Source organism: Limosilactobacillus panis, from assembly GCF_019797825.1.
In the GTDB taxonomy this organism is placed as follows: domain Bacteria; phylum Bacillota; class Bacilli; order Lactobacillales; family Lactobacillaceae; genus Limosilactobacillus; species Limosilactobacillus panis_A.
The window spans coordinates 287,191-402,533 of the sequence record NZ_CP081855.1 but is presented as its reverse complement, the minus strand read 5'-3'; the positions used below and the strand labels follow the sequence as shown (position 1 = coordinate 402,533).

88 protein-coding genes, 1 tRNA gene, 3 rRNA genes, 7 pseudogenes and 1 other annotated feature (2 of these 100 only partly in view) are annotated in these 115,343 nt (G+C 49.1%); of the genes and pseudogenes, 36 read left to right on the top strand and 63 right to left on the bottom strand.

From position 1 onward, the window contains the following. The 9 genes from metG to sufC all read right to left on the bottom strand — a co-directional run. On the bottom strand, positions 1-1,576 hold the 5' portion of the coding sequence (metG, locus tag KZE55_RS01830; RefSeq protein WP_222258802.1) for a methionine--tRNA ligase. 449 nt of this gene lie to the left of the window's left edge; only the first 1,576 of its 2,025 coding nucleotides appear in the window; the start codon lies at positions 1,574-1,576; its stop codon lies beyond the left edge, outside the window. Positions 1,577-1,664: 88 nt separating this feature from the next. Further along, positions 1,665-2,516: a DUF72 domain-containing protein gene (locus KZE55_RS01825; RefSeq protein ID WP_222258800.1), complete on the bottom strand. Its 852-nt coding sequence runs from the start codon at positions 2,514-2,516 to the stop codon at positions 1,665-1,667. Between the two features lie 497 nt (positions 2,517-3,013). After that, positions 3,014-3,892 carry a helix-turn-helix domain-containing protein gene (locus tag KZE55_RS01820; RefSeq protein WP_222258798.1) on the bottom strand — a complete coding sequence of 293 codons (879 nt, stop codon included), beginning with the start codon at positions 3,890-3,892 and terminating at the stop codon, positions 3,014-3,016. Positions 3,893-3,912: 20 nt separating this feature from the next. After that, positions 3,913-4,260 carry a metal-sulfur cluster assembly factor gene (locus KZE55_RS01815; RefSeq protein WP_222258796.1) on the bottom strand — a complete coding sequence of 116 codons (348 nt, stop codon included), beginning with the start codon at positions 4,258-4,260 and terminating at the stop codon, positions 3,913-3,915. 17 nt (positions 4,261-4,277) lie between these two features. Then, positions 4,278-5,687 (bottom strand): Fe-S cluster assembly protein SufB, encoded by a 1,410-nt coding sequence (gene sufB, locus KZE55_RS01810; protein WP_222258794.1) that lies wholly within the window; start codon positions 5,685-5,687, stop codon positions 4,278-4,280. After that, the gene (gene sufU, locus KZE55_RS01805) at positions 5,687-6,142 is read right to left on the bottom strand and encodes a Fe-S cluster assembly sulfur transfer protein SufU (RefSeq protein ID WP_222258792.1); all 456 of its coding nucleotides are present in this window, start codon (positions 6,140-6,142) and stop codon (positions 5,687-5,689) included. The genes sufB and sufU overlap by 1 nt, the downstream gene beginning before the upstream one ends. Then, entirely contained in the window at positions 6,129-7,367 is a 1,239-nt protein-coding gene (locus KZE55_RS01800; RefSeq protein WP_222258790.1) for a cysteine desulfurase, read from the bottom strand. Before KZE55_RS01800 ends, sufU begins: the two co-directional genes overlap by 14 nt. After that, positions 7,348-8,634, bottom strand: coding sequence for a Fe-S cluster assembly protein SufD (sufD, locus tag KZE55_RS01795; protein WP_222258789.1), 1,287 nt, complete (start codon positions 8,632-8,634; stop codon positions 7,348-7,350). The genes KZE55_RS01800 and sufD overlap by 20 nt, the downstream gene beginning before the upstream one ends. 10 nt (positions 8,635-8,644) lie before the next feature. Then, positions 8,645-9,442, bottom strand: a complete 798-nt coding sequence (gene sufC, locus KZE55_RS01790) for a Fe-S cluster assembly ATPase SufC (protein ID WP_222258787.1) — start codon at positions 9,440-9,442, stop codon at positions 8,645-8,647. 203 nt (positions 9,443-9,645) lie between these two features. Between sufC and KZE55_RS01785 the strand changes: the two genes are divergently transcribed. The 3 genes from KZE55_RS01785 to KZE55_RS01775 are packed head-to-tail and all read left to right on the top strand — an operon-like array spanning position 9,646 to position 12,024. Further along, on the top strand, positions 9,646-9,855 hold the full coding sequence (locus tag KZE55_RS01785) for a FeoA family protein (protein WP_047767893.1): 210 nt from the start codon (positions 9,646-9,648) through the stop codon (positions 9,853-9,855). Next, complete coding sequence (gene feoB / locus KZE55_RS01780; protein ID WP_222258785.1) at positions 9,855-11,840, top strand: ferrous iron transport protein B; 1,986 nt, start codon at positions 9,855-9,857, stop codon at positions 11,838-11,840. Before KZE55_RS01785 ends, feoB begins: the two co-directional genes overlap by 1 nt. A gap of 10 nt (positions 11,841-11,850) precedes the next feature. Next, positions 11,851-12,024, top strand: coding sequence for a FeoB-associated Cys-rich membrane protein (locus KZE55_RS01775; RefSeq protein ID WP_222258783.1), 174 nt, complete (start codon positions 11,851-11,853; stop codon positions 12,022-12,024). Between the two features lie 45 nt (positions 12,025-12,069). On the opposite strand, the gene KZE55_RS01770 is transcribed toward KZE55_RS01775, so the two are convergent. The 7 genes from KZE55_RS01770 to trpS form a co-directional block, all read right to left on the bottom strand. After that, a complete protein-coding gene (locus tag KZE55_RS01770; protein ID WP_222258781.1) occupies positions 12,070-13,047 on the bottom strand; it encodes an aldo/keto reductase in 978 nt (325 codons plus the stop codon). A gap of 114 nt (positions 13,048-13,161) precedes the next feature. Continuing rightward, positions 13,162-14,085 carry an IS30 family transposase gene (locus tag KZE55_RS01765; RefSeq protein ID WP_222258779.1) on the bottom strand — a complete coding sequence of 308 codons (924 nt, stop codon included), beginning with the start codon at positions 14,083-14,085 and terminating at the stop codon, positions 13,162-13,164. Between the two features lie 153 nt (positions 14,086-14,238). After that, on the bottom strand, positions 14,239-14,937 hold the full coding sequence (locus KZE55_RS01760; protein ID WP_222258777.1) for an NAD-dependent protein deacylase: 699 nt from the start codon (positions 14,935-14,937) through the stop codon (positions 14,239-14,241). 4 nt (positions 14,938-14,941) lie between these two features. Beyond that, positions 14,942-15,901: an IpaB/EvcA family protein gene (locus KZE55_RS01755; RefSeq protein ID WP_222258775.1), complete on the bottom strand. Its 960-nt coding sequence runs from the start codon at positions 15,899-15,901 to the stop codon at positions 14,942-14,944. A gap of 4 nt (positions 15,902-15,905) precedes the next feature. Next, positions 15,906-17,156, bottom strand: coding sequence for a hydroxymethylglutaryl-CoA reductase, degradative (locus KZE55_RS01750; RefSeq protein ID WP_222258773.1), 1,251 nt, complete (start codon positions 17,154-17,156; stop codon positions 15,906-15,908). Beyond that, positions 17,149-18,084, bottom strand: a complete 936-nt coding sequence (locus tag KZE55_RS01745; protein WP_222258771.1) for a Ppx/GppA family phosphatase — start codon at positions 18,082-18,084, stop codon at positions 17,149-17,151. Before KZE55_RS01745 ends, KZE55_RS01750 begins: the two co-directional genes overlap by 8 nt. Positions 18,085-18,247: 163 nt before the next feature. After that, positions 18,248-19,270, bottom strand: a complete 1,023-nt coding sequence (gene trpS, locus KZE55_RS01740) for a tryptophan--tRNA ligase (protein ID WP_222258768.1) — start codon at positions 19,268-19,270, stop codon at positions 18,248-18,250. Between the two features lie 294 nt (positions 19,271-19,564). On the opposite strand from trpS, the gene KZE55_RS01735 reads away from it, so the two are divergent. Both KZE55_RS01735 and KZE55_RS01730 read left to right on the top strand, forming a co-directional pair. After that, positions 19,565-21,079: a Y-family DNA polymerase gene (locus KZE55_RS01735; RefSeq protein ID WP_261313282.1), complete on the top strand. Its 1,515-nt coding sequence runs from the start codon at positions 19,565-19,567 to the stop codon at positions 21,077-21,079. Further along, complete coding sequence (locus tag KZE55_RS01730) at positions 21,079-21,516, top strand: YolD-like family protein (RefSeq protein ID WP_222258764.1); 438 nt, start codon at positions 21,079-21,081, stop codon at positions 21,514-21,516. Before KZE55_RS01735 ends, KZE55_RS01730 begins: the two co-directional genes overlap by 1 nt. Positions 21,517-21,550: 34 nt before the next feature. On the opposite strand, the gene KZE55_RS01725 is transcribed toward KZE55_RS01730, so the two are convergent. Beyond that, positions 21,551-25,834: a 2-hydroxyacyl-CoA dehydratase gene (locus KZE55_RS01725; RefSeq protein WP_222258762.1), complete on the bottom strand. Its 4,284-nt coding sequence runs from the start codon at positions 25,832-25,834 to the stop codon at positions 21,551-21,553. Positions 25,835-26,010: 176 nt separating this feature from the next. Here KZE55_RS01725 and KZE55_RS01720 point away from each other — a divergent pair, with 176 nt between their 5' ends. Beyond that, positions 26,011-26,613 (top strand): TetR/AcrR family transcriptional regulator, encoded by a 603-nt coding sequence (locus KZE55_RS01720; protein WP_222258760.1) that lies wholly within the window; start codon positions 26,011-26,013, stop codon positions 26,611-26,613. Positions 26,614-26,675: 62 nt separating this feature from the next. On the opposite strand, the gene KZE55_RS01715 is transcribed toward KZE55_RS01720, so the two are convergent. Continuing rightward, a complete protein-coding gene (locus tag KZE55_RS01715) occupies positions 26,676-28,895 on the bottom strand; it encodes an alpha-galactosidase (RefSeq protein ID WP_056962139.1) in 2,220 nt (739 codons plus the stop codon). Between the two features lie 46 nt (positions 28,896-28,941). Continuing rightward, positions 28,942-30,886: pseudogene (locus KZE55_RS01710) on the bottom strand (glycoside-pentoside-hexuronide (GPH):cation symporter). A 219-nt stretch (positions 30,887-31,105) separates the two neighbouring features. Between KZE55_RS01710 and KZE55_RS01705 the strand changes: the two are divergent. Continuing rightward, the gene (locus KZE55_RS01705) at positions 31,106-31,936 is read left to right on the top strand and encodes an AraC family transcriptional regulator (RefSeq protein ID WP_222258758.1); all 831 of its coding nucleotides are present in this window, start codon (positions 31,106-31,108) and stop codon (positions 31,934-31,936) included. 135 nt (positions 31,937-32,071) lie between these two features. Continuing rightward, on the top strand, positions 32,072-33,430 hold the full coding sequence (locus KZE55_RS01700; protein ID WP_065901546.1) for an IS4 family transposase: 1,359 nt from the start codon (positions 32,072-32,074) through the stop codon (positions 33,428-33,430). Between the two features lie 137 nt (positions 33,431-33,567). Here the strand turns inward: KZE55_RS01700 and ndk are convergent, their stop codons facing one another. The 4 genes from ndk to KZE55_RS01680 form a co-directional block, all read right to left on the bottom strand. After that, entirely contained in the window at positions 33,568-34,032 is a 465-nt protein-coding gene (ndk, locus tag KZE55_RS01695) for a nucleoside-diphosphate kinase (RefSeq protein ID WP_047768610.1), read from the bottom strand. Positions 34,033-34,098: 66 nt separating this feature from the next. Then, positions 34,099-36,414 (bottom strand): RNA polymerase recycling motor HelD, encoded by a 2,316-nt coding sequence (helD, locus tag KZE55_RS01690; protein ID WP_222258756.1) that lies wholly within the window; start codon positions 36,412-36,414, stop codon positions 34,099-34,101. Between the two features lie 174 nt (positions 36,415-36,588). Then, positions 36,589-37,971 (bottom strand): group II intron reverse transcriptase/maturase, encoded by a 1,383-nt coding sequence (ltrA, locus tag KZE55_RS01685; RefSeq protein ID WP_222258754.1) that lies wholly within the window; start codon positions 37,969-37,971, stop codon positions 36,589-36,591. Between the two features lie 485 nt (positions 37,972-38,456). After that, positions 38,457-39,617 carry a cation:proton antiporter gene (locus KZE55_RS01680; protein ID WP_222258752.1) on the bottom strand — a complete coding sequence of 387 codons (1,161 nt, stop codon included), beginning with the start codon at positions 39,615-39,617 and terminating at the stop codon, positions 38,457-38,459. 109 nt (positions 39,618-39,726) lie between these two features. Between KZE55_RS01680 and KZE55_RS10415 the strand changes: the two are divergent. From KZE55_RS10415 to KZE55_RS10190, 3 genes and pseudogenes are all read left to right on the top strand, one after another. Further along, a pseudogene (locus KZE55_RS10415) lies at positions 39,727-41,130 on the top strand (ClC family H(+)/Cl(-) exchange transporter). A 139-nt stretch (positions 41,131-41,269) separates the two neighbouring features. Beyond that, positions 41,270-41,443 (top strand): hypothetical protein, encoded by a 174-nt coding sequence (locus KZE55_RS10195; RefSeq protein ID WP_261313279.1) that lies wholly within the window; start codon positions 41,270-41,272, stop codon positions 41,441-41,443. A 124-nt stretch (positions 41,444-41,567) separates the two neighbouring features. After that, positions 41,568-42,068, top strand: a complete 501-nt coding sequence (locus KZE55_RS10190) for an SDR family NAD(P)-dependent oxidoreductase (RefSeq protein WP_261313278.1) — start codon at positions 41,568-41,570, stop codon at positions 42,066-42,068. 46 nt (positions 42,069-42,114) lie between these two features. Here KZE55_RS10190 and KZE55_RS01665 read toward each other — a convergent pair whose 3' ends face one another. Then, positions 42,115-42,636 (bottom strand): GNAT family N-acetyltransferase, encoded by a 522-nt coding sequence (locus KZE55_RS01665; RefSeq protein WP_222258750.1) that lies wholly within the window; start codon positions 42,634-42,636, stop codon positions 42,115-42,117. 610 nt (positions 42,637-43,246) lie between these two features. Further along, positions 43,247-44,212 carry a mannose-6-phosphate isomerase, class I gene (manA, locus tag KZE55_RS01660; protein WP_222258748.1) on the bottom strand — a complete coding sequence of 322 codons (966 nt, stop codon included), beginning with the start codon at positions 44,210-44,212 and terminating at the stop codon, positions 43,247-43,249. A gap of 1,377 nt (positions 44,213-45,589) precedes the next feature. Here manA and KZE55_RS01655 point away from each other — a divergent pair. Then, positions 45,590-46,445, top strand: a pseudogene (locus KZE55_RS01655) (alpha/beta hydrolase fold domain-containing protein). A gap of 152 nt (positions 46,446-46,597) precedes the next feature. Here KZE55_RS01655 and KZE55_RS01650 read toward each other — a convergent pair. Continuing rightward, positions 46,598-46,670: transfer RNA gene (locus KZE55_RS01650), tRNA-Thr, on the bottom strand. 110 nt (positions 46,671-46,780) lie between these two features. Continuing rightward, the gene (locus tag KZE55_RS01645; RefSeq protein WP_222258746.1) at positions 46,781-48,214 is read right to left on the bottom strand and encodes an APC family permease; all 1,434 of its coding nucleotides are present in this window, start codon (positions 48,212-48,214) and stop codon (positions 46,781-46,783) included. Positions 48,215-48,483: 269 nt separating this feature from the next. On the opposite strand from KZE55_RS01645, the gene nth reads away from it, so the two are divergent. Both nth and KZE55_RS01635 read left to right on the top strand, forming a co-directional pair. Continuing rightward, on the top strand, positions 48,484-49,125 hold the full coding sequence (gene nth, locus KZE55_RS01640) for an endonuclease III (protein ID WP_222258744.1): 642 nt from the start codon (positions 48,484-48,486) through the stop codon (positions 49,123-49,125). A gap of 107 nt (positions 49,126-49,232) precedes the next feature. Then, positions 49,233-50,192: a 2-hydroxyacid dehydrogenase family protein gene (locus tag KZE55_RS01635; RefSeq protein WP_222258742.1), complete on the top strand. Its 960-nt coding sequence runs from the start codon at positions 49,233-49,235 to the stop codon at positions 50,190-50,192. Positions 50,193-50,474: 282 nt separating this feature from the next. On the opposite strand, the gene ltrA (KZE55_RS01630) is transcribed toward KZE55_RS01635, so the two are convergent. The 6 genes and pseudogenes from ltrA (KZE55_RS01630) to KZE55_RS01605 form a co-directional block, all read right to left on the bottom strand. After that, positions 50,475-51,857, bottom strand: a complete 1,383-nt coding sequence (gene ltrA, locus KZE55_RS01630) for a group II intron reverse transcriptase/maturase (protein WP_222258740.1) — start codon at positions 51,855-51,857, stop codon at positions 50,475-50,477. 550 nt (positions 51,858-52,407) lie between these two features. Beyond that, positions 52,408-53,163 carry a sulfite exporter TauE/SafE family protein gene (locus tag KZE55_RS01625; protein WP_222258738.1) on the bottom strand — a complete coding sequence of 252 codons (756 nt, stop codon included), beginning with the start codon at positions 53,161-53,163 and terminating at the stop codon, positions 52,408-52,410. 15 nt (positions 53,164-53,178) lie between these two features. After that, positions 53,179-54,369 (bottom strand): MFS transporter, encoded by a 1,191-nt coding sequence (locus tag KZE55_RS01620; protein ID WP_222258736.1) that lies wholly within the window; start codon positions 54,367-54,369, stop codon positions 53,179-53,181. A 116-nt stretch (positions 54,370-54,485) separates the two neighbouring features. Further along, complete coding sequence (locus KZE55_RS01615) at positions 54,486-55,424, bottom strand: L-lactate dehydrogenase (RefSeq protein ID WP_222258734.1); 939 nt, start codon at positions 55,422-55,424, stop codon at positions 54,486-54,488. Positions 55,425-55,585: 161 nt separating this feature from the next. Next, positions 55,586-56,605: a zinc-dependent alcohol dehydrogenase family protein gene (locus KZE55_RS01610; RefSeq protein ID WP_222258732.1), complete on the bottom strand. Its 1,020-nt coding sequence runs from the start codon at positions 56,603-56,605 to the stop codon at positions 55,586-55,588. Between the two features lie 30 nt (positions 56,606-56,635). Then, a pseudogene (locus KZE55_RS01605) lies at positions 56,636-57,035 on the bottom strand (VOC family protein). A gap of 301 nt (positions 57,036-57,336) precedes the next feature. On the opposite strand from KZE55_RS01605, the gene KZE55_RS01600 reads away from it, so the two are divergent. Continuing rightward, positions 57,337-58,260, top strand: a complete 924-nt coding sequence (locus KZE55_RS01600; RefSeq protein WP_222258730.1) for an IS30 family transposase — start codon at positions 57,337-57,339, stop codon at positions 58,258-58,260. A gap of 110 nt (positions 58,261-58,370) precedes the next feature. Here KZE55_RS01600 and KZE55_RS01595 read toward each other — a convergent pair whose 3' ends face one another. After that, positions 58,371-59,357, bottom strand: a complete 987-nt coding sequence (locus tag KZE55_RS01595; RefSeq protein WP_222258728.1) for a LacI family DNA-binding transcriptional regulator — start codon at positions 59,355-59,357, stop codon at positions 58,371-58,373. Between the two features lie 128 nt (positions 59,358-59,485). Continuing rightward, positions 59,486-59,729: a binding site (T-box leader), on the top strand. 79 nt (positions 59,730-59,808) lie between these two features. On the opposite strand from KZE55_RS01595, the gene KZE55_RS01590 reads away from it, so the two are divergent. From KZE55_RS01590 to KZE55_RS01575, 4 genes are read left to right on the top strand one after another with little or no spacing between them, the layout of a single operon-like run. Beyond that, the gene (locus tag KZE55_RS01590; protein ID WP_222258726.1) at positions 59,809-60,660 is read left to right on the top strand and encodes a MetQ/NlpA family ABC transporter substrate-binding protein; all 852 of its coding nucleotides are present in this window, start codon (positions 59,809-59,811) and stop codon (positions 60,658-60,660) included. An 11-nt stretch (positions 60,661-60,671) separates the two neighbouring features. Further along, complete coding sequence (locus KZE55_RS01585) at positions 60,672-61,736, top strand: methionine ABC transporter ATP-binding protein (protein ID WP_222258724.1); 1,065 nt, start codon at positions 60,672-60,674, stop codon at positions 61,734-61,736. After that, positions 61,729-62,418, top strand: a complete 690-nt coding sequence (locus KZE55_RS01580; protein ID WP_222258722.1) for a methionine ABC transporter permease — start codon at positions 61,729-61,731, stop codon at positions 62,416-62,418. The genes KZE55_RS01585 and KZE55_RS01580 overlap by 8 nt, the downstream gene beginning before the upstream one ends. A 16-nt stretch (positions 62,419-62,434) precedes the next feature. Continuing rightward, positions 62,435-63,577 carry an ArgE/DapE family deacylase gene (locus KZE55_RS01575; protein ID WP_222258720.1) on the top strand — a complete coding sequence of 381 codons (1,143 nt, stop codon included), beginning with the start codon at positions 62,435-62,437 and terminating at the stop codon, positions 63,575-63,577. A 517-nt stretch (positions 63,578-64,094) separates the two neighbouring features. Here KZE55_RS01575 and msrB read toward each other — a convergent pair. Then, a complete protein-coding gene (gene msrB / locus KZE55_RS01570) occupies positions 64,095-64,523 on the bottom strand; it encodes a peptide-methionine (R)-S-oxide reductase MsrB (protein WP_222258718.1) in 429 nt (142 codons plus the stop codon). Positions 64,524-64,636: 113 nt separating this feature from the next. Continuing rightward, entirely contained in the window at positions 64,637-65,158 is a 522-nt protein-coding gene (locus tag KZE55_RS01565; RefSeq protein WP_222258716.1) for a hypothetical protein, read from the bottom strand. 127 nt (positions 65,159-65,285) lie between these two features. On the opposite strand from KZE55_RS01565, the gene KZE55_RS01560 reads away from it, so the two are divergent. From KZE55_RS01560 to KZE55_RS01550, 3 genes are all read left to right on the top strand, one after another. Next, the gene (locus KZE55_RS01560) at positions 65,286-66,827 is read left to right on the top strand and encodes a glycosyltransferase (RefSeq protein ID WP_222258714.1); all 1,542 of its coding nucleotides are present in this window, start codon (positions 65,286-65,288) and stop codon (positions 66,825-66,827) included. A gap of 2 nt (positions 66,828-66,829) precedes the next feature. Next, positions 66,830-68,332, top strand: coding sequence for a glycosyltransferase (locus tag KZE55_RS01555; protein WP_222258712.1), 1,503 nt, complete (start codon positions 66,830-66,832; stop codon positions 68,330-68,332). A gap of 172 nt (positions 68,333-68,504) precedes the next feature. Continuing rightward, positions 68,505-70,244, top strand: coding sequence for an IS1182 family transposase (locus tag KZE55_RS01550; protein ID WP_261313277.1), 1,740 nt, complete (start codon positions 68,505-68,507; stop codon positions 70,242-70,244). A 126-nt stretch (positions 70,245-70,370) separates the two neighbouring features. Here KZE55_RS01550 and KZE55_RS01545 read toward each other — a convergent pair whose 3' ends face one another. Then, entirely contained in the window at positions 70,371-72,461 is a 2,091-nt protein-coding gene (locus KZE55_RS01545; RefSeq protein WP_222258710.1) for a KxYKxGKxW signal peptide domain-containing protein, read from the bottom strand. Positions 72,462-72,985: 524 nt separating this feature from the next. Between KZE55_RS01545 and KZE55_RS01540 the strand changes: the two genes are divergently transcribed. Beyond that, positions 72,986-73,276: a hypothetical protein gene (locus KZE55_RS01540; RefSeq protein ID WP_222258708.1), complete on the top strand. Its 291-nt coding sequence runs from the start codon at positions 72,986-72,988 to the stop codon at positions 73,274-73,276. Between the two features lie 29 nt (positions 73,277-73,305). Next, the gene (locus tag KZE55_RS10185) at positions 73,306-73,437 is read left to right on the top strand and encodes a hypothetical protein (RefSeq protein WP_261313276.1); all 132 of its coding nucleotides are present in this window, start codon (positions 73,306-73,308) and stop codon (positions 73,435-73,437) included. Here KZE55_RS10185 and KZE55_RS01535 read toward each other — a convergent pair. Together KZE55_RS01535 and KZE55_RS01530 are read right to left on the bottom strand one after the other, a co-directional pair. Then, entirely contained in the window at positions 73,421-73,948 is a 528-nt protein-coding gene (locus KZE55_RS01535) for a flavodoxin family protein (protein ID WP_047770317.1), read from the bottom strand. The two genes, KZE55_RS10185 and KZE55_RS01535, sit on opposite strands and share 17 nt — an antisense overlap. 58 nt (positions 73,949-74,006) lie before the next feature. Continuing rightward, positions 74,007-75,059 carry an alkaline phosphatase family protein gene (locus tag KZE55_RS01530; protein ID WP_222258707.1) on the bottom strand — a complete coding sequence of 351 codons (1,053 nt, stop codon included), beginning with the start codon at positions 75,057-75,059 and terminating at the stop codon, positions 74,007-74,009. Positions 75,060-75,281: 222 nt separating this feature from the next. Between KZE55_RS01530 and KZE55_RS01525 the strand changes: the two genes are divergently transcribed. The 5 genes and pseudogenes from KZE55_RS01525 to KZE55_RS01510 all read left to right on the top strand — a co-directional run bounded on the left by KZE55_RS01525 (position 75,282) and on the right by KZE55_RS01510 (position 80,282). After that, positions 75,282-77,090: a heavy metal translocating P-type ATPase gene (locus KZE55_RS01525; protein WP_222258705.1), complete on the top strand. Its 1,809-nt coding sequence runs from the start codon at positions 75,282-75,284 to the stop codon at positions 77,088-77,090. 18 nt (positions 77,091-77,108) lie between these two features. Then, a complete protein-coding gene (locus KZE55_RS10180) occupies positions 77,109-77,327 on the top strand; it encodes a hypothetical protein (RefSeq protein WP_261313275.1) in 219 nt (72 codons plus the stop codon). Beyond that, positions 77,287-78,024 (top strand): UbiA family prenyltransferase, encoded by a 738-nt coding sequence (locus KZE55_RS01520; RefSeq protein WP_261313274.1) that lies wholly within the window; start codon positions 77,287-77,289, stop codon positions 78,022-78,024. The genes KZE55_RS10180 and KZE55_RS01520 overlap by 41 nt, the downstream gene beginning before the upstream one ends. A 12-nt stretch (positions 78,025-78,036) precedes the next feature. Beyond that, positions 78,037-78,975, top strand: a pseudogene (gene hemH / locus KZE55_RS01515) (ferrochelatase). Continuing rightward, positions 78,972-80,282, top strand: a complete 1,311-nt coding sequence (locus tag KZE55_RS01510) for an Nramp family divalent metal transporter (protein ID WP_222258703.1) — start codon at positions 78,972-78,974, stop codon at positions 80,280-80,282. The pseudogene hemH and the gene KZE55_RS01510 overlap by 4 nt, the downstream one beginning before the upstream one ends. A 75-nt stretch (positions 80,283-80,357) precedes the next feature. On the opposite strand, the gene ltrA (KZE55_RS01505) is transcribed toward KZE55_RS01510, so the two are convergent. The 7 genes from ltrA (KZE55_RS01505) to KZE55_RS01475 form a co-directional block, all read right to left on the bottom strand. Further along, positions 80,358-81,740 (bottom strand): group II intron reverse transcriptase/maturase, encoded by a 1,383-nt coding sequence (gene ltrA, locus KZE55_RS01505; RefSeq protein ID WP_222257731.1) that lies wholly within the window; start codon positions 81,738-81,740, stop codon positions 80,358-80,360. A 495-nt stretch (positions 81,741-82,235) separates the two neighbouring features. Then, positions 82,236-82,934, bottom strand: coding sequence for a hypothetical protein (locus tag KZE55_RS01500; protein ID WP_056962128.1), 699 nt, complete (start codon positions 82,932-82,934; stop codon positions 82,236-82,238). Further along, the gene (locus tag KZE55_RS01495) at positions 82,927-83,796 is read right to left on the bottom strand and encodes an ATP-binding cassette domain-containing protein (protein ID WP_222258701.1); all 870 of its coding nucleotides are present in this window, start codon (positions 83,794-83,796) and stop codon (positions 82,927-82,929) included. The genes KZE55_RS01500 and KZE55_RS01495 overlap by 8 nt, the downstream gene beginning before the upstream one ends. Further along, positions 83,777-84,160, bottom strand: a complete 384-nt coding sequence (locus KZE55_RS01490; protein WP_222258699.1) for a GntR family transcriptional regulator — start codon at positions 84,158-84,160, stop codon at positions 83,777-83,779. Before KZE55_RS01490 ends, KZE55_RS01495 begins: the two co-directional genes overlap by 20 nt. Positions 84,161-84,258: 98 nt before the next feature. Beyond that, positions 84,259-87,108 carry a DEAD/DEAH box helicase gene (locus tag KZE55_RS01485; protein WP_222258688.1) on the bottom strand — a complete coding sequence of 950 codons (2,850 nt, stop codon included), beginning with the start codon at positions 87,106-87,108 and terminating at the stop codon, positions 84,259-84,261. 8 nt (positions 87,109-87,116) lie between these two features. Further along, complete coding sequence (locus KZE55_RS01480) at positions 87,117-87,620, bottom strand: phosphatase PAP2 family protein (RefSeq protein WP_261313273.1); 504 nt, start codon at positions 87,618-87,620, stop codon at positions 87,117-87,119. Next, on the bottom strand, positions 87,617-88,567 hold the full coding sequence (locus tag KZE55_RS01475) for an aldo/keto reductase (RefSeq protein WP_222258687.1): 951 nt from the start codon (positions 88,565-88,567) through the stop codon (positions 87,617-87,619). Before KZE55_RS01475 ends, KZE55_RS01480 begins: the two co-directional genes overlap by 4 nt. A gap of 145 nt (positions 88,568-88,712) precedes the next feature. Here KZE55_RS01475 and KZE55_RS01470 point away from each other — a divergent pair, with 145 nt between their 5' ends. Both KZE55_RS01470 and KZE55_RS01465 read left to right on the top strand, forming a co-directional pair. After that, the gene (locus KZE55_RS01470; protein WP_222258685.1) at positions 88,713-89,633 is read left to right on the top strand and encodes a DMT family transporter; all 921 of its coding nucleotides are present in this window, start codon (positions 88,713-88,715) and stop codon (positions 89,631-89,633) included. 202 nt (positions 89,634-89,835) lie between these two features. Then, a complete protein-coding gene (locus KZE55_RS01465) occupies positions 89,836-90,453 on the top strand; it encodes a YczE/YyaS/YitT family protein (RefSeq protein WP_222258683.1) in 618 nt (205 codons plus the stop codon). Positions 90,454-90,643: 190 nt separating this feature from the next. Here KZE55_RS01465 and KZE55_RS01460 read toward each other — a convergent pair whose 3' ends face one another. Then, positions 90,644-92,041, bottom strand: a complete 1,398-nt coding sequence (locus KZE55_RS01460; protein ID WP_261313313.1) for a sugar porter family MFS transporter — start codon at positions 92,039-92,041, stop codon at positions 90,644-90,646. A gap of 405 nt (positions 92,042-92,446) precedes the next feature. Here KZE55_RS01460 and KZE55_RS01455 point away from each other — a divergent pair, with 405 nt between their 5' ends. Together KZE55_RS01455 and KZE55_RS01450 are read left to right on the top strand one after the other, a co-directional pair. After that, positions 92,447-93,781 (top strand): APC family permease, encoded by a 1,335-nt coding sequence (locus KZE55_RS01455; protein WP_222258681.1) that lies wholly within the window; start codon positions 92,447-92,449, stop codon positions 93,779-93,781. A gap of 98 nt (positions 93,782-93,879) precedes the next feature. After that, complete coding sequence (locus KZE55_RS01450; RefSeq protein ID WP_222258679.1) at positions 93,880-94,422, top strand: RBBP9/YdeN family alpha/beta hydrolase; 543 nt, start codon at positions 93,880-93,882, stop codon at positions 94,420-94,422. 51 nt (positions 94,423-94,473) lie between these two features. Here the strand turns inward: KZE55_RS01450 and KZE55_RS01445 are convergent, their stop codons facing one another. Beyond that, positions 94,474-94,938, bottom strand: coding sequence for a hypothetical protein (locus KZE55_RS01445; RefSeq protein WP_222258677.1), 465 nt, complete (start codon positions 94,936-94,938; stop codon positions 94,474-94,476). Between the two features lie 16 nt (positions 94,939-94,954). Beyond that, positions 94,955-96,010: a LysM peptidoglycan-binding domain-containing protein gene (locus KZE55_RS01440; protein WP_222258675.1), complete on the bottom strand. Its 1,056-nt coding sequence runs from the start codon at positions 96,008-96,010 to the stop codon at positions 94,955-94,957. A 418-nt stretch (positions 96,011-96,428) separates the two neighbouring features. Between KZE55_RS01440 and KZE55_RS01435 the strand changes: the two genes are divergently transcribed. Further along, entirely contained in the window at positions 96,429-97,121 is a 693-nt protein-coding gene (locus KZE55_RS01435) for an Rpn family recombination-promoting nuclease/putative transposase (protein ID WP_261313272.1), read from the top strand. Between the two features lie 118 nt (positions 97,122-97,239). On the opposite strand, the gene ltrA (KZE55_RS01430) is transcribed toward KZE55_RS01435, so the two are convergent. From ltrA (KZE55_RS01430) to KZE55_RS01400, 7 genes and pseudogenes are all read right to left on the bottom strand, one after another. Beyond that, the gene (ltrA, locus tag KZE55_RS01430) at positions 97,240-98,622 is read right to left on the bottom strand and encodes a group II intron reverse transcriptase/maturase (RefSeq protein WP_222258673.1); all 1,383 of its coding nucleotides are present in this window, start codon (positions 98,620-98,622) and stop codon (positions 97,240-97,242) included. A gap of 525 nt (positions 98,623-99,147) precedes the next feature. Further along, complete coding sequence (gene arsC, locus KZE55_RS01425; RefSeq protein WP_054712978.1) at positions 99,148-99,564, bottom strand: arsenate reductase (thioredoxin); 417 nt, start codon at positions 99,562-99,564, stop codon at positions 99,148-99,150. 11 nt (positions 99,565-99,575) lie between these two features. Next, entirely contained in the window at positions 99,576-100,613 is a 1,038-nt protein-coding gene (gene arsB, locus KZE55_RS01420; RefSeq protein WP_012391387.1) for an ACR3 family arsenite efflux transporter, read from the bottom strand. 50 nt (positions 100,614-100,663) lie between these two features. Beyond that, positions 100,664-100,981: an ArsR/SmtB family transcription factor gene (locus KZE55_RS01415; protein ID WP_222258671.1), complete on the bottom strand. Its 318-nt coding sequence runs from the start codon at positions 100,979-100,981 to the stop codon at positions 100,664-100,666. Positions 100,982-101,097: 116 nt separating this feature from the next. After that, on the bottom strand, positions 101,098-102,027 hold the full coding sequence (locus KZE55_RS01410) for an IS30-like element ISLpl1 family transposase (RefSeq protein ID WP_222258669.1): 930 nt from the start codon (positions 102,025-102,027) through the stop codon (positions 101,098-101,100). A 108-nt stretch (positions 102,028-102,135) separates the two neighbouring features. Continuing rightward, a complete protein-coding gene (locus KZE55_RS01405; RefSeq protein WP_222258667.1) occupies positions 102,136-102,666 on the bottom strand; it encodes a DUF536 domain-containing protein in 531 nt (176 codons plus the stop codon). Between the two features lie 76 nt (positions 102,667-102,742). Then, positions 102,743-103,666: pseudogene (locus tag KZE55_RS01400) on the bottom strand (IS30 family transposase). 648 nt (positions 103,667-104,314) lie between these two features. Between KZE55_RS01400 and KZE55_RS01395 the strand changes: the two are divergent. Continuing rightward, positions 104,315-105,103: pseudogene (locus KZE55_RS01395) on the top strand (replication initiator protein A); the annotation flags it as partial. 3 nt (positions 105,104-105,106) lie between these two features. Here the strand turns inward: KZE55_RS01395 and KZE55_RS01390 are convergent. The 7 genes from KZE55_RS01390 to KZE55_RS01360 all read right to left on the bottom strand — a co-directional run bounded on the left by KZE55_RS01390 (position 105,107) and on the right by KZE55_RS01360 (position 113,942). Then, complete coding sequence (locus tag KZE55_RS01390; protein WP_222258665.1) at positions 105,107-106,093, bottom strand: IS30 family transposase; 987 nt, start codon at positions 106,091-106,093, stop codon at positions 105,107-105,109. Between the two features lie 138 nt (positions 106,094-106,231). Beyond that, positions 106,232-106,348, bottom strand: a 5S ribosomal RNA gene (rrf, locus tag KZE55_RS01385). A gap of 81 nt (positions 106,349-106,429) precedes the next feature. Further along, positions 106,430-109,353 (bottom strand): 23S ribosomal RNA (locus KZE55_RS01380). Between the two features lie 207 nt (positions 109,354-109,560). Next, positions 109,561-111,136 (bottom strand): 16S ribosomal RNA (locus KZE55_RS01375). Together the 16S, 23S and 5S rRNA genes form the textbook arrangement of a ribosomal RNA operon. A 518-nt stretch (positions 111,137-111,654) precedes the next feature. Beyond that, entirely contained in the window at positions 111,655-113,067 is a 1,413-nt protein-coding gene (locus KZE55_RS01370) for a DHA2 family efflux MFS transporter permease subunit (RefSeq protein ID WP_261313271.1), read from the bottom strand. A gap of 123 nt (positions 113,068-113,190) precedes the next feature. Then, entirely contained in the window at positions 113,191-113,433 is a 243-nt protein-coding gene (locus tag KZE55_RS01365) for a glutaredoxin domain-containing protein (RefSeq protein WP_222258663.1), read from the bottom strand. 23 nt (positions 113,434-113,456) lie between these two features. Continuing rightward, on the bottom strand, positions 113,457-113,942 hold the full coding sequence (locus tag KZE55_RS01360) for a nitroreductase family protein (protein ID WP_222258661.1): 486 nt from the start codon (positions 113,940-113,942) through the stop codon (positions 113,457-113,459). Between the two features lie 251 nt (positions 113,943-114,193). Between KZE55_RS01360 and KZE55_RS01355 the strand changes: the two genes are divergently transcribed. Further along, a protein-coding gene (locus KZE55_RS01355; protein WP_222258659.1) for an NlpC/P60 family protein crosses the window boundary here: on the top strand, positions 114,194-115,343 show its 5' portion. The gene runs 656 nt beyond the window's last position; only the first 1,150 of its 1,806 coding nucleotides appear in the window; it begins with the start codon at positions 114,194-114,196; the stop codon falls past the right edge of the window.

Here is a 115,343-nt window from a genome sequence, read left to right as displayed (position 1 = left end):
TCTTGACGTCCAGGCGAGGGAAGATTGGCGTTCCCTTAGCAACCACCTGAGCAGTTGCTGGGAAGTCATTGAATTGCAAGTCTACTAAGGAAACCGCTTCTTCTGGCAGCCCCAGTTGCCGGGCAATCTCCTTTGGGGCATCCGGCATAACCGGTTGCAAGAGGGCCGCAATTACCCGGAGGCTCTTTGCCAGGTGGGTCATTACGTTAGACAGAACCTCCCTCTTGCTGTCGTCCTTTGCCAAGACCCATGGTTCGGTCTCATCGATGTACTTATTGGCCCGGGAAACTAGCTTCCAAACAGCAGCCAGGGCGTCCGCAAAGTGGGTCTTATCCATCATTTCCTTGTATTCCGTAATAGCGTCCTGGGCCGTCTTTTCAAAGTCGGCATCAAAGACCGTCTCAGCTGCGTTCTGACCATCAATCTTGCCGCCTTGGTACTTGTTGATCATGGCAACAGTCCGATTCAGTAGGTTCCCCAGGTCGTTGGCGAGGTCAAAGTTAACCTTGTCGACAAAGTCTTCTGGACTGAAGACCCCGTCGTTGCCAAATGGCATTGCCCGTAATAGGTAGTAGCGGGTGGCGTCAAGGCCATAGCGGTTAACCAAGGTTTCAGGATAAACCACGTTCCCCTTGGACTTGGACATCTTACCGTCCTTCATCGTCAACCAGCCATGGCCAATGACATGCTTCGGCAAAGGCAGTCCTAACGCGTGCAGCATGATTGGCCAGTAAATGGTGTGGAAACGGACAATTTCCTTACCAACCATATGGACATCTGCTGGCCAGTACTTCTTGAATAAGTCATCATTATCAGAGCCATAGCCTAGCGCAGTAATATAGTTGGATAAAGCATCGATCCAAACGTAAACAACGTGCTTAGGGTCATTGGGAACCTTAACACCCCAGTTAAAAGAAGTCCGGGTAACGGCCAGGTCTTCCAGGCCCGGTTTCAAGAAGTTATTGACCATTTCGTTCATCCGACTATGAGGTTCGATGAAGTCCGGGTGTTCCTTGTAATAATTCATCAGCCAGTCAGCGTACTTGCTCATCTTGAAGAAGTATGATTCTTCCTTAACTAACTGAACTTCATGGCCAGACGGTGCCTTTCCACCGATCACTTTACCGTTATCGTCGCGGTAAACTTCAGCCAGCTGACTTTCCGTAAAGTATTCCTCATCATCAACCGAATACCAACCAACGTATTCGCCCTTGTAAATGTCACCCTGGTCAACAAACTTTTGGAAGATTTTCTGAACCGCTTTTTCGTGATAGTCATCCGTCGTCCGAATAAACTTGTCATTAGTAATTTTTAATGTCTTCCAAAGCTTCTTGATTCCGGCAGCCATCTTATCAACGTATTCTTGGGGCTGCATCCCAAGCTTATCTGCCCTTTGTTCAATTTTTAGGCCGTGTTCATCGGTCCCCGTTAAGAAGAAGACGTCATAACCATTTAGCCGTTTGAAACGGGCTTCCGCATCACAGGCAACCGTAGTGTAAGAGTTACCAATATGCAGCTTACCAGATGGATAGTAAATTGGTGTTGTAATGTAATAGGTTGGTTTTTGTTTAGCCATATGAGGCCCCTCTTTCTCGTATGATTTTAGAATTTCATTGACGTTAAGTATAGCATAATTAGCAACGCAGTGAGCAGGTCGACCGCTGCTAAAACAAGTCAAGTTGCTCCGGCGACCGGGGTGCTAATCCCGAAAAGTGGACCCCCATCATCTTCTGTAGTTGGAGGGCATTGGGAGCAGCATCCTTTGCAGAGTTGTTATTAAAAATAACGCAAATTCCTTTGGGCGCCGGGTTCAGGGCCCGGATTGTCTGGGCAAAAGTGGCTAACTCCTTTTCATTGTAACGGTAGAGGGTCCGCGTCTTGCGCCAGCTTTTGTCCTGGTTTGCCCACCCTTCTTTATTCCTGCCGTGTAGGCGAAGGAGGGCTAGTTCCGGATTAGTGGTGACCAACTTAAAGGGAACGGAGGTCACGGTATCATGGGGTTCATCCGCCGCCACCAGGGTGAACTTGAGGTCACGACAGTAACTGATTAGTGAGTCCACGACCCCCGGCTGATACCAACTGCTGTTACGGAGTTCCACCGCTACCGGCAGCTGCCCCATCCACGTGCGAACAAGTTTCAGGTACTCAATATCCGCAACACTAGCGTCAAAGTACGGCGGAAATTGGAATAGGATCGTCTTTAACTGATCAGCTGCTACTAGCGGGGCGATTGTCCGCCGGTACTGCTCAAAAAGAGTCGCCAGCTTACCCTTATCCTGGTGACGCCGGTGAAGGGTCATTCCCTGGTGGGCCTTAATAATGAAGGTAAAGTCTTCCGGAACTGCCGCCAGCCAGTTCTGAATAGTACTCATCTGGGGCAGGGCGTAGAAGAAGGTATCAACTTCGACCGTTGGAAAGTGTTGGGCGTATTCGTTAAGGGTCACCGGTCGCTGTTCATTGTGAATCAGGACGGGGTGCTCCGTCCACGTCGTCATTCCCATCGTAATTCTTGTCATGATGTCCCTCCTTATTACAAGGCTATCCTATCGGTCCGGGCTGATAAATGCAACCCAATTGACGGGCCCTTACTCATTATTTGCTTAGTAAATTCTTAATTTTTGGAAAAAATATATATTCATTATTCACGCGCCTATTAACTATTTTAACAGCGATTATGCATAGTTTTCCTTTAGTATTCATTCAATCCTGGACCTACCGAAAATTTATACAGTTTACAAAATAAGAGGCGGAAATTAAAATCATTCAAAAGACTAGCCAGTCGACATTTAAGATGATATGTTGAATATGGAAAATATGAAAGGAGCGATCACAATGCTACTAACTAAGAAGCTTTTTCACAACACTAAGAAGTCGACTGAGAACCGGAAGGGTTCAGCAGTATTACCCATCAAGGTGGATGGGAAGGTCGTCTTCTTTGCTTAGTTCACCTGCTATATAGAAAAGAGGAAGCCTGGGAAAAGCGCTCTGATGCTTTTTCCAGGCTTTCTCTTTTTTAGGCAAAGTGCTTTTTCAGCGCCGCAGTCTGCAGTTCAACAACATTATTGTGGTTAAAGCGGGCAAACACCAACGCATCGTTCAACAGGTCGGCAATGTGAGCCGGATCTCCACCACCACGAATTGCATTATTCGCCTGCAGTAACCGGGTCCGCGGCATAAAGAAGGTCACATGGCGTCGGGCACAGAAGTCCGTCACCATCTTTAGACAGTGGTTACTTCGTGGGTAGCGCTCTCGTAACGCTTCATATTCCGCAACGTAGTACAACATCATTATCAGCCGCAAATAGGTTGTCGGCGTCTCCTTAGCCAACTTGACAGAATCATTTTGCGCCCGCAGGTAGTTAATCACTTTTGTAAAAAAGAACTCTGCATTGCCAAGTTCATTTTTACGGGCATAAAGGATTCCCGACCCAAGATAGGCCAGTTGGGAATACACTGTTTCATGCTGCTCATCCAACTTATCCAGGATCTGTGTGAAGTTAAACATCGTTGTGGCGGTCTGGTTATTAGTTAGGGTATCGAGCATCCCCCGCAAGTAGTAATACTGCATCCGCTGTTGGCGGTTCGGCAATTTTTGTTCCTTAACGCTTCGCAACTGGCTGATTACCAGGGGAAACTTTTCCGCCATCAGGTTAAGCTCCGCCTCATCCAGGACTGTTTTGTGGACAGGCTTTTGCGTACACTTCCCGTCTTCAGCAAGGTCATCGATACTCAAGTCTAACCGTTGGCATAGCTTTCCCAAAATTAACACTGAGGGAATTTGACCGTTGCTTTCAAACTTACTGAGCGTGGATTGCGTACAGATACCGTCACACAGTGCAACCTGGGAAATGCCCCGTCTCTTTCGTCGTTGGACAAATTTTTGAATATCCATTCGCGCTCCCACCTTTTCGATTAGCCATGTAAACCGAGAGCAATCTTAGCAAACCGACTCATTTTGTCGATGCCCCAAACCGGTTCCCAGACTAAGTTAATCTTACATTTATCTACTCCATCAACAGAGGTGGCCGCTTCGGTGATGGAATCATTCAAGAAGTCACCAAGTGGGCAGCCCATCGTTGTTAAAGTCATCGTTACGATGCACAGGCCGTCGTCATCAACCGATACATCATAAATCAAGCCGAGGTTTACCAAGTCGATTCCCAGTTCCGGGTCGATAACCTTCTCCAAAGCCCCCATTACCGCATCTTCGGTCGGCGAGTATTCCTTACTTTCTTTTTCTTCATCACTATCTTTGGCCATCTTAATACCTCCGTTTATTAGCCGATTGAGCCTTCCATTTCGAAGCTAATCAGCCGGTTTAATTCAACCGCGTATTCCATCGGTAGCTGCTTAGTAAATGGTTCAACGAAGCCCATGATGATCATTTCCGTTGCCTTCGCTTCAGAAATTCCTCGACTCATCAGGTAGTATAACTGCTCTTCTGAAATCTTGGAAACCTTAGCTTCGTGTTCCATCGCCACATGAGCGTTATCAATCTCGTTGTACGGAATCGTGTCTGATGATGATTGGTCATCCATGATAATGGTATCACACTCAACGTGGGCCTTAGACCCGTCTGAGTGCTTACCAAAGCGGACCGTCCCCCGGTAGTCCGTTGAACCACCGGTCTTGGCAATTGACTTGGAGACAATTGAACTTGAGGTGTTCTTAGCATTGTGAATCATCCGGGCACCGGAGTCCTGGTGAATTCCGTTGCTGGCAACCGCAATTGACAGCATCGTCCCCCGGGCACCTTCACCATTCAGGTATACACTTGGGTACTTCATCGTTACCTTAGAACCCAGGTTACCATCGACCCATTCCATCGTAGCGTTTTCGGCCGCGGCTGCCCGCTTGGTTTCCAGACTGTAGACGTTGTCGGACCAGTTCTGAATGGTCGTGTACCGACAGTAGGCGTCCTTGCAGACGTTTACTTCAACTACGGCCGCGTGCAGACTGTCAGAAGAATAGTTTGGAGCCGTGCACCCTTCAACGTAGTCCACGCTGGCACCCTCGTCAACAATAATCAGGGTCCGTTCAAATTGTCCGGTATTTTCAGCATTCAACCGGAAGTAAGATTGAATTGGTGTCTTCGTCTTAACACCTTTAGGAACATAGATGAAGGAACCACCAGACCAAACTGCGGCATTTAGAGCCGCAAACTTGTTATCAGTTGGTTGAACCAGCTTACCAAACCACTTCCTGAAGAGGTCCGGGTACTCACGCAGGGCGGTATCCGTATCTGTAAAGATAATTCCCAGCTTAGAGAATTCGTTCTTCATGTTGTGGTAGACAACTTCAGACTCATACTGGGCAGATGACCCGGCCAAATACTTCCGTTCTGCTTCTGGAACTCCTAAACGGTCAAAAGTCTTTTTCAGGTCTTCTGGAACATCTTTCCAGTCCCGGAACTTCTTGTCCGTCATCTTTTGGTAGTAAAGCATGTTCTTTAAGTCCAGCTCAGACAAGTCCGGACCGAACTTCGGCATAGGAAGCTTCTTGTAAATCTTGTAGGCCTTTAGGCGGTAATCAAGCATCCACTTTGGCTCATGCTTTTCTGCAGAAATTTTACGAACAACGTCTTCCGTAAGCCCCCGTCCCGTTGAATAGACCGGCTTGACGTCATCGTGGAAGCCGTATTCATAATTTTCGTCGTTATTTACAATGCTGGCTGCATCATCACTCATTACTCTTCCTCCTCGTCATCTTTCTTTAGCAGGGCCCGCTGGAGTGCCCACCATGAAATCGTGGCGCACTTAATCCGGGCTGGGAATTCCATAATACTGGTCAAGATTTGGGCATCGCCAAGCTTTTCCAGGTCATCTGCAGAGTGCTTTTTACCGATGGCCATATCGGAAAAGGTCTTTGCCATGTCGAGGGCCTCTTCAGTGGTCTTCCCTTTGACTGCTTCAGCCATCATACTGGCAGAGGCTTGACTAATCGTGCATCCAGAACCTGTATAACCGATATTTTTAATCCGGTCACCCTCAACCTCAACGGCCACGTTAATCGTGTCACCGCAGGTTGGGTTATGAATTGTCATTTTACTCGTTGCATTAGGAATATCATGTTTATTCCGCGGATTGTTAGCGTGGTCCAAAATGACGTCCCGATACAAGCCATTTAACTTAGATAGTCCCACCGTTAAAGAACTCCTTTGTTGCTTTGATTGCGTTAATTAATTGATCAGCATCCTTCTTCGAATTGTAGAAGTAGAAACTGGCCCGGGTGGTAGCACTGACGCCGAGCGCTTCCATCAGCGGCTGTGCACAGTGGTGACCAGCACGAACGGCAACCCCCTCAGCATCGAGGGCCGTTGCCACGTCATGCGGGTGCAGGTTGTCCATGTTAAAGGCAATTACCCCCGTATGCTGAGCCGGGTCCTGGGGCCCATAAACCGTAATGTAAGGTAGTGCTTCTAGTTTAGGAAGAACATAGTTAACAATTTCTTGTTCCTTCTTTTCCACGTTTTTCATGCCGATTTCTTCCAGGTAGTCAACCGCGGTCCCCAGGGCAATCGCTCCGGCAATGTTTTGGGTCCCCGCCTCAAACTTGAACGGGATATCCGCAAAAGTGGTCTCATCCCGGTGAACGGCATTGATCATTTCACCACCGTACTGGTATGGCGGCATTGCCCGTAAGAGGTCTGCCTTGCCATAGAGGGCCCCAATCCCCGTCGGGCTCATCATCTTGTGCCCAGAGAAGGCGTAGAAATCAACGTCTAAGTCCTGGACATCCACTGGCATGTGGGGAACGGATTGGGCACCGTCACCAATAATCACCGCCCCGTGTTCATGGGCGATCTTGGCTAATTCCTTTAGTGGGTTAACCGCCCCAAGGACGTTGCTGGCGTGGGCTACCGACACGATTTTGGTCCTATCGGTAATCTTACGTTTAGCGTCTTCCATATCCAGGGTGCCGTCCGGTGTTAATTCAATGTACTTCAACGTGGCGTGCTTTTTAATCGCCAGTTGTTGCCAAGGAATCAGGTTACTGTGGTGTTCCATGATGGTGATGACGATTTCATCACCTTCGTGGATATTTTGTTCACCATAAGTGGCGGCAACGAGGTTTAATCCGTCGGTACAGCCCTTAGTGAAGATGATCTCGTTGTGGTCCTTGGCGTTGATGAAGTGCTGGACCTTCGTCCGAGCGGCCTCATACTGCTCAGTGGCCCGTTCCGCCAGGGTGTGAACCCCCCGGTGAACGTTAGCGTTATCGTGCTCGTAGAAGTGGACCAAGGAATCAATCACTTGCTGTGGTTTTTGGGCGGTCGCCGCGTTGTCGAGGTAAGCAAGACGCTCACCATTTACTTTTTGGTCCAGAATTGGAAAGTCTTGGTATGAATCATTGATATTGTTGGCCATCAGTAAGCTTCCTTTCTAGAATACCAACCAGCTTCTTACGGACATCGGCGGCTGGAATAGCACTCAAAACGGCACCAAGGAAGCCCCGGATAACCATCCGTTCCGCTTGCTTACGTGGAATCCCCCGACTCATCAGGTAGTACATCTGGTGGGGGTCAACCGGGCCAACACTAGCAGCGTGCCCAGCTTCAACATCATTTTCATCAATTAAGAGGATTGGGTTGGCGTCTCCCCGGGCCTTATCTGACATAATCAAGACCCGGTTTTGTTGGTCGGCCTTAGAACCGTGGGCCCCGTGGATAATCTGACCGATTCCATTAAAGATCAGTTCAGAATTTTCGAGGATGACTCCCCGTTGGTTGATCAGACCAGTCGTGTGCTTACCGTGGTTAGTAACGCGGTTGTTGACCCCGACTTCCTGATTAAGGGTCGTCACGGCAATCATCTTGGAGTTAGCATAACCGCCTTCGCCTAATAATTCAGAGTCCATGTCGCCAACCGTGTCCCCATCATTCATCAGGCCAACTGCCCATTCAACGTGGGCGTCACGGCCAATATCGGCCCGCCGCTTGAAGTAGGTGTGGGTGCTGGCCCCCAGCTCATCAAGAGAGGAGAAGTCAATCTCGCTGTTGTCCTTGGCAATCAGCTCAATCATCATGTTGGCCGGATTTTCATTTTTCCCAACGGTCGTCAGGTGTTGGATAAACTTGACCTTGCTTCCCTGGTCAGCAACAACCAAGATGTGAGAAATCAGCGGCTGGTCCTGGGTGTTGTCCTGAACGATTTCTGCTTCAATCGGCTTCTTGATCTCGACATTCTTTGGTACATACAAGAAGAGACCGGCATTCAGGTATGCCATGTGGTAGGCAGTCAGCAAGTTTTCGTCCGCTTTGATGGCCGTCATGAAGTTCTTCTTAAAGATTTCTGGATAGTTCTTTGCCGCCGTGAAGATGTCGGTCAATACGACCCCTTCATCCTGCAGCTTTTCTGGAATATGAATTTTAACCGTTGTCTGGCCAACCTGGGTCACCCGGATTACTTCATCGTCCGGCGCGAGTTCTTCCAGGTCAGTATTAGAACTAACCCAGGTTAGGGGCTGATCGGCAATTAGCGGCCAGTCGTGGAACTTAAACCGCTGCATCCGTGGCAGCCGCAATTTTTCCATCAGGTCCCGTGCAAAAAGCCGCTGGTTCAGCAAGAACTGTGGTTCATCATGCTGCTGGCTGGCGCTGGTCAGCTGTTCCTTTGCTTCTGCTAGTTCAGTCATAGTGCACCTCCTAGTCTTCATCGTCGACTAGTTTGATGTCGAGACCTAATTCATCCCGCAGGCCGGCATAACCTTCGTCTTCCAGCTTCTTAGCCAGTTCTGGGCCCCCGGTCTTAACAATTTGTCCGTCCATCATAACGTGGACCGTGTCTGGAACGATGTAGTTAAGCAACCGTTGGTAGTGGGTGATGATCAGTGAACCGAAGTTGTCACCGCGCATGGAGTTAACACCTTTGGAGACAACCTTTAAGGCATCGATATCCAAGCCAGAGTCAATTTCGTCCAGGATGGCAAAGGTTGGTTCGATCATCAGGAGCTGCAGAATTTCGTTCCGCTTCTTTTCACCACCGGAGAAGCCTTCGTTTAGGTACCGTTCCGTCATCTTCTGGCTCATGTCCAATAATGACAGGTTCTTGTCCAGCTTCTTGATGAAGTCCATTACGGAAATTTGGTCGTCTTCTGGCCGGCGGGCATTGATGGCGGCCCGGAGAAATTCAGCGTTCGTTACCCCTTGAATCTCTGCTGGATACTGCATTGCCAGGAATAATCCCTTCCGTGCCCGCTCATCAACTGGCATACCAACGATACTTTCACCGTTTAAGAGGATGTCACCTTGCGTTACCTTGTAACCTGGTTGTCCCATGATTGTTTGTGAAAGAGTGGACTTCCCGGTTCCGTTTGGCCCCATGATGGCGTGGATCTCCCCCGTCTTCATCTTTAGGTTAACCCCTTTAAGGATTTCCTTTTCTTTCTTACTTTCTTCATCCTTAACAGAAACATGTAAATCGCGCACTTCAAGTGTGGCCATTTCAAAGCATCCCCTTAAACTAAATATTCCAAATTATTCCATAAGAAATAATGGTTAAAAAATATACACATTTATTATAACCGAATAGTATCAAGATTGAAGCTTTACAAGCAAATTTTTTTAAGCGGTTTCAAAGGAGTATAATATAACTATAAAATGTAGCTTTTTATATACTTTTAGAATATTTTATTCGGGTGATAATTATGAATGGTCATAAATACATACTTCATTCTTTTAGCTGTCTAAACCAACCAACTGCTAACCGGCTCCATAACATGGGTCTTTGTGAAGGTTGCCCCATTAAGGTAATCCAGCGTTACCCATTTCATGGTCCCGTAATTATTGAAAACAATAATCAGCGGATTGGAATTCGTTACCACGACTTTTACGCTTTAACGGAGGCTGAAGCATAATGCCAAGTGTCGCCTTAATTGGTAACCCTAATACAGGTAAAACAACTCTTTTTAATTCACTCACCAACAAGTACGCCTACGTTGGTAATTGGACAGGGGTAACGGTTGAGAAGAAGGTTGGGACCCTCAAGGATTCGGCCGTCCAAATCGTCGACCTACCGGGCGCGTATTCGCTGAACCCGTTAACAAAGGACGAGGCCGTTGTAACGACCTACCTTCTTCATAACCGTCCAGACCTCATATTAAACATCACCAACGCTAGCCAGTTAAAGCGTAACCTTCTACTGACGATTCAGGTTCTTGAACGGGGTATCCCCGCTATTTTAATTTTAAATATGATTGATGATCTCAAGAGAAGCGGCCGAAGTTACAACCTAGACCTTCTTAGTGAACGACTGGGGTGCAAGGTCTTGGCCACCAACGCCCGGGGGCACCGGGGAATCAAGGAGCTGCACGAACAGATTGCTAACTACCAAAAGGTAACTACACACCCCCTGCAGTTAACCTACCCGCCAATGCTTCAGCAAGCCATTCGTCAGGCCAGTGAGGCCCTCACCGCGGGCTTCTCGTTCGAGCCCACCCTTGCCCGCTGGTTAGCGATTCAGTTCATTGACCAAAACAAGGCCATCCGAAGAATTGCTAAGCAGCGCAAATTAACCCCGCTCCTGAGTCAGGAGAAGTATTATGATGCCCAGCACTTTGCGGATAAGATCTATGACACCCGGCTGGCATTTATCGAAAAACTGCTAAAAGACGCGACTGAGACGGGGCAAAGTCAACAGCCCCAGCTGACAAGCAAAATTGATAAGGTGGTCACCAACCCTATCTTGGGACTGCCTATCTTTGCGGGAATCTTTTTCCTGATGTTCAAGCTTTCCTTCGACTGGGTAGGGACCCCACTATCTGACTTACTTGATTGGTTCCTGTCCGTTCCCGTCTCAAACACTGCTAACCACCTGTTGGTTCAGATGGGTGCTATCCCTGCCCTCCGTTCACTGATTGTTAACGGAATTATCGCGGGGGTTGGTGGGGTGTTAGCATTTATCCCTCAGATTTTCACCCTCTTTGCCTGTATCTCCCTGCTTGAGGATTCGGGGTACATGGCCCGGGCGGCTCTAGTAACGGACCGGTTAATGCAGATGATTGGGCTCAATGGTAAATCATTCATCCCGCTGATTATCGGTTTCGGCTGTAACGTCACGGGAATCATGGCCGCCCGGACGATTGAACAACCTAAGGAACGGCTCGTCACGACCTTGATCATGCCCTTCATGAGTTGTTCGGCCCGCCTACCGATCTACAGCCTGGTGGTGGCCGCTTTCTTCCCGCACCACCAGGCATTGATTGTCCTCTCAATCTACTTCCTTGGTGTGGTCGTTGCCCTCCTCGTGGCCAAGCTCTACCAGGTACTTTTCCACGTCAAAGAACGATCCGTCTTTATTGTGGAACTTCCCGAATACCACCTGCCCCGCTTAGATATTATCTGGCACGGGACCTGGGATAAGGGGAAGGGATTTATTAAAAAGGCCGGGACCATCATCTTTGCCGGGACCGTCCTGATTTGGCTGCTTTCTAGTTTTGGCCCCCATGGTTTCGTTACTGATTCTACGGCCAGCTATGCTGCCAGTCTTGGTCACGCCCTTGTGCCGATGTTTAAACCGATTGGAATCGTCCAGTGGCAAGCTATTAGTGCCCTCTTTACGGGGGTCTTGGCAAAGGAAGTCATTACTTCCAGTATGATGGTCATGTTCCACACCAGTAGCAAGGCCGTTTTGATCACCGCCCTCGGGCAATTCATGAGTCCGGTCGCGGCATACGCGATGTTGGCCTTTGTCCTGCTCTACATCCCTTGCTTTGCCACCCTGGCCACAATCAAGGAGGAAACCGGGTCATATAAGTGGGTTTTCTTCTCGGTCGTTTCCAGTTTTACCATCGCCTACATCACGGCCTTTATCCTTTTCCAAGTTGGTTCGTTAATTTTTTAGGAGGATAATTATGAAACTACTAATCAACCTGTTAATCATTGTCGCAATCATCGGCCTGGCGGTTTGGGTCATTATCCGCACCTTCAAGAAGGTCAAGACAGGTGGCAAGTGTGCCGCCTGCGATTATGATTGTGAGCTCAAACAGCTGAAAAATCGCCAAACACGGCAGCATTTAACTCTCTAAAAGCAAAAGCGACTAACGAGAAATTCCCGTTGGTCGCTTTTGTTTTTAGTCTGGGTCCTTTAGTGACTTACCGCTCTTGACCGCCGCAAATTCCTTAAAGGCCTCTTCAATTTGCCCATACTCTTCAGAAGTCAGGATCACATCCATTGCCTTTGCATTGCTAATTACCTGGTCAGCCCGCTTGGCTCCTGGAATCACGGCCGTAATCAGCGGATTTTGTAGGTACCACGCCAGAATTGTTTGGGCCACCGTTGCCTGATGGCTAGCGGCAATCGGGCGCACCTTATCAACCGCTGCCAGGATGGCACTGTAGCGCGGTTCCTTAAAGTCCGCAATCTGGTTGCGGATGTCGTCTTTCGGGAAGGTCACGTCCTGGTCATACTTACCAGTTAGCAGACCGGAAGCCAGGGGGAAGTAAGGCACAAAGCTAATCTGGTTGTCATGCAGGTAGTCCAGCTTCCCGTCTTTCAGGTGGTCCTGGTGAAGGAGGCTGAATTCGTCTTCAACAACGTCAACGTAGCCATCCGCGTTAGCTTCTTTGATCTGATCGAGGCTAAAGTTGGATAACCCAATCGCCCGAATCTTGCCCGCTTCGCGCAGGCGCTGGAGAGCCCCCACCGCCTCAGCCTTTGGCGTATCGTGGTCCGGGAAGTGGATGTAGTAAATGTCGATGTAGTCCGTTCCCAATCGTTCCAGGCTCTTGTTGACCTGGTCCGTCAGAAACTGGGGATCGTTGTTGATGACCTCTTCACCAGTGGAGAAGTCGTGAGCTCCCTTCGTGGCGACCACAATCTGGTCACGGGAATGTTCTTTAACAACCTCGCCGACCAGTTCTTCAGAATGGCCTAGTCCGTATACGTAGGCAGTGTCGAGAAGGTTAATCCCGTTTGCCAGTGCCGCCTCAACTAACTTGCGGCCATCGTCATCACTAAGGTCCGGGAAGAGGTTGTAACCCCCAACGGCGTTTGTCCCTAATCCCAGTGAGTTTGCTTCAACTGTTGAATGACCAAATTTAACCATCATTATACTCCTTTCATTGTCAGCGCTTTCGTTTTTACCATTATATCTAATTTCATCCTTGCTTGGCGATAAGTAAATTCGGTTTTAGGCAGATTGCAAGAAATAACTTGAACGAATTTAGTGACGTAGATTAAGCAGGAAGATCTCGATTGGTGTATGCCAATTAAGACATTTAAGTGGCCGGGAATTCAAATACCAATTAATTTGAATCAGCTTGTGATCGCTTAACTCTTCAATGGCTTGGCCTTTGGGAATAAAGCGTCGTAAAACTCGGTTACGGTTCTCATTACTGCCGCGTTCATGTGGTGAATAAGCATGAGCAAAATAAACCGGAGTACCAGTTCGCTGCTCAATTGCCTGGTAGTTAGCGAACTCTTTACCATGATCTACGGTAAGCGTCTTGAGCTTGTCTTGAAGTTGACTAGCTAGTTCAAGTACGGCTTGAGTCATGGACTGACTGTCGCGACCATGGAGCCGTTTAACAATTGTCAGGCGACTCTTACGCTCCACAAAAGTAGCCACAGCTTGACCTTTACGTTTGCCAGAAAGTACGGTATCAGCTTCAAAGTGGCCGAATTCCTGGCGAGTTTCGACTTTATGAGGCCGCTCCTCAATGGAGCGGCCGTGACTGAACGTACCACGCTTTTCTTTAGCACGATGACGACGCATTCCATGATCAGGCAAATCGGGCAACTGTATATCAAGCCATCCTTGATCAATCCAGTTATAGATCGTCTTGTAGGCAATCCCAACCACATGGGCAACCTGTTCAGGGGACCACTTCTGGACTTGAAGCTTTTCCTCGATCAAGTGTTTAAGGTTTTTAGTGAGCGAAGACTTCCGCCCCCGTTGACTAACCTTGCGTTCAAAGTCAGTTTGCGCTAGCTCAGCCCAGTACTCACTATTTAGCCGGTGAAGTTCGTTAAAGATGGTGGTCTTACTAAAGCCTAAGTAGTTAGCGATGTATCGCAAGGAACGTCCTTCATTATGAAGCGTTTCAATGACAACACGGTTCTGGAATGATAAAATAGTGGTGCTCATCAAGGTCCTTCTTTCTAATGGATTGTACGGTAACACCATTAAAGACCTTGATGGGTTTTTCTGTCCACTTAAATGTTCAACTTAAATTTTACAATCTGCCTTTAAGAAAAAAATAAGCTGGAAAAGCTTCTGATAGCTTTTTCCAGCTTATTTTCATACGCTCAATTCCGCAAAGAACTTCGTAGCGTCTTCTTGAACCATCGTGAAATCAAAGCCAAACGACAGTTTCTGCCGGTTAATGGCAATTACTTCCGCGTTCTTATTCCGGTATTCCAGTAAGCCGGCAAATGGGTAAACCTTCATGGACGTTCCAACAATCACCACGAGGTCGGCTCCCTGCATTGCCCGGACAGAATTAATGATGTTTTCCTGCTTGATTCCTTCGTCATAGAGAACGATATCCGGCCGCAGTGGTCCGCCATCTTCCTCGTGAATCCGGCTCTTCAGGTAGTCTTCAACCGGAACCGTCTTACCGCACTTTTCACAAAACACGTTGTAGAGGTCCCCGTGGAAATCGATCAGGTGCTTGGTGCCCGCTTCTTCGTACAGGTTATCAATATTTTGCGTAATCACCGTCGCCCGGTCCTGCTGGGTCAGGGCCGCCTGCTTTTCATGAATGATATTTGGTTTAGCATCAGGAAAGTAGAGATTCTTCTTGCAAAATTCGTAAAATCCTTCCGGATCACTTATAAAGTAGCGGTGACTCAGGTAGTATTCCGCATTCCGGTTCTGGGTGTAGAGGCCGTTTGCCGACCGAAAATCCGGAATACCGGAGGCTGTCGAAACGCCCGCCCCGGTCAAGAAAACAATGTGCTTTGCATTATCAAACGTTGCTTGAATATTCGTGTCCATCTAATTACTTCCTTACAATGTATGGGATACTATGTTGCTCAAGAAACTTCTTCACCGGTTGGGCATAAATACGCTTAAACATTTCCGGCGTCTCTGGTTGGGGAGCCGGCATGGTAAACGAGTTCTGCCGGTCGCTACGCCGAATGCCAATGTACGCCCGCTTCTTCGTTCCCCGCTCCTTCATATCGGAGTGGTAAATTTCAAAGACCTGGCGAAGGCTCAACCGCAACTGCCGCTCACTCAGGACTGGCGAAAGGGTCGTGTACTCGTTATTGTGGAGGGCCGGCAGGTTCCATTCCTGCATCTGCTGGTCAAACAGGGAATAAATCTTGATGATTGACCGCCGCATGTCAAATGGCGTCTTAATCGGCTTAGCGGTAATCGTTGCGTACATTTTCTTGGCTGCGGCCAGTGCATCTGGATACTTTGCCTTCAGTGTTTCTTCGTACTGGTCCAGATGATCACCGTAGAATACCAAGGCATCAAGAAGGGTCAAAAGACGGAGGGTTTTCTCCTCATCATCTTTCTCCCCTTCCGGCGTCAGGGTGTGTTCAATTCCCTTCAGGTATTCCCGCTCAATCTGCTCATCAACGAAGCCGTGCTTTCGTTGTTCAGCGACCACGACCCGGTGCATGGCAACGTTGTACAGGTCCGTCGACATGATCATCATCTGCTCATCAAGCTGCTTATCACCCAGGGAAAGTTGGAAAAAAATCTGGGGAAAGCCGCGCAAGAGCATCAAGAGGTGGAGAAGCTCATGGGAGGCCGTATAGTTGGGGGCGGTCAGGTCGGTCACAATGATAAAGAGCCCACCCGGCAGCGTCTTCTGGGTTGCCTGGTCATGACGAACGTAGCCGGACTTTTCACCATGAAACTGAACAAAAACGTTCCCCTCAGGATAAAGTTCGTTAACCTGCTTAAGCAGTTCCTGGTTCGCCGCATTTAACTTTATTTCTTCACTCATGCAATTAATCCTTTCTTATTTCATCGAGTACCCGACGGGCTGCTGCCCGGTCCACGTGATCAAGCATGGCTAGCCGTTTTGTCACTGACGATACTTCATTTGGTCGGGCTCCCACGCTAATCGCTAGGGAACGGTACTGGAGTTTCATGTGGCCCGCCTGAATTCCGGTACTAGCAAGCGCCCGTAGTGCAGCCAAATTTTGGGCGAGGCCGATACTAGCGGTCACTGCCGCCAATTCCTCCGCTGTTTTAATACCACTGATTTGGTAGTTTGCCCGGGTCAACGGGTTCAGACCAATTGAGCCCCCAACAACTCCTACCGGTAGTGGGAGAGTTAAGCGGCCGACCAGCTGGCCATTTTTCACTTGCCAGCTACTAAGGCCCCGGTACTGACCATCACGCGCCGCGTAGGCATGGGCGCCCGCTTCGATGGCGCGCCAGTCATTGCCACTGGCAATTAAGACGGCGTCAATTCCATTCATAATTCCCTTGTTATGGGTTGCCGACCGGTAGGGGTCAGCCTGGGCGAGGTTACTTAGCGCCGCAATCCGCTCCGCAACCTTTTGCCCTACCATCTGGGGAGTTGCCAAATCCCGGAAAGCCACCGTACACGTCACTGTTTGCAGACTAGCGGTCGCGTAGTTACTTAGGATTGCACAGAGAACGTTAAAGCCCTGGCTCCGTAACCACTTACCAACTGCTTCGGCCATCGTGTTGACACTGTTGGCCCCCATCGCCTGGCAAACGTTAATTCCCAGGTCCACACTGATAAAATCGCCTGGTGTCCGTAGGCGGACGCTTTTAGCCCCGCCACCGCGCCGTTGCATTGACGGGTGGGCATCATTAGCAGTCTTAAGCATCGTAGTTGTGTGTTGTTTTAGCCAGGTTAAGTCGGTACTGACGTCACCGCGCGGTTTCACTACTACCTGGCCGACTAGTTCCCGATCTTGCTTTTTGGCAGTGAATCCGCCACTTTTAGCAACCCGCTGTGCACCGTTGGCAGCCGCCGCAATCACGGACGGTTCTTCAACCACCATTGGTACCTGGTATTCTTGTCCATTGACGACAAGCTTCAGGGCCACCCCTTCTGGCAGGGAGTAGTCCGTTAAGTAGTTTTCCACCAGCTGGTTGCCCAGGTCAGACGCGTGGTCGGACAAAAGGTCGGTCACGGATACCGGTAGTTTCAAGGCCGTCGTTAGCCGCTGTCGTCGCTCTTTTGGTGACAATTTATAAAAGCCATGTTGCCAATCACTCATTGTTTTGCTTCCTTTGGTTGACGTATTCGGTAATGATGCCTTCCCGCACACCACTTTCCGAGAAGATTACCCGGCCATCGGTGTTGCGCTGGAGAAGACTAACTAAGGGGAGCATCCCCCCAACGATGATGTCCGCCCGTTCTGGCTCCAGACCTGAGATCCGCTTGCGCTGGGCCAAGTTCCGGTTCAGCAGTTCCCGGTAAGTTGCGTAAACCACCCGGGCACTGAGCTGATAACCATGAATAGTCCGCCGGTGGTGCCGGTGGTGGTAGGCCCAGGCCATCCGGGCCAGGGTCCGGTTTGCACCGCCAAGGAGAACGATTGGCACCCGGGTTGCGTAGCGTAGCCAGGGAATCTTCTTCAACCGGTCATTCATCGCTACCTGGGCCCGGAATAGGTCCGCCGACCGCACGTAGCCATTCAAATGGAACTGCTCTGAGAGGTTAACCGCACCAACTGGGATTGAGATCAAATCGCGGGCGCGCCGCTGTTGAACTAGTACCAGTTCACAGCTTGCCCCACCAACATCTAAAATTAAACAGTGGTTAAGCTTAAGGGTCCGAATAACCCCTAAGTAGTCGTAATAGGCCTCTTTTTTACCCGACAAAACCTGAAGCTGGATACCAACTTCCTCTTGTACCCGATTCAGGAATTCCTGACGATTCCGGGCCTGGCGAACAGCCGCCGTGGTAATTGCCCGGACCTTGACGTTGGGAATTTCTTCATAAAGCTGCTTAAAGCGCTTCAGAGCTTCAATTGTCCGCATCATCGCTGCTTCTTGGAGCACCTTTTCGCGTCCCATTCCTTCTGAAAGGCGGGTATTTTCCTTTACCCGCTTGATTTCACGAAAACGGCCATCCGGTGCAACTTCTGTAATTGCCATCCGTGCCGAGTTAGAGCCGAGGTCAACAATTGCGAGGTTTTCCACTATTTTCACCTCCGCTACATTAAATTTAATTTAATAGAATCGATCTCTTTTATGTTACCATGTTCCGTTCCGTGAAACACTAATTGTTACTGGTTTTGTAAGAGAAAAGCCCCCGTACTCAAATTAACGAATACGGCGGGCGTTTCTAATTTTCAATTATATTTTAACCGAAGTAGTTGATGCCGATAGCGTCCCGAACTTCCTTCAGGGTCCGGTTAGCAACCTCATCGGCGTGGGCGGATCCTTCCTCCAGGACCTGGTCAACATAGTCCATGTTGGCCGCGTACTTTTCGCGCCGCTCCCGGATTGGTTTCAGTTCCGCTTGCAGGACTTCGTTTAAGTAACGCTTGATCTTGACGTCACCGAGGCCCCCTGCTTGGTACTGTTCCTTCAGCTTCGCCACTTGTTCCTTGTCTGGATCGAAGATGTCAAGGTAGGTAAAGACAGTGTTTCCTTCCACATGACCGGGGTCGGAAACCTTAATGTGGGTCGGGTCAGTGTACATCGACATAACCTTCTTCTGGATTGTGTCGGCATCATCAGAGAGGTAGATACAGTTGCCGAGGGACTTGCTCATCTTAGCATTGCCGTCAAGGCCAGGGATCCGGCCCTCACCCTTTGGTGGGAAAACCCCTTCCGGTTCAACCAAAATGTTCTTCTTGTAAATTCGGTTAAATGTCCGGACAATTTCCCGTGTCTGCTCCAGCATTGGTTCCTGGTCGTCACCAACTGGCACGGTATCAGCCTTGAAGGCGGTGATGTCTGCGGCCTGACTCACTGGATAAATCAAGAAGCCCGCTGGGACACTCTGGCCAAACTTCTTCTGCTTGATTTCCGTCTTGACAGTTGGGTTACGCTTCAGACGGGAAACGGTGACCAGGTTCAGGTAGTGCATGGTCAGTTCACTCAGGGCCGGTACCTGGGACTGGACGAGGATGGTTGACTTCTTTGGGTCGATTCCCACCGCCAGGTAGTCCAAGGCCACTTCGTGCAGTGAGCGCCGAATCTTCTCGGGATCCCGGGCGTTATCGGTCAGGGCCTGCTGGTCAGCGATCATGATGAAGGTGTCATACTTCCCCGTGTTTTGCAAAGCCACCCGGTTCTTCAGTGAACCAACATAGTGACCAATGTGCAGTTTACCCGTTGGCCGGTCACCAGTTAAAATTACGTGTTTCTTTTCTGCCATCATTAATTCCTCCTTATATTAAAAGCGCCCCATTAGCCGATTGACTAATAGGACGCTTGCGCGCGGTGCCACCTACATTGCAAATAACTTGCCGCTCTTTATTGATAATTATGTTAAAATCCAGTTCGCACCCTGGGGACCTTTTCACCAGCCGTCCCTCGCTAAACTCGTGCTACTTAATGTCTATATTCTAACGATTTTCGCCCCAAAAGGCAAGCGGGCAAGGCAAACACTTGTTCCGGACAAAAAGTCCCCGTATAATGGAATAAGAATCTGATGAAAGGAGGGCTAACCGTGGCCCGCACCTACTTGGCAATTGACCTCAAATCCTTCTATGCCTCAGCGGAGTGTGCCGCCCACCACCTCAACCCGCTGACCACAAACCTCGTGGTCGCCGATGAGTCCCGGACAAGCAAGACCATCTGCCTAGCCGTCTCCCCGGCCCTTAAGCAGTTTGGGGTACCAGGTCGCCCCCGCCTCTTCGAAGTCGAGCAAATTGTGGGAAAGTTGAACCGTGAACGTGCTCAAAGGGCGCCACACCACCAGCTAACCAAGTATAGCTCCGCTTATCGGCCACAGCTCCTGCGCAACCCCCATTTGCGGATTGGCTTCAAGATTGTTCCGCCACGAATGTCCTTCTACTTAAAGAAAAGTGCGGAGATTTACGAAATTTACCTCCGTTACCTCCCGCCGGAAAAGATTCACCCCTACTCCATCGATGAGGTTTTGATGGACATCACCGATTACCTGGCTGAGCACCACGTTTCGGCGCATGCCCTGGCCAAGGAGATGATCCAGACGATTCAGCTGGAGACCAAGATTACCGCCACAGCGGGGATTGGGACGAATCTCTACCTTGCAAAAGTGGCGATGGATATCGTTGCCAAGCGGATCCCGGCGGACGAGGATGGCGTCCGGATCGCCCAAATGAACGAACAGGAATATCGTCGTTACCTCTGGGCTCACACACCGTTGACCGATTTTTGGCGGATTGGCCGGGGTTACGCCAAACGTCTGCAAAAGCTGGGGCTAAACACAATGGGTGACATTGCCCACTGTTCCTTGGGTAAATTATCCGACCCCTTAAACGAGGAGGTCCTCTACCGCGAATTCGGTAAGAACGCCGAGTTGATCATTGACCATGCCTGGGGATACGAATCAGCTACTATGGAGGACATTAAGAACTACCGGTCAAGCAGCCACGGAATTTATTCCAGTATTATTCTGCCTAAGCCGTATAAGTACAACGAAGCCCGACTGGTGGTCCGGGAGATGGTCGACATGCTGAGCCTCCAGATGGTCAAACGGGACATGGTTGCTGACCAGTTCTCGCTGACGGTCAACTACGATGTCGAAAGCCTCCACCAGGGTCACGGCTTCCACGGGCCGACAACGACTGACTTTTATGGCCGGGAGGTTCCCCACCCTGATCACGGTAGTTTTACAACTAAACTCCCGACGGCATCACCACGGGAGTTAACGGATCACTTCCTAGAGGTGTTTCGGCAGAAGGTTAATCCCGACCTCTTCGTCCGCCGGGTCACCGTCACCGCTAACCACCTCGTAAAGCAGGCGGTCGCGGACCAGATGACCCATACGGAGCAGCTGGACCTCTTTACCAACACCAACCAGCACCTACGAAAAGCAGACCAGGAACGTCGCCAGCGTCAACAGGACCAACGGGTACAAAAGATGGTCCTCAAACTGCAGGACCGCTTTGGGAAAAATTCGATTATTCGGGCCGCGGACTTGAAGGACGGGGCGGTCGCCAAGAAACGTAACAAGGAGATTGGGGGACACCGGGCATAATGGACAAAAAACAATGGGAAGCCGAGAAGAAACAGTTCAACGATACATCCCGTTATAACGACATAATGGACGTGCCTCGCCACGTCTCGAAGGCCCACTTGCCAATGCCCCAAATTGACCGGGCGGGCCAGTTCGCCCCGTTTGCTGCTTTGACCGGTTATAAAGAACTTCTGGACCAGACGGCCAAACGCTACCGAAATAAAGACTACCTCAGTCATTCACAGTTGTTGACCCTCACTAAGCAGATCAAGAAGCTGAGTAAAATTTGGCCTTGGCCCTTAGTCACGGTTACCTACTTCAATGGGCAAAACGGCTACTATGAACAGTACACCGGACAGTTGGTCAACGTTGACTGGCAACGACAGCGACTACGATTTCGTGACGGGAGCTCGGTTGTGATCCGAAACTTGAAAAGAATTGCAGTAGAAAACGGCTAAGGATAAATCACTATCCTTAGCCGTTTTCTATTACTTATTTACTTGTCACCGCTTCTTCTGTAGCCACTTTCTTCTTGGCAGTCGCCATCATTAACCGGATTCGGTTAAGTTGGTTGACCACCGAAGCACCAGGGTCGTAGTCGATTGGCATCAGGTTGGCACCCTTATATTCTCGACGCAACTCCTTTAACATCCCCTTACCAACGATGTGGTTTGGCAAGCACCCAAACGGCTGCATGCAGACGATGTTGTTAACGCCGGACCGGAGGAGTTCGACCATTTCACCCGGCAAGAACCAACCTTCACCGGTCATGTTCCCCAGGGAGAGGACCGGTTTAGCACCGGCAACCACTTCATCCCACGGGGTAATCCCTTCAAAGTGCTTTGAAGCCCGCAAAGCCTCATCCATTGGCTTCTCCGCCTGACGAATTAGCTTCAACAGGATAGCCGCAAATAGTTGCGAGCTCTTCTTGGCACCAAGGTGTTGGTGACGATAAACCTGGTTGTACAGAGAGTAGTTCATAAAGCCCACAATGTCCGGAACCACTGCTTCGGCCCCTTCCTTTTCCAGGGTCCCCACAATGTCGTTGTTCGCAATCGGCGAGTACTTGACCAGAATTTCACCAACCACGCCGACCTTTGGCTTAACAATGTCCCGTACCGGCAAGGTGTCGAAGTCGTGCACAATTGCGTGGACGTTCCGCTTAAATTCCTTGAAGCTCCCGTTCTCCACATTTGGCCGTACCCGGTCGAGCCAGTCGGCATAGAGGGCGTTCGTCGCCCCCTTCTCCACCTCATACGGCCGGGTGTGGTAAACCAGCCGTTCGAAGAGGTCACCATACAGGAAGGCGATTGACGCCCGTTTGATCAGCGGCAGAGTGAAGGTGAAACCCGGTGGCGATTCAACCCCCTGGTTTCCTAAAGAAATTGAAATAACCGGTACCTGCGAGAATCCGGCGTCCTTCAAGGCCTTCCGAATCAGCGGCACGTAGTTGGTGGCCCGGCAACCCCCACCAGTCTGACTCATCATCACGGCGGTGTGGTTCAGGTCGTACTTACCACTCTGCAGGGCTTCTACCATCTGCCCAATCGAAATGATTGCCGGGTAGCAGGCATCGTTGTTCACGTACCGGGTCCCGACATCGACAGAACGGCGATCCTTGATTGGCAGGTTAACAACGTTGTAGCCCGATGCCTGGAGAGCCACGTCAACCAGGTTATGCTGGTGAATTGGCGATAGCATCGGCAAAAGTAGAGTGTACTTCTCCTTTTTCATTTCCTTGGTAAACTTGACCGGCGTCGGGTTGTCGTAGAGTTTTTCCGGATGAATTTTCTTCTCTGTCCGCTCCTTGATTGCCGCCTTCAGTGACCGAATCCGGATGCGGATGGCCCCGAGGTTGTCCCCTTCGTCAATCTTCAGGCAGGTGTAGAGACGGTTGTACTGGTTCATGATTTCTTCAACCTGGTCGGTATCAATGGCATCCAGGCCACAGCCGAAGGAGTTCAGTTGAACAAATTCCAGTTCCGGCGTCTTGGCTGCAATCCGGGCCGCCGCATACAGGCGGGAGTGGTAGGACCACTGGTTAACTACCCGGAGGCCCTTGACGTCACCCAGGTGGGCAATCGAGTCCTCGGTCAGGACGTGAAAACCGGCCGCCGTGATCATCTGGGAGATCCCATGGTTAATCATCGGGTCGAGGTGGTAAGGCCGCCCGGCAAGGACAACCCCGTGTTCCTCCTTCTGTTTTAACATCACCAGGGTATCTTCACCCCAGTTATGAATTTTCTGGTGGAAGTTGTCCAGTTCCTGGTAACCGGTCTCGAGGGCATCGCGGACCTCCTGCTTCGTTACCCCCAAGTCCTTGAAACATTCGTAGAGGTTCTCCGCCGTTGACTGGTGGTCCGCCAGGTTCAGAAATGGGTCCCGGAAGTCGACCTGACCACTCCGAATCTCGTCAACGTTATTCCGAATCACTTCAGGGTACGACTGAACAATTGGGCAGTTGTAGTGGTTGTTTGCCGCTTTCTTCTCCTGCAGTTCGTAGACAATTGCCGGGTAGAAGATCCGGTCAACATGACGGTTGGCAATCAATGCCATGATGTGGCCATGGACGTTCTTGGCCGGGTAACAGACCGTGTCGGACGGGATGGTTTCCATCCCTTTCTCGTATTGCTCCTTACTCCCCTTTGGCGACAGAATCGTCCGGAAGCCCAGTTGCTTGAAGAAGGTGGCCCACAGTGGGTAATCTTCGTACATGTTCAGGACCCGGGGAAGACCAATTGTACCGTGCTTGGCCAATTTACTGCGGAGCGGCCGGTACTTGAAAAGTTCCTTGTACTTCCGTTCGACCAGATTGACCTTCCCGTTATTCCGGGGCCGCTGGCCGTGCAGACGGAGGGCCCGGGCCTCACCCCGTTCACAGCGGTTACCAGTAACAAACTTCCGACCGTCATTAAAGATGGTCAAAGTCAGTTCACAGTTATTGGCACAACCACCACAGTGCATGTACTCCTTTTCAAAGGTCAGGTTTTCCATCTCCTTGATAGAGAGAAGGCTAGTCTGGTCCCCGGCTTGGTAGTTATGTTCAGCAATCAAGGCTGCACCGTAGGCCCCCATCAATCCGGCAATATTGGGCCGAATCACGTCGACACCAGCGATTTTCTCAAAGGCCCGCAAAACCGCATCGTTATAGAAGGTCCCACCCTGGCAGACGATGTGGTCGCCCAGTTCGTCAGCACTCCGCATCTTGATTACCTTGAAGAGGGCGTTCTTGATGATGGAGAATGACAGGCCGGCGGAAATGTCACCAATCGTGGCCCCTTCCTTTTGAACCTGCTTAACCTTGGAATTCATAAAGACCGTGCACCGGGAGCCCAGGTCAGCCGGGTGCTTAGCCAGCAAGGCGGCTTGGGCAAAGTCCCGGATATTGTACTTCAAGCCAGTTGCGAAGGTCTCCAAAAAAGATCCACAGCCAGATGAGCAGGCTTCGTTCAGTTTGATGTCAGCCAGGGCCCCGTTCTTGACGGTCATCGCTTTCATATCCTGACCACCGATGTCCAGGATAAAGTCGACGTCCGGCTGGAAGTAGTGGGCCGCCTGGTAGTGAGCCACCGTTTCCACTTCGCCAAGGTCAACGTTGAGGGCGTTCTTGATTAGGTGCTCGCCGTAACCAGTGACGCAGGCCTTGCCGATTTTCACGTCGGCCGGCATCTTCAGGTTCAGGTCCCGGAGCATCTGCTTGGTCTTCTCCAATGGGTCCCCATCGTTGTTGTCGTATTCGGTAAACAGGAGTTTGTGGTCCGCCGACATCAAGACAATCTTGGTGGTTGTCGAACCAGCATCAATTCCCAAGAAGGCCGTCCCGTGGTAGTTGGCCAGGTCACCGGCCTCAACCCGGTCCTTGGCGTGCCGCTGACGGAAGGCCGCCAGCTCGTCTTCGTTATTGAAGAGCGGGTCAAGGGAGTGTGATGGTGCCAGAACGGAGGAATCACCGTGTTCCAGCCGGTCCAACAAGATGCCCAAAGACAGCGTCGGCTGGTCATTAGCATAAAGGGCCGCCCCCTGGGCCACGAAGAGTTGCGGGTTCTCCGGGAAGATCACTTCATCGTCGGTCAGATGAAGGGTCTCAATAAAACGGTGGCGCAGTTGATCCATGAAGTAGAGGGGGCCACCCAAAAAGGCAACGTGTCCGCTAATCTTGTGACCAGCAGCCAAGCCGGAAATTGTCTGGTTGACTACGGCTTGGAAAATACTTGCCGCAATGTCTTCCTTCCGGGCCCCATCATTGATCAGCGGCTGAACATCAGTCTTGGCAAAGACCCCACAGCGACTGGCAATCGGGTAAATCTTTTCCGCGTTCCGGGCTAGCTTGTTCAGTCCATCGGCATCGGTATCTAAAAGGACCGCCATCTGGTCGATGAAGGCGCCAGTACCCCCAGCACAGCTCCCGTTCATCCGCTGTTCCAGGGAGTCGCCGAAGAAGGTGATCTTGGCATCTTCACCCCCCAGCTCAATCGCCACATCCGTCTCGGGAATCAGCTGCTCAACGGTCTTGGTGCAGGCAATCACTTCCTGAATAAACTTCAGTTGCAATAGGTTGGCCAGACCAATCCCACCGGACCCCGTAATCGTGAAGGCAATTGGGGTGGCGCCACCCAGTTCGGCAATTGCTTCCTTGATTACGCGCTCACTGGCGGCCTTAACATCCGCGTAGTGGCGTTCATATCGAGAGAAAAGGGTCTGGTGGGCATCGTTCATCACCACCAACTTAACCGTGGTAGAACCAACATCAATCCCCCCATAGAGTTTCTCTGTCATCGTTAAATTCCTCCCCTGACATAATTTCACCGCACTTTTCCAACAGTGTGTATAATATAATTAAGTATATTTTTAAATGAAAATTATCAACATTCAATCAGCAAAAATTACGGGTCTGTTTGTTAGACAACAGATTTAAACATTGTGTCGGATTTGATTTAAAAGGGGGAATTGACGTGACACTCCAAGAAGATATTCGGGTACGACGGACCAAGCAAAACATCATCAATGCCTTTGTTGCCCTGACAAAAGAGAAGAGCATCGACACCATTACCGTCCAGGAGATTGCGGATAAGGCGATGGTCAACCGGGCCACCTTCTATGCCCACTACCATGACAAGCAGGACCTCTATGAACAAGTTTTCAAGCAGGCAATCGGCCTCTTCACCCCCTTACGGAACCCCCTCCTCTTTTTGAATCGCAAGATTATGTTCACTAAGCTTGAGGATACCCTGACCGGGGTCCTGGAAAAATGCTCTGAAAACCGGGACCTCCTCCTCTTGATTATTGACGGGACGCCCTCAAGAACTCTCCAGAACCAGCTGGCCCCGATTCTCAGTACCAATATCAGTGGCATCCTGAAGGAATTTGGTATTGATAAAAAAAGCACGATCCCTTCCGACCTGGTCATCACTTACATTCTTTCAATTTTCATCAGTGTCCTCGCCTGGTGGCTCCATGAGGGCCAGGCCCATGACATGAGTGCCCGCCAGCTGGCCCACAACTTAATCAGGCTGGCATTAGATGGCCACATGCGGGTACTGGGAATTGAGCCCTAATAAAAAGGTTTGACTACGAACATCATCGCAGCCAAACCTTTTTATTATTCAACTATTATTCTTTAAGCTTCTTCTGCAACAAAGAGCCGTGAACTAAAGTCCGATGGATCCTTCTCCGGCTTTGTCCGGTCCATAATCCGGGGTACAAAGTAACCAGCGTTCATCAGTTCAGCACCAGAGAATTTCTCGTCCCCGCCGTTAACCGTGTATTGCTTTTCAGGGTCCAGGCCTGCAAAGTATACCCGGATGTAAGCTGGGTTGGCGCCATTGAGGATCTGGAAGCGCGCCATAATAGCCTTGGTCTTGTCATCATTAACAACTTCCCAGTCGTAAACGTTGTCGGTTGCCGTGTCGGCGTTTTCCAAGCGGTAGAACTTGCCAAACTGGAAGAGTTTCCGGTACTTCTTGTAGAAGGCCACTTGGTCCTTGATCTCGGCCAGTTGGTCCTTTGGCAGCTTAGTAATGTCTAGTTCGTAACCAAAGTCACCGAAGTAGGCCACGGCTGCCCGGGTCGCCAGCGAAGTCAGCCGGCCAACCTGGTCATTTGGTACCGCAGAAACGTGGGCACCCCACATCGATTGTTGGTAACCATAGGAAGTCCCGTCTTGAATCTTGATTCGTTCAACAGCGTCAGTGTCGTCACTGCACCATGCTTGAGGAGCATAGTACATCATCCCGAGATCGAAACGGCCACCACCGGAGGCACATGATTCAAAGAGAACCTTCGGGAAGGCACTCGTCAGGCGGGCATACAGTTGGTAAACCCCGAGGATGTAGCGGTGAGCAAATTCTAATTGACGGTCGGCGGGTAGCTTGGCCCCAAACATTTCCGTAATGTTCCGGTTCATGTCCCACTTGATGTAATCCAGTTGGGTCTTCTTAATGATGGCACTGATGTGATCAACTAAGTAGTCGACAACTTCTTTGCGGGTCATGTCAAGAACAAACTGGTTCCGGGCAGGCGTGCTCTGCCGGCCAGGAGTTGCAATCATCCAATCAGGGTGTGCTTCATAGAGCTTACTATCGATTGAGATCATTTCCGGTTCGAACCAGAGGCCGAACTTCATCCCCTTATCGTGGACCTTCTTGGCAAAGCCGTCAATCCCAGTAGCGAACTTCTTTTCGTCAACAAACCAGTCACCCAGGCTAGACTTGTCATCGTCCCGGTGGCCAAACCAGCCGTCATCGAGGACAAACATTTCAATGCCGAGTTTGTGAGCTTCGTCAACGATTGGCATCAACTTGTCTTCGTTGAAGTCCATGAAGGTTGCTTCCCAGTTGTTGATCAGGATTGGCCGTTCTTGACGGGCAAAGTGCGGGTTGATCAAGTGGCCCTGGTAGAAGTCAGCCAGCTGGTGGCTCAGCTGATTGAAGCCATCACTGGTGTAGGTCATCACTGCTTCTGGCGTCTGGAAGTTCTCCCCATCAGATAGGTGCCAGCCAAACTCGTCCGGGTTGATACCGACCAGGACCCGGGTCGTGTCGAACTGGTCAACTTCCACGGAGTCGAGGAAGTTCCCGGAGTAGATAAAGTTAAAACCGAAGACACCACCGTGGTTGTTATCGGTGTGCGGCCGGGCCAGCATGAAGAATGGGTTGTGCTGGTGACTTGATGCGTCCCGCAAACTGGAGATGCTCTGAACTCCGGCACGGAGTGGGGTCCGAATCAAATGACGTTCCCGGGCCCAGCTACCGGAGAATTGGACCATATCGTAGTTAGCATCCGGCAGGTCAAGTTGGGCACTCAGCGCACGATTTAAGACAATGTCTTTGCCCCGGTTCGTAAAGGTGGCGCTACGAACAATGACGTCTTCCTTGTCAAAGATGGTGTAGTGGAGGGTCAAGGCAACATCGGCGTATTCATCCTTGAATTCCACATCCAGGGTCTGAGCATCGTCCCCCTGGTCGTCAAATGATGACGGCATGTCGGTCAGCCGTTGTTTGCCACTGGTAATCTTGTAGCCCATGTACTTGAATTCGGATGTCCGGGACCCATCATTGTAAGTGATTTGATAGGCTGGGTAGCGGTAGTCCCCCTTGCCTAAGCCGGCGTATTCTTGCTTGATCAGTTCTAGTTGAAAATCGGACTGTTCAACGGTCAGCGTATTCGTGCAGTCGTGTTCTTCCCGGCTGGCCAGGTTTGTGTAGGCAGCCTTTACCGGAATTCGTGGTCCATAGTAAAGCTGTCCCGCTTCACCATTTTCCAGGATTTGGAAAACATAGCTTGTCTTGGCAGTTTGTAAGTGGAAAAGCTTGTGTTCTTCGTTAACATGGATACTCATTTTAAATAACCCCTTTTTGTAAGCATTTACATTACCTATTATAAACTTAATCGGTCGTCGGCACTAGTTCTTCGTCATTTTCCTGTAGTTGAACCTGCAAGACATCGTCCCCGGCTTGGACATTTATTCCCGGCTTGGCAGTTAGCGAAATTGGTCCCAGCTTCTTGGTGTTCGTCACGGCAACCACCACGGTGTCATCGAGGCCCGCCTTCTTAATCGTTGGGTCCCAGAACTCAATCAATTCTTGACCCTTCTTGACCCGTTGCCCCTCTTCAACATAGGAAACAAAGCCGGTTCCCTTGAGCTTAACAGTGCCAATACCAACGTGGATAAGGAGGGCAATCCCGTCATCGCTGATTAAACCAACCGCGTGCCGGGTCGTAAAGATCTGCTTGACCGTGGCATCAAACGGAGCAAGGACCCGTCCATCACTTGGCTTGATTGCGAAGCCGTCCCCAGCGGCCCCGGTGGAGAAGACATCATCCTTAACGTCACTCATCTTCATCAGGGTTCCAGCAATTGGGGTTGGAATGTCAATATCCTTAGCAGGCTGGTCGTCGTCTTTAATGTGCTTGCCCCAAGCCTTTTCCAATTCGGCAACAATCTCGGCGTGCTTTTCCTCACTCAGGATCACCTTCTTGGCAAAGACGCAGATAGAGATGACCAAAAGGACTGCTGGTACAGCAAACATCATTAGTTTGAAGTTCATCCGTCCCGTGGCGGTAATCGAAGAAGCAGTGGCCCCAGTCGTCATCCCCGCCAGGATGGCTACTTGACCAACGACCCCATTGGCTACGGCACCACCGAACTTATCGAGCAGCGGCCGGACGGACAGGGCCAGGGATTCGTCCCGGTGGCCTAACTTCAGCTGCCCATATTCAACGGAGTCAGTGATGACCATCAGGACAATCAAGAAAACCATTGGTTGGGGGAAGCCGAACATCGAAGCGGCAATCAGAACCAATGCCAGGTTGTCGCCAGCGACGGTAAAGAGGGCAATCCCGCACAGCATGAATACCAACAGGCTGGTAAAGAGGGCCTTCCGACTAAGGTGCTTAGAGAAGAACGGGAATAAGGAAGTCCCGATGATTCCCAAGAAGACATTGATCGTGGAGAAAATCGAGAATGCCTTTGGTGCCCCCATGATGTAGGTGAAGTAGTAAACTTCCAGGGAATTAATGATGTTAATTCCAACACAGTAGAAGGGGTAGGCACAGGCCACCCACATCAGTTGGTCATTACCGGAGAGCGCCTTGAAGATGCCGACGATACCAACTGTGTCCTTCTTATTCTTCCGAATTTCACTGTTAGTCTCCTGGGTGAAGATTCCTACCCCCCCAGGCAGATAACATGGCCAAAGAACAGATAATCAAGGCAAAGACGAACCAACCACGGTTGTCACCGGTACTGGTCTTGGTTGCGGAGAAGTAGATGACGGCCGGCATAACGATGATTCCGACCATCCCCCCACCGATGGTTGAACCAACCCGGGCGAAGGTAGCTGTCTTTTCCCGTTCTCGAGAATCAGTCGTCAGTGATGGTAACATCGACCAAAAACCGACGTCCTTAAAGGAATAGAAGATGTCCATCGTGATATAGAGGACCCCAAACAAGACGAGGTAGCCAATCGCACTCTTCTTGTACAGGCCTCCCATGTTGGTGAATAGCAAGAGGAGGATCACCGCGGAGACGGTCCCACCGATTACCACCCACGGGCGGAAGTGTCCCCACCGGGTCTTAGTCCGGTCAATTGCGTTCCCAATGAAGGGGTCAATGAACAATTCGACAAACCGCAGGCACATGATAATCAGTGTCACAATACTAATCATCTTGTTATCGAGACTTTGGTTGCCCGTATCAAACAGGTGCGAGGTAATGAACATGATCAGGTAGCCACAAAAGAGACCGTAGAACGAGTCGTTACCAAAGGCACCAAAACTATAAGCAAGACGTTGCCGCATCGGCATCTTGTTCTTATTTTCAGTACTCATAATCTTTCTCTCCTTAACATTAAAAACGGTTTCTGTATCCGCTTTCAGAATTCGATAATATTATATTTGATAATCGTTTATCATTCCATGGCTAAAAAGTTCCAATATGTGCAAAATAATTTTACTAACAAATCGACATGTAATTTTGATGTTCCATGCTACAATGGTGATAAAGAGTAATCATGATTGAACAAATCAACATGGAAGGAAGAGAAAAAAATGGACGGTGAATACAAAAGTCTTACTGGCAAAAGCTTCGAAAGTAACATCCTGTTTATTGGCCAGGATAACTGCCGGCCCAACTACTTTTACCGGGGAAATAATGTCCGTGACAATTATGTCATCCACTACGTCATGGACGGCCAGGGAACCTTCTCCTCGGCTAACCACCCTGCTGTAACCCTGAAAAAGGGCGATGTCTTCCTCTTGCCAAAGGGGGTCCCCTGCTTCTACCAGGCCGATGGTCAGCACCCTTGGAAGTACTTTTGGATTGGCCTTTCGGGAACGAAGATCAAGACAATGCTGGCCGGGTCGGCCCTGTTTACCAAGCGGTACCTCCGTCAGGTCCAGGGGAGTCACTTTTATGACAGCCTCTCCTGCCTCTTCGCCGCACTGAAGAAGAAAAGCTCCTTAGCCAACGACATCCTGGTTGAAACACTGACCTACCAGATGTTCTACCACCTGGTGACGGAATATCCTGGTCAGGCCCCTAAGGCCGGCAGTAAGGCCCATGATCAGCTCAAGTTAGCTACTTACTACCTGCAAAAAAACTTCACTAAACAGTCGTGCACCGTTGAGGATCTGTGCCACCACCTTAATATCTCGCGCAGTTACCTCTACACCATCTTTAAAAAGGACCTTAACATTTCAGCCCAGAGCTACCTCACCCACTTGCGGATGGAAGAGGCCTGCCAGCTTCTTCGCAGTACGGACCAGACCGTCCAGGAGGTTGCCCACCAGGTTGGTTACCGGGACGAATTCACCTTCTCTAAGGCCTTTAAACGCTACAGTGGCTTTAGCCCGTCAGTGTACCGGCGAAATCTGTATTAGAACCTGAAACTTGAAAGCTAATAATCACGCCAAAGGCGTGTGGTTATTGGCTTTTTTGGCAAAAAAATAAACGCAAGCTCTCCTGCGTTGTATACTTTAGTCGACCAAAACCAAGATACAAAGGAGACTTACGTCATGAATATTATAAGACAAAAAAATACAGAAAACGAGCTTCACAATATTGTTCATCAATTTACTTCCCTCATTGGTCTATCTAAACTCACCAAGTTGGTGAATTATCGCCGGAATTCAGAAATCAGCTTGATGAAGGTCATTGAATGGCTGCTCACGACAAAGTTCCTGGGACGCTCGCTTTATCGAGCCCATGAAACACCTAACTTTACCAGTCGCACCGTCAGAAATAATTTGAACGATGGCCGGATCAATTGGCAACGCTTGATTTGTCAAGTTGGGAGTCATTTAATCAAGCATTTACGACCGTTTATTGACCGCCGGCGGCGGTTAGCATTGATCATTGACGATACACTCTTTTCCCGTGAGTACGCCACCCAAACCGAATTACTAGCGCGAGTCTTTGACCATGACAAACAGTTATATATTAAGGGATACCGGGCTTTAACTTTGGGTTGGAGTGACGCCAATACATTCTTACCGATCAACTTTGCATTAATGTCTTCCAAGAAGCCACAAAACGTCCTTGGAAAATCAGCTAAAACAACCGATCAACGAACAATTGCTGGCCGGAGACGTCGCCAAGCACAGCAAAAAATGAACCTCGTTTCATTGCAACTTGTCAAGCAAGCCCTCGCAAATGGCGTTCTAGCTGACTATGTGTTATTTGATAGCTGGTATAGCTCACCAAAAATGTTCTATGAATTAACCAAGTTGGGATTAAATGGCGTGGGCATGCTTAAACGGTCCAGCAAAATTTACTATCAATATCGCGGACGGCAATATTCAGTTAAAGCATTATACAAGCGACTGCAGGCCTCAAAATATCAACCGAAACAAGCTTATCAATACAGCTGCTTTGTCGAAGCGCACGTCGGGAACCAAAAATTCAAGCTTCGCTTGGTATTTGTGGCTAATCGGGCCCGTCAAGATGACTACCTAGTACTGGCAACGACTCAGTTAGGCCTTCAGCCACAAGAGATCATTCAACTATACGCCCGAAGATGGCAAATTGAGAATTACTTTAAAGTTGCCAAGCAATACTTGCGGCTCGACAAATCACAAGTTCAAAATTATGACGGGCTTTGTGGCCATTTAGCAATTGTCATGATGACTTATGACCTATTAGCTTGGCAGGAACGGCAAAATCAGGATGATCGCACCATTGGGGATTTATTCTTTATAATGAACGAAGCCATGCCAGATATTGAGTTGTCTCAAGCACTGGTATGGCTTCTAAATTCGTTAAAAACGATTATTAATCATGAAGTTTATGCAAGAAGAGCCCAAATTATTCAGATGATGAATCAGTTCTTCACATTTTTGCCGAAACGGTTAGTTTCGCTGTTAACAGCAAGCTAAATGGTTAAATTAATTAAAATATGCCCTGTGATACCAAGGAATCAGTCTGTCTTCATACTTTCAAGTTTCAGATTAGAACTTAAAAAAACTGGTGAAAAGCGAGCAACTTTTCACCAGTTTCCTTATTTTTAAAGATATTAGTTATTCTCTAACTTAGCCTTACGAGCTTGTTCCACGTCAAATTCAGGGAACCAGATACCGATTTCCCGGGTGGCACTGTCTACCGTATCAGAGGTGTGGATGATGTTCCGCAGGTTACCATCTGGCCATTCACGACCGTAGTCCCCACGGATGGTCCCCCACTCGGCCTCGCCAGGGTTAGTAGCCCCGGCCATGTTGTGGATGGCCTGGACAACGTTCGTCCCGGAAACCACAATTCCGACAATTGGGCCTTCAGTCATGTATTCCAAAAGTTCAGGGAAGAATGGCTTGTCCACCTTGTCAGAATAGTGTTGACGCAGCTTTTCCTCGGTTGGGATGATCATCTTCAGGGCTTCAATGGTGTAACCCTTCCGTTCGATTCGGGTAATGATATCACCGATGTGCCGTGTCTTAACACCATCCGGCTTTACCAGTACCAAAGTATATTCATCTTTTACCATACGGAACATCTCCTTATAAATCGCTACTAATAGAGTAACATATTCCCCTAGGCCGTGAAAGCGTTTTTATTGTTTATCGGTTAATTCATGCTCAATCACGACCTGCTTACCGGCCTGAGCAGTAATTGCCTTAGCAACCGGACCGTTGCTTACCAGGGTCAACTGGTGCATTGCCCGGGTTGCCATTGTGTAGATCATCCCCACGGCATCGACGTTTGCCATGTTTTCCTGGGAAATATCGTAGGCAATGACGGCGTCAAACTCGAGGCCCTTGGCGAGGTATATTGGCAAAACAAGGATCCCCGTTGGTAGGGCACTATCGCGGGCGCTGAGCAAGTGAAGGTCACTAACCCCCTGCTGGTGCAGGTGACGGTAAATGTGTTCCGCCTGGTCGCGGTTCTTGGTCAGGACCGCCACCGTCTCAAATTTCTGCCGGTGCTTGGCTACCATCGCCGCCACACACTGGTCGCAGGCCACCTGATCATAGCGAACATAGAGGGCCGGGCGCTCCCCGTGACGGGTAAAGGAAATAACCTGGTCCCCATCGGGCAGGAGGGCCTTAGCGAAGTCAGTAATCTCCTTGGTCGACCGGTAACTCCGGTTCAGGGCAATCAGGTTGGGGTGCTTTGCCTGCAGGGCCGTGCTTAATTCTTTGAGCATCTTCTGGGGCAAACGAAGTGGCTTGAAAAGCGCCTGTTCACTGTCACCCAGGACGGTAAACTTGGCTCGGGGAAAGGCATGACGAAGGTAAATCAGCATTGCCAGTGGGTAGTCTTGCATCTCGTCAATGAAGACGTACTGGAAGGCCTGGTTCTGCCCACTCCCCGTCATCAAATCACGCAAATACATCAGCGGAACCGTGTGCATCAGCTTCAGCCGATGGTACTCGATTTCGTTTTGGTATTCGGTAATCGTGTTGATCCAGTCCCGCCTACTGATGTTCTCCGGCAGGACAACCTGACGGAGGAAGCGCTCGTACTGATTGTAAAAGTCAATAAAGTAGTTGTTGTAAATTGCGTCGGCGACCACCCGCAGACGGCGCTTGGCTAGGCGGCGGGCCAGGTAGGCGTACTGGGCGTTTTCATCTTTAAAGTCGTCGACCGTCTTTTTGCCGTATAGGCGGTGTAGTTGCTGGACGTCCAGGTCATCGAGGACTTTGGCAACCCAGTCCTTCCTCGCCTCTTCTCTTACCCGGTGCTGGAGCTCACGAATCAGCTTATTCTTCAGGTGAACTAAACGGTCCGCCGCCGTCATCGTCTTGGGAAGGGCCCGGTAAAGGTCGCGGATGTGGTCGGCACTGAAGAAGACCCGGCTGTTGAAGGTCAGGTCAGTAAACTGGATCTGTTCCACGGGTAACTGGTGAACGTAGTCAAAGACGGCTGCCATTATTGGGGTGCCTTCCAAGAAGTCGGCAACAACATGGTCCCCGCTGTCCTTTTGCCGTTCCTCATAACGGTCAAAGAGGGTCTCTACCTGGAGGCCTTCAAACCGCCGGCGGAGAAAGCCAGCCAGGGTGACCTGGCGCATGTTCCGTTCCCCCAGGCTTGGTAAGACCTCCGAAATGTAGTGACTAAAGAGGTTGTTCGGACTGAAGAGGACAATCTGGTCAGCATTTAATTCCGCCCGGCTATGGTAGAGGAGGTAGGCAATTCGCTGTAAAATTGCGGAGGTCTTCCCGGAACCGGCAACCCCCTGGACCAAGAGGAGGTCACTTCTGGTATCCCGGATAATGTCGTTTTGCTCCTGCTGAATCGTCGCCACGATGTTGTGCATGTACTGGTCGTTTTGCTCCCCAAGGGCGGCCTGGAGGAGCTCGTCACCGACTGTTTCGTTGGTATCGAACATGTTGGTGATCTTACCATCCTTGATTGTGAATTGGCGTTTCTTAACCAAGGTGGTAGTCTGCGTCCCCGCTGGCGTCTCGTACTTAACCTTACCGAGCGTGCCGTTGTAGTAGACCGCAGAGATAGGGGCCCGCCAATCGTAGACCAAAAAGTCGGTCTTGTCGCTATTCATCAGTGATGCCGTCCCAATGTAGAGACTCTCTGGTTCATCTTCGCCGGGGTCCAGGATGTCGATCCGGCCAAAGTACGGGGACCCCTGAAGGTTCTTCAGGGTACGGAGCTGGTGTTTTAGGATGGTTTCGTTCTCGGCTGCTTGAGAAACTAGTCGCCGCTGCTGTTCCAGTTCGGACCGCGATTCGGCAATATCATCAACTTCGTAACGGTTGATTGAGGCGTTCTCGCTGTAATTCTTTTCGACCGCCCTGGTTTCCTTATGGGCAGCCACGACTGCCTTTTTCGTCTCAGCAATCTGCCGGGCAATTTCCTCATCGACCTGGTCGACCCGCTGCTGTTCAACGCGTTGCTCTCCGTCTTCCATTTTCGTTCCCCCTTTTTTCTGTAATCGTGATTATCTATTTTAGCATTTTATCCGTGGGGACCCAACCAAAAGCGACTGGGGATACCCACAATCGAGTAGGAGGTAATTGATTAGTTCAATTACCGACCTCTCACACCACCGTACGTACGGTTCCGTATACGGCGGTTCGACAACTTAATCACATTGAATTGACTGGAGCGTCTTGGACATATTCATAAGTCCGAGTTGTTCCAGTTTTCTATTAGTTAGAGAATAGCTCAAGGTCTTACTATGTGCAGTTCGCCAGTAGCCCTTTCGGGTACTAGCGAAGACATATGCATCATGCTGGAACAGCCCCAACTTCTGTAAGTTAGTTACCTTAGTTTTAAACTTTTTCCATTGCTTCCAAATATACTGCCTTATTCGGACCCTCAACCACTTGTCAAGGCGTTGAATAAAGTTAGTTAGTTTCCCAATTGAGTAATATTGAAGCCAACCCCGCATTTTGCGATGAATTTCCTCAAACATTTGCTCAATGGATACTCCCCGATTGCGCTTTGTTAACAGCTTTAGTGCTTGCTTAACTCGCTTTTGTGATTGCTTGGCCGGTCGGGCATAGGCACCGTTACGGTCTACACCTAGTGAAAAGCCAAGAAACTTCAATCTTAGGGGACTACCAACTTTAGTTTTATCTGGATTAACTTTAACCTTCAATTGCTTTTCGAGAAAATGGGTAATACTGCGCATTACTCGTTCTCCCGCCCGTTGACTTTTAACATAAATATTACAATCATCCGCATAGCGTACAAAGTGATGGCCACGTCTGGTCAACTCTTTATCCAACTCATTTAGGTAAATATTCGCCAGTAATGGTGATAATGGTCCACCTTGCGGCGTTCCTTTGTCACTCCTAGCGAAAAGCCCATGATCTAAGACCCCGCTAGTCAAAAACTTGCGGATAAGCCTTAGCGTCCATGGGTCATTAATATATTGTTGGAGGTACTTAATCATCAAATCATGGTTGACGTTATCGAAATAGGCCTTCAGGTCTAAGTCGACTACTCTTCGATATCCCTGATTATATAGTTTAACTACCTTTGCGATTGCGTCTTGGGCTCCACGATGAGGGCGAAAGCCAAAACTATTATCCGAGAAAATACGCTCAAAGATAGGCGTAAGAATTTGGGCTACAGCTTGTTGAACCATTCGGTCCACCACCGTTGGTATTCCAAGTCTTCTTACTCCACCATTAGGCTTCGGAATTTCTACCCGTTTGACTGGAGCTGGTTTATACTTGCCCTCACGCAAACTAGCGATCAGTTCCGTCTTATTTTCTCTGAGATATGGCAGAAGGCCATTGACTGTCATATCGTCAACACCTGCTGCTTCTTTATTTCTCTTAACTCGCAAATAAGCCTGGTTCAGGTTATTGCGATCCAAGACCAGGTCTTGGATAGTGACACTCATACCTTTACCTTCACCATAATCGGTACTACGCGCCCTTGTGTACTTTCGGTTTTCCAAACCTATCCTCGACAAGCGGTCAGCTTGTGGTTCTGTTTTCTGCGATTGTCGCACCTGATTACACCTCCGATATAAGTTATAAGTTATTGTCGTTCGGTCCTTCATCTAATTAATTAGACTACTATGACCTCGGCTGACTTCTGGCTTACTCAACACAACATCACTGCTATGCTTGCTTCTGTGGAATTTCATTCATTCCTCTTGTCGGAAACGTGTAGGTCAGATCTCCCCGGGTAAGAATATTAACTTTCGTACCATGTCACCGTTAGCTTTACTGAAAGCAACTTCGAGTAGTATTGGACTTTAGTTTGTCTAGCAACCTTATCCAGTTAATTTCAGCCTTATAGCTACTTCTTGTTCATCGGTGCAGCACTTTGCCTTAGACTTCCTTCAGATTCCACCTCACAGCGGACACCCTTGTCCTCGGCTCATGGTTCCGACTACTACGGCCCATAGTGGACTTTCACCACCTAGCTAATACCCATGCCGGGCGCACTAAAAAAGGATTGACGAAACGCATCGCCAATCCTTCTTTAGTTTCAAGCAGCAGGTAATTTTTTCAATGAATGTTTCAAAATAAACGGCGCTAAGATCGTTGCCAAGATAATAACGGTAATAACGTCTGAATAGTACATCGGCGACATGAGATGCGCCTCGTACCCAATTTGGGCGGTAATCAGGGCCATCTCCCCCCGAGCAATCATCCCGCTGCCGACAACATAGGAGCTCACCATATTGAAGCCGGCAATCCGGGCCCCGGCCCCACAGCCGACCAGCTTGGTCAGGCAAGCCAACACCGTCATCAAAATCACGAACAGCAGGGAACGCTGAATATTATCAAAGCGCATGTTCAGGCCGACGCTAACGAAGAAGAGGGGGATGAAGATGGCATAGCCAATCGGTTCAAAGCTCCGGTCAATCGTTTCCTTCCGGTGGGTATTAGCAACCGCAATACCGGCAAAGAAGGACCCAACCGCCCCACTTAGGCCAACGTAGTGCGCAATTGAGGCCATCCCTAGACAGATAATCATTGCCATAACGGACGGCGCCGACTCGGTCAGCATCTTCTCACTGAGGTGCATTAGGTAGGGCGCCAGCCAGCGGACCAGCAGGTAGGTGCCACCAAAGAATAGGACCTGCAAGCACAGGGCCAGCCAGAGGGGCAGGCTGGTGTGGGCATCGCCACCCTCGCCGTTAATCACACTGATCATGATGGACAGCATCATAACGCCGATGATATCGTCGGCAACTGCGGCCCCGAGGATGGTTGCCCCTTCCCGACTACTAAGTTGGTTAAACTCCCGCAAGACCGCTACCGAAATGCTGACGGACGTGGCGGCAAAAATAACCCCGATAAAGACAGCTTCAGTCTTAGTAAAGCCAAAAAAGTAAGCAACTGGTGACATTACGATGACCGGGATGACGGCCCCCGCCATTGCCACCGCAAAGGCCGGCTTTAAATACTTTTTAAGTTGCGAGAGGTCGCTTTCTAGTCCCGCAATAAACATCAAAATGATAACTCCAATCTCCTGAAACTCGTTCATCATTGAGTTGAGGTGGACCCAGTTCAACATTGCCGGGCCCACAATGATGCCGACAATGATCTGCCCAATCACCTCGGGGATTTCCACCCGCCGGCAGTAGTGGGCAACTATTTGGGTCATGAGCAACAGCCCCGCCAAGGTTGCAATAAATTCCATTTTATTTCCTCCACTTCACTTAGTAACTGAGACTAATGATAGCATAAGTTTCAGCACGAACTAACAAGAAAGGATATAATTTAAAGTGAACTTATTTTTGGGGGAGGCAATGATTTTGCAAAATGCACAACCCATGCGGGCGCGTGACTTACTACGGCGCCCATTCGCCAACCCCTTTCTCAAGCACGTCGGGGCGGGAATCGTGATCGGCTTCTTTATCGGCCTGCTCGTTGGGGCCTTCCGGTGGATCATTGACCATACCCTGGAAGTCCTCTGGTTTATCTATCCCCAGATGGCCCACCACCCTTGGTTGCTCATTCCCTATGTCCTGCTGATGTTTCTCATCGCTGGACTAATTGCCCGCACCATCCAGGGTGAAGAGCTCGACCTTCTCGGGTCCGGAATTCCCCAAATCGAGGCCATCCTATTAGGAAAGCACCAGATGAAGTGGTGGGCTGTCTTGTGGCGCAAGTTCGTCGGTGGTCTCCTGGCAATCTGTCCCGGTCTCTTTCTGGGCCGGGAAGGGCCCTGCATCCAAATGGGCGCCTGCATTGGCGAGGGCTTTTCAGAACGATTCTTCCACCTCGGTGACGACGACCGCCACCTTCTTTTGCAGTGCGGGGCCGCGGCAGGGCTCGCGGCGGCTTTTAGTGCCCCCCTCGAACCGTCTTCCTACTAGAGGAAGTTACCCACGACTTCAAAAATCGGGTCTGGGTGCCCACTTTGGCTGCCTGCATTGCGGCTGACTTTGCGACCTTCCTTTACTTCGGGACTCAGCCCTGCCTGTACTTACCAATCAAAATGAACCTCCCCTTTGCCACCTACCCCTGGCTGCTGATTGTCGGCGTTGTGAGCGGAGCAGGGGCATACGGCTTCCAGTACTGCATTTTGAACCTAAAGTGGTGGTACGGTAAGCTGACCATCATTCCCGACCGCTTACATAGTATCGTCCCCCTCCTCCTTGTGATTCCCGTCGGCCTGTGGAACGCGCAGCTGCTAGGGGGAAGCCACAAGGTAATCCAGTTTTTGAGCGTTATGCCTAATAGCGGGGGCTGGTGGCACTACCTCATCCTCCTGGTTGCCTTCCTGATAATCCGCTTTGTCGGTACCATGATTTCCTACGGGGCCACCGTACCCGGCGGCATCTTCATGCCCATCTTTGTCCTCGGCGGTATCTGGGGAGCCATCTCCGGCCTGCTGATGGTCCACGCGGGCATTCTCCCGGGCGCCTGCTATTTGAACATGATTGTCCTGGGGATGACCGCCTACATTGCCGCTACGGAGGGAACGGCAGTTAATGCTCTAGCTGTTCTAACTCTGAGCCGCCTACATTGCCGCTACGGAGGGAACACCATTTACCTCAATCCTCCTGGCCACAGAAATGATTGGTTCAATCGAACAGATCCTCCCGATGGCAATCGTGACCTTCGTGGCCTACTACACCAGCATGGCCCTCGGGTCACAGCCATTCATCTACGACGCCCTGCGTGAAGAGATGACGTTTGAAAAGTAATGGTAAAGCAGTCGCTGGTTCAAGCATTCGGCGACTGCTTTATTATTTTTTTATTAAGATGATTTTACCTATACCAGTCGTTAGTTTGGGACATGATAAACTCAATCTACAGAGACCAATTATTTAAGGAGGAAACAACATGGGCTTTCTAAAGGGAAAAGTAGCTCTGATTACTGGTGCTGGGCGGGCCGTTTTGAGTGACGGTCGCTGTGGATCGATTGGCTACGGAATCGCCACCGCCTACGCTAAGGAGGGAGCTAACCTGGTACCGGTCGTAACGAAAACAAACTCGCCGCTGCTAAGGACGAGTTAGAGAAGAACTACGAAATTGAGGTACTGGCAGTACCGGCAGACATTAACCCCCAGGCTGATAACCAGGCCGTGGTCAAAGACGTCGTTATAATAAGGCAATTGCCAAGTTCGGCCGCCTTGACGTATTGATCAACAATGCCCAGGCGTCCGCTTCCGGCGTCACGTTAGCGGACCACACCAAGGACCAGTTTGACCTGGCAATTTATTCCGGCTTGTACGCGGCTTTCTACTACATGCAGGCCTGTTACCCATACTTGAAGGAAAACGGCGGTTCAGTAATCAACTTTGCCTCCGGTGCCGGCCTCTTCGGCAACTATGGCCAGTGTGCCTACGCCGCCGCAAAGGAGGGGATTCGGGGAATGAGCCGGGTGGCCGCCACTGAATGGGCCAAGGACGGGGTGAACGTCAACATCGTCTGCCCGCTCGCCTGGACTGCCAAACTGGAACAGTTTAAGGCCGCCTTTCCGGATGCCTTTAAGGCTAACGTCCACGTTCCCCCGATGGGCCACTTTGGGGATGCCGAAAAGGAAATCGGCCGGGTTTGCGTCCAACTGGCCTCACCCGATTTTAAATACATGACGGGAGAGACCATCACATTAGAAGGTGGCCTCGGCCAACGACCATAAATAAAAAATGCGAAGCCCGGGGCCCTTTCCCGCGCTTCGTATTTTCTTACTTTAAATTCAATTCATAGGCTAATCGTTCAGGGTTCTCCTTGTCTTCAGTGACCTGGATAATCCCCCGGTAAACAAAACCGCTACGCTTGGCAACGGCTTGCATCGGCTGGTTATACTTCGACGTATCGATTCGGAAATTGATGATCCCCTGGGCAACCTGCAGGCTTAAGAGGTCGGCCATGAAGATCTTCGCCAGCCCTTCCCCCTGGTATGCGGAACTAAAGCAGATGCGGTGGATCGTGGCATAAGGGGCCTGGTCATTTTGCCATGCCCCGTCAATTTTCTGGTAGGTTGGCTCGGCCCCCACGATCACCGCCGCATAACCAGCAATTTCCTGCCCGTTGATGAAGACAAAGCCGTGTCCCTCCTTGATATCCGTGGCAATATCGTCTTCAGCAGGATAGTCCCCCTGCCACTGGGAACTACCAGCGGCCTTCAGCTGGCTCTTGGCATCTTGAATAATTGACATTATCCGGGATAAGTCGGCCGGCTTGGCCTGACGTGTGTACTTTTGCATTGCTTTCTCCTCCAGTTGAATTTATCCCTATTTTACCCTAATCGGTGCTGCTGTCCACCCCGTTGTGAACTATAACAGAAACGATACCTATCAGAAAGAGATTAGTTAAAAACGTGGATTATTACACTTTTCATCCTATGAAAGATGGGCTTTTCTCTAAGAAAGACGGGATCAGGCCATTTCTCGTTTTTTAAATTTAAACCAAAATGAAGCTGGGAAAAGGAAAAGGCAACCTTCTGAACCTGGAACTAAGAAGATTGCTATTCCTACGATGCAGCGCCTGATTAGAACAATGTATCGTCTTGTAAAATATAACCAAGACTAAGACTATGCGAAAGCTAAAGTATAAGCATTAGTCTTAGTTATTTTTTTACACCCTAACAGTTCTTAACAAATTAAACACCAGAAATGGTAACGAATCCTGCCGGAATTACAGCCGGCTACTGACCGACCACGCCTCGTTGCTCCGCGCTCATCTTCAAGACGCCTCGTTACCTGCCTTCTCTCAACATCAGCAGAGTATACAAATAACCTCCAGAACGGCCAGGCCGGACTGGAGGTCTAATTTTCTTAATGGAGGTTCTTCTTCAATTACCTAAAATGTTAAAAACTATTCAACTGATTCCGAGGCAATGACCAGCATCTTGCCGTCCATTGACCACTCCTTAACGGTTGCCGGGATAATCAGGTGGGTTCCCTTCTTCAGCTCGTATTCCTTACCGTCCACGGTTAAAGTCCCCTGACCGTCAATAATCGACATCAGGGTATATGGACCATGTTCGTGCTGCCAGGTAAGGTGACCATTGATCTCCCACTTGTAAACACTGAAGAACGGTGAATCTGGTTGGGTAATCAGGGTCGTAACGACCGAATCGCCCACCTTTTCCACCGTGCTATTGAGTTGCGGTTCCTTGAACGGTACGGTGGTGACATCTATTGACTGCTTGAGGTGGAGGGCCCGCTTCTTGCCGGTCTTCTTGTCTACCCGGTCGTAGTCATAGATCCGGTACGTCGTGTCAGAGCTTTGCTGGGTCTCTAAGGCCATGATTCCCTTGTTGAGGGCGTGAATGGTACCGGACGGGACGTATACAAAGTCCCCGGTATTAACCGGCTTCTTGCCGAAAAGCTTCCCCCACTCATGCTTTTCAATCATTTCTTTGAGCTCTTCTCGAGTCTTAGCGGTATGGCCATAGGTTAAGTAGGCGCCCGCGTCGGCGTGAATGATGTACCAGCACTCGGTCTTGCCCAGTTCGTGCTCATGCTTCTCCGCGTAAGCGTTGTCGGGGTGCACCTGAACGGAAAGGCTGGCTTCCGCATCCAGAATCTTGGTCAGCAGTGGAAATACTGGTGACTTGGGATTGCCAAAGACCTCCGGGTGTTGAGCATAGACGTCCGGAAGGAGCTGGCCTTTAAACTCGCCATTCTCAATCTCATTAGGACCGTGAGGGTGGCCAGAAATTGCCCAACATTCACCAATTGTTCCTTCAGGAAGGTCGTAGTTAAAATCGGTGGCCAAGCGCCGGCCACCCCAAATTTTTTCATGAAAAACTGGTTTCAAAAACAGTGGTTCTGCCATTTATCTCACGTTCCTTATTAGTATTATTCATATTCAACGGCTCCGCATAAAACTAATTTCCGCCATTGAGTGCTCCAAAAATGTGCAATAAGATGGTAAAACATCATGAGATATTTTTGGTCATTCATCTTTATAATGCCCATTAAGCACGTTAAATGCCTAATCAAGTGGTTGCTCAAGTTGTAATCTTAGCGCTCCGTCCACTTTACCGGGACTGGGGTGCTTTTTCTGTTGAGAAATTCAATGATAATGTCGATGCACAAGCGAACACCCAGTTTTAGATTTCATATTAAACAAAAAAGGACGCCTATTAAGCGCCCCAACCGGTTCGGCTCAAGTAATCAACTGAAGCCATTTTGCACACCGATGTAATTCTCTTGATACAAATATTATACCATTAATTCAGTATGAAACAATTAATAAGCGCACCGAGAGTCTAATCAGCTATTACTAAGCGCAAATTTGGAGGTGACTCCCTTGCATTGGTGTGTAATTCTCTTGATTGTGCCCAGTAAGCACGTTAAACGCCTAATTAAGCGGTTGCTCAGGTAGTGACCCTAGCGCTTCCATCCCCCTTATTGGGGTTGGGGCGCTTTTTAGGAACTGTAGAAATCGTAGAAAAAAATGAACGCCCTTATATCAGCGTTTAGAGCACTCTTATTCATGGTCGAAAAGCATTAAAAATTAAAGCTGTGGGAAAACTATTTCTCACTAACGGGCAAGGCCGATGATGAACGTTCTGTTCACCGTCTTTTTCGCTAATAAAAAGGGACGCCTATTAAGCGCCCCAACCGGTTCGATAGTGGAGAGCTACCTCACTATCATTTTGCACACCGGCCTTATAATCCTGATATATGTATTATACCACATTTAAGGCATGGTACAATTAACATTGCACATCGGGTGGGCAGCTCCCATTTAAACCATGTGCAATGGGAGGTGACTCCTGTGGGACATTGGTTCCTTATAATCCTGATTGTGCCCAGTAAGCACGTTAAACGCCTAATTAAGCGGTTGCTCGGGTAGTGACCCTAGCGCTCCGTCCTCCTTATCGGGACTGGGGCGCTTTTTAAAAAACCGTGAAAAACAAAAAGAGAAACACCCTTATATCAGCGTCCTCCCATTTCACTAGAGCTACCTAGTGATATCTCGATATAAGGTTTTATTCTCAATTGCCCTTTTTATAAAAGTATAAGCAATCAATTCTGCCGCGAGTTCTTAAAATTACTGACTTGACCATTATAATATGACCTGTCTAAGCCCCACTAAGCAAATACCGATAGATTGTCTTGCCAAATAATTATGAGTCCTTTATTCTTTAGACAACCTATGTGATACTGAAAGCGTAGGAACAAGTTTATAAGGAGTCTTTAATTTATGAAAAAAACAATTGATGTTCCACAGGTTCGTGATGGCCTCTGGCTTGACTCTGACATCACCTACACCCAGGTTCCCGGCTGGCTCGGCAAGACCACTCGTGACCTGAAACTATCGGTTATCCGTCACTTCCAAAATGATGATGGCAAGCGTTATCCGGTTATCTTTTGGTTCGCCGGTGGTGGGTGGATGGACGTCGACCATAACGTTCATTTGCCAAACCTGGCCGATTTCGCTCGCCAAGGCTACATCGTGGTAGGGGGTCGAGTATCGTGATAGCAACAAGGTTCAGTTCCCCGGCCAACTGGAAGACGCCAAGGCAGCCATCCGTTTTATGCGGGCCAATGCCGATCGTTTCCAGGCGGACCCTGACCGCTTCGTCGCAATGGGCGAGTCAGCGGGTGGCCATCTGGCAAGCATGCTCGGTGTCACCAACGGTCTTAAGAAGTTTGATAAGGGAAATAACCCCGATTACTCAAGTGCGGTCCAGGTGGCCGTTCCGTTCTACGGAGTTGTCGACCCCTTGTCCTCCAAGGAAGGCAGCGCAAGTGACGACTTTGACTTTGTCTACCGCAACCTGCTGGGAGCAGAACCTGAAGAGGCACCGGAACTTGATGCCGCGGCCAACCCGCTTAGTTACATTGATTCCAAGACGGTTCCTTTCCTGATTCTCCACGGGACGGACGATGTCGTTGTCCCAATCAAAGATAGTGAAAAGCTGTACAACACCCTCGTTGCAAAGGGCATCCCGGCCGATCTTTACGAAATCAAGGGCGCCAATCACATGGATGCTAAGTTCCTGCAACCACAGGTTTTCGACATTGTTGGTAAGTTTCTTCAAGAGCACTTGCAATAAGGACCAGTAAGTAACTTATTGTAATATCGTTAGCAACAAGAAGTATAAATAGTAACACTCGGACTGTCTCCCCCTTTCTGGAGACAATCCGAGTGTTTGTGTTTATGAGCCAAGAGCTGCCTGGTGATCCAAAAGTAACCTTCTTTTGTTAAAGCCGTCTGGCAGAGTTGAACTGCCGTGTCACCCTTACCATGGATGTGCTCTACCTATCTGAGCTAAGACGGCACTTAAATTATAACCGAGGTTAATCAGCCAAGGCAAGGCGGCCATAAAAAAAGCGAAACTGGGAAAATATAGTTTTTTCTCAGCCTCGCTTCGCGCTTATCTAACAACGTTTAATCCTTATTTTTCTTTGCTAAGAATGAGTGTCGAACGCCGTAACTAAAGTAAATGACTAGCCCAAAAACGAACCAAATTCCGGCATATAGCTTGGCCTGGTAATCCAGCCCCATGAACACCAACAAGGCTGCCAAAAAGGCCAGCGCTGGCATTACCGGGTAGAACGGCATCTTAAAGGACGGGTCCGCAATGTCCTTACCTTCCCGCTTCCGCAGGGCGTAAATTCCTAGGGACACAAACATGAAGGCAATCAGTGTCCCAGCGGAAACTAGTTGAGATAAGAAGGCAAATGGGAAGAAGGCAGCAATCACAATGGCCACAATCGTCAGTGTCCAGAGGGCTCGGTTTGGCCGACCCGCCTTATCCAGCTTACCAATCCACTTCGGCAACATCCCGTCACGGCCGAATGAGTAAATCAATCGGGAACCAGCCAGACTCATCCCAATCAGAGCGGTGAACATCCCCACAACGGCGATTGACTGAACAACCACGGCCACGCCACCGTGACCAGCGGCCCGCAGCGCTAACCCAATTGGTTCGGCACTGTTAGCGTACTTACTGTAAGGGAGAACCCCCATTAAAACCATGGCAACGGAAACGAAGAGAACCACGGCAATCAGCAGGGAACCAAGAATCCCCCGTGGCATCGTCTTTTGTGGGTTGATGGCTTCCGCCGAGTTAGCAGCAATGGAATCAAAACCGATGTAGGACAGGAAAATCATCGAAACCCCAGCATAAATTCCTTGCCAGCCACCAAACGGACCGTTAGCCATTTCGTGGTACTTCGGGATAAATGGTACGTAGTTGCTGGTCTTAATAGCTGTCAATCCCACAACAACAAAGAGCAGGATGGCGAAGACCTTCAAACAAACCAAGAGGGTCTCCACCCGGGCGGCCTTAGAAGCCCCGTGGGCAATCAGGATTGCCACCAGGGCGATGACAATAACTGAGATCAGGTCAACGACCCCACCTTTGGTCCCAAAGGCGTTGGATAAAGACGCCGGTAGCTTGATTCCCGCCGGGGCGAGCAGGGCCCGTAAATTAGCCGAGAGCCCGGCCCCAACGAAGGCTAAGGCAATAAAATATTCTGCTAGCAGAGCCCATCCGGCGATCCAGCCGAAGAACTCTCCAAAGACAACGTTAATCCAAGAATACGCCGACCCGGCAAATGGCATGGCCGCCGCCATTTCAGCGTAGGCAAATGCCACCAGACCGGCAACAACGGCAGCAATGACGAATGAGATAGCTACCGCTGGCCCCGTATGCATCGCTGCCACTTCACCAGGAAGAGTAAAAATGGAAGCCGATACAATCGTCCCCACACCGAGGGCGAGGAAGTCCCGAACTTTTAATGATCGCACTAAATGGCCATCTTTATTTTCATAAACGCGCGGGTCCTCTTTTCGCGTGATTGTTTTCCAAAAACTCATAACTCTTCCTCCTTTAATTAGAAATATATTAGAATTATAATAAAAACTTTAATTTATTTTACCAACCGTTCTTCCCGTGGTCAAATATTAATTTTATTTGTAAGCCTTTTCGCTTGATAGCAGGGGCCGGATGATATTTCAGGGAAGCCCGACAGACCGGCAACCAGGCCCTAATGAATAAAAATTAATTTTTTATTGAAAAAGGTACTAATAATTCACTAATTTGAGGGGTAAACTGGAATTAATTAGTTCGTTTGGAGTGATGCTTAATGCTTAACAATCAAGAAATTTATGACGCTATTAAGACAATGCGGCACGAGTACCCTGCTGCCGGAACCACCCTCTATGCCGACACCCACTTTCACTTCCTTTTGGCCGTCATCCTTAGTGCCCAGTCAACCGACCAGTCCGTCAACAAGCTGACACCGGCCCTGTTTGACCGCTTTCCAACTCCCCAGGACCTGGCAGCTGCCGAACCGGATGACGTTGAACCCTACATTAAACGGCTAGGTCTCTACCACAACAAGGCTAAGTACCTAGTCAACTGTTCACGGAAGCTGGTCAGCTCCTTCAATGGCCGGGTTCCTCGGACCCTGAAGGAGCTGACCTCCCTACCCGGGGTCGGACGCAAGGTGGCCAACGTCGTGATGGCCGAGTGCTTTGCCATCCCCGCCTTCCCGGTCGACACCCACGTCAGCCGGGTGGCTCGCCGGCTGGCAATGGTCCCACCCAAGGCTACCGTTCTGGCGATTGAAAAACGATTACGTGAGGCTGTTCCTAAGGAAAAGTGGCTGGATGCTCACCACAGCATGATTTTCTGGGGTCGCTACCGGTGTATGGCCCGCAATCCCCGCTGCAGCGACTGCCCCCTTCTCCCCATCTGCGTGACCGGGCAGCAAAACGTAATCTAAGAAGTTCATCCGCCAATCTTATCCTTTATCCGAAAAAAGAACTATAATAAAAGTGTTAGCGCTCACAAACTTGATAATACTCACATTTATTTAGGAAGGCGAAGACTATGGCTAAAGTATATTTATCGGCAAAGTTACCAACGGTTGCAACGAACCTTTTGCAGGAGGCGGGAATTGGCTTTGCTGTTTATGATGGTGATGGTTTGATTACCACTGATGAATTAATCAGTCACATTCATGACTGTCAGGTCCTCATTACTCCCCTCTCAACCCAGGTCAATAAAGCGGTTATTGATGCGGCCCCCCAGCTCAAGCTGATTGCCAACTTCGGAGCTGGCTTCAATAATATTGACGTTAAGTACGCCCGAGAAAGGGGGATTGATGTTACGAATACCCCATTTGTCTCATCGACCGCCACGGCAGAAGTTGCTTGTGGACTAATGATTGCCTTGATGCGCCGGATTGTTGAAGGTGACCACCGGATGCGGACAATCGGTTTTACTGGTTGGGCACCACTCTTTTTCCTCGGCTCCGAACTTGCTGGCAAGACCCTCGGCATCGTCGGTCTCGGCAGCATTGGTCAGGCTGTCGCCAAGCGGATGCACGCCTTTAACATGAAGATTATTTACACCCAACGGCACCAGGCAAGCCCAGCAGTTGAGGCCGCTTGTTCCGCAGACTATGTCAGTCTGGACGAATTGTTCAAGCAGGCCGACGTGATTACCCTGCACTGCCCACTAACTGATGAGACGCACCACATGATTGACAGCGCCCAGCTGGCGAAAATGAAGAAAACTGCCGTCCTCATCAACTGTGCCCGGGGCCCCGTAATTAACGAGGCGGCTGTTCTCACGGCATTACAAAAGAAGGACATTGCCGGCGCTGCACTCGACGTTTACGAACAAGAACCAGAAGTCGATGACCAGTACAAAAAACTTAGTAACGTTATCTTGACACCCCACATTGGGAACGCCTCAATTGAAGCTCGGAACGCAATGGGCAAGATTGTGGCCAACAACGCGATTGCTGCAATTAAAGGAACGGCAATCAAGTACATCATTAATTAATTTAGGATTCTAAAGAAGCTGGGAAAAAAGCATCAGAGCGCGCCTTTGGCTAGTATAGGGCGATCGTTGGCACGGAACGGGCCGGCGTTTGTCCGTAATCAATGGACTTGCTGCGCGGCGCTAGACACTAGGAGCGCGCTTCGAAGCGGAGCAAGCCTATTGGTTTTTCCGCGATTACTGTGTAATAACATTCGGAGAATCGAGTAGGAGATAATTGATTAGTTCAATTATCGACCTCTCACACCACCGTACGTACGGTTCCGTATACGGCGGTTCGACAACTTAATCACATTGAATTGACTGGAGCGTCTTGGACATATTCATAAGTCCGAGTTGTTCCAGTTTTCTATTAGTTAGAGAATAGCTCAAGGTCTTACTATGTGCAGTTCGCCAGTAGCCCTTTCGGGTACTAGCGAAGACATATGCATCATGCTGGAACAGCCCCAACTTCTGTAAGTTAGTTACCTTAGTTTTAAACTTTTTCCATTGCTTCCAAATATACTGCCTTATTCGGACCCTCAACCACTTGTCAAGGCGTTGAATAAAGTTAGTTAGTTTCCCAATTGAGTAATATTGAAGCCAACCCCGCATTTTGCGATGAATTTCCTCAAACATTTGCTCAATGGATACTCCCCGATTGCGCTTTGTTAACAGCTTTAGTGCTTGCTTAACTCGCTTTTGTGATTGCTTGGCCGGTCGGGCATAGGCACCGTTACGGTCTACACCTAGTGAAAAGCCAAGAAACTTCAATCTTAGGGGACTACCAACTTTAGTTTTATCTGGATTAACTTTAACCTTCAATTGCTTTTCGAGAAAATGGGTAATACTGCGCATTACTCGTTCTCCCGCCCGTTGACTTTTAACATAAATATTACAATCATCCGCATAGCGTACAAAGTGATGGCCACGTCTGGTCAACTCTTTATCCAACTCATTTAGGTAAATATTCGCCAGTAATGGTGATAATGGTCCACCTTGCGGCGTTCCTTTGTCACTCCTAGCGAAAAGCCCATGATCTAAGACCCCGCTAGTCAAAAACTTGCGGATAAGCCTTAGCGTCCATGGGTCATTAATATATTGTTGGAGGTACTTAATCATCAAATCATGGTTGACGTTATCGAAATAGGCCTTCAGGTCTAAGTCGACTACTCTTCGATATCCCTGATTATATAGTTTAACTACCTTTGCGATTGCGTCTTGGGCTCCACGATGAGGGCGAAAGCCAAAACTATTATCCGAGAAAATACGCTCAAAGATAGGCGTAAGAATTTGGGCTACAGCTTGTTGAACCATTCGGTCCACCACCGTTGGTATTCCAAGTCTTCTTACTCCACCATTAGGCTTCGGAATTTCTACCCGTTTGACTGGAGCTGGTTTATACTTGCCCTCACGCAAACTAGCGATCAGTTCCGTCTTATTTTCTCTGAGATATGGCAGAAGGTCATTGACTGTCATATCGTCAACACCTGCTGCTTCTTTATTTCTCTTAACTCGCAAATAAGCCTGATTAAGGTTATTGCGATCCAAGACCAGGTCTTGGATAGTGACACTCATACCTTTACCTTCACCATAATCGGTACTACGCGCCCTTGTGTACTTTCGGTTTTCCAAACCTATCCTCGACAAGCGGTCAGCTTGTGGTTCTGTTTTCTGCGATTGTCGCACCTGATTACACCTCCGATATAAGTTATAAGTTATTGTCGTTCGGTCCTTCATCTAATTAATTAGACTACTATGACCTCGGCTGACTTCTGGCTTACTCAACACAACATCACTGCTATGCTTGCTTCTGTGGAATTTCATTCATTCCTCTTGTCGGAAACGTGTAGGTCAGATCTCCCCGGGTAAGAATATTAACTTTCGTACCATGTCACCGTTAGCTTTACTGAAAGCAACTTCGAGTAGTATTGGACTTTAGTTTGTCTAGCAACCTTATCCAGTTAATTTCAGCCTTATAGCTACTTCTTGTTCATCGGTGCAGCACTTTGCCTTAGACTTCCTTCAGATTCCACCTCACAGCGGACACCCTTGTCCTCGGCTCATGGTTCCGACTACTACGGCCCATAGTGGACTTTCACCACCTAGCTAATACCCATGCCGGGCGCACTAGAAAGAGGCTGGTGAGAAAACCAAAGTTTTCTCCCAGCCTCTTTCCTACGATTAGTCAAGAGTAAATATTTTGAAAATGAGCGTATACTAAACTGACCTGATTTTATTATAATGCTGTCCGAATTCCCATAACAATGATGAAGGCCCCCATGAAGAGCTTGACAATTCGGGCGCGGTTTGGTTTGGCCGTCATCCATAGGACTACCGGCGGTGCCAGGAAGGCCCCTACCAGTGAACCAGCAATCAGACCGCCCGCTGCGTGCCAATCGATGCTGCCCCCGCTGATGTGCAAGAGGGCCCCCACAATCGACATCCCTACTAAAACGTAGGATGAGGTGGCGGACGCTTCGGCCATCGAAGCCCCCAGAAGAAGGAGACCGGTGGTGATTGGGCCCCCTCCACTCAGACCGGCGATACCAACCATTAGGCCCCCCATGATGCCGTAGAGGACACTCGCGGTTTTAGCTGATATCCGAGCCGCCTTCTTGCTGTCGGTCTGCCGATACACCTTGTAAATCAGCTGAGCCCCCAGAAAGGCTAAGATTAGTCCAATGATGATTTTATAAACCCTTTCCGGAAAGAATGGTGAGATGAAGAAACCGACAAAGATGCTGGGGATAGCAGCAATCATCATCCGGTTGCCTAGGCTGAAGTCAATCAGCCTCCGACGGTAGTAGGACCAGGCCCCCATAATCAAAGCTGGGAGGGAAGTCACAATCGACGTGGCGGCTGCGGCCCCCGGTGATAGTTGAAAAATCGCCGTCAAGACACCGAGATAGATTGCGCCGCCCCCGCCGCCAAGCGAGATTACAAAGATACCGACTGCTAAGCCGACAATCACCATCAATAGTATGTTCCCCACAATTGGGTCCCCTCCTTATGCATTTTGTCTCCGTAAGTGCTGTAGTCCAAAGGTGATAATGAACGATCCCATCAAGAAGACGATAACAATCCAGTACGGGTACTGGTAGTTGATATCCAGTAGGGCCCCCGAAATCAACGGGCCGACGATGTTGCCGACACTAGTCAGCGACATGTTAACCCCATTTAGCAGCCCCTGATTGTCCTTACTCATCTTCGTCAATAGGGTCGTGATCGCTGGCCGTAACATGTCGAAGGCTTCAAAGACGACCAGGGTGGCCACAATCAGCTGCCAGTGGGAGTGGTCGTAGATAACGAAGACCGTTCCGATGGCGCTGGCAAAGAAACAGTAACGAATCACCCGGATTTCACCCCACCATTGTACCATCCGGTCAAAAAAGAAGACCTGGAGGATTAGGGAAATGATGCCGTTCAAAGTCAATACTAGGGCGATGGACTGGAGGTCAAAGTTGTGAACCTCGTTAACGTACAGGCTGTAAATACTCTCGAATCCCGCCAGGCCAAACGACATGATGAAAATCATCAAAAATAGGGTAACCATCACCGGAGAAAGGAGCTTTTTAATCTGGACCCAGCCACCGGACAAAAGGTTGCCTTCCGGGTTGTCGGTCGTGCTTTTGAAACGCTCATCGCTATCGCTTGGCAGCAAGAACATAGCAACGAGGGTACTGATAATACCTAGAATGCCGGCAACCCAGAAGGGAAACTTGTAATTAATATTAGCCAGGATGCCGCCAAGCCCGGGTCCCAAGATTAGGCCCCCACTAAAGGCCGCTGATAGCCAGCCAATTACCTTAGCCCGGTCCTTAACACTCGTCAGGTCTGCTGCCAAGGCCATTGAAGTGGGGACGAACATCGCTGCCGACAGGCCGTCAACCGCCCGGGAGATGTCGAAGAGCCAGAGCTGGTTGGCTAGGGCAAAAACAAATTCGGCTAGGGAAAAGATCAACAGTCCCCACACCAGCATTGGTTTCCGGCCCATCTTGTCAGAGGTCTGCCCGACTACCGGAGAAGCCACGAACTGGACAAAGGCAAAGAGTGACGACATGACCCCCATGTCGAAGGCTGAAAAATGGTATTCATTCTTGATAAACGGCATTACCGGGAAAATCAGGCTCATCCCCAAGCAGATCAGGAACTCACAGCAGATAACCACAGCAATGATTTTCTTCACTTCTCTTGTCATCGATAATATTTCCTTTCATTAGTGGTGAGACAAAAGAAAAGCGGTGTCGCATGAACGACGCCACTTTCCGTGTGTTTAATGGTTAGTATAACATTATCGACCCTAATGTGCTAGTTTTAAGCCTTCTTATTAGCCTCCAGGCTTTCTTGGTACTTTTCCTTGATGAAGTTAGCGGAAGTCTGCAGCTTATCAAGTTCTTCGTCAGTTAGGTGGAGTTGTACTTGTTCTTCGATTCCGTTACGGCCGACAACAGCGGGGTATGAAAGGTAGCAGTCGTATTCTTCACGGAAATTAGAAACCGGCATAACGGTGTGGGCGTCAGAAAGGATGGTATTAGCCAAGCGAACAGCCGCAGTGGCAACCCCGTAACTGGTGTACTTCTTACCAGAGAAGACCTTCCAGCCCCCCATCCGGGCTTCGTGGTCCAGTTCGTCCAGGTCTAAGCCGCGCTTCTTTGCCAGTTCAGTGATTGGCTGTTCCAGAACACGGACAGTCGACCAGGCCGTAAATTGTGAGTTCCCGTGTTCACCAAGGTTGTAACCCTCAACGGAACGGGGGTCAACGTTAAGGCGGCTAGCCACGGCACGCTTCATCCGGGCGGAGTCAAGCAGGGTCCCGGTGCCGATTACCTGGTTCTTTGGCAAGCCAGTCACGGATTGGTAAATGGAGGTGATAACGTCGACGGGGTTGGTGATGGCAACGATTTTGCCGTTGAAGCCACTCTCCTTAATCTTCTGAGCAACCTTTGGAACCGCGTCCCGGGTGAATGGCAGTTCCGCAAAACGGTCGGCGTCTGGGTTGTCCTGGAGCTTGATATTCCCCAAGGCAGACACGATGACGTCCGTATCCTTTAATTGTCCGTAGTCATTGACGTAAATGTTGGTGTGGTGAAGAAGGTTCGCCATGGCGTCCTCAAAGTCCAAGGCGTCAGCGTTAACCTTCTTTTCATTAGTGTCAATTAAAACCAGGTCGTCAGCGAAACCGTTAGCAACGACGTAATGTGCCACCGTTGAACCAACGTGTCCCATCCCAATTACGGCAACCTTTCGTGTCATTATTAAGACCCCTTTTATTAATCTAAGATGTGATTATTTCTCATTATATTTTAATATAGCATACTAGGTTCGCCTTGACCAGGGAATTTTAAAAAAACTGATGAGGCTCAAAGAAAGAGTCCCACCAGGTAAAAGCGGTCAATTAAGTTTTATTTTCAAGTTTAGGCGTCTTCGCCAGCAACCTTAACGATGGCCTTGGAGATGTTACCAAGCTTACCACTAACGAAGTCTTCAACATGGGCGAAGTCCAAAACGTTGGAAATCAGTGGCAGTGGGTCAACATCACCGGATTGCAGCAGAGCGATTGAATCTTCGAAGGTGTATGGGTTAATGAAGGAACCTTGGATGTGCAGTTGCTTCTGGTAAACTTTGTAAGTGTTAACCTTGAATTCAGAGTCAGGATTACCAACACCGAACATCAGAACTTGGCCACCACGACGAGCAGCTTCAACGGCTTGTTCCTGTGTCTTTGGCAGACCAACGGCTTCAACAACAATGTCGTAGCTGTCTGGCTTGATAGCGTCTGGTTCCTTAATGTTGTTGATCGTCTTGAAGCCAAAGTGCTTCTTGTTGTTTTCCAGCTTTTCATCAACGGTCCCGGCCAAGGTAACTTCCTTAACACCACGGGACTTCAGGATTTGGGCAATCAGTTGCCCTTCAAAACCATCACCAATGATCAAAGCAGTTTGGTATGGGTGAGTTTCCAGCAGGTCAACACCGTGGGCAGCACAGGAAATTGGTTCAATAACCGCAGCAGCTTCCAAAGAAACGTTGCCCGGAACGTGGTAAACAACTTCTTCAGGGGCAGTGAAGAATTCAGCGAAACCACCATCACGGGTAACACCAACGGCATCCAGGTGTTCACAGAGTTCTGGACGAGAAGTCCGGCAGTAGAAGCACTTATGGCAGTAAATGTTCGGGTCAACGCTTACCCGGTCACCAACCTTGAAGTTTTGAACATCGCTACCAACAGCAGCAATTACACCGGAGTTTTCGTGCCCTAAAACAATCGGTGGAACAGCGTCAGCAGAACCTGGTAGGCCATTGTAGAGGGCCTTATCAGTTCCACAAATACCAGCCCAAGCAGTGTGGACCAGGACTTCGTTTGGCTTAACTTCTGGCTTCTTGTAGTCGTTCTCAACTTCTAACTTCTTGACACCTGTCATTACTAATGCTTTCATGATTTTTCCTCCTTAAATTAATAGTAGCTTTTAACCCTTGACAACTTCACAAAATTCAATGGTTTCATCGTTTGGTCCCACGATGTTGAAGTACTTAATGCCGTGCTTCCAGTAGTCAAGGTGTTGGACTTCATCTTCCTTGATGTTGAAGCCCTCTTCCTTAGCAGCCTTGTACATCCTCAACGTTCAGTGAGATATGATTGATGGCCCCAGTCTTGTGAACAGCCCCATCGCTGTCCCAGATTTCGAGCATCAAGTGGGCGAACTTCATGAAGACCACTTGGTGTCCCTGGTTATCGGTATCGAATTCTCCTTGCTTCTTGAAACCTAACTTTTCCCAAAAAGCAATTGTCTTCTTTAGATCATCAGTTGGGATTCCCACATGTGCGATATCATCAAAATAACCGGCAAGACTTTTATTAAATGCCATTGCCCGAAGCCTCCTTGAAATTTATCTATTTCCTTTCGACAACTATTATGATAGGGCTTACATTTATATCTGTCAACCGGTTAATGTCTATTAAAACGTTTGACAATGAGGTATATTAAGCGGTTACCATATCAAAAAGTTGCCCATCATCCATTCGGCGAGTAAGGGATTGCCGCTATCACTTTTTACCTTTTTACTAGTGGTAGATTGTAAAATTTAAGTTGAACATTTAAGTGGACAGAAAAACCCATCAAGGTCTTTAATGGCGTTACCGTACAATCCATTAGAAAGAAGGACCTTGATGAGCACCACTATTTTATCATTCCAGAACCGTGTTGTCATTGAAACGCTTCATAATGAAGGACGTTCCTTGCGATACATCGCTAATTACTTAGGCTTTAGTAAAACCACAGTCTTTAACGAACTTCACCGGCTAAATAGTGAGTACTGGGCTGAGCTAGCGCAAACTGACTTTGAACGCAAGGTTAGTCAACGGGGGCGGAAGTCTTCGCTCACTAAAAACCTTAAACACTTGATCGAAGAAAAGATTCAAGTCCAGAAGTGGTCCCCTGAACAAGTTGCCCATGTGGTTGGGATTGCCTACAAGACGGTCTATAACTGGATTGATCAAGGATGGCTTGATATACAGTTGCCCGATTTGCCTGATCATGGAATGCGTCGTCATCGTGCTAAAGAAAAGCGTGGTACGTTCAGTCACGGCCGCTCCATTGAGGAGCGGCCTCATAAAGTCGAAACTCGCCAGGAATTCGGCCACTTTGAAGCTGATACTGTACTTTCTGGCAAACGTAAAGGTCAAGCTGTGGCTACTTTTGTGGAGCGTAAGAGTCGCCTGACAATTGTTAAACGGCTCCATGGTCGCGACAGTCAGTCCATGACTCAAGCCGTACTTGAACTAGCTAGTCAACTTCAAGACAAGCTCAAGACGCTTACCGTAGATCATGGTAAAGAGTTCGCTAACTACCAGGCAATTGAGCAGCGAACTGGTACTCCGGTTTATTTTGTCCATGCTTATTCACCACATGAACGCGGTGGTAATGAGAACCGTAACCGAGTTTTACAACGCTTTATTCCCAAAGGCCAAGCCATTGAAGAGTTAAGCGATCACAAGCTGATTCAAATTAATTGGTATTTGAATTCCCGGCCACTTAAATGTCTTAATTGGCATACACCAATTGAGATCTTCTTGCTTAATCTACGTCACTAAATTCGTTCAAGTTATTTCTTGCAATCTGCCTAGTAAAAAAATTTTTAAACTTTTTTGAAGCGGTGACAAAAGAAGCGACCAATGAACATCTTCGTTGGTCGCTTCTTTTGTTATGCAGTTGTTCCGCGAATCAACTTAACCGGTAGCTGAACCGAGCTGGTGGTCTTTTTACCGTCAATTCTCTCTTGGAGAAGTTGCACCGCCGTGCTGGCCATTTGTTGAATGGGCTGCTGGATCGTGGTTAGCTCCGGCAACAAGGTCCGGGTCATGCTGGCTCCATCAAAGCCCACTACCTTGAGGTCTTCTGGAACCCGCCGACCCTGTTTCCGAGCCACCTGCATGATTAGACTGGCATTCGTGTCATTATCGGCGAAAACCCCGTCAACTTCCGGATGCTCATCAAAGAGACGCCGAAAAATCTTCAGCTTCTCAGCAGTCGAACTATCGAAGCTAACTTCATACGTATACATTGGTAAGCCGTGCTTACGCATCAGCTCCTCATAGGCCCGCCGCCGTTCCATGTTCGGCGATGCCAGGTCGTGGGGATAATTAGTATGGATAATATGCTGACAGCCATCGTCCAGTAGTCGTTGCGTTGCCAGGACACCGCCAGCGTAGTTATCCGCGGCCACAACTGGAATGTCTTTAGAAACCAACCGTTCAATGGAAACCACCGGCAGCTGAATATTACGGTACTGCTTGATGCCCTCGTTGTGGGCCCCAACGATCAGGCCATCCACCTGTCCATTTAATAGCTGGCGAAGGTAGGCCCGCTCACGGTCCGGATTATTCTGGCTGTTCCCCATTAGTACCCGGTAGCCCCGCTTGTACAGTTCATAATCCAGGCACGCCTCTAGTTGGCCAAAAAACGGGTTGTCAACGGTTGGAAAAACCAGACCCACCAGGTTAGTCCGCTGCTGGTAAAGCTGGCGGGCAATGATGTTGGGCTGGTAGTGCAACTTCTGCATCGCCTTGTGGACCTTATCAATCGTCGCCTGGCTAAGGTAGCCCCGGTTGTTAAGAACCCGAGAAACCGTCGTCTTCGAAACTCCCGCAACGGCCGCGACGTCTTCTAATTTCACAGCTTGTTTTTTCATAATTTTAATTTCAATCCTTCATCTGGTTTACTTATATTATACTGCTTCTCCCAAAGCAAAAAATTAAAAAAGTTGTTGACAAAAATGAGAATGCCATTATAATTAATGACAACAAATTAATTGAACGTTAAAACATGTTGAAAGGCAGAGTAAGTGCTTAAGCTTTTCAGAGAGCTGCTGGTTGGTGGAAAGCAGTAGGTGGCGGCACTGAAGATGGGCCTGGAATGGTACCGGTGACTGTTAGCCGGTAACGGGTTAGCACACGTTAATCGTGCTGGGTAATTCTAATTGTTTTATTAGAGTAACCCACTGAGGCTGAGTCAGTGATGGCCCAGCGAACAAAGGTGGTAACACGAAGCACTCGTCCTTTACTGATTAGGACGGGTGCTTTTTCTGTTCTAACGTTCGGTTAACCGCAATTATTCATAAGGATTAAAAGGGAGTATTTACTATGAAGAGAAGAAAGAAAAGAAATGCAATTATCTGGGCAGTCGTTGTCGTTCTGATCCTAATCGCCGGTTACTTCAGCTTTGTCCGTCCCCACCAACAAGCTGCCAAGACCGTAACGGTCGGAATCATGGCTAGTTCCAAAGCCGACGACAAAATTTGGAACTCCGTTGCCAAGACCGCCAAGGATAAGTACGGGGTCACGGTTAAATTCCGCCGGTTCACCGACTACAACCAGCCCAACAAGGCCCTGCAAAATGGTGATGTCGACCTGAACGCCTTCCAACACAAGCTCTTCTTGAAGTCTTGGAACAAGGCCCATCACACCGACATCGTATCCGATGGTGACACCTTTATCACCCCAATCCGGGTCTACTCTAATAAGTACAAAAGCATCAAAGACTTACCAGATGGCGCCACCATCGCGGTACCAAATGACGCCACCAACGAATCCCGGGCCCTGTACGCATTAAAGAACGCTGGCCTCTTCAAGTTTAAGAAGGGCACCGACTTGGCAAGCGCATCATCCATCATCGACAACAAGAAAGACATCAAGGTTAAAGAAATTGCCGCAGACCAAACTGCCCGGACACTGGACGACGTTGACGCCGCCGTTGTCAACACCAACTACGCCCAAGCTGCGGGTCTGAACTACAAGAAGGCGATCTTCGTTGAACCCCTCAACAAGGATTCCGCGCAATGGGTAAACATCATTGCCGTTAAGAAGCAAAACAAGAACAATAAGGCCTACAAGGACGTTGTTAAGGCTTACCAGACAAAGGAAACCAAGCACTTGATCAACAAGTACTACGGTTCATCTGAACTTACCGCCTGGGACCGGGATTTTAGCAAGTAGGAGGAGCAAATATGGCGAAACCAATTATTGATTTAGCAAACATTAACGTCACTTTCAAGCAGGGCAAGGAAGTTGTCCACGCCGTCAGGGATGTGTCGTTATCAATTGAAAAAGGTGATATTTACGGGATCGTCGGTTACTCAGGCGCCGGAAAGTCAACCCTGGTCCGGACAATCAACCTCCTGCAAAAACCCACGGATGGTTCTGTCACCATCGACGGTGAATCCTTTTTCAAGGACCACCAGCAGCAGTTAAGCAACAAGGAACTCCAAGAGAAGCGACGTAACATCGGGATGATCTTCCAGCACTTCAACCTACTGAACGAAACGACGGTCATCGAAAACGTTCTCTTCGCCTTGAAGCACAGCAAGCTGGACGACGATGCCCAGGAAAAGAAGGCCCTGGAACTGCTTGAACTGGTCGGGCTCAAGGACAAGGCGAACTTTTATCCCGTCCAGCTCTCCGGTGGTGAACAACAACGGGTTTCCATCGCCCGGGCGCTGGCCAACGACCCGGAAATCTTGATTTCCGATGAAGCTACTTCGGCCCTGGACCCGCAAAACACCAACCAGATTCTCGACCTGCTCAAGCAGCTAAACGATAAACTCGACTTAACTGTTGTCCTAATTACCCACGAAATGGACGCCGTCAAGCGAGTCGCTAACAAGATTGCCGTCATGGAACATGGCCAGATTATTGAGCGGGGCCCACTGCAAAAGGTCTTCTTACAACCACAGCAAGAGTTGACCCGCCAGTTTGTCGGCGGCTCCCTCGCCGCGGTTGACACCCTGAAGGCCTTCAACCTGGACCACCTGACGTCTGACGAGAAACTCTTCCAGCTGGTTTACAACGGCAACAACGTTACAAAGTCAATCATCATTGCCCTCTACAAGGAACTCGGTGTCGAAGCAAGTATGCTTTACGGGAACATCGAAATCCTCGGTGGCGAACCAGTTGGGACCCTCTTCGTCGTGGTTAAGGGGGACGACAAGCAACGGCAAGCAGCCGTTAAGTTCTTAGAAGACAACAAAGTTACTGTAACCAAGATTGATGATAGGAGGATTTGGAATGAGTAGTTTTTTACCAAATGTCGTGCAACTAGGCTGGGGCGGTGACAATGGCTGGGGAACCTCCATTATCCAGACCATCTACATGACGGTTTGGCCAGCCATCATTGGGGGCCTGATTGGCCTAATCTTCGGGATCGCCCTCGTGGTCACCGAACCCGGTGGAATTTTAGAAAACAAGGTTCTTTACAGTATTTGCGATAAAGTCGTTTCGGTTTTCCGGGCCATCCCCTTCATCATCCTGCTAGCCTTCATCGCACCAGTCACCCAGGCCATCGTTGGTACCCAGATTGGGACCACCGCTGCCCTCGTGCCCCTGTCCATCGGTTTCTTTGCCTTCTACGCTCGGCAAGTCCAAGTGGCACTGAAGAGTGTTGACCAGGGAAAGATTGAAGCCGCCCAAGCCATTGGTTCTACCAACAAGGACATCATATTTGAAGTCTACCTGCGGGAATCCCGCTCCGAACTGATCCGGGTCTCCACCGTTTCCTTGATTAGCCTGGTCAGCCTGACCGCAATGGCCGGAGCAATTGGTGCTGGTGGTTTAGGTAACACCGCCATTTCATACGGTTACGACCGGTTCAACAATGACGTTACCCTGGTGGCAACGTTGCTAGTCCTCCTCTTCGTGCTGATCATCCAAGTGATTGGTGACTTACTCGCTAAGAAGTTAAACCACCAGGACCGTTAATTTAGGAGGAATTTTCATGGAAGCCAGTGCAGAGGTTAAGGTATTACAAGATTTGATTCAAATTCATAGTGCTAACGGTAATGAGGTCGCAGTGGCCAAGTACTTGCAAAAGCTACTCGCCACCCACGGAATTACCGCCACGGTTGACGAATTCGGCGACCGCCGGGCTAACCTGACCGCGCAAGTCGGGGCGGGCACGGACAAGCGAATTCTGGGACTGACGGGGCACATGGACACGGTCGCCGTCAGCAACCCCAAGAGCTGGCAACACGACCCCTTCGCCGGCAGTATTGTTGGTGACAAAATTTACGGGCGGGGTGCCGCTGACATGAAGAGCGGCCTCGCAGCCCAGGTCCTGGCACTAATCAAGCTCAAGGAAGCTGACCGGCTACCGGCGGGCACGGTTAAGCTAATTGCCACTGCTGGTGAGGAACTAGGGACTCCCGGAGCCTTCCGCCTGGCTAAACAAGGGGTGGCTGACGACTTGGACACCCTCGTGGTTGGAGAACCCACCGGCGGCAACGTCATCTTCGCCCATTCCGGAAGCATGAATTATTTGGTCGAGAGCATCGGCAAGTCCGCCCACAGCTCTATGCCGGCCCGCGGGGTTAATGCCATTACGGGGCTGTTGAAGTACGCGGATGTAGAAAGTTACCTCTTTGACGACACCCCAAAGGACCCGTACCTGGGGCAAGTCCAGCACAGTGTGACCGTCATCTCTGGTGGGGACCAGGTTAACACCATCCCCGACCACGCTAAACTAGAGGGGAACATCCGGCCGACGGCAGCCTTTGATAACCAAGCCGTCGCTGACCGACTGCACGCAGCGGTAGATAAGATTAACCACCAGACGCCCTACCAGTTAAAGCTGGATATTTTCCAAGACTACCACCCCATCAGTACGGATCCGGCAAGCGACTTTGTTCAGTCGGCCCTCACGTTTGCCAAACAACACTACCCCCACCCCGTGAAGACGGACATCATCAACGGGGCGACGGATGCCAGTGTATTCACAGTTGACCGGCCTGACCTACCGGTAATCGTCCTCGGAAGTGACGCCTGGAGTGAGGCCCACCAGACGGACGAGTTCACCACCATTCCGAGTTTTTTGGCGACCATTCAAACCTACCAAGACATCATTGTTAATTTCTTTAAGTAAGCACCCGACTGCCAGCTGGTCTTAACGATCACTGGCGGTTTTTCTTATGGACGGATTCCTTGGGCCCGTAGTAAGGTCAACTTTAGCTAATGCTCAACATTCAACAATTTTTTGAACCGACTTTTACTTTATTACCATTGTGCTTTATTAAATTAAGTATGCTCAGTAATTAACTTAATAATAGAAAGAAAATGATGGGCAATTTATTAATTTTATATAAGTAAATGGTAAGCAAAATGAGTGGTTTGCTTAGTGAAAAATTACCCAATTATTATCTCTCATTCCCGCCATCGTTGCTATAATAAGGGTGTAAAGAAATAAGATAAAAATATGAAAGGGTGTTTAACCATGATGTCAGCTTTAAGTAACGCAATTGCTGTTGTAAGTTTTCTCGGAATCCTGATTGCCTCTGCCGCGGGGATGTTTATGGGTAAACCTCAACACTAATTATTAATTGCAATTATTCATTATAAAGAAGCGACCGGAGAAATTCTTCTTCGGTCGCTTCTTTGTTATCTTATTCAAATAATGATTCGTACTCCCCGTACCCGGCTTCCGCCAGTTTGGCTGCGGGGATGAAACGAAGGGCCGCCGAATTAATACAGTAGCGCAGGCCGCCTCGGTCTAAGGGCCCATCCGTGAAAACGTGGCCGAGGTGGGAGTTGGCTTTTTGGCTGCGGACCTCCGTCCGTTCCATGCCAAAGGACTGGTCCCGTTTTTCTTTGACTACCCGCCTGGCAATCGGCTTGGTAAAGGCCGGCCAACCGCAGCCGGAATCGTACTTATCGAGTGAAGAAAAGAGTGGCTCCCCACTGACCACGTCGACGTAGATACCGGGCTCATTAAAATGGTCATACTTTCCGGTAAAAGGGCGCTCCGTCGCCGCCTCCTGGGTCACGGCATACTGGATTGGTGAAAGTCTCTTCTTTAATTCTTCCTTGTTCATGAACAGGCCCCCTTCTCTTTGGTGACCTGATTATAACATAGCTAGTGGTGAAAAGCCGAGATAATGCTTAAAAGGACAAGTTAACAGGAATCCTGCTGACTTGCCCCTTTTACTTATTTTCTCTTTTTCAACTGCTTCCGGTACTGCTCGCGGGTCAAGGTGACCTGGTCGTCATCAGCCGCACCCTTTTTGGGGGGTACCGGCTTCTTTTTCCGGTCCGCCTTTTCATCCTGCTGGCTGGACTTGCGGATCACGTCGGCCTGCCACTGGCTGGCCTTTTGAGCAGCCTGGTTATTCTTCCCACTGACAAAGTCATCCATCGTTGGGAAGTATATCGTGGCGGCGCTCCCCGGCAGCTTAACCGCGTTCGGGTCGACCTTCTTCTTCGGTACTGGGGTCGCCGATGGCGGTTCGGTGGTTTCCTTAACGGCCGCCTTACCGACTGGCTGGGCCATCAACTTAGCCATCTGTTTAACGTTTGCCAGGTTCCGGCGGGCATTTTCATAGTTGGCCTTCATTACCGCAAGCAGTGGCGATTTCTCGTCCTCTGCTGACTGCTGGGCATGCTCGTATTGCTGCTTGGCGTCAGCAAGATTTTTTTCTACAGTTTTTAAAAGTTCATCCGTACTACTCATACTACAAACCTACTTCCCCATTTTTACTTACTCCTTATTATAGGGCAGAAGACTGCGCAAGTCGAACCGGCAGCCGGCCCCCAGATGTGATAAACTCAATTATGAGTAAACATAAGGAGATATGGAAATGTTATTCTTTCTAAACGATGGCATTCAAACCAACATGTCGGGAATCGAACATGCCCAGATCCAGCGTCTGCACCTGTTCGAGCACTTCAAAGAACCGGCAAAGATTGTCACCCGGCAGTACTCAAATGAGCTGCACATGGTGACCAACGCTGCCGGAATCAAAGATGAAAACTTTGTCAACATGTATGACTTCTTCCAGGACGCCCGCGAGGTCCCTACCAAGGACGTCACCATCAAGGACATCCAGATTGATTCCAGCTGGCGACGGCAGGCCGACGGAATCAACTACAACTACTACCGTAACGGTCACCGAATCATGTACATTCGCCGCCGCAACGATGACAAGAAGCACATCATCAACCTCCAGTACTTCGACCACTTCGGTAAGCTCCTCAAGGTGACCTGGTACGATAACCGGGGCTTTATCTCCGTCGAACACCTCTATGACTGGTCCAACAAGGTCACGACTGAGAACTACTTCACCCCGGCCGGCAAATTAGCCCTCCAGGTGAACAACCAGACCGATAAGCGTGGCAAAGATTCTAAGAGCTTCCACCTCTTTGACTTCCGCGGCCACGACTACCAGTTCAACGGCTTCGACGCCCTCACGGCTTTCTTCCTCGACCAGCTGGTCACGGATAAGGAAATCTGCGGTGACGGTCCCGTCGGCTTGGTTACCGACCGGGTGTACGAAATTGGCTGGTCCGTCCTCCATATGAAGCACCGGGTTCCCCGTTACATGCAATTGCACAATGACCACGTCAACGACAACAACGACATCCTCCACTCGGCCTTGAACTTCAACTACGAGTGGGGGCTCAACCACCTGACCGACTGGGACGGGGTAATCGCCCTGACTCCTCAGCAACAAGACGATGTTAAGGCCCGCTACGCTAAGACTGGCGTCCCAGTCTTCCGGGTTCCGGGACCAATTGTCACCAGCGATATTCTTAACCGGCCGCACGTCCCGTTTGAGAAGCGTCACAAGCACGAGGTTGTCACCATCGCCCGGCTCTCCCCCGAAAAGCAGCAGGAACACCTCATTGCTGCTTGGCCAAAGGTCCTAAAGGCCGTGCCGGATGCCCAACTCAACCTGTGGGGCTATGCTAACGATAACTATGATAAGAAGCTCCGCAAGCAGGTAAAGGGCCTCGGCCTCGAAAGCAGCGTCCACTTCAAGGGCTACACGAATGACGTTGCCGACGTTGACGACCACGCCCAACTAATGGTCCTGCCAAGTCGGGTTGAGGGTCTGCCCCTCACCCTGGTGGAAGCGGCAGCCCATGGGCTGCCAGCCATCGCCAACGACATCAAGTACGGGCCGAGTGACGTCATCATTGACGGTCAAGACGGCCTGCTGACCAAGAACGGCGATATCGATGGTTTGGCCAAGGCAATCATCAGCCTCTTAACTGACCAGGACCGCCTGGCCAAGATGAGCGCTAACGCTTACAAGGACTGCAAGCTTTACTCCGAACCGAGTGTAATGAAGCTATGGCAAAAGATTCTTGATAACATGAACGAAAAGGAGGCCAAGTAACCGTGTTCTTCTTTGTAAACCAGTACCTGCTCAGTAGTAATTCCAGTATTGAGCACGCCGAAATCAAGCGGCTGAAGCTCTTTAAGGAGCACAAGACAGCTGCCAAATTAGTGACCCGGGACTTCGATAATATCATCCACGCTACTCTGGGGCGGTTCGGCCTCAGTGACGACCAGCTGGTCAACATGTTTGACTTCTTCGCCGGCACGACCGACTACCAGGGCCACAACCTCCACACCAAGGACCTTAACTTGCCGATCGACTACCAGGTCAGCAGCGGGTCCAACTCCCGGACGGTCAAGGATGGTGACCGCCTGGTTGCCGAAGTTTTCTTCATCGGTGGTACCTACGGCCTGGTAGACCATGTCGACTATTACGATGCGGCGGGTAACATCAACCTGCGTGCGAAGTACGATATCCGGGGATTCAAGGCCGTTGATATCTTCTTCGGCAAAAGCAACCGGCCTTACTACGAACGCTACTACCGGCCGGACGGTAGTAATTACATGGAGCGCTACTACGTCCAATCCACCGAGGACACACCGATTAACTCCCTGAACGTCCTCAAGAACTATCAGGGCAAGGACCGCTTCTTCGACGACTTTGATAGTCTTTTTGCCTTCTTCCTCAAGGAGCTAAATGACCAGATTGCCGGGACTAACACCTTCATCGCTGACCGGCCAGCCGTGTCCATCAAACCGGTCCAGCAGCTGGGCAAGCGGGCGCGGAAGTTCCTCTGGCTGCCAATCAGCCATATTGACGATGGCCAGGACCTGATCAACGGGCCGTTGAATGGCTTCCTTAATGATCCTTTGACTAAGGATCGCAGTAAGTGGGACGGCATCATTGTTATGACGGCCATGCAGGCGGCGGTCCTACAGCAACGGCTGGGCAAGGGCACCCCAATCTACACGATTAACGGTTCCCCGGTTCACCAGGCAAGCAAGCGGGTACCAATGGAGGGCCGAACACCAAACCAGCTAATCTACGTTGGTCGGCTGGGGAGTGACAAGGGAACTGACCTGCTAATCAAGCTCTTTGCCAAGGTTCACCAGGCCATCCGGGACAGCAAGTTAACCTTCTACGGTTACGGGTCAAATGAAGATACCAAAAACTACCAGGACCTGGTTAAAAAGCTCAAGCTGGAAAAGGCCGTCACCTTCGCCGGTTACCAACCGAAGCTGGATGACGTCTACAACCAGGCCCAGCTCTTTGTTGATCCGGGTCGGCTCGACGGTCAGCCACTGGCGATGGCGGAGGCATTAGCCCACGGGGTTCCAGTTATCAGTTTCAACTACCTGTACGGACCGAGCGAGTTCGTCAAGGACGGGGTCAATGGTCAACTGATCCGGTTGGATAATATGGACAAGATGCCGGCAACGATTATTGACCTTTTGAAGAGCCCGGCAAAGCTCCAGCAGCTCAGCACGGGGGCGTACGAGAACTGCCAGGCATTTGATGCCGATCATACCTGGGTGCAATGGCAAGCAATCATGAATAAGTAATCACCACTTCGGCGGCAAAAGGGGCTGTGACATAAGTCCCAAATAATTAATGGAGTTAGATGAAATCTTCGGATTTCATTTAACTCCATTTTCCTTTAAAATATTAGTAAAAGAAAAGACATCGACTTGACCGTCGATGCCTCCAAAATACCCTCGAAAGGATACAAAAACATTGGAACCTGATTATAACATGAATCAACTTAGTTTGAACATACCTACTGCTTATGAACCTGAGTTAAATCATCCAGCACGTTATATTAATCGGCTGGTTGAAAGCTTAGCGCTGCGGCGACCCAATATTATGGGTCGACCAAGAGAGTATGATCCACGAATGCTGTTAAAGTTAGTTTTACTGGCTTACAGCTATGGTATCATTTCCTCTAGGAAAATTGAACGCTTTGCTCGTGAAAACATTGTTGCGATGTGGTTGACTCAAGAACAGCGCCCAACCTACCGCACCATTGATCGCTTCATTGTCTCCCAAGAATTGGAAGATATGATTCAGAGTAGTTTCAAGGAATTTCATGACTATTTAAAGGCTCAGGGAATGATCGATGAGGCTTCATTCATTGATGGCACTAAGATTTTAGCTAACGCAAATAAGTATTCCTTTGTTTGGAAGAAACGCACCATTAAGTATCGCAAATTAAACGTTGAAAAGACTCAAAAACTAATTCGTGAAATTAAGCAAGCAGAAGTTAAGATTGATGTTGATGAAGATAGCTTTGACATTGATCAACTTGATACGATTATTGCCTTACTTGAACAACGGATTGAAGAGTTAAACCAACGGGTGGCCGAAACCGCAAAGGTTTCGCCCAATCCGGCCAAGCAGGAACGACGTCATGCCAAAAAGTATCTCCATGCTTTAGACCATTGTCGTCAAAAGCATCTTGAATGCCAAGCCCAATCGCAGATCGCTGGCCAACGTAATAGCTATTCCAAAACCGATCATGACGCTACTTTTATGCGTTTAAAGGAAGATCCGATGCGTAATGGTCAAACAAAGCCAGCGTATAATCTTCAAATTATGACTAGCTCACAGTACGTGCTGGGTTATGAACTCATGCAGAACCCAACCGATACTAGAACATTAATCCCATTCTTATCTCATCTCGCCCAGAACGAAGTTTTGGGGCGAGAAATTGTTGCCGATGCTGGTTACGGATCAGAACGCAATTATAAGTATATCGAAGATGAGCTATCTGATTGTACAGCTTTAATTCCTTACAGCACCATGATTAAAGAGAATAGCCGTAAGTGGCGTTCTGATGATCGAAAAGTAATGAACTGGGAATATCATGAGGCTGATGACTTTTATGTAAACCCACAGGGCGTCCGATTCAACTTTAAACGATACGCATACCGAAATGATAAATACAAATTCCGTCGTGATTTCAAAGTATATCAAGCAGAGAAGTATGATGAGAATCATCAAATTATTTCTCAGGCATTAACACCACATGGGAACACTAAGTACCTTATGGTGAACCCACAGTGGGAATATTTTAAGTCGAAAGCTCGCGAGTCGCTTTCAAATTCCAACACTTACTCCCGTCGTAAGTACGATGTAGAGACTGTTTTTGGTAACTTGAAGGCTTATTTGGGTTTTAAAAGATTCACAGTACGTGGTCTTAAGAAAGCCAAAAGACAAATTGGGATTGCTTTAATGGCATTAAACATGAAGAAAATGGCCGGAAGGCCGCTCATTTTCTCAAAATATTCAGATAATCAAAAAGCTCCATTCAGGATTTTTGTTAAATTCCGAATGGAGCTTCTGATTCAGAGGCTTTTTGTCACAACCCCTTTTGAATCCTCCCACCACAAGAGATTGATGTTCTTAGAGTCTAGCAACCCAATTATGTGGCAACTTAAAGATCCCTCAATATCAATCCCTAGTCCGCCAAAATAAAATTGTAAACAAAAAGGCCCGTTGAGAAAATTAATCCTCAACGGGCTTTGTGCTTAGTTAATGGCTAAGCTTTTTATTGTCCGAACATAATCTTTGACTCTAAGCTATAAAACTAATTAAGTTAAATTAGAATTCACGCTTCTTAGCAGCAAGGCCAAGGCCGAACATTGCAGCAGCAGCACCAAGGGCAACGACAGCAGCACTGTTTTCGTTACCAGTTTGGGCCAGGGTAGCGTTGTTCTTCTTGGCAGTTGCTACAGTAGCAGCAGGGTCCTTAGCAGCAGCGCCATTGTTAACAGCACCATTGTTAGCACCGCCGTTTACAACACCGTTGTTGCCATTAGCAGCACCATTGTTGGTGTTGCCGTTGTTAGTGTTGTTATTTTGGTTACCATTGTTGGTGTTGTTATTGTTGTTACCGTTGTTGCCATTGTTGTTTTGGCTCCAGTCAATGTTCTTCAGTAAGTCTTGGGCTTGTTGAAGAAGTTGGGAAGCCTTAGCAGCGTTAGCAGCAGCTTCGTTAACAACCTGTTGGGCAGCGTCAACGTTAGCTTGAGCGTCCTTCAGGTTTTGGTTAGCCGTCAGAACGTCTTGGTTAGCAGCTTCAACAGCATCGTCAGCCTTAGTCAGAGCGTTTTCAGCGTCATCGTAAGCCTTTGTTGCGTCAGCCAGCTTGTCATTGGCAGCCTTAGCAGCATCGTCAGCCTTAGTTTCGGCGTTCCGTGCTACATTGAAGGCAGCTTGAGCCTTGTTGAAGGCTTCTTGAGCAACGGCTTGGGCATCGTCAGCAGCAGTTTCAGCGTTCCGTGCGTCGTCGAAAGCCTTTTGAGCAGCCTTAACAGCGTCAGCAGCCTTCTTGTAGTTGTTCCGTGCAACGATTACTTCGTGGTGAGCACCCTTAAGAGCGTTTTGTGCATCATTAAGTTTTGCAACAGCATCCTTGTAGTCGTTGTAGTTCTTTTCAGCAGTAGCATATGCATCAACAGCATTTGACCATGCATCTTGTGCTTGATTCCATTCTACATCACTAATGTTACCTGCTTGCCAATCTGCATGTGCCTTCTTGTAGGCAGCTGCAGCAGCATCTTCAGCTTCCTTAGCTGCTTGGTAAGCATTTTCTGGCTTTGCATTAGTCATATTTTGTTCTGCAGTAGCATAATTATCAACAGCATTTGACCATGCATCTTGTGCTTGATTCCATTCTACATCACTAATGTTACCTGCTTGCCAATCTGCATGTGCCTTCTTGTAGGTAGCTACAGCAGCATCTTCAGCTTCCTTAGCTGCTTGGTAAGCATTTTGAGCAGAAACATAGTTTTGAACAGCAGGATTATTATTATATGTAGTTTGATCGTCAGCAACGGCCTGCTTAGCAGCGTTGTAGTTGTTGATAGCAGTAACGTTAGCATCATGAGCCTTTTCTAAGGCAGCCTTAGCTTCTTCAAGCTTTTGACCAGCAGCGTTAGCAGCAGCTTGGGCGTCAGCAGCAGCCTTGTTAGCCTTTACCAGGGCGTCAGAAGCAGTGGTGTAGGTTTGGCCAGCAGCGTTAGCCTTTTGTTGAGCAGCAACGGCAGCAGAGTTAGCAACTTCAGCAGCGCTCTTAGCGTCGGAGTAAGCAGCAGCAGCGATGTTAGCGTTAGAGGAAGCAGCGTCAGCAGCTTGCTTTGCAGCGGAGTAAGCAGCAGTAGCGCTAGTAACGTTAGCGGAAGCACTGGCAAGGGTAGCGTTAGCGTTGCTCAAGTTTTGAGAAGCGGTAGCAGTGTTGTCAGTGATTTGCTTAGCTTGGCTAGTCAGTTGGTTAGCTTCGGAAACCGCAGCCTTAGGCTCAGTGGTGTTGCTGGAAGCAGGAACAGGGTTTTCAGCGTCGCTCTTAACAGCAGCGGAGTTAGTAGCAATAGCGCTGGAGTTAGCAGCGTTAGCACTAGTAACCTTAGCATTAGCGTCAGAAACGGCGTCAGAAGCTACATCAGAGGTAGCGTTAGAAGTAGCACCAGAGGTAGCAGTAGAAGTAGCACCAGAGGTAGCAGCAGAACCGTTGTTAGCGTCGCTTGCAGTAGAGGTTGCAGTAATAGCTGCACCAGAAGTAGCATCGGCGGAAGCGGTATTGTTGACGTTAGACAGAGTCAAGCCAGCCAAAACGGCGGTAGTAGCAAGGCCAGCAAAGACGATGTTCTTCTTAGCCTTGTACATCTTATAATGCAATGCATTATTCTTCATAAAAGAATCCCCCTATAAAAAAATAAAATAATTAAGTATATATAGCCCAGAAATCAATTATGTTCGATTAGATAGTAGAACCTGAAACTTGAAAGCTAAATGGTTAAATTAATTAAAATATGCCCTGTGATACCAAGGGATCAGTCTGTCTTCATACTTTCAAGTTTCAGTAGAATTCCTAGGCTCAAACTAATTATATGTGCTATTTATCAATATTACAACCTTTGTAACAATAGTCTTTCACTAACTATTTACAACTCACCCGTCGCAACTCCCATCATGGTAGGCTTTACAATTGCAACATTTTTTACTAAAACGTAAAAATATTTTAAAAAGTCTAACGATTAACAATGCTTTTGTCACTTAAATATTGTGATTTCACTTATATAACGACTAGGTGAAAGCGGTTCATCTTATGTTCGATAATTTACTAAATTTCGTCCTTCCCGGTCCAATTTCCTATCCTTTTAGTCCAATTCACCATATAATATTAATTTGTAACGAACTTAACGAGGAGAATGATTATGAATAACGATATTATGGGAACAATTGCTTCACTCAAGTCAATTGTTGAAACAACCCAGCGGCAGCTGACCGCCATGCAAAATGACGACCAACCGAACCGGCAGCTGATGGCCACCGTCCAGGAAAACCACGACCGGGCCGTGGACACCTTGCGGATGCTGAGCCAGGTTGGACCGACTGCCCCGACTGACCGTCAAGCAGCCGACACGTTGGAAGTCAAGTTCCCCGAGGAAGATGACCAGCACATGACCCGGGCGGAATACCGGAAGATGATGAAGCACAAGAAATAGTTGGTCTAAGACCATAAGGAGGAAGCAAAATGTTCAACCTACCCCTGGGCATCGGTCAGATCCATGCCATGCACGAACTCTTCAAAGCTGATCCCCGCCTGGCAATTATCATTTTGATTGTCTTGATTGTCCTCGCCTTTTACTTTAATTCCCGGCGGTAAACTTTTGCCCTAGCTTAAAGGCTTCCTGGCCGTACCTATCAATTGCGGGGTGTGCCAGCGCCTTCAAGTCCCAGATTGCTCCGGCATTGATCCAGTGCATGTAATCAATGATCTGCTTGTAGTGAATCTTCAGGGAGTCAAAGGCCGTGTTGACAGAACCCGCCCCGGTCGCAATCATGACCGCCTGCTTATTACCCCTCAGTTCATTGTTATAGTCATAGAAGCGGTCCACGATGGTCTTGAGTAGTGAGCTCATCCCAAAGTAGTAGAGGGGCGTAACCATTACCACCAGATCGGCCGCCTTGATCTTGTCGAGTAGGTGGTCGATGTCGTCATGCTGGCTAATTGCCTGGTTATCCTCATCAACCATTACGAAGTTATTCTGGTGGTCAACGGCATTGTAGTGGTAAATATCATTGTACCCGTCCGTTGCCCCCTCAATGAACTGGTCGGCGAGGTATGTTGAAGCGCCGTTGACGTGGGCACTGCTTGTGATCACGACGATTTTCATAGTAATTAAGATCCCTTCTTTTCCTATGTTATTAAGGTCCCTGTCTTGGGGGCCTTTTTTATTTTAAACCAAAGCTATCTTTAACGATTATTGAAATATCCCCCAGTAACCGGGGCGTCCACCGCCAATCGTCCCCTAATGGTGAGTAGACCAGTAGGGGCAGCCACTCCCGGGTTGGCCCGTCCCCTGGAAAGTCCGGGGCGGCGCCATAGTCGGCGGTCACCACCAGAAGATCCTGGTTCGTCACCTGGGGGATAATCTCCCCGAGCCGCGCGTCGGCCGCCATCAGGGCCTGCCCCATCTTTTCCGGATCACGGCGTTCACCCGCCATTGCGGCTTTCCCTAGTTGAACAACCTGCAGGCCATTTTCCGTCAACGTTTGTGGGTCCGTATTCACGTAAATTCCCGCCGCCCTTAGCTGGTCAAGGAGGGTGGCGTGGGGCACTGCCATGTTATACTCATGCCGGTCCGTCAACCGGTAGGTAAAGTCAACGGGGGTGCGGCCAGTAAACGGGACCGTCACCACCTGGCCAATCCGGAGCCCTGCCTGGCAGTCAAGCAGGTCCCGGGCAAAGTGGCCGACTCGTTCCAGCTCCGGGGGTGGGACCAAATTCTCGTGGGCTGTCAGCACCAGGTCCGCGCCCCCACTGGTTGCCACCAGGATTGCACCAGCGGCAACTGCCCTTGTACCCCAGTCAAGAAGCAGGCGGGGCCGGCTGTATGGCCGGTTAACGAGGACCGGGTGGCCGGCAAAGCGCGCGATTTCCTGGATAAGCTCCGGTGCCAGGCCCCGCGGCAGGGCTGTCAATTCCGTCGTTGTGGGCACACCAAGTAGCTCCCAGTAGCCTTCCAACCTACTCTTACCCACCGCCCGGGGCCGCATACGCCACTGCTGGGTATGGTCCAAGATCTCCGGGGCCGCTTGATAGAGCGGGTGCAACCTGGCCAGCCCGAGGCGGCTCAGGTTCGGCAGCTGGAGGCGGGCCCGGAAATGGGCGTTCAGGTCGCCAACCGTGTCGGCACCCCGGTCCATAAATTTCCCTGCATCTGGAGCAGGGCCAATTCCTAAACCACTGATAACCACCATGATTACCCGTTTATAGGTTCTCAACTTGCTGTCCTCCTAGATATTACATATATTTCCTTGTCACAGGGTCTTTGCCATTCTTTTTGATTATCATATAATATCAATGGGGTATTTACTTATCATAAGATTAATAACGTACCCATGAATATCCTGTAGTTCCCTGCTTTTGCTAAGTTTCGTTTCGCACACTTATAAAGTCAATTATAATAGAAGTAATTCTTATTATTTGAGGGGAAGTAAAAAAAGATGAAACGTCTTTCCAATAAGCAGAAGCTCGCTGTGATCCTCATCATCGCCGCCATTGCCGTCTTCTTGCAATACGGCCTCCACTACCCGCTTCTTGCGCAAGTTATTGTCACCATCGTCGGTGCCATCATCGCCCTGACGATGTTCATCGGGATGGTCAAAACACTCCGTTCCGGCAAGTACGGGGTCGACCTCCTGGCTATTCTCGCCGTCGTTGCCACCCTGGCCGTCGGTGAGTACTGGGCGGCCATGGTCATCCTGGTAATGCTGACCGGGGGTGACGCCCTTGAGGACTACGCCGCTAAGAAGGCCAACACGGAGCTGAAGGCCCTCCTCGACAACTCGCCCCAACATGCTCACCTTATTAAAGAAGGGAAAATCACCGATGTAGCGGTCGGGGCCGTCAAGGTTGGGGACCAAATCGTGGTAAAACCTGGCGAACTCGTTCCCGTCGACGGGGTCATCGTCGCTGGTCATAGCGACTTCGACGAGTCCTCACTGACCGGTGAGGCCCGGCCCGTGGTTAAACAGGATGGGGACGCCGTCATGTCCGGTTCAATTAACGGTAACAGCGCCATCACCCTCCAGGTCAACCACCTGGCCAAGGATAGCCAGTACCAGCAACTAGTCAAGCTGGTCAAGGAGGCGGAGAGCACCCCGGCCCACTTTGTCCGCCTAGCCGACCGCTATGCCGTGCCCTTTACCATTGCGGCAGTCGTTATCTCGGCCCTGGCCTGGCTAATCTCCGGTAACCCCCACCGGTTTGCGGAGGTCCTGGTCGTTGCTTCTCCCTGCCCGTTGATTTTGGCCGCCCCGGTTGCAATGGTCTCCGGCATGAGTCGGGCCTCACGAAACGGGATCGTTGTCAAAACAGGGAGTGTCCTTGAAAAACTCGCCGGCGCCCGAACCGGGGCCTTTGACAAGATGGGGACCATCACTAACGGCCACCTGACCGTCAGCCGGGTTATCCCCGCCCCTGAGATCACGACGGAACGCCTCCTCCACCTGGCAGCCAGCGCCGAGCAGGACTCGTCCCACATTCTTGCCCGCTCCCTTCTGGCCTACGCGACGGAACACGAAATCTCCCTTGCGCCCGTCGCCGACCTGGAGGAAACAACCGGGAAGGGAATCACGGCAAGAATTGAAGACCACCAGGTCCGCGCCGGCAAGCTTAGTTTTGCCGCCCCGGACAACGGCAAGGCCGCTTTGGCAACCACCGCCATCTACGTCAGTGTTGACGGAAAGTACTACGGGGCGATTGCCTTTGAAGACCACATCCGACCCGAAGCAAAGGAAACAATGGAACGGCTGAAGGCCCTTGGCGTGAATAATCTAATGATGCTCACCGGGGACCAGCGGGCAATCGCCCAAACCGTCGCCAAGCAGGTGGGCATCACGACCGTCAAGGCGGACCTCCTTCCCCAAGATAAGATTGCCGCCTTAAAAGGGATCACCCCGGACTTCCACCCCGTCTTTATGGTTGGTGACGGGGTCAATGATGCCCCGTCCCTCGCCACTGCCGACGTCGGGATTGCCATGGGGGCCCACGGGTCGACGGCTGCTAGCGAAACTGCCGACTTGGTAATCCTCCAGGATAACCTAGCCCGGGTTGCCAAGGCCGTTGCCATCTCCAAGGATACGATCCGGATTGCTAAACAGGCGGTCCTGATTGGGATTGCCATCTGCACCATCCTGATGCTGGTTGCCTGCACAGGGGCAATTCCCGCCTTCGTGGGGGCCATGCTCCAGGAAGTCATCGATACCGTTTCAATTCTCTGGGCCCTCAAAGCCCGGCAAACCAGTAACTAGAAAAGGAAGCTTTTACTTATGGAAATGCCTAATCACCGCCAGCAATTTGCCGCCCTGGTCCAGGCACAGACAACGGTTATTTCGGCCCTGCCTTACCTGATTGGGTGCGCCTTTGCCTACTATTATTACGACCACTTCAACCTGGGGGACACGATCCTACTCTTCATCGCCGTGGTCAGCTTTCACCTGGCCGTCAATGGTCATAACCAGTACACCGACTACCGCCGCCATAAATAGCCATAATAACATCATTGCTAACTTTAAAATTCATCTTTCCTGGGCCCGGGTAATTATCGCTGGTCTCACCATCTTATCGGCGGCCATCGGCATCTACCTGACCATCAAGGCCGGCTGGATCCTTCTGCTGATTGGAATTCTTAGCTTCCTGGTGGGCTACTCCTACTCGGGTGGCCACCACCCCATCCTGAAGACCCCCTTCGGCGAACCGGCATCCGGGATCACCATGGGCTATAACATCACCCTCCTGGCCATCTACATCAACATCTATAACCTGCCGACCTTCGACGTCGACTTCTGGCTCAAGGGATTGGTGGTCGCCCTGCCCGCCATCCTGGTCATCAGCAACGTCATGCTCGGTAACAACATCTGCGACGTCAAGGAAGATATCGCCATTGGTAAGCGGACTTTGGTCTACCACATCGGCCACAAAAAGTCCCTTACCGTCCTGATCGCCTGCTACGCGTTGAGCTACCTCTTCATCGTGATTGCGGTTGCTGCCCACTACCTTCCCCTCTGGGCCCTCGGCAGTCTTCTGACGATTCCCCTGGTCTACCAGCGAACAAGGGTCTTTGTCACCCAGCCCGATAAGGCCACGACCTTCTTTAACGTCCTGATTGACCTCCAGCTGATTCTGGTCAGTGAATTTTTCTTCATCATGCTGGGTATCATCTGGAAACTACTGATTTTTAAGTGAGGATTATCAATTATGAAAGAAAATGGATTACTATTGGTTAACCTTGGGTCACCAGCGGCCCCCACGACTCCCGCAGTCAAGCACTACCTGAGTGAATTTCTGGGCGATCAAAACGTCGTCACTATGCCGCGGGCGGTTTGGCAACCCATCCTAAAGGTGATTATTCTTCCCCTGCGGTCGTGGCGGTCGGCCACCTTCTACCGGGACTGCTGGCTAAAAGAGGGTTCCCCCTTGATTGTCTACTCCAACCGGCTTGCCAGGCGGGTGCAGAAAAGCCTGCCCGACTGGGACGTCCGGCTGGCAATGACCTACGAAAAGCCTAGCATCGCTGATGTGTTGACGGCAATGAAGCAGGAATGTCGGCACGTCACCGTTTTATCCCTCTTCCCCCACTTCACTCAGAGCACCACCCAGTCGATCATCGACCAGGTCCGGGCGGTTGACCCCAAAATCAAGGTCATTGACCGTTTTGCGGACGAACCCGCCTACCTCGCGGCCCTGGCCCAGCAGATCCAGACAGCCTGGTAGAAAAAGCCGTACGACCGCCTGCTGATCTCCTATCACGGGATCCCAGTCTCAATGGTCAAGCATGGTGACCCCTATAAGGAGGAAACTGAGCGAACCACGGCGAAACTCATCAAGCGGCTGGACATCCCCAGCGACCAGATCAAGATGGTCTACCAGTCGAAGTTCGGCCCGATGCCCTGGCTCAAGCCCTACCTGAAGAACACCCTGATGGAGGAGGTCCAGATGGGGAAGCGTAACATCCTGATTGCGACACCGTCCTTCGTCACCGACTGCCTGGAAACTATTGAAGAAGACCAGGTCCAAAACTACCAGGCCTTCCGGGCAGCGGGCGGGCAAGAGCTCGACGTGGTCCCGGCGCTAAACGACCAACCGGCGTTTGCATCCTTCATCGCCCAGTTTGTTAAGGAGCAGGTTCAAGCATGAAGAAGAAAAGTCTAGACGAAATTAACGGCAGTGTTAAGGTTCCCACCGTCTACGAATCCGCCTTCTGGCAAAAGTTCCTCGCCTACAGCGGCCCCGGTGCCTTGGTGGCGGTGGGCTACATGGATCCGGGTAACTGGCTAACCTCACTTTCCGGGGGCAGTCGCTACGGCTACCAGCTCCTGGTGGTCCTCTTCTCGTCCATCCTGATTGCCATGGTGATGCAGTCGCTGTCAATCAAGCTGGGCGTGGTTACCCGAACCGACCTGGCCCAGGCCATCGCCGGGCGGGTTAACCGGCCCACCCGCATCGTCCTCTGGCTACTCAACGAGCTGGCGATGATGGCGACGGACCTGACCGGGGTCGTGGGGACGGCCGTCGCCTTGAAGCTCCTCTTTGGCCTTCCCCTTGTCTTTGGGGTCCTACTGACGATTGCCGACGTCTTGGTCGTCCTCCTCTTTCTCCGCTTTGGAATCCGGCGAATCGAGTTTATTGTCCTCTTTGCCATCCTGGTGGTCGGGACAATCTTTGCCGTGGAAGTCTGCCGGGCCCATCCGGCAGTGGCCGCCATCGCTGCGGGCTTTGTGCCCCACTCCGTAATTCTGACCAACCACCGCGAATTGCTCCTCAGTTTGGGAATCATTGGGGCCACGATCATGCCCCACAACATTTACCTCCACTCGGCCCTCGCCCAGAGCCGACGCTACGACGAGCACGACCCTAAGCAGGTAACCGAGACCCTCCGCTTTGCCAACTGGGACTCAGTCATCCACCTGGTTGCCGCCCTGATTGTCAACGCCCTCCTGCTGGTACTTGGGGGGACCCTTTTCTTCCACCACGGTGACCTCGCCAGCCTCCAGGATGTCTTTTACGGACTGAAGAACCCCGCCATCGTTGGCAAGCTGGCCAGCCCCTTGATGAGCTGGCTCTTCGCCTTTGCCCTCCTGATCACCGGGCTGATTTCATCAATCACTTCGACTCTGGCCGGGCAGATCGTCATGGAAGGCTACATCAACATCCGCCTTCCCTTGTGGAAGCGGCGGTTGCTGACCCGGTTCGTGACCCTGATCCCAATTTTGATTATCGGCTTCATCATCCACTTCGATGAGGCCCAGTTTGAGCAGCTGATCATCTACGCCCAGGTCGTCTTGAGTATCGCCCTGCCCTTCACTCTCTTTCCCCTCGTTGCCATCACCGGCAACCGGGGCCTGATGAAGGAGCACGTTAACCGGCCCTGGCAGACCGTGGTTTGTTACCTCTTGGTCGCCTTGATCACCGGCTTAAATTTGCTCGTTTTAGTAATCGAGTAGGAGGTAATTGATTAGTTCAATTACCGACCTCTCACACCACCGTACGTACGGTTCCGTATACGGCGGTTCGACAACTTAATCACTTTGAATTGACTGGAGCGTCTTGGACATATTTATTAGTCCAAGGTGCTCCAGTTTTCTATTTGTTAGAGAATAACTCAAAGTCTTACTGTGTGCGGTTCGCCAGTAGCCCTTACGGGTACTAGCGAAGACATATGCATCACGATAAGACAATCCGAGCCTTTGTAAGTTAGTAATCTTAGTTTTGAATTTCTTCCATTGCTTCCAGATATATTGCCTTATTCGCGCCCTTAACCACTGGTCAAGTCGTTGAATAAAGCCAGTCAGTTTCCCAATTGAGTAATATTGAAGCCAACCCCGCATTTTGCGATGAATTTCCTCAAACATTTGCTCAATGGATACTCCCCGATTGCGCTTTGTTAACAGCTTTAGTGCTTGCTTAACTCGCTTTTGTGATTGCTTGGCCGGTCGGGCATAGGCACCGTTACGGTCTACACCTAGTGAAAAGCCAAGAAACTTCAATCTTAGGGGACTACCAACTTTAGTTTTATCTGGATTAACTTTAACCTTCAATTGCTTTTCGAGAAAATGGGTAATACTGCGCATTACTCGTTCTCCCGCCCGTTGACTTTTAACATAAATATTACAATCATCCGCATAGCGTACAAAGTGATGGCCACGTCTGGTCAACTCTTTATCCAACTCATTTAGGTAAATATTCGCCAGTAATGGTGATAATGGTCCACCTTGCGGCGTTCCTTTGTCACTCCTAGCGAAAAGCCCATGATCTAAGACCCCGCTAGTCAAAAACTTGCGGATAAGTCTTAGCGTCCATGGGTCATTAATATATTGTTGGAGGTACTTAATCATCAAATCATGGTTGACGTTATCGAAATAGGCCTTCAGGTCTAAGTCGACTACTCTTCGATATCCCTGATTATATAGTTTAACTACCTTTGCGATTGCGTCTTGGGCTCCACGATGAGGGCGAAAGCCAAAACTATTATCCGAGAAAATACGCTCAAAGATTGGCGTGAGCACTTGGGCAACTGCTTGTTGGACCATGCGGTCCACTACCGTTGGTATCCCTAGTTTTCTCACTCCACCGTTGGGCTTGGGAATTTCCACTCGTTTAACCGGTACTGGCTTATAATTGCCTTCACGTAGGTTGGTGATTAACTCCGTTTTATTTTCTCTAAGATATTGCAGGAGGCCATCGACAGTCATATCATCAATGCCCGCTGCTCCTTTATTTCTCTTAACTCGCAAATAAGCCTGGTTCAGGTTATTGCGGTCCAAGACTTGGTCTTGGATAGTGACACTCATACCTTTACCTTCACCATAATCGGTACTACGCGCCCTTGTGTACTTTCGGTTTTCCAAACCTATCCTCGACAAGCGGTCAGCTTGTGGTTCTGTTTTCTGCGATTGTCGCACCTGATTACACCTCCGATATAAGTTATAAGTTATTGTCGTTCGGTCCTTCATCTAATTAATTAGACTACTATGACCTCGGCTGACTTCTGGCTTACTCAACACAACATCACTGCTATGCTTGCTTCTGTGGAATTTCATTCATTCCTCTTGTCGGAAACGTGTAGGTCAGATCTCCCCGGGTAAGAATATTAACTTTCGTACCATGTCACCGTTAGCTTTACTGAAAGCAACTTCGAGTAGTATTGGACTTTAGTTTGTCTAGCAACCTTATCCAGTTACTCTCAGCCTTATAGCTACTTCTTGTTCATCGGTGCAGCACTTTGCCTTAGACTTCCTTCAGATTCCACCTCACAGCGGACACCCTTGTCCTCGGCTCATGGTTCCGACTACTACGGCCCATAGTGGACTTTCACCACCTAGCTAATACCCATGCCGGGCGCACTAGGAAAAGCGCTTCTGTGAAACAGTTGATGTTTCACAGAAGCGCTTTTTTAATTAGTCCCGCCGTAACTGGAGGCGGTCGTTAAAGACCTTAGTTAAGAAGAGGATAATCACAAAGTAGATCAGCCAGATAACCCAAGGGACCACCGGGTTACCGAAGACCCCAATCCACTGGTCGTTATGGTTGCTAATGAAGCCCACTTCCAGCAGCTTGATCAAGAGGCCCGCCATCGCCCACATGATAATGATCAGGGCGACGGGAAGGCCAATCCCCACGATCCACTTCCACCGCCGGCTCAGGATACCAAAGCCGTTACCGACCGCCTGGAAGGTCAGGGTGACCGTCAATAGGGTCAGAAAATGCTCAAGAAGCGTCCCCGCTCCCGGGAAGGGGTGGTTGGTTAAGGCCAGCAACTCGTCGACCACGTAAATCACTAAGGTTGCCAAAAACAGGGCCACAAACCGCCCCCGCCACATCGTCTTCCGGGAAATACCGTTCTGGATTGCCCACTTGAAGTCCACGTAGGGGGTGATCAGGAAGTAGATCATCAATACCGCCGAGATAAAGAAGGTCAAGTTCCCCGGAATCCCGCGGAGGGTGACCAGAAACGATTCCACATTATGGTTGAAAATTAACCCGGCCAGGCTGACCAGGACCTCGACGCCAATCACCCAGGCTAGGGTAATCGCCATGCCCACCCCCAGCCGGTGGAAGACGTTGGTCGTCACCATTTTCATCTTTGCGTTACTCATTGTTCGTACCCCCATTCGTTAAGTAGATAAACAAGTGTTGCAGGTCGTAGTGACCAATCTTAACCCGGTCCGGAAGTACCCGCTGGTCGTCAAGTTGGTCGTAAACGTAAGCCGTCTTGACGTTACCCAGCTCATCTTGAGCTAGGACCCGCAGGCCGTTCGTGTATTCGTCAACGTCCTTGGTCGGCCCACTGATTGCGTAGGCCTTGTCCAGCATTGCCTGGACGTCCCCTTCTTCGACCAGGTGGTGGTCATCAATAATGAAGACGTGCTCGACAACCTGTTGGATTTCATCAATCAGGTGGGTCGATAAGACGAAGGTCCGAGGCTTATTCTGGTAGGTCTTGATCAGTTCCTTGTAGAAAACCTCCCGGTGGTTGGCATCCAGCCCCAGGACGGGCTCATCCAGGAGAATAAAAGCGGCGTTTACACTAAGGGCTACGGTCAGCTTGGCCGCGGTCTGCAGGCCCGTTGAGAGGTTACTCAGCTGGGCGGTGCTTGGTACACCAAACTCCTTGAGCAGGCGGTCCGCATTCTGGTAGTCGAAGCCCCCGTATGATTCGTCGGCCATGTCAAACATCCGCCGTACCGTTGTCCGCTTCGGGTACAAGTTAGCTTCACTCATCAGGTAAAACTGCCCTAAGACCGCATCGTTGTCCCGGCCATCCTGGTCTCCGAGCTTGATTGTCCCCGCGGTCGGGAAGATCCGGCTGGTGATGATGTTTAATAAGGTCGACTTCCCCGCACCATTGCGTCCCAAGAGGCCATAAATTTTTCCCGGTGCCAGGTCAAATGACAGGTCGTCTAAAACTACCTGGTGGCCGTACCGTTTGGTAATGTGGTCAATGTGTAATTGTTCCATCGTTTTCGCCTCGCTCAATTAGTTCTAGTAAGTGCTCTTTCGTGATTCCCAGTTTGTGGGCCTCAACTAAGAGTCGCTTGATATAGTCGTTATAAAAGCTGTCCTTACGTGCCTGCATGATCTTGTCCTGCGCGCCCGGCGCTACAAACATTCCCCGACCCCGGCGTTTTTCAACCAGGCCCTTGGAAACCAATTGGTTCATCCCCTTCAGGACGGTCGCCGGGTTGATGTGGAGCTGGGCCGAAAGCTGGGTCGTCGACGGGATCTGGCTGCCTTCCGTAAAGCCGCCGGTGAAGATCATCTCTTCTAGTTGAGCCGCAATCTGCTGGTACAGCGGTGCGGACTCGTCAAATTGTAACTGCACAGGAGCACCTCCCCTTCGTTAGTTATTTGGTTAATTACTTATGTAACTAAGTATATAAGCAACATGCTAAAAAAGCAAGCAGAAATTCCTGCTTGCTTTTACTTTTCAAATAGGAGGCGCCGCAGCCGCGTTGCCAGCGGATGGGTCAGGACCAGGTTCATGCCGACCGCCGGCTTATGCTTGGCCCCCAGTTTCTCTTCTTTGGCCGAACCTGGTTGAATTTTAGCCGGGCCCAGGTAGTAAAACTGCTTCCCCACCGCATCGCTGCGTTTGACAAAAAGGTGGATTTTGACCTTCCCGGACAGGAGGCGTTGGACCTCCGGCGAAGAGCGGTGACGGGGGCTCCGCGTGTACCAGCGCAGGGACTGGCCGTTCTGCAGCTGGTTGTCATAAATAGCGTTGCGCCGCTGGTCGTCGTCCTTGTGGTAAGTGATAAAGATCGGGCACTCGCGCTCGCCGACCCGGTAGCCGTACATCGGCGCACTGACGTCCAGGGGCCAGTTCAACAGCCGGCAGACGTCCTTACGGTCATACTGGCGGTAGAGGGTGAACTGCTGGTGGGCGTCGTAGTCCTTGCTCAAGGCTAGACCGGTGGCGACGGCGTCTTCAAACAGCCGGTGGAAAAGCGCATTACGCTTCAAAGCGGCTGCCAAGCTGGGCGCGAAGGCGTAATCCACCAGGTCGGGATGGGTAACGAGGGGCTGGCCCCCGTAAACCGCCCGCTTGGTCTTCTTCCCGGCCTTGACGTCAAAGAAGGCCAGGCTGAGAATATCGTCGATTGACCGCAAGACATTGCTGTCCACGTAGGCCCCGCGCTCATGAAGGGCGGCGCTAAGTTGCTCCTGACTGCAACGGTGGTCGGGCGCGGCCAGCAAAAGCTGCAAGAGAACGAGCTCATGGGGCCGCTTGCCATTAAGAAGCTCCTTGGTGACGAAGGCCAGGACCGCGTTTTCACCGGCCGTCAGCTCGACCTGCTCACCGACCTTTTGAAGAAAGGAACCGTAGTTGGCTAATCGACTGTTGGCGGCGAAGACCAGGGGCGAAACCGACCCGTAGCGGTAAAAGTCCACCAGCATCGGGACCCGCCCCAGCCGGTGACGGAGGTCCTGGTAGGCCTGACGGAGCTCGTGCATCGAATCCAGCTTGACCTTTTCGAGTGACTGGAGGATTCGGGCAGCCGCAACCCGGCGGAAGTTAATGGTCGACACACCAATTGCCGGCGGCAGGAGTGTTTCCTGGCGGGCCCGGTCAACCTGCCGGCTCGTGTCGTGGTTCAGGGCCAGGGGAATCAGGAAGTTATTCTGGTAATTACCGATAAAGTCCAGGACGGTTACGTACTCCTTCCCCGGATACTTTCTGAGTCCCCGCCCCAGTTGCTGGATAAAGACAACTGCTGACTGGGTGTTTCTGAGCATGACCACCTGGTTTAACAACGGGATGTCCACCCCCTCGTTGAAGAGGTCCACGGTAATGATGTACTCAATCTTACCACTTTCTAGTTGGTGGACCACGGACTGGCGACGGGCCCCATTATCCGTGTTGGTCAGGGCAATTGCCGGGTGCCCAGCTGCGCTGAATTTAACCGCTAGTTCACGCGCTTCTTTCTGCCAGGAACAAAATACCAGCCCCCGGGCCTGATCGCCACAGTAGCCGTAGTAGTCCATCTGGTCCAGGATGTACTTGACCCGCTGGTCAGCCACCAAGTAGCGGAGGTCACTGGTCTCGGTGATCACCGCCCCGTCACGTTCGTAGTCCTGAATGCCAACGTAGTGAAACGGCGCCAACATCCCCGCGTCCAGGGCCGCTTTCAGGCGGATTTCGTAGGCCAGGTGGTAGTCAAAGAGCGCATAGACGTCCTGCTTATCCATCCGCTCCGGGGTGGCGGTCATCCCCAACCAGAATTGCGGCCGGAAGTGGGTAAAAACCCGCTGATAACTAGGGGCCGCTGCTCGGTGGGTCTCATCGACCAGGATGTAGTCAAAGGCCTCGGGCTCCAACTGTTTGAGGGTGGTCGGCTGGCTAAGGGTCTGGACGGTTGCAAAGAGGTACTTGGCGTCCCAATCATGACGGTTTCCCGTCAGCAGGCCATAATCACTGGCCGGTCCCCCGATGACCCGCTGAAAGCTTTGCAGTGACTTCTTGGCAATTTGTTCCCGGTGGACCAGGTAGAGGAAGCGGTGCGGGCGAAAGTTCCGGACGGCAAACGCCCCTAGGTAAGTCTTCCCCGTCCCGGTCGCTGAGACGACCAGTCCTCGGTGGGCGCCCGCTGCCACCAGCTCATGTAATGCGGCCAGAGCCGGACGCTGCATCCGGTTGGGTTTGATTGGTTGTTGGTGCTCGCTGACCTTGACGGTTGGCCGGATTGGAGCCTGCCACCGCTGCCGGTAGTCTTGCAACCAGGCCACGTCTAATGACTGGCTGTGGCGGTTTAACGCGGCCAGCTGGGCGGTGACCTGGCCCGTCAGTCCAGCGTTTTCCCGCGAGCTGACCTTTAACGCCCACTCCACGTTCTGCAAGAGGGCCGCCCGGGTGAAGTTGGCGCTGCCGACGATAACAGTCTGAAAATCACCGTGGTCAAAAAGGTAGCCCTTGGCGTGAAAACCCGCCTGATCAACAATCTTAACGGTCAGGTTCGGGATTTTAGCCAGTTCCGCAAACACCTGGGGACGGTTGAAGCCCAGGTAGTCACTAGTTAGGATAGTTCCTGTGATCCCCTGGTCAGCCAGGTCGGCCATCACCGCCTTAAACGGTACGAGCATATCCAAGGTGATAAAGGCCACCGCCCATGTAAAGCCCTGGCAGTGCTGGAGCTCGTCTTGGACCACCTGCCAGATAGTCCCCGCCTGGGTATTGGCCAGCAGTTGGGGCGTCAACAGCTCGTGGCCGGGATAGTCCTGGCTGTACAGGCCATTTAGAATTGCGTTTTTAAATACCGTCTGTTTATCCATTTTTTCTCCTAAAATAACCACAAAAGGGCTCCGCAGACGAGCCCGGCCGCCATTCCGGCGAGGACATCTTTGGGGTAGTGAACACCACCGACGACCCTAATCAGGGCCAAAAGGACCGTTAAAAACACCAAAAATATGCCAAGTGGCCACCAGACTCGGTAGGCCACCATGGCAATCGTCATGGCCGAGAAAACGTGACGACTGGGAAAGGAATCACCGGTCTTCTCCCGGCTGATCAAGGGACAAAGCGTCCACTGCTCGTACGGCCGGGGGACATTGAGAAAATTACGGGCCAGGCTCACGAGTACAAAGCCCACTCCCGGCACCACGATGATTGACCAAGCCGCCCCGTGTCGGGTCCAGACCTGTTGGCCGACCATTCCCAAGTAGGCCAGGTACATGAGGACCTCAATGGCACGGTTAGTCAGGCGTAACACGGTGACCTGCCGCGGGTGCTTCCTGATGGGGGCACTGATCCTTTGGTAAAAATGCTGGTAATCTTGCATTATCATGGTAGCTTATTCCCAGCGGCCAGGTAGAGGTCGTACCACTCCTGCTTAGTCAACTGGACATCGCTGCCAGCGGCACTATCGATGATGTGGGCCGGGGTCATGGTGCCAATCAGGACCTGCATATGGGCCGGATGGCGGAGAATCCAGGCCACCGCAATGGCGTTTTTCGAAACCTGATACTTATCAGCTAGCTTGGTCAGGGCCGCGTTCAGCTGTGGGAACTGCTCATTATTAATGAAGGTCCCGGCAAAGGTCCCGTACTGGAATGGCGACCAGGTCTGGATGGTCAGCTTGTGGAGGCGGCAATATTCGAGGAGGCCACCATCACGGTTGGTAGCCCCGTCATCGGTCATGTTGGTATGGAGGCCAAAGTCAATCATCCCGGTATGCTTGAGACCGAATTGGAGCTGGTCAACCAGCAGGCGTTGGTCAAGGGACGCCTGGAGGAGGTCAATCTGGGCCGGGTTAAAGTTGGAAACACCAAAGTGGCGCACCTTGCCGCTAGCCTGGAGTTCATCAAAGGCCGCCGCAATCTCGTCTGGGTCCATCAGTGGGTCCGGCCGGTGGATCACAAAGGAATCCAGGTAGTCGATCCCCATCCGCTGGAGGATTCCGTCAACGGCAGAAATCAGGTGGTCCTTCGACGAATCGTAGCGGGTGATCTGGTTCCCGTCAGCATACAGGCCCCCCTTTGATTGGATAAAGAAGTCCTCCCGGGACAGATCACTACGCTTAAAGGCCTGGCCAAAGTGGATTTCCGAAGAACCCCGTCCTAATTTGGGGTCATTACCATAGATGTCTGCCGAGTCAATGAAGTTGATCCCGGCTTCGTGGGCCGCCTGCAAGGCTGCGGCGCATTTCTCAACGGGAAGGGTCCCCATCCGCATAATTCCCAGGGCCACGTTAGACGCCTGCCAATTTGTTCCCCCAATTTTAACTGACCGCATTTCAGTCACTCCTTTTGTCCAAACTTATTTAAATTATACTTCAAAGCTGGGGCTGCTTAAAGAAAGTACTTTCTGGTCATAACTGGGTTCAAATTCCTGCTAATAAATGTTATATTGCTGGAAAACTATTGAGGAGGCTGATTAGATGAGTAAGCAAACGAAGGGAATCCTGCTGGCCGCGGGTGGAGCGTCTCTGTGGGGGATTTCGGGAGCCGCGGCCCAGTACCTCTTTTCCACCACCACGATTTCCAATACCTGGCTGGTTAGTATCCGCCTCCTGGTGGCCGGCGTCCTCCTCACCCTGTGGAGCCTGGTTAAATCCCCCCACCAGGTCAAGCAGGTGGTTAGCAGTCGCTTCAACCTGAAGTTTCTGGTCCTATTTGCGGTCCTGGGGATGATGAACTCCCAGTTAACCTACTTTCTGGCAATCAAGTACAGTAACGCACCCACCGCGACCGTCATCCAGTACCTCCAGCCAGTCTTCATCATCCTCTGGCTGGCCCTTGCCAACCGTCAGTGGCCCCGGCGACTGGACTGCATCAGCATTCTGATTGCCCTGGTAGGGACCCTCTTTTTGGCAACGGGCGGCCACCTGAACCAGCTGGCTTTAACCCCACCAGCCCTCTTTTGGGGAATCTGGTGTGCGGTCGCCGCAGCCCTCTACACGCTGCTGCCCCGGCCCCTGCTCCAGAAGTTCGATGCTCTGATTGTCTGCGGGTTAGCGATGCTGATCAGTGGGGTCCTCCTGTTGCCGTGGTTGGTAACCACCCCACTGCCGCACTTGGACGTCTGGGATTGGACCCTCATCGCTTACATCGTCATTGGGGGCACGATGTTTGCCTACACCCTTTTTTTGCAGAGCATTCGGTACATCTCACCGGCAGCTACGGGAATTTTAAGTGCCTTCGAGCCCCTGGTGGCCACCCTACTCGCGGTGACCCTACTGGGGACCCGCCTCACACTGGCGGCGGTCTGTGGCTCTTTATTGATCCTGCTCACCACCTTCTTGCAGGCAATCCCTTTCCGGAAGTTTAATACCTTCATCCACTTTTCGCATTTGAAATAACGAAATCAGGTAGTGTAACGGCCGTTTGTGTTCGAAATAATCCGAACGCAAACGGCCGTCTTATATTATCTAGCGATATTGACTCTTGTTAGTCCACAAAATGTGCAATTCATCCCACATCCAATCATTTATTTTTGCAATGTAAGCGCTACAATCATTTTGATATGATTAATTTTGAATGAATTTTTGCGGAGGTGGACTTATGTATCAAGCACGGCGAATTATGATGGCCTTTTGTGGAGTAGTTTTGTGTGGCTTTTGTGTGGGGATGTTGCAAAAAGCCAATCTCGGGGTGGACCCCTTCACTTGTTTTGTGACGGGGATTGCGAATATTTTCAGTTCAACCTACTCAACCTTTTACCTCATTCTGACGGGGATCCTGTTAGCCCTCGTCTTCATACTTCACAAGCACTACATTGGGATTGCGACCTTAATTAACCTCTTCTTAACCGGGGTGGCTGCCGATTTGATGCATAACCTGCTGGACATCTTGCTTCCCCATCCTGGCCTACTTGCTCGGGGCGGCTTAATGACCGCTGGAATCGTCTTCACCTGCTTGGCTGCTGCCCTGTACTTTACCGCAGACCTCGGTGTTTCGGCCTACGACGCCATTGCCCTGATTGCGGCCTATAAGTACCGCCTGCTACCGTTCAAGTACTGCCGGATCATCACCGACAGCATCTGTGTTCTTGTTGGTTTTGCCTTCAACGTTACACTGGGAATTGGCACTGTCATAACGGCCCTCTTCATGGGGCCCCTCACCCAGTGGCTCAAGGCCAACCTGGCAGAACCGATGCTAGCTAAGGCCCCAGCAGCTTAAAAAAGGAAATGCTGCAGCCGCAGTACACAAAGGGGCTCTAGCGTTCGGAAAATTCGAACGCTAGAGCTCCTTTTGTGCTTTCTAAAGACCTACTTTGCGTCGAAAAACGAACTAGCAAGCTAGTTCTGTCTCATTTCATTTTTTAATTTTGGTACCTATTTCCTAAGTAATTTGGCAACTCGTGGTGGTGCTAGTGGTGGTGTTTGGCCATTGCCTTATTCCGTAACTCTGCTTGAATCTGCTCCAAAGTCTTCCCCTGAGTTTCGGGCGCAAAAATCGCTGTAAAAATCAGGGAAAGAATATTGCAGGCAATGAAGAATACGAAGGTTCCACTGCCACCCCAGTGGGCCATCATGACTGGGAAGGTGAAGCCCACAAAGAAGTTCGCCAGCCACAATGCAAAGGTCGAGATGCCCATTCCCAGGCCCCGCAGGCTTTGGGGAAAGATCTCCGACAGAAGTACCCAGGTCGTTGGGGAAACACAGGACTGAAAGAAGGCCAAAAAGGCCATCGTTGAGCAAATCACAATGTATGGCAACAACGGTGAATTACTCATCAAAAGGATTGCCATGGTGATGAGGGTCATCGAACCGGCCGTACCGGTGATTCCAGTAAGAAGCATCTTCCGCCGGTCAACCGTGTACATCATCTGCATCCCCACCGCCGTAGCGATAAAAGAAGTTAGACCGTTACCGATGTTAGCAATCAGAGCAGCCTGGTGACCAAAGCCTACCTTCATCAGGATACTTGTCCCGTAATACATCATAATGTTGATACCGACAAACTGCTGGACAATTCCTAGGCCAACACCAATTAGGACCAGGTTGCGAACCCAGGGGTGACTCAAGTCGTGGAGGGTGGCGTGCCGGGCCATCCGGTTACGCTTCAGCGTATTTTCCACACTCTGAATCTCGTGTAAACTCCGCTGACGACTCGGTCGAATTGTTTCCAAAGTCTGCAGGGCCTTATCTTGGTGCCCCACCATGATTGACCAGCGGGGCGATTCTGGCACCCGCCACATTCCGATAAAGAGTAAGATGGACGGGATCATTCCGAAGGCAATCATGTACCGCCAGATGCTGCCAACGTGAGGGAAACAATTCCCCAAAACCGCGTTGACCGTGAAGGCCAGCAGCTGGCCGCCCGTGATCATCAGCTCATTTTGAGTTACTAGCCGTCCCCGCAACGTCGCCGTTGATAGCTCGGCTAGGTAGGTGGGAACAATCACAGAGGCACCACCAACTGCTAGACCCAGCAGAAAACGGAAGACAATCATAAAAATAGCGTTGGGCGCCACGGAGCACATCAGCGTCCCCATGAAAAATATCAGGGCTAGACAAACCAGCATTTTCTTACGACCATAGCGGTCCGCTAGCTTACCAATAACCAGGGCCCCGATGGCCGCTCCTAGCGTGATGCCAGAAGTTACCAGTCCCTCCTCTGCAGGGGTTAGGTTCAGCTGCTGTGGCGAGGCCATGTAGGGGATGGCACCATTGATTACCCCGGTGTCGACCCCGAACAAAAGGCCACCCAACGTTACTATTAAAGCAATTCTCTTTAACCGTCTGACAATTTTGCTACTATGAATAAAAAATTCCTCCTTATTCAGGGTAAACGAAAAGGCGCCTAATTGACGTTTTCATTATAACACGTTTAACAGACGCGTGCCCTGTTCAAGAACTTAGCGAAAAATTTGGCAAATTATGATAAAACTAGTCGCAAATTATGTTGCATTTTTATCATTCTAATGGTATTCTAATTTACATTAAAGATACACAGGAGGATTTAGCAATTATGACTTTGACATATATTCAGCAAGTAAATCAACAATCTTCCTCCTCAGTCTCTAGTTCTACTCGGGGCTGAGTGATTTTAGTGTGTCATCAAACAGGTTTAACAATGGGCCCGGGCATACTTAGTCATTTGGCAAGCACCATCTGACTAAGCGTGGCCGGGTTTTTGTTTTGGTCAATACGGAAATGGAGGAATTGGAATGAAGAATCAGCAGACAAACGATGATTTAAAGCGGTCGCTTGGTTTCTGGTCGGCAATCTCGATCGTTGTGGGGACCATTATCGGTTCCGGGATCTTTTTCAAGCAGGGTTCAGTTCTTGATAGCGCCGGAACATCGACCATGGCCATTGCCGCCTGGGTTTTTGGGGGGATTATCACCCTGACTGGTGGCCTGACTGTAGCGGAAATTGGGTCCCAGATGCCCTACACCGGGGGCTTGTACGTCTACATTGAAAATATTTACGGAAGAATCCTTGGCTTTTTAGCCGGATGGATGCAGGTCATTGTTTACGGGCCCGCCATTATCGCCTCGGTCGCGGGCTTCATGAGTATCCTGATGGCTAACTTCTTTGGCCTAGGAGCCCAGTGGCGGGTGCCGCTTGCCTTCATTACCGTTTTGGCAATTGGGATCATGAACCTCTTTGAAAACAAGGTAGGGGCAATCTTTGCAATCATTACCACGGCCGGAAAAATGATTCCAATCGCGGCCATCATCATTTTCGGGCTCTTCTGGGGGCACCAGGATGCCTTTGGCCAAACCGTCACTGAGGTCCACCAGGCAACCGGTGGCTTTGGGGTTGCGGTCCTGGCGACCCTGTTCGGTTACGATGGCTGGATTTTAATTGCCAACCTCGGTGGCGAAATGAAGAACCCTCAGAAGCTGTTACCAAAGACCATCATCGTCGGGATTACTGCGGTGCTGATCATTTACACCCTGATCACTATCGGAATCATCAAGTTCCTCCCCGTTAACCAGATTCACCGCTTGGGTGAAAACGCCACAGCCTACCTGGCTGTAAAAGCCTTTGGGAACATCGGTGGTAAATTACTGTCGGCCGGGATTATCATCTCGATGATGGGGACTTTGAACGGTAAAATGATCACCTTCCCCCGGATCGTCTACGCAATGGCTAAACGAGGCGACCTACCATTCTCGCGTTACCTGGCTTACGTTACGCCTAAGGGAAAGTCGCCAGTTGTTGCTACCATGTTTATTATTGTTTTGGCTACCGTCATGATGATTTTCTTTGATCCTGACCACCTGTCGGACCTCTGCGTCTTCACCGTTTACTGCTTCTACCTCCTAGCCTTCTTCGGCATCTTCATTCTACGACACCGGAACAAGGAGCCCCGGCCGTTCAGTACGCCGCTGTACCCGTGGATTCCAATTATTGCTATCGCCGGTGGGGTGTTCGTCCTCGCTAGTGAAATCGTTAATGACTTTGCCGGCGTGGTCCTGTTCATTGGGATTGTCATCGTCGGTCTGCCGATCCTCTACTTGGTTAAACGAATGGACCAGAAGCGGATGCACTAAATGTATAAAAATGGCTTTCTAACTGCCTTCTGCTAGCGGTTAGAGAGCCATTTTGCTTATAATGGAAGGAAAATCAATTTCAAAGAGGTGCGTTTGTAATGAAGAAAGCCTACCTAATTCACGGAACATCGACACGGAATGACGACTGGTTTCCCTGGCTAGAACAGGTTGCCAAGCCGACTATCGCCATTGACCGCATCATGTTGCCAAACCCGTTTACCCCGGACCCCCAGGAGTGGGCGGATGCGATTGACCAGCAGGTGCCCGCTCAAGATGGCGTAATCCTTATCGCCCACAGCTTGGGCTGCATCAGTGCCCTCCGCTTTGTGGAACGGCACGACCTACATGATGCCCGCCTTCTTTTGGTGGGGGCATTTGATGAGCCGCTCCCAATGTATCCCCAGCTGAACAGCTTCGTTCAGCCCAAGCTCGACTACCAGAAGGTTGCTCCAAAGGTTGGACAGGCAACGGTCATTACGGCAAAGGATGACCCGATTGCCCCCTATAAGGGCAGTGTTGAAGTTGCCCACCGACTCGGTGCCAAACTGATTGTCCAGGCAACCGGTGGCCACTTCTTGGGCGCTAATGGTTATACTCGATTCCCACTTGTTTTAAAAGAATTATCACGGATTACAAAATAGGAAAACCGCCTACCCCCGTATTTAAAGGGTAGACGGTTAATTTTTTCACGGCTATTCAATTTGCTTAAAGGAAGTGGACTTGTGGTCAACCCCCTGACCAGCATTGGCAATCTGGTAAGTAAAGCTGCTGGAATGTAGTTTCTTGCCGAGTGCTAAGACATGATTATATTGCCACAGCGATACCTTGCCATCCTGGCTCTTGGAAAGGGTCAGCTTACTGCCCTTTGCGCTGTAATTCCAGGTCCCCTGCTTGGATTCGCTATGGTAAACGTCCTCAAAGTCACTCTGGCTATCGTTGGCTTTTAGTGCCTTAGATTTACTTGAGGTAACGACCACTTCATCACCGCTTTTTGCAAAGGTCATGTAGGCGCTCTGGTTTCCTGAAACAGACGTATATTGGTAAACATGCCCCGGAACGTGGCGCGCAACAGAATGGCTAGCGTAGAAGGAGCCGCCCCCAAAGATAATTACGAGAACTACAATAACCGCAATAATAATTTTGTTCTTTTTTTGCATCGATACCTAACCCCTATTAGTCATCCTCATCAGTGGAGTCAGTGCTTTGGTCATCGTTTGTAGCTTGGTTATTGTTGTCGCTATCGCTATCACTTTGACTGTCTTCACTGTCGTTATCGTCATCGTCGCTGTCGTTGTCCTTGTTATTCTTGTTGCTGTCGCTACTACTGCTGTCATCGTCATCATCACTTTGGCTGTAGCTCAGTGACAGTGTCTTACCGTTCAAGGAAATGTGGACGGTTACATCCTTATCGGAATCCGGCAGGGCATCCTTAATTGCTTCTACCGCCGCGTCAGCATCACCATTTTCAAGGTCCTTCTTAACCTCAGCAGCAACGCTACTACTAATGCTGTGACTATCATCGGCATCACTATCAGTATCAAATGACAGGTTATCATCGCTATTAGCACCATCTAAGGCCGATTCAATACTGTCAGCAGTCAGCTTAACCTTATTGTGCTTTGCGCTCTTCTTGTGCTTTGTTGTACTGGTAGATGATTCACTCTCAGTGGTGCTGTCATTGTTGTTATTATTGTTGCTGCCGTTGTTGTTATCGTTATTGGCAGAGTAAATATTGGTAGAGTGATCATCGTTCTTGGTAATCGTTTGTGGCCGCACGGTAATGTGGACGTTAGTTGGTCCATTATTAATGGTAACCTTTGTCTGCGCCACAGCATATGGATTAACGTCTGGGGTGTAGCCAGCAGGAACATCGCCATCGCGGTTCAAGATCAAGACGTCCCCGGCGTAAATCAGGTTAGCGTTTTGAATGTTATTGTCATAGCACAGCTTAGCTACAGAGATTCCTGTTGCTGCGGAGATACCAGACAGGGTGTCTCCCCATTGGATGATGTAACGGGTTCCATTGAGGTTATCCATACTAATGTGTTGCATTGCCATGTTGTTAGAAATTTGTTGTGGCGTGTTAGCAATCCAGTTGGTAATATCCGCCTGTTCCTCTGGTGAACCACTTGCGTTATTGTCCGCCATTGCAACCGAAGTAGCCATTACGGGGCCGGCTAATACGGCCGTCATAAAGGCTGCTGCCAGGCGTTTCTTGTTAATTTTCATGATTGATCCTCCCATAGAAAATATTTAAAAAGCCTATTATTTCATTTTAATTAGTTTAACGCTGTCCCAACAAGCATTCAATAGGACATCACCTAAAAGATAGTGAAACAAAAGTATTTTTGCCGTCCTTAATAGGTAGGAAAAATCCAAGAATAATATAAAGAGGGCTTTTTATGGCACAAACCAACTTAGAAAAGCGTTGGGAACAGGCCAGCTTAAATGACGACTTTATCTTTAGCAAGGTTTTCTTGGACCCGATGATTACCAAAGAAATGATTCACCGGGTATTGCCAGAGTTACCGCTGGGCAAAGTAACGATTCTCAATAGTCAGCAGGAACTAACGAGCACGTACGATGCGAAGGGGGCCGCTTCGATATTTATGCCGAGGATGAGGACGGCAACCACTATGACGTCGAAATGCAGGTCGTCAACCACCAAAATCTGCCACAACGAACGCGCTTTTACCAGTCCAGTTTGGCAAATGATGCTTTCGACCGGGGGCAAAACTACGGCCAGGCTGACAACGCCTACGTTATATTCTTATGCTGCTTTGATCCCTTTGGTCTGGGAGAACAACGCTACGAGATCAAGCGACAGGTCATTAAGTACCCAGACTACCCATATAGTGATGGCGAGACGACCCTCTTCTTTGACATTACAAATCTCCACCAGACGGTTAGTCCGAAGCTTCAAAACTTTCTGGACCTCCTTGCTGACCGCAAAGTTGATGAGGCAGATGCCTTTATCGTACAATTAAGGCAAAGAATTGCCCACGTAAAACAAGACCGGAAATGGAGGAAGGAATATATGCAACGCACCTTATACGAAATGGATATTGAAAACGACCGCCGCCGTGCTGTCCTTGAAGGACGTCAAGAAGGTCATCAAAAGGGGCTCCAAGAGGAACTTCAAGAGGGACTCCAAAAAGGGCGTAAAGAAGGCCGTGATGAGGGAGTAGATGAAGAACGGCTGGCACTTGTCCGCGACCTGATTGATAGTGGCCAGACTAAAGAACAAGTTGAAAGCTTTCTTATCAATATCCGCAAGCTTTCCCCTCAACAAGCCCAAAAGTACTATCGGCTAGCATTAAAAAATGAGTTATGCATATAATTTTATCTTCAATGTGAAATAAACCTCTAGAAAAATCGAGTAGGAGGTAATTGATTAGTTCAATTACCGACCTCTCACACCACCGTACGTACGGTTCCGTATACGGCGGTTCGACAACTTAATCACTTTGAATTGACTGGAGCGTCTTGGACATATTTATTAGTCCAAGGTGCTCCAGTTTTCTATTTGTTAGAGAATAACTCAAAGTCTTACTGTGTGCGGTTCGCCAGTAGCCCTTTCGGGTACTAGCGAAGACATATGCATCATGCTGGAACAGCCCCAACTTCTGTAAGTTAGTTACCTTAGTTTTAAACTTTTTCCATTGCTTCCAGATATATTGCCTTATTCGCGCCCTTAACCACTGGTCAAGTCGTTGAATAAAGCCAGTCAGTTTCCCAATTGAGTAATATTGAAGCCAACCCCGCATTTTGCGATGAATTTCCTCAAACATTTGCTCAATGGATACTCCCCGATTGCGCTTTGTTAACAGCTTTAGTGCTTGCTTAACTCGCTTTTGTGATTGCTTGGCCGGTCGGGCATAGGCACCGTTACGGTCTACACCTAGTGAAAAGCCAAGAAACTTCAATCTTAGGGGACTACCAACTTTAGTTTTATCTGGATTAACTTTAACCTTCAATTGCTTTTCGAGAAAATGGGTAATACTGCGCATTACTCGTTCTCCCGCCCGTTGACTTTTAACATAAATATTACAATCATCCGCATAGCGTACAAAGTGATGGCCACGTCTGGTCAACTCTTTATCCAACTCATTTAGGTAAATATTCGCCAGTAATGGTGATAATGGTCCACCTTGCGGCGTTCCTTTGTCACTCCTAGCGAAAAGCCCATGATCTAAGACCCCGCTAGTCAAAAACTTGCGGATAAGTCTTAGCGTCCACGGGTCATTAATATATTGTTGGAGGTACTTAATCATCAAATCATGGTTGACGTTATCGAAATAGGCCTTCAGGTCTAAGTCGACTACTCTTCGATATCCCTGATTATATAGTTTAACTACCTTTGCGATTGCGTCTTGGGCTCCACGATGAGGGCGAAAGCCAAAACTATTATCCGAGAAAATACGCTCAAAGATTGGCGTGAGCACTTGGGCAACTGCTTGTTGGACCATGCGGTCCACTACCGTTGGTATCCCTAGTTTTCTCACTCCACCGTTGGGCTTGGGAATTTCCACTCGTTTAACCGGTACTGGCTTATAATTGCCTTCACGTAGGTTGGTGATTAACTCCGTTTTATTTTCTCTAAGATATTGCAGGAGGCCATCGACAGTCATATCATCAATGCCCGCTGCTCCTTTATTTCTCTTAACTCGCAAATAAGCCTGGTTCAGGTTATTGCGGTCCAAGACTTGGTCTTGGATAGTGACACTCATACCTTTACCTTCACCATAATCGGTACTACGCGCCCTTGTGTACTTTTGGTTTTCCAAACCTATCCTCGACAAGCGGTCAGCTTGTGGTTCTGTTTTCTGCGATTGTCGCACCTGATTACACCTCCGATATAAGTTATAAGTTATTGTCGTTCGGTCCTTCATCTAATTAATTAGACTACTATGACCTCGGCTGACTTCTGGCTTACTCAACACAACATCACTGCTATGCTTGCTTCTGTGGAATTTCATTCATTCCTCTTGTCGGAAACGTGTAGGTCAGATCTCCCCGGGTAAGAATATTAACTTTCGTACCATGTCACCGTTAGCTTTACTGAAAGCAACTTCGAGTAGTATTGGACTTTAGTTTGTCTAGCAACCTTATCCAGTTACTCTCAGCCTTATAGCTACTTCTTGTTCATCGGTGCAGCACTTTGCCTTAGACTTCCTTCAGATTCCACCTCACAGCGGACACCCTTGTCCTCGGCTCATGGTTCCGACTACTACGGCCCATAGTGGACTTTCACCACCTAGCTAATACCCATGCCGGGCGCACTAAATAACCCCTAATATCTACATTGTAGATATTAGGGGTTATTCTTTCAACGTTTTCGAGGGGGTATTTGTTAAAAATGGACCCTATTTATAATTTTGTACAAGTTCGAATAGATTATCTTTTATTTTGTTTCGAACTTTTCTAAAGGCTTGTAGTTTTTCTTTTTCTGTTCCAGTGGCTTTTGCAGGGTCGGGTAATGGCCAATGAATACTTGTAGCTTGTGGTGGAATAACTGGACATTTATCTCGTGCATCACCGCATAAAGTAACAATTAGATTAGCTGAATTGAAGTAATTTAAATCAATCAGTTTTGAATACTGCTGACTAATATCGACACCATCTTCTGCCATAACTTGTACTGCATTTTTGTTTAAACCATGCTTTTCTACGCCCGCACTTCTAATTTCGAATTTATCGGAAGGAAAAAGTTCTTTTGCGTATCCTTCGGCCATTTGGCTTCGACATGAATTCCCGGTACAGAGAAAATAGATTTTTTTCATTTGGTTACTCCTTAATCATAATATTTTCTTTTAATCCATAGTGCTACATCAACTAATAAGATCATTACCGGTACTTCAACCATTGGGCCAATAACGGCAGCAAATGCTTCTCCAGAATTCAAGCCAAATATAGCGACTGTTACTGCAACAGCTAATTCAAAGTTATTACTTGCAGCGGTGAAAGATTGTGTCGCAGAAATTGAATAACTAGTTTTAGTCTTTTTCGCAATCCAAAAGGTTATGAAGAACATTAAGACAAAATATAGTAATAAAGGAACAGCAATTCTTATTGCGTCCATTGGTAGTTGAACTACTTTTGCACCCTTGACAGAAAACATCACTACTATTGTAAAGAGTAAAGCCCAAGTAGTAATTCTGCTTATTTTTGGTACATATTTATCTTCAAACCATTCTTTACCCTTTGTGCTAATGATAAAGTAACGAGAACCAATGCCCAAAATGAAAGGAATACCAAGATAAATAAAAACACTTTTAGCAATTTCACTCATTGTAATATTAATTGTCTGTGTTTGTAGCCCAAAGAATTTTGGTAAGACACTAATAAAGAAGTATGCATAAACGGAATATAGCAAAATCTGAAAAATTGAGTTAAAAGCTACTAGACCAGCAGCATAATCGTTATTACCCTGCGCTAATTCATTCCACACAATAACCATAGCAATACACCGTGCTAAACCGATCATGATTAAACCAATCATATAGTTTGGATAATTGTGTAGAAAGATAACAGCAAGAGCAAACATTAAAATAGGGCCAACGATCCAATTTTGAACTAATGAAAAAGCAAGTTCCTTTTTGTCCTTAAATACATCACCCATTTTGCCATAATTAACTTTGGTTAGTGGTGGATATAGCATTAATATTAAGCCTATTGCTATTGGAATTGATGTTGTACCGATAGACCAACTATTAATTATTTTAGGGAGCGATGGAAAAGCTAAACCGCTAATAATTCCCAGTGCCATAGCTAAAAATACCCATAAGGTCATATAACGGTCCATGAATGATAAATTTTTAGAAGTACGCATAATAGCCCTCCATATAGATATTCATCTATGTATAATGCAAAATAAAAAAGCTAACAGTTTGAATGTGAATCCTTACATATGCAATGGTCAGTTTTAGATAGTATTTGTGTTAATTCACTAATCAGTCCTTCTTTTTTGTTTGAATTTAAAGAATAATAGTGCCACTTAGTATCTTTTCTTACGTTAACTAATCCACTTTTTTCCAGAATAATCATATGGTGGGATAGAGTCGGTTGTGTAAAGTTAAAGTGTGCAAGTATATCACACCCACACATCTCACCACAGGACAGCATTTCTAAAATCTTAAGACGGTTAGGTTCAGCAACCACCTTTAAAAGTGATGCCAAATCTTTATACTCATAGTGCATCAGTAAATTCCTCCACATTAAACATAGACGATTATCTATATTGTATCACATGAATAATGAAAAAGATTGCCGTTCGGACGAAATTAGATTTTTTACTATTATGGTAGATTGCAAATTTAATCCGAATTTTTGGACAAATTTGTCAGCATAACCTGATACGGTGTTTGCCAGTCGAGTATTTTAAGCGGTCGCTGGTTAATTTGGAGTAACGTCGTCGTTAAATCTTGAGCACTAATGTGCTCAAAACGAGTCCCTTTAGGATAAAAATAACGTAAATTCCGATTAAAGCGTTCATTACTACCACGTTCAGCTGGCGTATAAGCGTGGCAGTAATAGGTCTTAATACCATATTGTGATTCAAGTGATACTAGCCCACTAAACTCAGTGCCACGGTTCACAGTAAAGCTGTGCACCGGATCATTAAAAGTGGTTAGGAACTTAGTTAGTGCTTCATTAACAGTCGCTGTCGTCCGATCCTTTAACCGGTATGCCCAAAGGAACCGTGATTTGCGATCGATTAAAGTTAATAAAACTGCCTTACTATGCCCACGAGGACCAACGACTGTATCTAGTTCAAAATCGCCGATGCGATTACGTTGATTAATCATCATGGGACGCTGTTCAATTGATCGCCCCAAAGATTGATTATATTTGGATCGTTGGTCAACATTACGCCGTTGGCGTACGCCATGTTCAGGTAGATCATTCAAGGAGAAACCAATTCTCCCCTGATTTAGCCAATTATAAATAGATTTAGTCGCTAGTTTAAATCCGTGAGCAATCATTCCTGGTGACCAGCTTAGACGTAAATGGTTGAGAATTTTTTGCTTTAACTCATTGCTCAGCTTAGTTTTCCGACCACATCGTGATCGCTTGTATTCGGCATCTGTTTGTGCTAATTCAGCCTGATAAGGTTGACATCGAGATAATTCATAAGAAATTGTTGACGGTGATCGGTTCAGCCGAACGCCCATTTGGATATTGGACAGCCCTAGTTCACAAAAGGTTTCGATTTTAATTCGTTCGGAATAGGTTATACTAGACAAAAGATCAGCTCCTAAAAGATGGGTTTGTGGTAAACACCATTTTAAAGGAAGCTGATCTTTTTTGTCCGAACAGCGTTCGGATTAATTTTATAATCTACCAATTGACTTCTATTTCCAAAAATGCCACCAATTTTTATTATTATGTGTTCTATCTTCTTTGTCATTCACTTGCTGTTTTTGGCCTGGATTAGAGATTTCAATCAAGTCATTTAATTTTTGCAGATGTTCTTTTAATTGGCGATTTTCTGTTACAGTTGTTAATTGAAGTTGTTGTTGCTGATCTATCAGTTTTGTTAGATGATCTATTTGTCGATCTTTGCTACTTATTTGTTGGTCTTTGGTAGCAAGCTGTTTGTCGCGTTGAGACTTCAAATCTTCTACTTCTCTTCTTAGAGTAATAATCAGATCATTATTTTCTTTGCTAGTCTTTGTTGACTCTTTGCTACCTATTTGTTGCTTATTTGCTAGCAAAGGTTTTGCTACCTTGCTTCTTATAATTCTTTCAGCTGTAGGACTAATAAGGTTTGCTCCCTTGCTATTCTTTTGTCGGTTCTTTGCTGGTAGTCTTTGGTAGTGATATTGAATAGTCTGTTTGGAGACCTTTAATTCATCTGCAAGTTGTTTAATTGTTTTTACCAATGCCAATCACCACCTAGTTAAATTAAAAATGTTCTTTTTTCTATTTGGCAGATTGCAAGAAATAACTTGAACGAATTTAGTGACGTAGATTAAGCAGGAAGATCTCGATTGGTGTATGCCAATTAAGACATTTAAGTGGCCGGGAATTCAAATACCAATTAATTTGAATCAGCTTGTGATCGCTTAACTCTTCAATGGCTTGGCCTTTGGGAATAAAGCGTCGTAAAACTCGGTTACGGTTTTCATTACTGCCTTGTTCATGTGGTGAATAAGCATGAGCAAAATAAACCGGAGTACCAGTTCGCTGCTCAATTGCCTGGTAGTTAGCGAACTCTTTACCATGATCTACGGTAAGCGTCTTGAGCTTGTCTTGAAGTTGACTAGCTAGTTCAAGTACGGCTTGAGTCATGGACTGACTGTCGCGACCATGGAGCCGTTTAACAATTGTCAGGCGACTCTTACGCTCCACAAAAGTAGCCACAGCTTGGCCTTTACGTTTGCCAGAAAGTACGGTATCAGCTTCAAAGTGGCCGAATTCCTGGCGAGTTTCGACTTTATGAGGCCGCTCCTCAATGGAGCGGCCGTGACTGAACGTACCACGCTTTTCTTTAGCACGATGACGACGCATTCCATGATCAGGCAAATCGGGCAACTGTACATCAAGCCATCCTTAATCAATCCAGTTATAGACCGTCTTGTAGGCAATTCCAACTACATGGGCAACTTGTTCAGGGGACCACTTCTGGACTTGAATCTTTTCCTCGATCAAGTGTTTAAGGTTTTTAGTGAGCGAAGACTTCCGCCCCCGTTGACTAACCTTGCGTTCAAAGTCAGTTTGCGCTAGCTCAGCCCGGTACTCACTATTTAGCCGGTGAAGTTCGTTAAAGATGGTGGTCTTACTAAAGCCTAAGTAGTTAGCGATGTATCGCAAGGAACGTCCTTCATTATGAAGCGTTTCAATGACAACACGGTTCTGGAATGATAAAATAGTGGTGCTCATCAAGGTCCTTCTTTCTAATGGATTGTGTGGTAACACCATTAAAGACCTTGATGGTTTTTTCTGTCCACTTAAATGTTCAACTTAAATTTTACAATCTACCATTTTGAAGTTAATCGAATCAAAGTACAACTGGAATCTGTAAAGATAGTTATTGTTGCACTGAAAGCGGTGTGCTAAACTGAAGCTAATCTAACAACAAAATAAAAGTAAATAAAAATCAAGCCAAGAAAAAATCCCGATCCGATTGGGATCGAGATTTTATGTTCTTAGCAAGTAGCTAATAGACAGCTACTTAGTCCAAACATTCAGACCTGGCAGAATGAATGTTTGAACTTTGATTTCTGTGCTTGTATTCATTATACCTCATACCCTTAAATCGGGACAAGAGTAGATAATAACAAACAAGAAATTAAAGATGGACTAGGTAGCCAATGGCTATTTAGTCCTATTTTGTTGTTAAAAATTAAAAAAGTTGCCGATTGGGCAACCAAGCAAGATCCATGCTGATGAATTACAAAGTTCTCACAACCAATGAATGCTTTGTAATTCAGTTAGAGCATATCAGATTTGTATTTTAAAACAAGTCAGATGTTTTAGCAACTCTCTTTTGAGCCAGCATGGGTCGGACATAGAAAGGGAGTTTTTATAATGGATCAAACAAATTTCAAGTTTTATCAAGCTGATAACGTTTATGGGGCCTTGTTCTTCCAGTTTCCAAAAGTATTGATGTATAGCCAGCAATATCGAGGATTAAGTGATGCCGCTAAGCTAGCTTACATGGTACTAAAAGACCGGCTAGAGTATTCTTTACGCAATCACTGGATTGATGAGGAAGGGCACGTCTACTTTATTTTTACCAATCAAGAACTTAAAGATTTATTCGACTGCTCAAATGATAAGTTAGCAGCCGTGAAAAAAGACTTGGAACGTGCAGGACTACTTTATCAAAAAGCCATGCATTTCAATCCCAAAACTGGCAAAAACGAACCCAATCGACTTTACCTGGCCGAACTAGATATGCAGTCAACTGACGTCTATTTACGCGGTGAATATGCTCAAAAAGAGCCGCAAACCCTTGCTACGAGCGAAAATCCGAAAATCGGACGTTCGCGGGAGACCGCTCAAACCCTTGCTACGAGCGAAAATCCGAAAATCGGACACGATCTATATAAAGACTTTAAAAACATAGATACTAATAGATACAATATAGATACTCAAAAGTTGGACTTTTCCACAGCCCATTTTTCACCAGCAGAAATTCAAAAGCAAAACCAGGATTTGGTGAACCATGCTAATGACTTCTTAACTGATGAAGACAGTGGCTTACCGGTTTTCTTAGAACCCGAAGCCGTGCAATTACTAAGTTTCTGGTGCCGCACTCCGCAACAAATGCGTCGCTTCATTGGTATTATCTTAAATGCTAAGTATGCTGGCGAATTGTCAAACTAAGTGCAACGGTTTGTCAAAAAATACTTCATATGGGGTTTCATAATTTAACACTTTGCGCGGACGTTGATTTAACTGCTTTTGGCAGTGTTCAACGTCCTGTTCTGTATAATTATCAATATCTGTTCGCTTGGGAAAATATTCCCGGATTAATCCATTTGTATTTTCATTTGTCCCACGCTGTTCAGGGGAATATGGATCGGGCCAATAGACAGTAACACCTAATCTTTCGCTGATTTCATCAAGATGAAGAAATTCGGTCCCATGATCTGGTGTAATAGAATGAACAAATTCTTTAGGAATGGCCCCTAACAGTTCAACTAAGCCTTTATTTATCTCCTGCGAGTCCTTTCGCGCAACCTTTTTGATAAGCGTAAGCCGACTAAGCCAATCGACAACCGTTAAAAGGATGGAGTGACCCGTTCGACCAATCACAGTATCAATTTCCCAGTCACCTATACGTTGACGCTGGTTGATAAAACCAGGGCGCTCATGGATCGAGATATAGTCCGTCTGTACTTCTCGATGTCGTCTAGTATTCTTTGAATGCCGCGTCCGATGTTTATGTCTGAGGTGACGCTGAACGCCAGTATCGCCATGTGAGGAGTACTTCTCACCTAAATTGTGTTGATAGATATGACGGTAAATTGTGTTGTAGCTAACACACCATTGATGTTCCTTATTAAAGCGAGCGGTAATCTGCTCTGGTGACCAGTGCAGATCTAAGATGTAATGAACAATTTGACGGCGTAGTTGTGGATGGCTGTCTAACAGCCGCTTCTTGTGACAATTCTTTCGCTTTTGATGATAGTCATTTTCTGCTTTACTTGGGGAATAATGACCTGCACAACGTTTTAATTCTCGTGAAATAGTGCTTGGATTTCGCCCCAGCCGTAACGCAACAGCCCGGATAGATAACCCCTTAGCTCGTAAAAACATAAGCATTTCACGTTCTTTTATAGTAAGATGTTTATAGCTCATACCGGATACCTCGAATTGTTTGATTTGGTCGTTAAACATATTCTACCCGGTATGGGTTTATTTTTTTACTTTGTGTTGCATTTCAATTGTAAATTCGCCCAATAAAAAAAGGCCGTGCAATTAAGCACGGTCATCTTGGCGTGGCAACGTCCTATCCTCGCAGGGAGCGATCCCCCAACTACTTTCGGCGTGTTGAAGCTTAACTTCTGTGTTCGGCATGGGAACAGGTGTATCCTTCAAGCCATCATCACCACACTTCGTCTCTTCTGAGACGAGAGCTTGCGCTCTCAAAACTAAACAATATCTAACCTCACCAACAAACCTAACCGCTCTTCCTTGGTTAAGTCCTCGACCGATTAGTAATGGTCCGCTCCATGCATCACTGCACTTCCACTTCCATCCTATCTACCACATCATCTTTGTGGGGTCTTACTTCCCCGAAGGGAATGGGAAATCTCATCTCGAGGCGAGTTTCACACTTAGATGCTTTCAGCGTTTATCTCGTCCATACATAGCTACCCAGCGGTGCTCCTGGCGGAACAACTGGTACACCAGCGGTATGTCCATCCCGGTCCTCTCGTACTAAGGACAGGTCCTCTCAAATTTCCTACGCCCGCGACGGATAGGGACCGAACTGTCTCACGACGTTCTGAACCCAGCTCGCGTACCGCTTTAATGGGCGAACAGCCCAACCCTTGGGACCGACTACAGCCCCAGGATGCGATGAGCCGACATCGAGGTGCCAAACCTCCCCGTCGATGTGGACTCTTGGGGGAGATAAGCCTGTTATCCCCAGGGTAGCTTTTATCCGTTGAGCGATGGCCCTTCCATACGGAACCACCGGATCACTAAGCCCGACTTTCGTCCCTGCTCGACCTGTCTGTCTCGCAGTCAAGCTCGCTTGTGCCTTTACACTCTGCGAATGATTTCCAACCATTCTGAGCGAACCTTTGGGCGCCTCCGTTACCTTTTGGGAGGCGACCGCCCCAGTCAAACTGCCCACCTGACACTGTCTCCCAGCACGTTCAGTGCTGCGGGTTAGAGTGGTCATAATGCAAGGGTAGTATCCCACCAGCGCCTCCAGCGAAACTAGCGTTCCGCTTTCTATGGCTCCTACCTATCCTGTACAAGCAGTACAAACACTCAATATCAAGCTACAGTAAAGCTCCATGGGGTCTTTCCGTCCTGTCGCGGGTACCCTGCATCTTCACAGGGATTTCAATTTCACCGAGTCTCTCGTTGAGACAGTGCCCAGATCGTTACGCCTTTCGTGCGGGTCGGAACTTACCCGACAAGGAATTTCGCTACCTTAGGACCGTTATAGTTACGGCCGCCGTTTACTGGGGCTTCAATTCTGAGCTTCGCTTACGCTAACCCATCCTTTTAACCTTCCAGCACCGGGCAGGCGTCAGCCCCTATACTTCATCTTACGATTTTGCAGAAACCTGTGTTTTTGATAAACAGTCGCCTGGGCCTTTTCACTGCGGCTGGCCTTGCGGCCAGCACCCCTTCTTCCGAAGTTACGGGGTCATTTTGCCGAGTTCCTTAACGAGAGTTCTCTCGCTCACCTTAGGATTCTCTCCTCGACTACCTGTGTCGGTTTGCGGTACGGGCAGTTGAATACTCACTAGAAGTTTTTCTCGGCAGTGTGACATCAGCGACTTCGTTACTATAATTTCACTCCCCATCACAACTCGTCAACCCGCAACTAAGCATTTGACTCAGTTACTGACTCGTTGCTTGGCCGCACTCTTCCAATCATGCGGTTCGCTTAGCCTCCTGCGTCCCTCCATCATTCAAACGCATTCAACTGGTACAGGAATCTCAACCTGTTATCCATCGCCTACGCCTCTCGGCCTCAGCTTAGGTCCCGACTTACCCTGAGAGGACGAGCCTTCCCCAGGAAACCTTAGTCATTCGGTGGACAGGATTCTCACCTGTCTTTCGCTACTCATACCGGCATTCTCACTTCTAAGCGCTCCACCAGTCCTCACGGTCTGACTTCGCCGCCCTTAGAACGCTCTCCTACCACGTGCACGTAGTGCACATCCACAGTTTCGGTAATATGCTTAGCCCCGGTACATTTTCGGCGCAGAATCACTCGACTAGTGAGCTATTACGCACTCTTTAAATGGTGGCTGCTTCTGAGCCAACATCCTAGTTGTCTATGCAACTCCACATCCTTTTCCACTTAGCATATATTTAGGGACCTTAACTGGTGATCTGGGCTGTTCCCCTTTCGACGGTGGATCTTATCACTCATCGTCTGACTCCTGAGGATAAATCGATGGCATTCGGAGTTTATCTGAAGTTGGTAACCCATGACGGGCCCCTTGTCCAAACAGTAGCTCTACCTCCACGATTCTTTTCCTCAAGGCTCCCCCTAAAGAGATTTCGGAGAGAACCAGCTATCTCCAAGTTCGTTTGGAATTTCACCGCTACCCACACCTCATCCCAGCCATTTTCAACTGACACGGGTTCGGTCCTCCAGTGCGCTTTACCGCACCTTCAACCTGGACATGGGTAGGTCACCTGGTTTCGGGTCTATAACTACATACTTCATACGCCCATTTAAGACTCGCTTTCGCTACGGCTCCGGTTTTCCTACCTTAACCTTGCATGCAATCATAACTCGCCGGTTCATTCTGCAAGAGGCACGCCGTCACCCATTAACGGGCTCCGACTGCTTGTAGGCACATGGTTTCAGGAACTATTTCACTCCCCTTCCGGGGTGCTTTTCACCTTTCCCTCACGGTACTGGTTCACTATCGGTCACTAGGTAGTATTTAGCCTTGCGAGATGGTTCTCGCAGCTTCCGACGGGGTTTCACGTGTCCCGCCGTACTCAGGATCCTGAACGGAGAATGTGACGTTTCGTCTACGGGGCTATCACCCTCTCTGGCACAGCTTCCCAGCTGTTGCGACTACGTCGCATTTTGGTAACTCCATTGTTCAGTCCTACAACCCCAGTAAGCAAGCTCACTGGTTTGGGCTCTTCCCCTTTCGCTCGCCGCTACTCAGGGAATCGATTTTTCTTTCTCTTCCTGCAGCTACTGAGATGTTTCAGTTCACTGCGTCTTCCCTCTGCTAGCTATGAATTCACTAGTCAGATAACCAACGACTAAGTTGGTTGGGTTTCCCCATTCGGAAATCTCCGGATCAAAGTGTACTTACCACTCCCCGAAGCATATCGGTGTTTATCCCGTCCTTCATCGGCTCCTAGTACCAAGGCATTCACCATGCGCCCTTCATAACTTAACCTTGATGATCACTTCGTGATCACCTTGATTAATTGAGTTAGCGATTATTTCGTTAATAAAACTCAAATAACGCGGTGTTCTCGGTTTATTGTTTTGATTAATAAAGAAATTAGATATTATTTAGTTTTCAAAGTACAAGCTCTGAGGGTAAACCCCTCAAAACTAAACAAAGTTTCAACTAATGTGTAGGTTCCGTTTTATTCCTTAGAAAGGAGGTGATCCAGCCGCAGGTTCTCCTACGGCTACCTTGTTACGACTTCACCCCAGTCATCTGCCCTGCCTTAGGCAGCTCCCTCCAAAATGGTTAGGCCACTGACTTTGGGCATTGCAAACTTCCATGGTGTGACGGGCGGTGTGTACAAGGCCCGGGAACGTATTCACCGCGGCATGCTGATCCGCGATTACTAGCGATTCCGACTTCGTGCAGTCGAGTTGCAGACTGCAGTCCGAACTGAGACCGGCTTTAAGAGATTTGCACACCCTCGCGGGTTAGCTGCTCGTTGTACCGGCCATTGTAGCACGTGTGTAGCCCAGGTCATAAGGGGCATGATGATCTGACGTCGTCCCCACCTTCCTCCGGTTTGTCACCGGCAGTCTCACTAGAGTGCCCAACTGAATGCTGGCAACTAGTAACAAGGGTTGCGCTCGTTGCGGGACTTAACCCAACATCTCACGACACGAGCTGACGACGACCATGCACCACCTGTCATTGCGTCCCCGAAGGGAACGCCTAATCTCTTAGGTTAGCGCAAGATGTCAAGACCTGGTAAGGTTCTTCGCGTAGCTTCGAATTAAACCACATGCTCCACCGCTTGTGCGGGCCCCCGTCAATTCCTTTGAGTTTCAACCTTGCGGTCGTACTCCCCAGGCGGAGTGCTTAATGCGTTAGCTGCGGCACTGAAGGGCGGAAACCCTCCAACACCTAGCACTCATCGTTTACGGCATGGACTACCAGGGTATCTAATCCTGTTCGCTACCCATGCTTTCGAGCCTCAGCGTCAGTTGCAGACCAGACAGCCGCCTTCGCCACTGGTGTTCTTCCATATATCTACGCATTCCACCGCTACACATGGAGTTCCACTGTCCTCTTCTGCACTCAAGTCGCCCGGTTTCCGATGCACTTCTTCGGTTAAGCCGAAGGCTTTCACATCAGACCTAAGCAACCGCCTGCGCTCGCTTTACGCCCAATAAATCCGGATAACGCTTGCCACCTACGTATTACCGCGGCTGCTGGCACGTAGTTAGCCGTGACTTTCTGGTTGAATACCGTCACTGCATGAACAGTTACTCTCATGCACGTTCTTCTTCAACAACAGAGTTTTACGAGCCGAAACCCTTCTTCACTCACGCGGTGTTGCTCCATCAGGCTTGCGCCCATTGTGGAAGATTCCCTACTGCTGCCTCCCGTAGGAGTATGGACCGTGTCTCAGTTCCATTGTGGCCGATCAGTCTCTCAACTCGGCTATGCATCATTGCCTTGGTAGGCCGTTACCCTACCAACTAGCTAATGCACCGCGGGCCCATCCTAAAGTGATAGCCGAAACCATCTTTGATACGAAAACCATGTGGTTTTCGTAGTTATGCGGTATTAGCACCTGTTTCCAAATGTTATCCCCCGCTTTAGGGCAGGTTGCCCACGTGTTACTCACCCGTCCGCCGCTCACTGGTAATCCATCGTCAAATCAGTGCAAGCACGTCATATCAGTTGGGCCAGTGCGCTCGACTTGCATGTATTAGGCACACCGCCGGCGTTCATCCTGAGCCAGGATCAAACTCTCATATAAAATATAAGAACTTGAATAGCTCTAATTCAAATTAATTAAGCGAATTGACTTCGCAAATGTTTTTGCTCCAATCACCGAAGTGATTAGAGACCCTACACATTTGATTCGTCGAAACTTTGTTCAGTTTTCAAAGGTCTACCAGCTAGTTAAACTAAGTTTTCAACTAGCGTTTTTATTATATCATCTAACCAACCATAAAGTCAATAGCTTTATTAAAAAAGATTTACTAGTTTTCCGAATTGGTTAACTTATTTATAATATCATCTTACCACTCAATCGTCAACAATAAAATTAGCTTAATTTATTACAAACTCACAAGTGCATTTACAATTATAGCTATCAACGCATTTAATGTCAACCATAAATATGACTTAAATGTCATGTAGTTTTCAAAACCACGTATCAGGTAACTATCCATTGTAAGATTGTGAAAACTAAAAAAGTAGATAACTGTATTTGTAAGACAACAGTTATTTATTTTACGTTATTTACTTTTAAATTTCAAGGCCTTTTTTGTTTTATTTCAGATTCGTACTATTAGCCTTATCTTGCATCATAAAGGTCAGCGCTAATCCAATGATAACCAGTACGATTGTGAAGTAAATGCCGTAGTGAACCCCGTTAGTGAAGCGGACTGCTGAGGAGCCACCCCCAGCATTCCGTCCCAATTCCAAGAAACTTGTAGCCAGCGCCGTAGCCAGGGCACCAACCACCTGCTGCATAGTATTCAGAATCGTACTACCATCTGCTGACTGCATCCCCGGCAACGAGTTCAGTGCACTCGTCTGTGACGGCGACATCGCCAGTGGGCACCCAATCATCAAAATAACGTGGGCTGCAATCACATAGGCAATTGAGGAGTGATCAGAAGAACATGCCAACATCCCTGCACCAACCAGGGCAATGATAAAACCAATCATGGCTGAGCGCTTAGCACCAATATTGTCGTACATCCGTCCGGCAACGGCCGATGTCAATGCATTAACCACCCCACCAGGCAGCATAATAATTCCTGTTAAAGCAACTGGAAGCAGCAGACCATTCTGAATGTACATTGGCAGTAGATACATTGCTGACAAAATAATTCCAAAGTCGAGCATTACTAGTGTGGCCCCGATGGCAAAGGAACGATACTTAAATACCCGCAGGTTAAGAATCGGCTCCTCAAGGTTCAGTTGCCGGTGAATATATAGAAGCAAAACAATGACCCCAATTATTAGGGCACTCAAAACGGGCGCAGACAACCAGCCATCACGACTTGACAGTGAGGCCCCAATTACCAGGCCGGAACAACCAACTGCCGATTCCAGAATCGACAGGATATCGATGTGCGGCCGGGTAACGTTACCGACGTTTTCTAGCGAAGCGATCGCGAAGAAGAGGGCAATTAATAAGAATGGAATAAATAGCCAGAAAATCCAGTTCCACGAAAGCTTAGCCAAGATCAATCCCGTCAGTGTGGGACCAATCGCCGGGGCAAACATAATTACCAGGGCGCAGACACCCATGACCGCTCCAATCTTTTGCGGCGGGAAGATCTGCATAACGACGGCGAACATCAGGGGTAAAATCAGCCCAGTTCCGATGCCTTGAATCATCCGACCAATCAGGACAACCGCAAAGGTACTCCCTAAGGCCGAGATTGCTGCCCCCACAATAAAGTCACAGAGGGCAAAGATAATAATTTGCCGTGTCGTGAACCACTTGGACAAGAGGCTGGACAGCGGCAAGACAATCCCAATCACCAGCATATAACCAGTAACCAGCCACTGAATGGTTCCGGTATTAACATGCAGAGCCAACATTAATTTTGGCAGGGCGATGTTCAATGACGTTTCACTGAACATCCCCACAAATGCGCCAAGCAGCATGCTGACCATTGTTAACTTAGGATGGCACACATGCTGACGCGCTTGTGGCTTTTTACTCATAAAAACACTCCTTAATCAATTCTTTTTTACACAATTGGTTACTGTATCAGAATCAATTTGCCTTCGTAAGTGTTTTTAGTCCATTCCTTATTATTTAAACATACATACTTAATAAAATTAAGCTTAGCTATTAACGAGCTCCTTGATCTTGTCCGGACGAAATCCCGTCCAGCCGTCAACGCTACTACCGTTATCAACCATCACAATAGGAACACTGTAGTAGCCCAGGGCGCGTAGAGCCTCAATTGCACCCGGATCGTCACTAATGTCAATTGTCTGGTACTCCAGCTTAAGTCGGTCCATCAGTTGCTTCGTCATCGTACAACCGGGACAAAACTTCTTGGTAAATATTCGAATCTGGGCCACCATTCCTCCTCCTTTGATTACTTCTAACAACGAACTAGCTTATAACGGTGTGTCCGATCTGACGTATCAACCTTTTCTGCCGGGTGACCGACCGCAACAATTACCTTTACTGCGTAGCCATCATCGACCCCCAACTCCTTTAATAAGTCAGGATGATCATTTAAGGCCTGGGCCCCACTCATCACGTAGACTGACCCGAGATCAAGAGCAGCAGCCTGAACCATCACGTTTTCCGCCGCCGCTGAAGCATCGCGATCACCAAATGAACTCGTCTTCTTAGTTGAGATCACGAACAACAGTGGTGCCCCGTAGCAGGCATTATTGCTTACCGTGGCAATTTTCTTTAGCAGCGCTGCGTCCGTTACCACCGTCGCCTGCATGTCTTCAACCTGGTGCATCCCACAAGGAGCGGCCTCGAATGCCGTCACCATTTTCTCAACATCTTGACCTGCAACTGGTGTTGACTCATACTTACGAACCGCCCGCCGTTTCAAAATTGGATTTTCCATCATCAAAAGCTCCTTTCCATACTTACGTTACTTTCTATTATAATCGTTTCTTCCTTATTATAGGAAAATAAGTACCTACCCGCTGTAGATTACCAAACGGCAACGATATTGCAATAGAATTACAAAGCGATTGCAAGATGTATCATTCCAATAACAATCCGCCCACGTTTCCCTTTAAAGCGGGCACTTATGCTAGCCTTATAAATGGAAATTAACAAACGAACAAGTAAAGGAGTCGCAATTCAACGTTTATGGATACTAAGAAACACTACAAGATGTACAAGAGTAACAAGAACTGGTTCTACGCCGCAATCACTACGGTTACCGTTGCTGTCGGCTTAATAGCCGGTGGTCACGTTGCGCAAGCAGACACCGTTTCCCCTGACACTATCGGGCAAACAACTGCGGTTACGTCAGCTGCTACCAGTACAGCAACTAGTGCTGCTTCATCCCAAGCGCAACCGGCTGCTAGTCAAACTAGTACTGCTGCTCCTGCATGGCAACCAGCCGATACCAACCTAAACGCCCAACAAGCCCAATCCGCTGCTGACCAGAAAAACTACGGTAACCTGGACAATTTCAGCATTGCTGACGGTAAGTTAACCGTTTCTGGTTGGAACGCTTCTAACCAAGACGCCAACTACCAAGACCACTACCTGATCGTTTACGACCAAACCCAGGGCAAGGAACTGGGTCGGCAGGCGGTTACTAACCTGCAACGTAACGATGTGCAAAAGGTCTACCCCGGTGTATACAATGCCCAATACTCTGGTTTCAACAACACCTTCGACCTTGATATGACCCCATACTTAAATGATAGTCTGCAAATTATTAGTCGTTACTCTAACGGCGCTAATGGTGAAGGCCAGTACTTTGACAAATGGTTTGGGCCTATCGACCTTGGTAAAACGCAAAAGGCCAATTATATCGACAGTATCAAGCAAACTGCTAACGGCCTGCAAGTTACTGGTTGGATGGCCGACGATGCTTCTGCTACGAAGCCATATGCCTACCTAATCCTCCTCAAGGATGGTAAGGAACTGACCCGGAGCCGGGTTCAATTGACTGACCGGCCTGACGTTGCCAAGGCCAAGGGTACGATTTACAATAGTCTGCACAGTGGTTTCAACACAACCTTAAACGCTGACCAGGCCCTTTTGAGTGGCAACCTGCAGGTCTTGATGCGTTTTACCAACGATGTTAACGGGAACGGCAATTACAGTGACCAGTACTCTAAGACTTACACTTCCAACACCGGCTACGTCGATGGGTACGCATTAAACAACAACACCATCCACTACACTGGTTGGCACGCTGCTACTAACGCCAAGGGGATGAACCACCAATTTATCATCATCCTGGACGCTAATAACCACGAACTTTACCGGACTGAATTGACCG

Bases quoted from the DNA above. Each gene is read 5' to 3' on its own strand.
- KZE55_RS01825 (WP_222258800.1), bottom strand. From the start codon at position 2,516: ATGACAAGAATTACGATGGGAATGACGACGTGGACGGAGCACCCCGTC.
- KZE55_RS01820 (WP_222258798.1), bottom strand. From the start codon at position 3,892: ATGGATATTCAAAAATTTGTCCAACGACGAAAGAGACGGGGCATTTCC.
- KZE55_RS01815 (WP_222258796.1), bottom strand. From the start codon at position 4,260: ATGGCCAAAGATAGTGATGAAGAAAAAGAAAGTAAGGAATACTCGCCG.
- sufB (WP_222258794.1), bottom strand. From the start codon at position 5,687: ATGAGTGATGATGCAGCCAGCATTGTAAATAACGACGAAAATTATGAA.
- KZE55_RS01800 (WP_222258790.1), bottom strand. From the start codon at position 7,367: ATGGCCAACAATATCAATGATTCATACCAAGACTTTCCAATTCTGGAC.
- sufD (WP_222258789.1), bottom strand. From the start codon at position 8,634: ATGACTGAACTAGCAGAAGCAAAGGAACAGCTGACCAGCGCCAGCCAG.
- sufC (WP_222258787.1), bottom strand. From the start codon at position 9,442: ATGGCCACACTTGAAGTGCGCGATTTACATGTTTCTGTTAAGGATGAA.
- KZE55_RS01785 (WP_047767893.1), top strand. From the start codon at position 9,646: ATGAATGGTCATAAATACATACTTCATTCTTTTAGCTGTCTAAACCAA.
- feoB (WP_222258785.1), top strand. From the start codon at position 9,855: ATGCCAAGTGTCGCCTTAATTGGTAACCCTAATACAGGTAAAACAACT.
- KZE55_RS01775 (WP_222258783.1), top strand. From the start codon at position 11,851: ATGAAACTACTAATCAACCTGTTAATCATTGTCGCAATCATCGGCCTG.
- KZE55_RS01770 (WP_222258781.1), bottom strand. From the start codon at position 13,047: ATGATGGTTAAATTTGGTCATTCAACAGTTGAAGCAAACTCACTGGGA.
- KZE55_RS01765 (WP_222258779.1), bottom strand. From the start codon at position 14,085: ATGAGCACCACTATTTTATCATTCCAGAACCGTGTTGTCATTGAAACG.
- KZE55_RS01760 (WP_222258777.1), bottom strand. From the start codon at position 14,937: ATGGACACGAATATTCAAGCAACGTTTGATAATGCAAAGCACATTGTT.
- KZE55_RS01755 (WP_222258775.1), bottom strand. From the start codon at position 15,901: ATGAGTGAAGAAATAAAGTTAAATGCGGCGAACCAGGAACTGCTTAAG.
- KZE55_RS01750 (WP_222258773.1), bottom strand. From the start codon at position 17,156: ATGAGTGATTGGCAACATGGCTTTTATAAATTGTCACCAAAAGAGCGA.
- trpS (WP_222258768.1), bottom strand. From the start codon at position 19,270: ATGGCAGAAAAGAAACACGTAATTTTAACTGGTGACCGGCCAACGGGT.
- KZE55_RS01730 (WP_222258764.1), top strand. From the start codon at position 21,079: ATGGACAAAAAACAATGGGAAGCCGAGAAGAAACAGTTCAACGATACA.
- KZE55_RS01725 (WP_222258762.1), bottom strand. From the start codon at position 25,834: ATGACAGAGAAACTCTATGGGGGGATTGATGTTGGTTCTACCACGGTT.
- KZE55_RS01715 (WP_056962139.1), bottom strand. From the start codon at position 28,895: ATGAGTATCCATGTTAACGAAGAACACAAGCTTTTCCACTTACAAACT.
- KZE55_RS01705 (WP_222258758.1), top strand. From the start codon at position 31,106: ATGGACGGTGAATACAAAAGTCTTACTGGCAAAAGCTTCGAAAGTAAC.
- KZE55_RS01700 (WP_065901546.1), top strand. From the start codon at position 32,072: ATGAATATTATAAGACAAAAAAATACAGAAAACGAGCTTCACAATATT.
- ndk (WP_047768610.1), bottom strand. From the start codon at position 34,032: ATGGTAAAAGATGAATATACTTTGGTACTGGTAAAGCCGGATGGTGTT.
- helD (WP_222258756.1), bottom strand. From the start codon at position 36,414: ATGGAAGACGGAGAGCAACGCGTTGAACAGCAGCGGGTCGACCAGGTC.
- KZE55_RS01680 (WP_222258752.1), bottom strand. From the start codon at position 39,617: ATGGAATTTATTGCAACCTTGGCGGGGCTGTTGCTCATGACCCAAATA.
- KZE55_RS10195 (WP_261313279.1), top strand. From the start codon at position 41,270: ATGGGCTTTCTAAAGGGAAAAGTAGCTCTGATTACTGGTGCTGGGCGG.
- KZE55_RS01665 (WP_222258750.1), bottom strand. From the start codon at position 42,636: ATGCAAAAGTACACACGTCAGGCCAAGCCGGCCGACTTATCCCGGATA.
- manA (WP_222258748.1), bottom strand. From the start codon at position 44,212: ATGGCAGAACCACTGTTTTTGAAACCAGTTTTTCATGAAAAAATTTGG.
- KZE55_RS01645 (WP_222258746.1), bottom strand. From the start codon at position 48,214: ATGAGTTTTTGGAAAACAATCACGCGAAAAGAGGACCCGCGCGTTTAT.
- nth (WP_222258744.1), top strand. From the start codon at position 48,484: ATGCTTAACAATCAAGAAATTTATGACGCTATTAAGACAATGCGGCAC.
- KZE55_RS01635 (WP_222258742.1), top strand. From the start codon at position 49,233: ATGGCTAAAGTATATTTATCGGCAAAGTTACCAACGGTTGCAACGAAC.
- KZE55_RS01620 (WP_222258736.1), bottom strand. From the start codon at position 54,369: ATGACAAGAGAAGTGAAGAAAATCATTGCTGTGGTTATCTGCTGTGAG.
- KZE55_RS01615 (WP_222258734.1), bottom strand. From the start codon at position 55,424: ATGACACGAAAGGTTGCCGTAATTGGGATGGGACACGTTGGTTCAACG.
- KZE55_RS01610 (WP_222258732.1), bottom strand. From the start codon at position 56,605: ATGAAAGCATTAGTAATGACAGGTGTCAAGAAGTTAGAAGTTGAGAAC.
- KZE55_RS01600 (WP_222258730.1), top strand. From the start codon at position 57,337: ATGAGCACCACTATTTTATCATTCCAGAACCGTGTTGTCATTGAAACG.
- KZE55_RS01595 (WP_222258728.1), bottom strand. From the start codon at position 59,357: ATGAAAAAACAAGCTGTGAAATTAGAAGACGTCGCGGCCGTTGCGGGA.
- KZE55_RS01590 (WP_222258726.1), top strand. From the start codon at position 59,809: ATGAAGAGAAGAAAGAAAAGAAATGCAATTATCTGGGCAGTCGTTGTC.
- KZE55_RS01585 (WP_222258724.1), top strand. From the start codon at position 60,672: ATGGCGAAACCAATTATTGATTTAGCAAACATTAACGTCACTTTCAAG.
- KZE55_RS01580 (WP_222258722.1), top strand. From the start codon at position 61,729: ATGAGTAGTTTTTTACCAAATGTCGTGCAACTAGGCTGGGGCGGTGAC.
- KZE55_RS01575 (WP_222258720.1), top strand. From the start codon at position 62,435: ATGGAAGCCAGTGCAGAGGTTAAGGTATTACAAGATTTGATTCAAATT.
- msrB (WP_222258718.1), bottom strand. From the start codon at position 64,523: ATGAACAAGGAAGAATTAAAGAAGAGACTTTCACCAATCCAGTATGCC.
- KZE55_RS01565 (WP_222258716.1), bottom strand. From the start codon at position 65,158: ATGAGTAGTACGGATGAACTTTTAAAAACTGTAGAAAAAAATCTTGCT.
- KZE55_RS01560 (WP_222258714.1), top strand. From the start codon at position 65,286: ATGTTATTCTTTCTAAACGATGGCATTCAAACCAACATGTCGGGAATC.
- KZE55_RS01545 (WP_222258710.1), bottom strand. From the start codon at position 72,461: ATGAAGAATAATGCATTGCATTATAAGATGTACAAGGCTAAGAAGAAC.
- KZE55_RS01540 (WP_222258708.1), top strand. From the start codon at position 72,986: ATGAATAACGATATTATGGGAACAATTGCTTCACTCAAGTCAATTGTT.
- KZE55_RS10185 (WP_261313276.1), top strand. From the start codon at position 73,306: ATGTTCAACCTACCCCTGGGCATCGGTCAGATCCATGCCATGCACGAA.
- KZE55_RS01535 (WP_047770317.1), bottom strand. From the start codon at position 73,948: ATGAAAATCGTCGTGATCACAAGCAGTGCCCACGTCAACGGCGCTTCA.
- KZE55_RS01525 (WP_222258705.1), top strand. From the start codon at position 75,282: ATGAAACGTCTTTCCAATAAGCAGAAGCTCGCTGTGATCCTCATCATC.
- KZE55_RS10180 (WP_261313275.1), top strand. From the start codon at position 77,109: ATGGAAATGCCTAATCACCGCCAGCAATTTGCCGCCCTGGTCCAGGCA.
- KZE55_RS01520 (WP_261313274.1), top strand. From the start codon at position 77,287: ATGGTCATAACCAGTACACCGACTACCGCCGCCATAAATAGCCATAAT.
- KZE55_RS01510 (WP_222258703.1), top strand. From the start codon at position 78,972: ATGAAGAAGAAAAGTCTAGACGAAATTAACGGCAGTGTTAAGGTTCCC.
- KZE55_RS01500 (WP_056962128.1), bottom strand. From the start codon at position 82,934: ATGAGTAACGCAAAGATGAAAATGGTGACGACCAACGTCTTCCACCGG.
- KZE55_RS01495 (WP_222258701.1), bottom strand. From the start codon at position 83,796: ATGGAACAATTACACATTGACCACATTACCAAACGGTACGGCCACCAG.
- KZE55_RS01485 (WP_222258688.1), bottom strand. From the start codon at position 87,108: ATGGATAAACAGACGGTATTTAAAAACGCAATTCTAAATGGCCTGTAC.
- KZE55_RS01480 (WP_261313273.1), bottom strand. From the start codon at position 87,620: ATGATAATGCAAGATTACCAGCATTTTTACCAAAGGATCAGTGCCCCC.
- KZE55_RS01475 (WP_222258687.1), bottom strand. From the start codon at position 88,567: ATGCGGTCAGTTAAAATTGGGGGAACAAATTGGCAGGCGTCTAACGTG.
- KZE55_RS01470 (WP_222258685.1), top strand. From the start codon at position 88,713: ATGAGTAAGCAAACGAAGGGAATCCTGCTGGCCGCGGGTGGAGCGTCT.
- KZE55_RS01465 (WP_222258683.1), top strand. From the start codon at position 89,836: ATGTATCAAGCACGGCGAATTATGATGGCCTTTTGTGGAGTAGTTTTG.
- KZE55_RS01455 (WP_222258681.1), top strand. From the start codon at position 92,447: ATGAAGAATCAGCAGACAAACGATGATTTAAAGCGGTCGCTTGGTTTC.
- KZE55_RS01450 (WP_222258679.1), top strand. From the start codon at position 93,880: ATGAAGAAAGCCTACCTAATTCACGGAACATCGACACGGAATGACGAC.
- KZE55_RS01445 (WP_222258677.1), bottom strand. From the start codon at position 94,938: ATGCAAAAAAAGAACAAAATTATTATTGCGGTTATTGTAGTTCTCGTA.
- KZE55_RS01440 (WP_222258675.1), bottom strand. From the start codon at position 96,010: ATGAAAATTAACAAGAAACGCCTGGCAGCAGCCTTTATGACGGCCGTA.
- KZE55_RS01435 (WP_261313272.1), top strand. From the start codon at position 96,429: ATGCAGGTCGTCAACCACCAAAATCTGCCACAACGAACGCGCTTTTAC.
- arsC (WP_054712978.1), bottom strand. From the start codon at position 99,564: ATGAAAAAAATCTATTTTCTCTGTACCGGGAATTCATGTCGAAGCCAA.
- arsB (WP_012391387.1), bottom strand. From the start codon at position 100,613: ATGCGTACTTCTAAAAATTTATCATTCATGGACCGTTATATGACCTTA.
- KZE55_RS01415 (WP_222258671.1), bottom strand. From the start codon at position 100,981: ATGCACTATGAGTATAAAGATTTGGCATCACTTTTAAAGGTGGTTGCT.
- KZE55_RS01390 (WP_222258665.1), bottom strand. From the start codon at position 106,093: ATGAGCTATAAACATCTTACTATAAAAGAACGTGAAATGCTTATGTTT.
- KZE55_RS01370 (WP_261313271.1), bottom strand. From the start codon at position 113,067: ATGAGTAAAAAGCCACAAGCGCGTCAGCATGTGTGCCATCCTAAGTTA.
- KZE55_RS01360 (WP_222258661.1), bottom strand. From the start codon at position 113,942: ATGGAAAATCCAATTTTGAAACGGCGGGCGGTTCGTAAGTATGAGTCA.